101 protein-coding genes and 3 tRNA genes (2 of these 104 only partly in view) are annotated in these 115,343 nt (G+C 33.6%); 58 read left to right on the top strand and 46 right to left on the bottom strand.

Annotation, left to right across the window (positions count from 1 at the left end; genetic code table 11):
• On the top strand, positions 1-124 hold the end of the coding sequence (locus FJOH_RS07320; RefSeq protein WP_012023489.1) for an MFS transporter. Its footprint begins 1,373 nt before the window's first position; the window shows 124 of its 1,497 coding nt (coding positions 1,374-1,497); the start codon falls outside the window, past its left edge; it ends in the stop codon at positions 122-124.
• 11 nt (positions 125-135) lie between these two features.
• Complete coding sequence (locus FJOH_RS07315; RefSeq protein WP_044047562.1) at positions 136-363, top strand: DUF6814 family protein; 228 nt, start codon at positions 136-138, stop codon at positions 361-363.
• Positions 364-478: 115 nt separating this feature from the next.
• Here the strand turns inward: FJOH_RS07315 and FJOH_RS07310 are convergent, their stop codons facing one another.
• The 4 genes from FJOH_RS07310 to FJOH_RS07295 form a co-directional block, all read right to left on the bottom strand.
• A complete protein-coding gene (locus FJOH_RS07310) occupies positions 479-3,352 on the bottom strand; it encodes an alpha-amylase family glycosyl hydrolase (RefSeq protein ID WP_012023488.1) in 2,874 nt (957 codons plus the stop codon).
• An 84-nt stretch (positions 3,353-3,436) separates the two neighbouring features.
• The gene (locus FJOH_RS07305) at positions 3,437-4,537 is read right to left on the bottom strand and encodes a SusE domain-containing protein (protein ID WP_012023487.1); all 1,101 of its coding nucleotides are present in this window, start codon (positions 4,535-4,537) and stop codon (positions 3,437-3,439) included.
• A gap of 19 nt (positions 4,538-4,556) precedes the next feature.
• Positions 4,557-6,161 carry a RagB/SusD family nutrient uptake outer membrane protein gene (locus FJOH_RS07300; protein ID WP_012023486.1) on the bottom strand — a complete coding sequence of 535 codons (1,605 nt, stop codon included), beginning with the start codon at positions 6,159-6,161 and terminating at the stop codon, positions 4,557-4,559.
• A 35-nt stretch (positions 6,162-6,196) separates the two neighbouring features.
• Positions 6,197-9,178: a SusC/RagA family TonB-linked outer membrane protein gene (locus FJOH_RS07295; RefSeq protein ID WP_012023485.1), complete on the bottom strand. Its 2,982-nt coding sequence runs from the start codon at positions 9,176-9,178 to the stop codon at positions 6,197-6,199.
• Between the two features lie 235 nt (positions 9,179-9,413).
• Here FJOH_RS07295 and FJOH_RS07290 point away from each other — a divergent pair, with 235 nt between their 5' ends.
• The 14 genes from FJOH_RS07290 (at position 9,414) to FJOH_RS07225 (ending at position 28,268) form a co-directional block, all read left to right on the top strand.
• Entirely contained in the window at positions 9,414-10,445 is a 1,032-nt protein-coding gene (locus FJOH_RS07290) for a LacI family DNA-binding transcriptional regulator (RefSeq protein WP_012023484.1), read from the top strand.
• Positions 10,446-10,618: 173 nt separating this feature from the next.
• Positions 10,619-12,136 (top strand): MFS transporter, encoded by a 1,518-nt coding sequence (locus FJOH_RS07285; protein WP_012023483.1) that lies wholly within the window; start codon positions 10,619-10,621, stop codon positions 12,134-12,136.
• The gene (pgmB, locus tag FJOH_RS07280) at positions 12,129-12,788 is read left to right on the top strand and encodes a beta-phosphoglucomutase (RefSeq protein WP_012023482.1); all 660 of its coding nucleotides are present in this window, start codon (positions 12,129-12,131) and stop codon (positions 12,786-12,788) included. The genes FJOH_RS07285 and pgmB overlap by 8 nt, the downstream gene beginning before the upstream one ends.
• Positions 12,789-12,832: 44 nt before the next feature.
• Positions 12,833-15,136, top strand: a complete 2,304-nt coding sequence (locus tag FJOH_RS07275; protein ID WP_012023481.1) for a glycoside hydrolase family 65 protein — start codon at positions 12,833-12,835, stop codon at positions 15,134-15,136.
• Positions 15,137-15,359: 223 nt separating this feature from the next.
• Positions 15,360-17,474 carry a glycoside hydrolase family 97 protein gene (locus FJOH_RS07270; RefSeq protein WP_012023480.1) on the top strand — a complete coding sequence of 705 codons (2,115 nt, stop codon included), beginning with the start codon at positions 15,360-15,362 and terminating at the stop codon, positions 17,472-17,474.
• A gap of 106 nt (positions 17,475-17,580) precedes the next feature.
• A complete protein-coding gene (locus FJOH_RS07265) occupies positions 17,581-19,443 on the top strand; it encodes a glycoside hydrolase family 13 protein (RefSeq protein ID WP_012023479.1) in 1,863 nt (620 codons plus the stop codon).
• Between the two features lie 217 nt (positions 19,444-19,660).
• Complete coding sequence (locus FJOH_RS07260) at positions 19,661-21,322, top strand: alpha-amylase family glycosyl hydrolase (protein WP_012023478.1); 1,662 nt, start codon at positions 19,661-19,663, stop codon at positions 21,320-21,322.
• 180 nt (positions 21,323-21,502) lie between these two features.
• Positions 21,503-22,186, top strand: coding sequence for a glycerophosphodiester phosphodiesterase (locus FJOH_RS07255; protein WP_012023477.1), 684 nt, complete (start codon positions 21,503-21,505; stop codon positions 22,184-22,186).
• Positions 22,187-22,380: 194 nt separating this feature from the next.
• Positions 22,381-23,589: a BaiN/RdsA family NAD(P)/FAD-dependent oxidoreductase gene (locus FJOH_RS07250; protein ID WP_012023476.1), complete on the top strand. Its 1,209-nt coding sequence runs from the start codon at positions 22,381-22,383 to the stop codon at positions 23,587-23,589.
• A 6-nt stretch (positions 23,590-23,595) separates the two neighbouring features.
• A complete protein-coding gene (locus FJOH_RS07245) occupies positions 23,596-24,243 on the top strand; it encodes an HAD family hydrolase (protein ID WP_012023475.1) in 648 nt (215 codons plus the stop codon).
• 90 nt (positions 24,244-24,333) lie between these two features.
• Positions 24,334-25,404 carry a hypothetical protein gene (locus FJOH_RS07240; RefSeq protein ID WP_123875737.1) on the top strand — a complete coding sequence of 357 codons (1,071 nt, stop codon included), beginning with the start codon at positions 24,334-24,336 and terminating at the stop codon, positions 25,402-25,404.
• Between the two features lie 127 nt (positions 25,405-25,531).
• Entirely contained in the window at positions 25,532-26,872 is a 1,341-nt protein-coding gene (locus tag FJOH_RS26220; protein ID WP_123875736.1) for a YncE family protein, read from the top strand.
• 19 nt (positions 26,873-26,891) lie between these two features.
• Positions 26,892-27,473, top strand: a complete 582-nt coding sequence (locus FJOH_RS07230; RefSeq protein ID WP_012023472.1) for a Crp/Fnr family transcriptional regulator — start codon at positions 26,892-26,894, stop codon at positions 27,471-27,473.
• Positions 27,474-27,533: 60 nt separating this feature from the next.
• Positions 27,534-28,268 carry an MBL fold metallo-hydrolase gene (locus FJOH_RS07225; protein WP_012023471.1) on the top strand — a complete coding sequence of 245 codons (735 nt, stop codon included), beginning with the start codon at positions 27,534-27,536 and terminating at the stop codon, positions 28,266-28,268.
• Here FJOH_RS07225 and FJOH_RS07220 read toward each other — a convergent pair.
• Entirely contained in the window at positions 28,190-28,666 is a 477-nt protein-coding gene (locus FJOH_RS07220; protein ID WP_012023470.1) for a TspO/MBR family protein, read from the bottom strand. The two genes, FJOH_RS07225 and FJOH_RS07220, sit on opposite strands and share 79 nt — an antisense overlap.
• Positions 28,667-28,813: 147 nt before the next feature.
• Between FJOH_RS07220 and FJOH_RS07215 the strand changes: the two genes are divergently transcribed.
• The 6 genes from FJOH_RS07215 to FJOH_RS07190 all read left to right on the top strand — a co-directional run bounded on the left by FJOH_RS07215 (position 28,814) and on the right by FJOH_RS07190 (position 34,014).
• Positions 28,814-29,920, top strand: coding sequence for a diphosphomevalonate/mevalonate 3,5-bisphosphate decarboxylase family protein (locus FJOH_RS07215; RefSeq protein WP_012023469.1), 1,107 nt, complete (start codon positions 28,814-28,816; stop codon positions 29,918-29,920).
• 28 nt (positions 29,921-29,948) lie between these two features.
• Positions 29,949-30,299, top strand: coding sequence for a four helix bundle protein (locus FJOH_RS07210; RefSeq protein WP_012023468.1), 351 nt, complete (start codon positions 29,949-29,951; stop codon positions 30,297-30,299).
• A gap of 30 nt (positions 30,300-30,329) precedes the next feature.
• Positions 30,330-31,268, top strand: a complete 939-nt coding sequence (locus tag FJOH_RS07205) for a mevalonate kinase family protein (RefSeq protein WP_012023467.1) — start codon at positions 30,330-30,332, stop codon at positions 31,266-31,268.
• A 64-nt stretch (positions 31,269-31,332) separates the two neighbouring features.
• Entirely contained in the window at positions 31,333-31,923 is a 591-nt protein-coding gene (locus FJOH_RS07200) for a DUF502 domain-containing protein (RefSeq protein ID WP_012023466.1), read from the top strand.
• A gap of 61 nt (positions 31,924-31,984) precedes the next feature.
• Positions 31,985-32,941 carry a geranylgeranylglycerol-phosphate geranylgeranyltransferase gene (locus tag FJOH_RS07195; protein WP_012023465.1) on the top strand — a complete coding sequence of 319 codons (957 nt, stop codon included), beginning with the start codon at positions 31,985-31,987 and terminating at the stop codon, positions 32,939-32,941.
• Between the two features lie 164 nt (positions 32,942-33,105).
• Entirely contained in the window at positions 33,106-34,014 is a 909-nt protein-coding gene (locus tag FJOH_RS07190; RefSeq protein ID WP_012023464.1) for a pseudouridine synthase, read from the top strand.
• Positions 34,015-34,079: 65 nt separating this feature from the next.
• Here FJOH_RS07190 and FJOH_RS07185 read toward each other — a convergent pair whose 3' ends face one another.
• Both FJOH_RS07185 and FJOH_RS07180 read right to left on the bottom strand, forming a co-directional pair.
• Positions 34,080-34,682: a DUF937 domain-containing protein gene (locus tag FJOH_RS07185; RefSeq protein WP_044047559.1), complete on the bottom strand. Its 603-nt coding sequence runs from the start codon at positions 34,680-34,682 to the stop codon at positions 34,080-34,082.
• A 282-nt stretch (positions 34,683-34,964) separates the two neighbouring features.
• Entirely contained in the window at positions 34,965-35,465 is a 501-nt protein-coding gene (locus tag FJOH_RS07180) for a DUF456 domain-containing protein (RefSeq protein WP_044048251.1), read from the bottom strand.
• Between the two features lie 196 nt (positions 35,466-35,661).
• Between FJOH_RS07180 and FJOH_RS07175 the strand changes: the two genes are divergently transcribed.
• Both FJOH_RS07175 and FJOH_RS07170 read left to right on the top strand, forming a co-directional pair.
• Positions 35,662-36,147, top strand: a complete 486-nt coding sequence (locus FJOH_RS07175) for a hypothetical protein (protein ID WP_012023461.1) — start codon at positions 35,662-35,664, stop codon at positions 36,145-36,147.
• A 107-nt stretch (positions 36,148-36,254) separates the two neighbouring features.
• The gene (locus tag FJOH_RS07170; protein WP_012023460.1) at positions 36,255-36,881 is read left to right on the top strand and encodes a hypothetical protein; all 627 of its coding nucleotides are present in this window, start codon (positions 36,255-36,257) and stop codon (positions 36,879-36,881) included.
• 87 nt (positions 36,882-36,968) lie between these two features.
• Here the strand turns inward: FJOH_RS07170 and FJOH_RS07165 are convergent, their stop codons facing one another.
• Complete coding sequence (locus tag FJOH_RS07165) at positions 36,969-38,072, bottom strand: glycosyltransferase family 2 protein (protein ID WP_012023459.1); 1,104 nt, start codon at positions 38,070-38,072, stop codon at positions 36,969-36,971.
• Entirely contained in the window at positions 38,069-39,013 is a 945-nt protein-coding gene (locus tag FJOH_RS07160) for a lysylphosphatidylglycerol synthase domain-containing protein (RefSeq protein WP_044047557.1), read from the bottom strand. The genes FJOH_RS07165 and FJOH_RS07160 overlap by 4 nt, the downstream gene beginning before the upstream one ends.
• Positions 39,014-39,122: 109 nt before the next feature.
• On the opposite strand from FJOH_RS07160, the gene ruvC reads away from it, so the two are divergent.
• The 8 genes from ruvC (at position 39,123) to FJOH_RS07120 (ending at position 44,309) form a co-directional block, all read left to right on the top strand.
• The gene (gene ruvC, locus FJOH_RS07155) at positions 39,123-39,677 is read left to right on the top strand and encodes a crossover junction endodeoxyribonuclease RuvC (RefSeq protein WP_012023457.1); all 555 of its coding nucleotides are present in this window, start codon (positions 39,123-39,125) and stop codon (positions 39,675-39,677) included.
• 85 nt (positions 39,678-39,762) lie between these two features.
• Positions 39,763-40,917, top strand: coding sequence for a radical SAM family heme chaperone HemW (gene hemW / locus FJOH_RS07150; RefSeq protein WP_012023456.1), 1,155 nt, complete (start codon positions 39,763-39,765; stop codon positions 40,915-40,917).
• Between the two features lie 115 nt (positions 40,918-41,032).
• Positions 41,033-41,410, top strand: coding sequence for a GxxExxY protein (locus FJOH_RS07145; protein WP_012023455.1), 378 nt, complete (start codon positions 41,033-41,035; stop codon positions 41,408-41,410).
• A gap of 51 nt (positions 41,411-41,461) precedes the next feature.
• On the top strand, positions 41,462-42,247 hold the full coding sequence (locus FJOH_RS07140) for a cyclase family protein (RefSeq protein ID WP_012023454.1): 786 nt from the start codon (positions 41,462-41,464) through the stop codon (positions 42,245-42,247).
• Between the two features lie 159 nt (positions 42,248-42,406).
• Positions 42,407-42,808, top strand: a complete 402-nt coding sequence (locus FJOH_RS07135; RefSeq protein WP_012023453.1) for a GNAT family N-acetyltransferase — start codon at positions 42,407-42,409, stop codon at positions 42,806-42,808.
• Entirely contained in the window at positions 42,805-43,155 is a 351-nt protein-coding gene (locus FJOH_RS07130) for a DUF4260 domain-containing protein (RefSeq protein ID WP_012023452.1), read from the top strand. Before FJOH_RS07135 ends, FJOH_RS07130 begins: the two co-directional genes overlap by 4 nt.
• 6 nt (positions 43,156-43,161) lie before the next feature.
• Positions 43,162-43,533, top strand: coding sequence for an MmcQ/YjbR family DNA-binding protein (locus FJOH_RS07125; protein ID WP_012023451.1), 372 nt, complete (start codon positions 43,162-43,164; stop codon positions 43,531-43,533).
• A 71-nt stretch (positions 43,534-43,604) separates the two neighbouring features.
• Complete coding sequence (locus FJOH_RS07120) at positions 43,605-44,309, top strand: PH domain-containing protein (protein ID WP_012023450.1); 705 nt, start codon at positions 43,605-43,607, stop codon at positions 44,307-44,309.
• 143 nt (positions 44,310-44,452) lie between these two features.
• On the opposite strand, the gene FJOH_RS07115 is transcribed toward FJOH_RS07120, so the two are convergent.
• Complete coding sequence (locus tag FJOH_RS07115; protein ID WP_012023449.1) at positions 44,453-45,553, bottom strand: DUF4407 domain-containing protein; 1,101 nt, start codon at positions 45,551-45,553, stop codon at positions 44,453-44,455.
• A gap of 239 nt (positions 45,554-45,792) precedes the next feature.
• On the opposite strand from FJOH_RS07115, the gene FJOH_RS07110 reads away from it, so the two are divergent.
• Together FJOH_RS07110 and FJOH_RS07105 are read left to right on the top strand one after the other, a co-directional pair.
• Positions 45,793-48,603 carry a TonB-dependent receptor gene (locus FJOH_RS07110; protein ID WP_044047554.1) on the top strand — a complete coding sequence of 937 codons (2,811 nt, stop codon included), beginning with the start codon at positions 45,793-45,795 and terminating at the stop codon, positions 48,601-48,603.
• 74 nt (positions 48,604-48,677) lie between these two features.
• On the top strand, positions 48,678-49,736 hold the full coding sequence (locus FJOH_RS07105) for a phytase (RefSeq protein WP_012023447.1): 1,059 nt from the start codon (positions 48,678-48,680) through the stop codon (positions 49,734-49,736).
• A gap of 125 nt (positions 49,737-49,861) precedes the next feature.
• Here FJOH_RS07105 and pckA read toward each other — a convergent pair whose 3' ends face one another.
• Positions 49,862-51,466: a phosphoenolpyruvate carboxykinase (ATP) gene (pckA, locus tag FJOH_RS07100; RefSeq protein ID WP_012023446.1), complete on the bottom strand. Its 1,605-nt coding sequence runs from the start codon at positions 51,464-51,466 to the stop codon at positions 49,862-49,864.
• A 204-nt stretch (positions 51,467-51,670) separates the two neighbouring features.
• Positions 51,671-52,057: a DUF423 domain-containing protein gene (locus FJOH_RS07095; RefSeq protein WP_012023445.1), complete on the bottom strand. Its 387-nt coding sequence runs from the start codon at positions 52,055-52,057 to the stop codon at positions 51,671-51,673.
• Positions 52,058-52,243: 186 nt separating this feature from the next.
• Here FJOH_RS07095 and FJOH_RS07090 point away from each other — a divergent pair, with 186 nt between their 5' ends.
• Positions 52,244-53,608 carry a saccharopine dehydrogenase family protein gene (locus FJOH_RS07090; protein ID WP_012023444.1) on the top strand — a complete coding sequence of 455 codons (1,365 nt, stop codon included), beginning with the start codon at positions 52,244-52,246 and terminating at the stop codon, positions 53,606-53,608.
• A gap of 136 nt (positions 53,609-53,744) precedes the next feature.
• Here FJOH_RS07090 and FJOH_RS07085 read toward each other — a convergent pair whose 3' ends face one another.
• The 4 genes from FJOH_RS07085 to FJOH_RS07070 form a co-directional block, all read right to left on the bottom strand.
• Positions 53,745-54,965 (bottom strand): M56 family metallopeptidase, encoded by a 1,221-nt coding sequence (locus tag FJOH_RS07085; protein ID WP_044047552.1) that lies wholly within the window; start codon positions 54,963-54,965, stop codon positions 53,745-53,747.
• On the bottom strand, positions 54,962-55,336 hold the full coding sequence (locus FJOH_RS07080) for a BlaI/MecI/CopY family transcriptional regulator (protein WP_012023442.1): 375 nt from the start codon (positions 55,334-55,336) through the stop codon (positions 54,962-54,964). Before FJOH_RS07080 ends, FJOH_RS07085 begins: the two co-directional genes overlap by 4 nt.
• Positions 55,333-56,295 (bottom strand): DUF6624 domain-containing protein, encoded by a 963-nt coding sequence (locus tag FJOH_RS07075; RefSeq protein WP_012023441.1) that lies wholly within the window; start codon positions 56,293-56,295, stop codon positions 55,333-55,335. The genes FJOH_RS07080 and FJOH_RS07075 overlap by 4 nt, the downstream gene beginning before the upstream one ends.
• Positions 56,296-56,728: 433 nt before the next feature.
• On the bottom strand, positions 56,729-58,120 hold the full coding sequence (locus tag FJOH_RS07070; protein WP_012023440.1) for a dipeptidase: 1,392 nt from the start codon (positions 58,118-58,120) through the stop codon (positions 56,729-56,731).
• A gap of 110 nt (positions 58,121-58,230) precedes the next feature.
• Here FJOH_RS07070 and FJOH_RS07065 point away from each other — a divergent pair.
• Positions 58,231-58,312, top strand: a tRNA-Leu gene (locus tag FJOH_RS07065).
• A gap of 72 nt (positions 58,313-58,384) precedes the next feature.
• Here the strand turns inward: FJOH_RS07065 and FJOH_RS07060 are convergent.
• Together FJOH_RS07060 and FJOH_RS07055 are read right to left on the bottom strand one after the other, a co-directional pair.
• The gene (locus FJOH_RS07060) at positions 58,385-58,939 is read right to left on the bottom strand and encodes a DUF6714 family protein (protein ID WP_012023439.1); all 555 of its coding nucleotides are present in this window, start codon (positions 58,937-58,939) and stop codon (positions 58,385-58,387) included.
• Between the two features lie 181 nt (positions 58,940-59,120).
• Positions 59,121-59,354: a hypothetical protein gene (locus FJOH_RS07055; protein ID WP_012023438.1), complete on the bottom strand. Its 234-nt coding sequence runs from the start codon at positions 59,352-59,354 to the stop codon at positions 59,121-59,123.
• Positions 59,355-59,440: 86 nt separating this feature from the next.
• Between FJOH_RS07055 and FJOH_RS07050 the strand changes: the two genes are divergently transcribed.
• Entirely contained in the window at positions 59,441-59,671 is a 231-nt protein-coding gene (locus FJOH_RS07050; protein WP_012023437.1) for a helix-turn-helix domain-containing protein, read from the top strand.
• A gap of 283 nt (positions 59,672-59,954) precedes the next feature.
• Here the strand turns inward: FJOH_RS07050 and FJOH_RS07045 are convergent, their stop codons facing one another.
• From FJOH_RS07045 to FJOH_RS26210, 13 genes are all read right to left on the bottom strand, one after another.
• A complete protein-coding gene (locus tag FJOH_RS07045; RefSeq protein ID WP_012023436.1) occupies positions 59,955-60,620 on the bottom strand; it encodes an HAD family hydrolase in 666 nt (221 codons plus the stop codon).
• Positions 60,621-60,895: 275 nt separating this feature from the next.
• The gene (locus FJOH_RS07040; protein ID WP_012023435.1) at positions 60,896-62,479 is read right to left on the bottom strand and encodes an MFS transporter; all 1,584 of its coding nucleotides are present in this window, start codon (positions 62,477-62,479) and stop codon (positions 60,896-60,898) included.
• 1 nt (position 62,480) lies between these two features.
• Positions 62,481-63,530: an HlyD family secretion protein gene (locus tag FJOH_RS07035; protein ID WP_012023434.1), complete on the bottom strand. Its 1,050-nt coding sequence runs from the start codon at positions 63,528-63,530 to the stop codon at positions 62,481-62,483.
• Between the two features lie 148 nt (positions 63,531-63,678).
• On the bottom strand, positions 63,679-65,034 hold the full coding sequence (locus FJOH_RS07030) for a TolC family protein (protein WP_012023433.1): 1,356 nt from the start codon (positions 65,032-65,034) through the stop codon (positions 63,679-63,681).
• A 430-nt stretch (positions 65,035-65,464) separates the two neighbouring features.
• Positions 65,465-66,286 (bottom strand): AraC family transcriptional regulator, encoded by an 822-nt coding sequence (locus FJOH_RS07025; RefSeq protein ID WP_012023432.1) that lies wholly within the window; start codon positions 66,284-66,286, stop codon positions 65,465-65,467.
• A gap of 39 nt (positions 66,287-66,325) precedes the next feature.
• Positions 66,326-67,045 (bottom strand): SGNH/GDSL hydrolase family protein, encoded by a 720-nt coding sequence (locus FJOH_RS07020; RefSeq protein WP_012023431.1) that lies wholly within the window; start codon positions 67,043-67,045, stop codon positions 66,326-66,328.
• On the bottom strand, positions 67,029-68,108 hold the full coding sequence (locus FJOH_RS07015; RefSeq protein WP_012023430.1) for an acyltransferase family protein: 1,080 nt from the start codon (positions 68,106-68,108) through the stop codon (positions 67,029-67,031). The genes FJOH_RS07020 and FJOH_RS07015 overlap by 17 nt, the downstream gene beginning before the upstream one ends.
• Before the next feature lie 82 nt (positions 68,109-68,190).
• Positions 68,191-68,264: transfer RNA gene (locus FJOH_RS07010), tRNA-Asp, on the bottom strand.
• 598 nt (positions 68,265-68,862) lie between these two features.
• Positions 68,863-68,936: transfer RNA gene (locus FJOH_RS07005), tRNA-Asp, on the bottom strand.
• 86 nt (positions 68,937-69,022) lie between these two features.
• Positions 69,023-69,949, bottom strand: coding sequence for a DUF58 domain-containing protein (locus FJOH_RS07000; RefSeq protein ID WP_012023429.1), 927 nt, complete (start codon positions 69,947-69,949; stop codon positions 69,023-69,025).
• The gene (locus FJOH_RS06995; RefSeq protein ID WP_012023428.1) at positions 69,946-72,522 is read right to left on the bottom strand and encodes a M1 family metallopeptidase; all 2,577 of its coding nucleotides are present in this window, start codon (positions 72,520-72,522) and stop codon (positions 69,946-69,948) included. Before FJOH_RS06995 ends, FJOH_RS07000 begins: the two co-directional genes overlap by 4 nt.
• 136 nt (positions 72,523-72,658) lie before the next feature.
• Positions 72,659-73,243, bottom strand: coding sequence for a DUF4082 domain-containing protein (locus tag FJOH_RS26215; RefSeq protein WP_012023427.1), 585 nt, complete (start codon positions 73,241-73,243; stop codon positions 72,659-72,661).
• Between the two features lie 65 nt (positions 73,244-73,308).
• Entirely contained in the window at positions 73,309-73,872 is a 564-nt protein-coding gene (locus tag FJOH_RS26210; protein ID WP_012023426.1) for a collagen-like triple helix repeat-containing protein, read from the bottom strand.
• 202 nt (positions 73,873-74,074) lie between these two features.
• Between FJOH_RS26210 and FJOH_RS06980 the strand changes: the two genes are divergently transcribed.
• Both FJOH_RS06980 and FJOH_RS26205 read left to right on the top strand, forming a co-directional pair.
• Positions 74,075-74,779 carry a LytR/AlgR family response regulator transcription factor gene (locus FJOH_RS06980; RefSeq protein ID WP_012023425.1) on the top strand — a complete coding sequence of 235 codons (705 nt, stop codon included), beginning with the start codon at positions 74,075-74,077 and terminating at the stop codon, positions 74,777-74,779.
• Positions 74,780-76,870, top strand: coding sequence for an ATP-binding protein (locus FJOH_RS26205; RefSeq protein WP_012023424.1), 2,091 nt, complete (start codon positions 74,780-74,782; stop codon positions 76,868-76,870). It begins immediately after the preceding gene.
• Positions 76,871-77,061: 191 nt separating this feature from the next.
• Here FJOH_RS26205 and trxA read toward each other — a convergent pair whose 3' ends face one another.
• On the bottom strand, positions 77,062-77,379 hold the full coding sequence (gene trxA / locus FJOH_RS06970; RefSeq protein WP_012023423.1) for a thioredoxin: 318 nt from the start codon (positions 77,377-77,379) through the stop codon (positions 77,062-77,064).
• A gap of 243 nt (positions 77,380-77,622) precedes the next feature.
• Between trxA and FJOH_RS06965 the strand changes: the two genes are divergently transcribed.
• Positions 77,623-80,085 (top strand): AsmA family protein, encoded by a 2,463-nt coding sequence (locus FJOH_RS06965; RefSeq protein ID WP_012023422.1) that lies wholly within the window; start codon positions 77,623-77,625, stop codon positions 80,083-80,085.
• A 319-nt stretch (positions 80,086-80,404) separates the two neighbouring features.
• Here FJOH_RS06965 and FJOH_RS06960 read toward each other — a convergent pair whose 3' ends face one another.
• Entirely contained in the window at positions 80,405-80,641 is a 237-nt protein-coding gene (locus tag FJOH_RS06960; RefSeq protein WP_012023421.1) for a hypothetical protein, read from the bottom strand.
• Positions 80,642-80,981: 340 nt separating this feature from the next.
• Between FJOH_RS06960 and FJOH_RS06955 the strand changes: the two genes are divergently transcribed.
• Positions 80,982-81,296, top strand: coding sequence for an HPF/RaiA family ribosome-associated protein (locus FJOH_RS06955; protein ID WP_012023420.1), 315 nt, complete (start codon positions 80,982-80,984; stop codon positions 81,294-81,296).
• Between the two features lie 177 nt (positions 81,297-81,473).
• On the opposite strand, the gene FJOH_RS06950 is transcribed toward FJOH_RS06955, so the two are convergent.
• Entirely contained in the window at positions 81,474-82,142 is a 669-nt protein-coding gene (locus tag FJOH_RS06950) for a hypothetical protein (RefSeq protein ID WP_012023419.1), read from the bottom strand.
• Between the two features lie 256 nt (positions 82,143-82,398).
• Between FJOH_RS06950 and FJOH_RS06945 the strand changes: the two genes are divergently transcribed.
• The 5 genes from FJOH_RS06945 (at position 82,399) to FJOH_RS06925 (ending at position 86,671) form a co-directional block, all read left to right on the top strand.
• Complete coding sequence (locus FJOH_RS06945; RefSeq protein WP_012023418.1) at positions 82,399-82,887, top strand: nuclear transport factor 2 family protein; 489 nt, start codon at positions 82,399-82,401, stop codon at positions 82,885-82,887.
• Positions 82,888-83,149: 262 nt separating this feature from the next.
• The gene (locus FJOH_RS06940) at positions 83,150-84,532 is read left to right on the top strand and encodes an ammonium transporter (protein ID WP_012023417.1); all 1,383 of its coding nucleotides are present in this window, start codon (positions 83,150-83,152) and stop codon (positions 84,530-84,532) included.
• Between the two features lie 321 nt (positions 84,533-84,853).
• Positions 84,854-85,531 carry a tRNA (guanosine(46)-N7)-methyltransferase TrmB gene (trmB, locus tag FJOH_RS06935; RefSeq protein WP_012023416.1) on the top strand — a complete coding sequence of 226 codons (678 nt, stop codon included), beginning with the start codon at positions 84,854-84,856 and terminating at the stop codon, positions 85,529-85,531.
• A 39-nt stretch (positions 85,532-85,570) separates the two neighbouring features.
• On the top strand, positions 85,571-86,209 hold the full coding sequence (locus FJOH_RS06930; RefSeq protein ID WP_012023415.1) for a LysE family transporter: 639 nt from the start codon (positions 85,571-85,573) through the stop codon (positions 86,207-86,209).
• Between the two features lie 135 nt (positions 86,210-86,344).
• The gene (locus FJOH_RS06925; RefSeq protein WP_012023414.1) at positions 86,345-86,671 is read left to right on the top strand and encodes an MGMT family protein; all 327 of its coding nucleotides are present in this window, start codon (positions 86,345-86,347) and stop codon (positions 86,669-86,671) included.
• A gap of 29 nt (positions 86,672-86,700) precedes the next feature.
• On the opposite strand, the gene FJOH_RS06920 is transcribed toward FJOH_RS06925, so the two are convergent.
• A complete protein-coding gene (locus FJOH_RS06920) occupies positions 86,701-88,026 on the bottom strand; it encodes a sensor histidine kinase (RefSeq protein ID WP_012023413.1) in 1,326 nt (441 codons plus the stop codon).
• 133 nt (positions 88,027-88,159) lie between these two features.
• Positions 88,160-89,503, bottom strand: a complete 1,344-nt coding sequence (locus FJOH_RS06915) for a sigma-54-dependent transcriptional regulator (RefSeq protein WP_012023412.1) — start codon at positions 89,501-89,503, stop codon at positions 88,160-88,162.
• Positions 89,504-89,660: 157 nt separating this feature from the next.
• On the opposite strand from FJOH_RS06915, the gene FJOH_RS06910 reads away from it, so the two are divergent.
• The 3 genes from FJOH_RS06910 (at position 89,661) to FJOH_RS06900 (ending at position 94,274) form a co-directional block, all read left to right on the top strand.
• Positions 89,661-90,899, top strand: a complete 1,239-nt coding sequence (locus FJOH_RS06910; RefSeq protein WP_012023411.1) for an efflux RND transporter periplasmic adaptor subunit — start codon at positions 89,661-89,663, stop codon at positions 90,897-90,899.
• Between the two features lie 103 nt (positions 90,900-91,002).
• The gene (locus FJOH_RS06905; RefSeq protein ID WP_012023410.1) at positions 91,003-91,710 is read left to right on the top strand and encodes an ABC transporter ATP-binding protein; all 708 of its coding nucleotides are present in this window, start codon (positions 91,003-91,005) and stop codon (positions 91,708-91,710) included.
• Between the two features lie 134 nt (positions 91,711-91,844).
• Positions 91,845-94,274: an ABC transporter permease gene (locus FJOH_RS06900; protein WP_012023409.1), complete on the top strand. Its 2,430-nt coding sequence runs from the start codon at positions 91,845-91,847 to the stop codon at positions 94,272-94,274.
• A gap of 61 nt (positions 94,275-94,335) precedes the next feature.
• Here the strand turns inward: FJOH_RS06900 and FJOH_RS06895 are convergent, their stop codons facing one another.
• Entirely contained in the window at positions 94,336-95,955 is a 1,620-nt protein-coding gene (locus FJOH_RS06895) for a L,D-transpeptidase family protein (RefSeq protein WP_012023408.1), read from the bottom strand.
• A 377-nt stretch (positions 95,956-96,332) separates the two neighbouring features.
• Between FJOH_RS06895 and FJOH_RS06890 the strand changes: the two genes are divergently transcribed.
• From FJOH_RS06890 to FJOH_RS06875, 4 genes are all read left to right on the top strand, one after another.
• The gene (locus FJOH_RS06890) at positions 96,333-97,463 is read left to right on the top strand and encodes an Mrp/NBP35 family ATP-binding protein (RefSeq protein WP_012023407.1); all 1,131 of its coding nucleotides are present in this window, start codon (positions 96,333-96,335) and stop codon (positions 97,461-97,463) included.
• A gap of 74 nt (positions 97,464-97,537) precedes the next feature.
• The gene (locus FJOH_RS06885; protein ID WP_012023406.1) at positions 97,538-97,777 is read left to right on the top strand and encodes a NifU family protein; all 240 of its coding nucleotides are present in this window, start codon (positions 97,538-97,540) and stop codon (positions 97,775-97,777) included.
• A gap of 213 nt (positions 97,778-97,990) precedes the next feature.
• Positions 97,991-98,470 carry a hypothetical protein gene (locus FJOH_RS06880; protein ID WP_012023405.1) on the top strand — a complete coding sequence of 160 codons (480 nt, stop codon included), beginning with the start codon at positions 97,991-97,993 and terminating at the stop codon, positions 98,468-98,470.
• 56 nt (positions 98,471-98,526) lie between these two features.
• Complete coding sequence (locus tag FJOH_RS06875; protein WP_012023404.1) at positions 98,527-98,844, top strand: 2Fe-2S iron-sulfur cluster-binding family protein; 318 nt, start codon at positions 98,527-98,529, stop codon at positions 98,842-98,844.
• A 54-nt stretch (positions 98,845-98,898) separates the two neighbouring features.
• On the opposite strand, the gene FJOH_RS06870 is transcribed toward FJOH_RS06875, so the two are convergent.
• The 6 genes from FJOH_RS06870 to FJOH_RS06845 all read right to left on the bottom strand — a co-directional run bounded on the left by FJOH_RS06870 (position 98,899) and on the right by FJOH_RS06845 (position 105,061).
• Positions 98,899-99,408: an SMI1/KNR4 family protein gene (locus FJOH_RS06870; protein WP_012023403.1), complete on the bottom strand. Its 510-nt coding sequence runs from the start codon at positions 99,406-99,408 to the stop codon at positions 98,899-98,901.
• 43 nt (positions 99,409-99,451) lie between these two features.
• Positions 99,452-99,853: an immunity 22 family protein gene (locus tag FJOH_RS06865; RefSeq protein WP_012023402.1), complete on the bottom strand. Its 402-nt coding sequence runs from the start codon at positions 99,851-99,853 to the stop codon at positions 99,452-99,454.
• 116 nt (positions 99,854-99,969) lie between these two features.
• Positions 99,970-100,809, bottom strand: a complete 840-nt coding sequence (locus FJOH_RS06860) for an Imm26 family immunity protein (RefSeq protein WP_012023401.1) — start codon at positions 100,807-100,809, stop codon at positions 99,970-99,972.
• Between the two features lie 172 nt (positions 100,810-100,981).
• Positions 100,982-101,971: an aspartate-semialdehyde dehydrogenase gene (locus FJOH_RS06855; RefSeq protein WP_012023400.1), complete on the bottom strand. Its 990-nt coding sequence runs from the start codon at positions 101,969-101,971 to the stop codon at positions 100,982-100,984.
• A gap of 172 nt (positions 101,972-102,143) precedes the next feature.
• Complete coding sequence (mscL, locus tag FJOH_RS06850) at positions 102,144-102,524, bottom strand: large conductance mechanosensitive channel protein MscL (RefSeq protein WP_012023399.1); 381 nt, start codon at positions 102,522-102,524, stop codon at positions 102,144-102,146.
• 68 nt (positions 102,525-102,592) lie between these two features.
• Positions 102,593-105,061 (bottom strand): bifunctional UDP-N-acetylmuramoyl-tripeptide:D-alanyl-D-alanine ligase/alanine racemase, encoded by a 2,469-nt coding sequence (locus tag FJOH_RS06845; RefSeq protein WP_012023398.1) that lies wholly within the window; start codon positions 105,059-105,061, stop codon positions 102,593-102,595.
• Positions 105,062-105,360: 299 nt separating this feature from the next.
• Between FJOH_RS06845 and FJOH_RS06840 the strand changes: the two genes are divergently transcribed.
• The gene (locus tag FJOH_RS06840; RefSeq protein ID WP_012023397.1) at positions 105,361-105,966 is read left to right on the top strand and encodes a hypothetical protein; all 606 of its coding nucleotides are present in this window, start codon (positions 105,361-105,363) and stop codon (positions 105,964-105,966) included.
• Here FJOH_RS06840 and FJOH_RS06835 read toward each other — a convergent pair.
• The gene (locus FJOH_RS06835) at positions 105,961-106,668 is read right to left on the bottom strand and encodes a porin family protein (RefSeq protein ID WP_012023396.1); all 708 of its coding nucleotides are present in this window, start codon (positions 106,666-106,668) and stop codon (positions 105,961-105,963) included. The genes FJOH_RS06840 and FJOH_RS06835 overlap by 6 nt on opposite strands.
• A gap of 223 nt (positions 106,669-106,891) precedes the next feature.
• Between FJOH_RS06835 and FJOH_RS06830 the strand changes: the two genes are divergently transcribed.
• From FJOH_RS06830 to FJOH_RS06815, 4 genes are all read left to right on the top strand, one after another.
• The gene (locus FJOH_RS06830; protein WP_044047550.1) at positions 106,892-107,242 is read left to right on the top strand and encodes a hypothetical protein; all 351 of its coding nucleotides are present in this window, start codon (positions 106,892-106,894) and stop codon (positions 107,240-107,242) included.
• A gap of 156 nt (positions 107,243-107,398) precedes the next feature.
• Positions 107,399-109,606, top strand: coding sequence for a TonB-dependent receptor (locus FJOH_RS06825; protein ID WP_012023394.1), 2,208 nt, complete (start codon positions 107,399-107,401; stop codon positions 109,604-109,606).
• A 246-nt stretch (positions 109,607-109,852) separates the two neighbouring features.
• Positions 109,853-111,955, top strand: coding sequence for a prolyl oligopeptidase family serine peptidase (locus tag FJOH_RS06820; protein WP_012023393.1), 2,103 nt, complete (start codon positions 109,853-109,855; stop codon positions 111,953-111,955).
• Between the two features lie 293 nt (positions 111,956-112,248).
• Complete coding sequence (locus tag FJOH_RS06815) at positions 112,249-113,244, top strand: Gfo/Idh/MocA family protein (protein ID WP_012023392.1); 996 nt, start codon at positions 112,249-112,251, stop codon at positions 113,242-113,244.
• Between the two features lie 98 nt (positions 113,245-113,342).
• Here FJOH_RS06815 and FJOH_RS06810 read toward each other — a convergent pair whose 3' ends face one another.
• Both FJOH_RS06810 and dnaE read right to left on the bottom strand, forming a co-directional pair.
• A complete protein-coding gene (locus FJOH_RS06810; protein ID WP_012023391.1) occupies positions 113,343-114,269 on the bottom strand; it encodes an outer membrane beta-barrel protein in 927 nt (308 codons plus the stop codon).
• Positions 114,270-114,446: 177 nt separating this feature from the next.
• Positions 114,447-115,343, bottom strand: the 3' portion of a protein-coding gene (gene dnaE / locus FJOH_RS06805; protein ID WP_012023390.1) for a DNA polymerase III subunit alpha. 3,636 nt of this gene lie beyond the right edge of the window; only the last 897 of its 4,533 coding nucleotides appear in the window; the start codon falls outside the window, past its right edge — the gene reads right to left on this strand; its stop codon occupies positions 114,447-114,449.

The raw sequence follows: 115,343 nt of genomic DNA, 5'->3' as shown, positions 1-115,343 counted from the left end.
AAAAGTAGCCGGAAAAAGCGATTTTTATCTTGACGGACTTTGGTATCCTATTATTATTGCGTCGATCTGTTTCGTAATTGGAATGATTTACATAGACAATAAAAACAAAATTAATCATCTTTAACATTTAAGAACATGAATACAATCAAACAAGCTTTAGGCGTTTTATGGGTTATTTTGGCAGTTGCGGCCGCTTACTTCTGCGTGTTTGAATTTGGCTTACCTAAATTATTATCAGATCAGCAAGATGATTTAGTCTTTGGTATTATTATTCTTTTTATCCTCACGCCTCTTATTGTTTTAGGCTTAGGAACATTTGGTTATTTTGCTGTTATTGGAGAGTATAACCATAAAAAGAAATAACAGAAACAATAAACAACTAAACCAGAAAAGGGCTGTCTATTTTTCAATAGAACAGCCCTTTCACATTACTAACCAAACCAAATTTTTAATCTGTTTAGAGATATATTTTCAATGTTTATTTTTTAATAAACTTCATTACCTGTATTTTACCATTTTCATCTGAAGCTTTTACGATATACAAACCTGTTTGTAATTCACTTACGCCAAATTGAAAATCAACATTTCCGTTTGAAGCAAAGCTTTTTACAAATTGTCCTGAAACTGAATAAATCTGAACTTTTGAAACTGCGGTACTTAAAGTGAAATGATTTGAAACCGGATTTGGATATAAATTCACCGTGCTTCCTTTTTCAAAATCTTCGATAGCTAAATTGGCAGTTTTGTTTCCATAAATTCTATATTCACCTGCAGGTAAATTTATCGGAGCATTTACATCAGTAACATTTATTGTAGTATTATCCATTAAATTGTACCAAGTTCCTGCATACGGAAAACCTGTCGAAACGTTTTGCGCTGTAACGTCAAAATTGGCTAAAATCAAAACGTCTTTTAATTGTGCCGAAGTTAAACCTGCATTGGTTATTTTAATGTTTACTGTAAGCGAATTAGAATTTGGAATTGTTGAAGTTCCTAAAAAAACAGGTTCTGCCTTTTTTAGTGTAATCATCTTAGCCCAATCGTTGTAAATTTTATTACGGTTTGAATTTCCTAACCAGTTATTTACCCACTGAGGCTGTGGTTTGGTATCTAGTTTACAATCTCCGCCTGTACTATCTGAATCTGTATTTACAGAATTATCATTACAGGTAAAAATTGAACTCTCCCAGCCCAGTTCTCCAAAGTGCCAAATCATTTTTGGTCCTGGAACTAATAATGAAACTGCTCCAATTGCCGACATTCTGGATAAAGCGGTATTTAATGTTTTTACATTATAAGCACTGTTTGAAGCTCCGTATTGCACATTTTTATACATCAAACGTTCTTCGTCATGACTTTCGGCATAACCTATTAAACGGTTTGCAGCAAAACCACGATTGGCACTTGACATTTTCGAAATATTACTTTCAGAAGCATACCCCATAGACAATTGATTGTAAGGATCTGTCATTTTACCCCACATCATAACTCCTTTACTTGGAGTTTCTGTTACTCTGTAATCGGCCCATTGTTTTTCTTCGGCTTCAGTTCCTAAATGCTCAAAAATGGTATAATGCGTTGGATCCAGACTCCATGAATAATCAGCATATTTCTTTAAAATATCTACCCTGTCTTGCTGGTATGCATTTGTACAAGATTGATCTGAGGCTGTACAAGCCTGTGTAAATCCTTTTGTTAAATCCCATCTAAAACCATCAATTTTATATTCCTGAATCCATTGCTTAATTACACGCTCTACATAATATTGTGTTCTTGTTGATTGATGATTAAAGTCTTCTCCAACACTAAATGTATGTTTTGCAACTGTATTAAAGTATGGATTTTCGGCTGTTGGTGAACCAAAACCATCACCGTCAGGATCGTTCATCCACATTCTAACCATTGGATTTCTTCCGAAAGCATGATTTAAAGCCACATCAAGAATAACGGCAATTCCGTTTTGATGACATACATCTATTAGTTCTTTTAATTTATCCGATGTTCCATAAAACTTGTCCAAAGCCATGTGAAAAGAAGTATTATAACCCCAGCTTTCATTACCTTCAAATTCCATTACCGGCATTAATTCGATAGCGTTTATTTTAAGGTTTTTGAAATAATCGATTTTGTCAATTATACTTTGGTAATTTCTTGCTGCATCAAAATCTCGAACCAAAACTTCATAAATAACCAGTTTTTCTTTTTCGGGCTTTGTAAAATTAGTTACCTGCCAATTATAAGGAGTCTGACCAGTTTTTAGAACCGTAACTTCAAACTGCTGTCCTGCTGGATAAGCTGGTAAATTTGGATAAGAAGATGCCGGAATCCACGGATCATCATACGGAGACAAAACCAAAGTAGAATAAGGGTCGGCCGTTTTTACTAAAGATGGAGAACCGGTAAGAGGTGAAGCATCTACAACCCAATACTGATAGGTATTATTTACTCCCGAAACCAATCCGGTTAATTCTAACCAAAATTTTCCCGAAACAGGATCTTTTTTCATGGCATACGCCGAAGTTGGCTGCCAGTTATTGAAACTTCCGGCAACGTAAACAAAATCTTTTAAAGGAGCATCAAGAACCAATGTTGCTTTTGAAGTATCATTGGAATTATAATTAATTCCATCAACTAATCCTGCAGGCATTGTTTGAGAAACTGTGTTTGGATTTACCACAACTGAAAACTTTTTTACAATTGTAGTCGATCCCTGAGTTACACTCAATTCATACGTTTGATTATTAGTAACATTTATATGAGAATAAGAATAACTTGCAGTACTTGCATTGGTATTTATTACTGTTCCATTTGCTTTTAACGAATAGCTTGCCGCTCCGTTTGTATTTGTGGCTGCAATATTAAAATTGGAACCAGACGCTATAATTGAAGCGCTATTTTCTACAGGTGAAGTTAGGTTTACCTGAAAAGATCCAACTTCGACAACAATATCCTGAGATTGTTTGCTGCCGCTTCCGTCTTTTGCTTTAACCAAAAATCCTATTCTGCCAATTCCATTTCGTCCAAAATATACAGACGGTGTAAAAGTTTTAGTATAAGTATCAGTACCTGCATTATAGGTAAACTTTGCAGCTTCATTTGAAGAAGTCCATGATCCGTTAGACGGAGAATCCATTTGGTTGGTATCATTTACATCATAAGACCATGACCAAAGATACAATGCATTACCTGTAACTCCCCACGTACTTTCATTAATACTGGTACCATTAATTGTTATTGTAATTGGCGTAGTATCTTCAAAAGTGGGAGGGTTTATTGAATAAGTAACGGTTTGCTGCTGGGCAAAAACTGTTACTGCCATCAATAAAAATATTGATAGTAAAGTTTTTTTCATAATAGTGTGGTTTTTTCGGTTAGTCAGTCTGATTAAAAAAGGGCTATCTAGCAGATAGCCCCATTTTAGTATGAAGAAAGTTTATTATTGATTTGGAATCATCAAATAACTTCCGTCTAAATCATTGAAATAGATAACATATTTAGATTTAGCTACTGGTATGTTATCACCAGTTCCTCCACCTGAAAAAGCTGTTTTGCCTCCCCAAGACACATCCCAAGCATCATTAGCTCTAAATTTCATTCCTCCATCATTTAGAGATGTCACGCCTAAAGTCCAGATGTGAGCATTAAAAGCAGATTTAACCATTGGCGTTGAAGCATCCCACCCTTTAGCAGTTGCATCTCCAATAATACCAATTGTGTTATAAACTGTTGCTCCCGCACCTGCTGCATATGGAGCTAATGTGTAGGTTAATTTTTGAACATCCATAACAAAAGTGTAATATCCATCTGCAGGAATTTCAAAACTTGCCGGATCTTGATCTCCTTCTGTTGCTCTATAAGCTAAAGATCCATCTTTCCCTCCATACATTGGAGCCCAGCTTCCTAGGTTTTTGATAGCCTTGAATACACCTTTTTTGAAGAATCCTGTAAATTTATATTCATTAGCATTTGCAGCGCTTCTAAATAAAATTTGGTTCCCTTTATTGTTATCCCATCCAGAAACGGTTGCGTCTCCAACTAAGTACCAGTCATTAAAATCATAAGGAACTTTTCCTGTGTAAGGAGTAACTGTGATTGTAATTAAACCTTTAGACACCTGAGGAAATCCTCCAGAAACATCAGATTTAATTTTTACATCGTACTGAGCAGCTTCTTCAGGTTTTCCTCCAAGATCAATCGCTGCCTGATTCAATTCTCTGGCAAGTACAGACACTTCAGTAATACTGTTTGTTGTAGTCTGCAATGTTTTTGCAGCACTAAAATCACCTCCTTTTTTATCAATTAACAAGGTGTATTTTACAGCAACATTTGTTGAATATTCTGCAGCTGACCATGTAAATTTCGCTGCCTCTTCTGCTGCTTTTTCAACATCTAGAACATAATTTTGTCCTGTTGCAGGAGCAGTAATTTCTGGTGCTGAAACAACATTAAGAACTGGTCTTTCGTCTACAGCATCTGCATTACATGACACTGCCAATACACCAATAAATGCGATTAAAACTTTATATATATTTTTCATTTTTAAGTTCTATTAGGTGTTAGTATCCTGGATTTTGTTTTAAAGTCGGATTAGCCTGAATTGTTTTCGCAGGAATAGGCATTAAATCTCTAAAAGATTCTGTCGCAACACCATTCATTGTTCCGCCTTTCCATTGCCAGATTTTAGATCCTCCTGTGAATTTACCAAAACGAATTAAATCCGTTCTTCTGTGACATTCCCAAAACAATTCTCTACCTCTCTCTGCAAGGATAAAATCAAGATTCAAATTTGCAGCAGATATTGTAGATGCTTCCGCTCTTGTTCTAATTTGGTTAATATAATTTACTGCAGTTCCAATGTTTGCTGTACTAGCACCTCTAACTGCCGCTTCTGCATACATTAAATAAGCATCAGAAATTCTAAAAACTGGAAAATCAGTATCAGGAATATCAGTTCTTTGTGCTGGTGAACCATCAGCTTTTTTATTTATGTATTTTGTTACAGCATAACCATCTGTAAATGTTGATACATTCGTAATATCTAAAGCCTGTCCATCAGTATAGAAAGTTCCTCTTTTATCTCCTGTTGCTGTTGCATCAGGGAAAAGAGCCACAAACTCTTTACGAGTTCTGATACCCTGCCATCCTCCGTCCATTCCTCTTGAAGCGGCATCCATGCTTCCTCCAATAGAAGCGTGAAGAATAAAACTCATTCCTCCACCAGTTGCTCTGATAGCATTTCCATCACTTATGATTGGGAAAATAACTTCGTTTTGCGCTCCATTTTTATCATTATCCGCAGAAAACAAATACGCATAAGGAACGTTTGCAAAAGTATATCCTGAGTTAATGATTTCAGTACATAAAGTACCTACTTCATTATTTTTTTCTGTTCCAGTGTAAACCTTAGCATTTAGATAAATTTGAGCTAACAAAAATTTAGCGGCAACTTTGTCTATTCTTCCATACTCATTCGTTCTTGCATTTGGCAGACTGCTGTCTAAATCTTTTAATTCAGATTCTACAAAAGCAAAAACTTCCGCTCTTGATTTTTGAACTGGATAAAAGAAGCCAACTGGATCTGCTTCTGTAGTAATAGGCACATTACCAAATAAGTCCATTAAGTTAACATAAGAAAAAGCTCTTAAGAAACGTGCTTCAGCTCTAAAAGTTGCAATTTCAGCTTTTAAATTAGCATCAACACCTCTGGCATTTAATTTCTCATCTGTAGTTTGTCTTAAAAACTCATTTGCTAAACTGATATGATAAGATGCTCTTGAATAAGTTCCGTATAAAAACTCATTTTGAGGAGACCAAGTCTGCGTGTTCAATGTTGGTAAAGTACCATCAGCCCAGGCAATAATCGCTTCATCTGTTGTAAATTCCTGTGTTACAAAAAGCAAACGTAAATAACTGCTGAAATCTCCGCTAAGACCTGCAATATCAGCTTGTCCGTCACCGTCATTACCTCCAACATATAAACCAGCATATAATTTTGCTAAAACTTGTTTGTAAGATGCTGGATCCTGGAAAAAGGTCTCAGATAAAAACTCATCGTCATCTTTTGGTGTCACGTTTAAATCGTCAGTACACGAAGTAAGCGTCATACTTATTCCTAAGATAAATAGGAAGAAATAAGATATATATTTAAATGATATTTTCATTTTGTATGTTTTAAATTTTGTTTTTCAATGTACTATTAGAAACTTGCATTTACTCCAAACAAGAAAGTTCTTGCTCTTGGGTAAACGTTACCGTCAATTCCGTTGAATTTCTCCGGATCTAACCCATCATATTTTGTAAGTACAAAAACGTTCTGAACACCAGCAGAGAATCTTAAAGAAACATCTTTTAATAAAGATTTATCTAAAGTATATCCCAGAGTCACGTTATCTAATTTAATAAAAGATGCATCTTTAACATAATAGTTAGATAAATAACGTTGTGTTCCATTATCTTCAAAAGTAAAGCCTGTGTTTAAGTAATCTGAACTTACGTTAGACAAGTCTGTTTGTCTTCTTAAAGCAGCATCTGAATAACCCATATTAGAATTTACGTTGTCAAAAATGTAATTTCCTAAACTTGCTCTCCAGTTCATTGTAAAATCAAACTTTTTGTAGTTTAAAGTAGAGAATAAACCAAATGTGTAATCTGCTGTTGGTTTTTTATATCTGTAACGATCATTAGCATCAATTTTACCATCTCCGTTTCTATCTACATAAGCACCTGCAATAGGCTTTTTGTTAGCATCATACAATTGCTCGTAAACAAAAAATGAATTTGGAGCAAATCCAACTGTGTTAATTAACACCTTATTTCCATTTCCTCCTTTAATATTATCTCCTACTTCGTAACCTTGGAAACCTTCAACTGTCTGACCTAAATTTTCGATTTTTTGATCCAAATAAGTAGCATTAACTGCTACATTCCAAGTTAAATTATCTTTTTTAATGATATCTGACTGAAGACTGAATTCAAGACCTTTTGTTCTTAAATTACCAATATTATTATATCCTTGATTCCTTAAATTAGCACCATCCGGAACTAATACATCAGCTAACAAATCAGATGATTTTTTATCAAAATAGTTAATTGTCCCCGTAATTCTATCTCTTAAGAATCCAAAATCCACACCAATATTCATCTCTGACAATTCTTCCCATTTGATGTTTTCGTTATATCCCTCAGGTCTTGCTGTTCTGTAAACAACACCATTAAATACATATTGAGTATTAACTGTACCAAGGGTAACTCTTCTTAAATAATCATACTGCGGTGAAATATCCTGTTGTCCTGTAGTACCATAACCAGCTCTCAATTTTAAACTAGATAGTGTTTCGTTACCTTTTAAGAAAGATTCTTCAGCAACGTTCCAGGCAAAAGCACCTCCTAAAAAGTTCCCCCATCTATTACTTTCAGAGAAACGAGATGTTCCGTCTCTTCTATAATTTAATGTCAGTAAGTATCTGCTGTCCCATCCTAAGTTTAAACGACCAAAGAATGATTGTAGATTAATATCCGGATCTGTAATAACATCTTCATTTCTAGTTGCTGCAGGCTGTGTAAGCGCTCCTGACTGGTATTTTTCTTTTTGGAATAACTGATAGTTGTATCCAGCAGTAGCATCCAATTTAAGTTTTCCTAAATTTTTGCTGTAAACAAAATATGCATTTAAATTTTTGTTTTGAAGATCATCAGTATAAGTATCATAGTTTCCTAAATTTACCCATGTTCCTGAACTAAATGCAGTTGGCTGAAATCCTAAAGCACTTTCTGTACTTTGTCTATTGTAACCGCTGCTGTCAAATCTGTCAATACCAGCTTCAGCAACGATTCTTAAATCTTCAAAGAAATGGAATTTATAATCTACGCTAATGTTACCCCATTTTCTGGTAGATTTAGATCTTTTATCTTCTTGGTTTAATCTTGCAACTGGGTTTTTAGCAGGTAATAATGCTAAGTTTCCATTTGCTTCTAACCATTCAAAGTATCCCCCATAACGAGAACCTGCCTGATAAGGAGACTGTGTTGGATCAAAACTAATCGCTGAACCAATAACAGCATCTTCATCCTGAAATTGATTTTTACTGAAAGATAAATTTCCGCTGATGTCAATTTTTAAGTGATTGTCAAATAATACCGGGTTTAACGATATCGATGTCGTAGTTCTTTCAAAAGAAGTGTTTCTTAGGATTCCAGGATTATCAACATTTCCAACAGATAAACGAACTGGTAATTTATTAAATAAAGCACCACTTACAGAAATATTATTGTTTGTTGTTAAAGCCGTGTGGAAAATTTCATCCTGCCAGTTAGTACTTGCAGTACCCATTAATGCTTTTTGAGCATCAGATCCTTTTGTATTTACAAAATTACGGAATTGGTCTGCATTTAAAACATCAACTGTATTTGCTACTGTATTTACACCAACTTGTGAACTAAAATTAACTTTTACACCACCTTTAGTTCCTTTTTTAGTTGTAATTACAATTACACCATTTGCCGCACGAGAACCGTAAATAGCTGCTGCAGAAGCATCTTTAAGAACTGTAAAAGATTCAATATCATTTGGATCAATAGTAGATAAAATACTTGTAGCACCACTTGGAACCGCATTACTTAATGGAAGTCCGTCCAAGATAATTAATGGATCGTTTGAAGCACTTAAAGAAGATCCACCACGAATTCTAATATCTGCTTTTGCTCCCGGAGCTCCTCCTCCAACAACATTAACACCGGCAATACGGCCTCCAATTAAACTTTCTGGAGTTACGTTAATTCCTTTATTGAATTCTTTAGCAGAAATTTGAGATACAGATCCTGTTGCGTCTTTTTTCTTAACAGTACCATAACCTACTTGCACTACAACTTCTTGAAGTTGATTTGTATCTTCGCTTAAAGAAACATTTAATGTTTTTTGACCTGTGTAATCAATTGTTTCTGTTTTGTATCCAATGAAAGAAACAACTATTTTACTTCCGTTTTTAACATTTGACAGCTGGTAATTTCCATCAAATCCGGTTGATGCACCATTTGGAGCACCTTGTACATTTACGTTTACTCCTGGTATTGGCTGACCTGTTGTTTTATCGACAACAGTCCCTGTAAGAGTGTTTTGAGCTAACACACTAAAAGGCAACAATAGGAATAAAAATAACAACTTTTTGTAAATTGTTTTCATACTTTTTGTTTAAATTAGTTTGAGTTTGTGATTGTTAGTTAAGTTTTTAATTTTACTTCGAATTCCAAAATTATGAATTTATTAACGTGCTCGACCTGAGGCAATTTTTATTGCTTTACGAAAACGTGGTAGTGTTGAAAACTTTCTATTTTTTGTAATCTTTTAGCGTTAAAATTGTCAATTATAAAAATATCAGATACCTTTATTATTAATTAGATTTTTTTCACCTTATCTCATGAAACGTAAAATAACCTTAAAACAAATCGCAAAGGAACTTGACGTCTCTATCTCAACTGTCTCAAAATCACTCAGAAACAGTCTTGAAATTGGAGAAGAAACAAGACTAAAAGTTCAGGCTTTTGCAAAGTTTTATAACTATAAACCAAACAATATTGCCCTTAGTTTAAAAAACCGAAAAACCAAAAGTATTGGTATTATTATTCCGGAAATTGTACATTATTTTTTCTCTACTGTAATCAACGGAATTGAACAGGTTGCGAACGAATATGGTTACAGTGTTGTCATTTGTGTATCGGACGATTCTTTTGATAAAGAGGTGCTGAATATGGAGATGTTAGCCAACGGAAGTATTGATGGTTTTATCATGTCTCTTTCTAAAGAAACCCAGTTTAAAGGCGACTTTCACCATATAACAGAAGTTATCAATCAGGGAATGCCGGTTGTAATGTTTGACCGTGTTACGAATGATATTTTATGTGATAAAGTAATTATTGATGATAAATCGGCAGCGTATGAAGCCGTTCAGAGTTTAATTGACAGCGGACGCAAAAAAATTGCACTTGTAACAACTGTTGATTATGTAAGTGTTGGAAAACTGCGAACAGACGGTTACGAAAAAGCCTTATTAGATAACGGATTACCTTTTAATGAGGATTTAATTATAAAAATCGAAGATGTAGATACCTGCGAAATTACCATAAGCCAGCTTTTGCATGATCGTGCCTTCGATGCTGTTTTTGCCGTAAACGAGCTTTTTGCAGTAACGATTATTAAAACAGCCAATAAAATGGGATTAAAAGTTCCTGAAGATTTAGCTGTTATTGCTTTTACAGACGGAATTATTTCAAAATATTCAACTCCAACTATCACCACAGTTAGTCAAAGCGGTGAAAAAATGGGCAATAAAGCAGCCAAAATGCTTATTGAACGTATAGAGGCGGAAGAAGATGAGGATGAAGAACATACTGAAAATTACATTACAGAAGTCATAGAAACGCATCTCATAAAAAGAGAATCTACTGACTAAAAAACTTAAAATCAACACTTTCTAAAGCCATAATTAATTTTTATGGCTTTTTTATTAGCTTTAATAAAAAAATAATTTATACTTTTACGCCCGTCAAGGCTTTTAGTTTTACTTCGAAAAGAACAAAGTTTTGATAAGCAAAGCGCTTATCGTATAATTTTCAAATTACGATAATGGAAAAGCGTAAATTAAGTTTCTGGGAAATCTGGAATATGAGTTTCGGTTTCTTAGGAATACAATTTGGTTTTGCACTGCAAAACGCAAATACTTCAAGAATTTTTGAAACCCTCGGTGCAGAAATTGACAAAATTCCAATTTTATGGATTGCGGCTCCTGTTTCAGGATTAATAATTCAGCCTGTAATTGGTTATTTCAGTGACAGAACATGGACTCGTTTAGGAAGACGTCGTCCTTATTTTTTAATTGGCGCTATTTTGTCTTCATTGGCTTTGTTTGTAATGCCCAACTCTCCAACTTTATGGATTGCTGCAGGAACTTTATGGATAATGGATGCCTCGATAAATGTTTCAATGGAGCCTTTCCGTGCTTTTGTCGGCGATAATTTACCAGACGAGCAGCGCGCATTAGGTTTTGTAATGCAGAGTTTCTTTATTGGTACCGGCGCCGTTGTAGGTTCTATTTTACCTTATCTATTCACAAATGTTTTTGATGTCAGCAATGTTGCTCCAAAAGGAATAATTCCTGATGCCGTAAAATGGTCATTTTATATTGGCGGAATCGTTTTTCTGCTTTCTGTTTTATGGACCGTTTTTAAATCAACCGAATATACTCCGGAAGAACTTCATGCTTTTGAAGCTAACAGCAAAAAAGACTCTGAAGACTTAGCGAATTCTGAAACAGAATCTGGCGTTTCTACAAAAAAACAATTGCTTTTAGGGCTATTGTTTGCTGGTATCGGAGCTTTAATTTCATTTTTAATCTTCGAAAACAATCTGGCAAAAGAACTTTATATTCTATTTGTTGGTCTAATTTTCATTGGTGTTTTATTTGTAATTGCATCGCAGTTACGAACAAAAAAAGTTCAGAATGGTTTTACCATAATCATGACCGATTTATTGAATATGCCAAAAACAATGCAAAAATTAGCCTGGGTTCAATTTTTCTCTTGGTTTGCGCTTTTCTCAATGTGGATTTATACAACTCAAGCAGTTACACAGCATATTTTTGGCACTACAGACACAACTTCAAAAATCTACAATGATGCCGCCGACTGGGTTTCGGTATTATTTACAGTTTATAACGGAATTGCCGCAGCAGTTGCTTTCTTATTACCAGTTATTGCAAAAAAAGTAGGCGTTAGAGCAACACACTTATTGGCATTATGTGCAGGAGGTGTTGGTTTAATTTCTGTTTATTTTATTGGCGATAAACAAATGCTTATCCTTCCAATGCTTGGAGTTGGTATTGCATGGGCAAGTATTTTATCAATGCCTTATGCCATGTTATCTGGTGCTCTGCCTGCTGCAAAAATGGGTTATTATATGGGAGTTTTTAACTTTTTCGTAGTAATTCCGCAAATCGTAGCTGCTACGATATTAGGATTTGTAATTAAACAATTCTTTCATAATGAACCTATTTACGCTCTAATAATTGGAGGTGTATCAATGATTTTCGCAGGATTATTGACTCTTAGAGTAAATAGCAAAACTAAAATTGAAATCCATGAATAATAAAAAAGCATTCATATTCGACCTTGACGGAGTAATCGTCGATACTGCTAAATATCACTTTTTGGCTTGGCAGAAAATCGCTCAGTCATTAAATATAAATTTTACACATGAAGATAACGAACTTTTAAAAGGCGTAAGCCGCGTTCGTTCTTTAGACATTATACTTGGATTAGGAAATGTAGAGGCTTCTCAGGAAGACAAAGACAAATGGCTGATTCAAAAAAACGAAGATTATTTATCTTATTTAGTTGACATGGATGAAAGTGAGGTTCTTCCAGGAGTTTTAAAAATTCTAAAACTATTAAAAGATAAAAAACAGGGAATTGCATTAGGTTCTGCCAGTAAAAATGCAAGACCAATTTTAGAAAAAACAGGAGTTCTGTCTTACTTCGATGTTATTGTTGACGGAAATGACGTTACCAATGCAAAACCAGATCCAGAAGTTTTCTTAAAAGCGGCTCAATTATTAAACATTGATCCAAAAAATTCAATTGTATTTGAAGATTCTGTTGCCGGAATTCAGGCAGCAAATATTGCAGAAATGGTAAGTGTGGGAATTGGTGAGGAAACAATTTTGCATGAGGCTGATTTCATTTTTAAAGATTTCACTTTCATAGATGAAACCTTTATCGAATCATTAATCACAAAATAAAATCAATCATAAATCAATCAATCACAAAAACACTTTAAAAACAAATGAACCAAGATTATATAAAACCAGACAATTGGTCAATTATAGAAGAAGGATTTGATGCCGAAAGAGTAAAATCGTCTGAAAGTCTTTTTAGTATCGGAAACGGCGCTATGGGACAACGCGCCAATTTTGAAGAAACCTATTCAGCAGAAACTTTTCAGGGAAGTTATATAGCTGGAATCTATTATCCGGACAAAACAAAAGTGGGCTGGTGGAAAAACGGTTATCCGAAATATTTTGCCAAAGTACTAAACGCTCCAAACTGGATTGGAATTGACATTGAAATCAACGAAGAAAATCTTGATTTAAATACTTGTACCGAAGTTAGAAACTTCCGCAGAGAATTGAATATGAAAGAAGGATGGTACAATCGTTCCTTTGAAGCAGTTCTAAAAAACGGAACTGAAATCGCTGTAAATGTTCGTCGTTTTCTTTCATTAGATTTAGACGAAGCTGGAGTGATCAAATACGATATTACACCTTTAAATAAAGATGCAAAAATCGTTTACAAACCGTATATCGACGCTGGTGTAACCAATGAAGATGCCAACTGGGAAGAAAAATTCTGGGAACCTTTGGAAGTTAAAAAAGGTACAAACGAAGCTTTTGTAACAGCTCAAACATTTAAAACGCATTTTAAAGTTACGACTTTCATGCACAATACGATTTTGGCAAACGGAGAAAACATCAATGTTTCGCCATCGACAATCGATTCAACTGTAGATAAAGTTCAGTATACTTACGGAACTATAATTGCAAAAAGACAAACCTCATCAATTCAAAAAATTGGTGGATATACCGTTTCTTTGAACCACGAAAACACTTTGGCTGGAGCCGAAAAAGTAATCAAATCTGCTGTTGCTTTAGGATATCATACTTTACTTCAAAATCAAATTGACGCTTGGGCAAAAGTTTGGGAGATGTCAGATATTACTATTGAAGGCGATGTAAAAGCACAACAGGGAATTCGTTTCAACATTTTCCAATTGAACCAAACCTATTCAGGAAAAGATTCTCGTTTGAACATTGGTCCAAAAGGTTTTACTGGAGAAAAATATGGAGGATCTACTTATTGGGACACTGAGGCTTATTGTATTCCATTTTACATGGCTACAAAAGACCAGCAAGTTGCAAGAAACTTATTGACATATCGTTACAATCAATTGGACAAAGCGATTGAAAATGCTAAGGATAATTTAGGTTTCAAAAACGGTGCTGCATTGTACCCAATGGTTACCATGAATGGTGAAGAATGCCACAACGAATGGGAAATCACACACGAAGAAATCCATAGAAATGGAGCGATTGCTTTTGCGATTTATAACTATTACCGTTATACCGGAGATTACTCTTATATTCCTGAAAAAGGTTTAGAAGTTTTAATTGGTATTGCTCGTTTTTGGCACCAAAGAGCTTCTTTCTCAAAAGATAAAAATCAATATGTAATTCTTGGTGTTACAGGACCAAACGAATACGAAAACAACATCAACAATAATTTCTACACCAATTATATCGCAAAATGGTGTATTGATTTTACGGCTGAACAAATTGAAAAAGTAGCTTCAGAATATCCTGCAGATCACAAACGCATTTTAGACAAAGTTAGCCTTTCGGTGAATGAAATTCAGGAATGGAAAAAAGTGGCAGATGATATGTACTTCCCTATTTCTAAAGAACTTGGAATCTATTTACAGCAAGACGGATTCTTAGACAAAGATTTAGTTCCTGTAAAAGATTTAGATAAATCACAGCGTCCAATTAACCAAAAATGGTCTTGGGATCGTGTATTACGTTCACCTTACATCAAACAGGCTGACGTTTTACAAGGTTTCTATTTCTTCGAAGATCATTTTTCTAAAGAAGAATTAAAACGCAATTTCGAGTTCTACGAATCATTTACAGTTCATGAAAGTTCACTTTCTCCTTGCGTTCACTCGATTCAAGCAGCTGCTTTAGATAAAATGGACATGGCATATACATTTTATTTAAGAACTTCTCGTTTGGATTTGGATGATTATAATAAAGAAGTGGAAGAAGGTTGTCATATCACGTCAATGGCCGGAACTTGGATGAGTATCGTGGAAGGCTTTGGAGGAATGCGTGTTAAAAATGACCAATTGCATTTCTCTCCAAAAATCCCAAAAGAATGGAACGGTTACTCTTTTAAAATTAATTTCAGAAACCAAATTTTAAAAGTAGCTGTAAATCACAACGAAACAACTTTTACTGTAGACGGCGATCAAGATTTAACAATTATCGTTAATGGAAATCCTGTAATTGCAAGTAAATTTGTACAAATAAATTAATGCAATAAACCATTAGGGATAATTAACAAAAAATATTAAACACATAGAAACATAGATTTAGAGTACTCAAAAAAGGCGTTTCACTTATTTAAAATAAACATAGTTCACTATGTGAAAGAAACCAGTTTCTCTTTATTCTCTATTTTTTACAGATAAAATCTATGTTTCTATGTGTTCAATTATACCCACTAATACGTTACTATAAATTTAAAATCTAAAAAACATGAAAAACTTATTTTTCGCAAGTTTAATTTTGTTTGCGTTTAGCACGGTTGCAAAAGCGCAGCAGTTAAAATCACCCGAAGGCAAGTTCGTAATGGAATTTTCTCTTCAAAACGACGGAACTCCAACGTACAATTTAAAATACAAAAACAAAGAAGTTGTAAAAACCAGTAAATTGGGTCTTGAACTTAAAGATGACAAAAAATCTTTATTGAACGACTTTACAATTACTGATACAAAAACTTCCACTTTTGACGAAACTTGGAAACCGGTTTGGGGAGAAGTAGATCACATCAGAAATCATTATAATGAGTTAGCGGTTACTTTAAATCAAAAAGGAACAGACAGACAAATCGTAATCCGTTTCCGTTTATTTGATGACGGACTTGGATTTAGATATGAATTCCCTGCGCAAAAGAATCTTACTTACTTTGTAATTAAAGAAGAAAGATCTCAATTTGCTATGACTGGAGATCATACTGCTTTCTGGATTCCAGGAGATTATGACACTCAGGAATACGATTATACAAAATCTAAATTATCTGAAATTAGAGGTTTATCTGAAAAAGCATATACAGCAAACGTTTCTCAAAAATCTTTTTCGCCAACAGGAGTTCAGACTTCTTTGATGTTAAAAACAAATGATGGAATCTACATCAACTTACACGAAGCGACTTTGATTGATTATTCTTGCATGCACTTGAATTTAGACGATAAAAACTTAGTTTTCGAATCTTGGTTAACTCCAGATGCAAAAGGAGACAAAGGTCACATGCAGGCGCCAAATCATTCTCCTTGGAGAACGATTATTGTGAGCGATGATGCTAGAGAAATCTTAGCTTCAAAAATGACTTATAACTTAAACGATCCATCAAAAATTGACAATACTTCTTGGATTAAACCAGTAAAATACGTTGGTGTTTGGTGGGAAATGATTACAGGAAAAAGCTCTTGGTCATATACTAATGATTACCCAACAGTACAATTAGGTGTTACTGATTTTGCGAAAGCAAAACCGAACGGAACTCACGGAGCAAACAATGCTAACGTAAAAAAATACATTGATTTTGCTGCTGCAAATGGTTTCGATGCCGTTTTAGTTGAAGGATGGAATGAAGGATGGGAAGACTGGTTTGGACACTCTAAAGATTATGTTTTTGATTTCTTAACGCCTTACCCGGATTTTGATGTAAAAGGTCTTCACGAATACGCAAAATCTAAAGGTATAAAAATCATCATGCACCACGAAACTTCAGGATCTGTTCGTAACTACGAGCGCCACATGGATGCTGCTTACAAATTCATGAACGATAACGGGTATGATGCTGTAAAAAGCGGTTATGTTGGAGATATTTTACCAAGAGGTGAAAATCATTACAGCCAATGGATTGTAAACCACTACCAATATGCTATCGAAAAAGCAGCTGATTACAAAATTATGGTAAACGCTCACGAAGCAGTTCGCCCAACAGGAATTGCAAGAACGTATCCTAACTTAATTGGAAACGAAGCGGCAAGAGGAACAGAATACCAAGCATTTGGAGGTTCTAAACCAAATCACGTTACAGTATTACCATTTACACGTTTAATTGGTGGTCCAATGGATTATACACCGGGAATCTTCGAAATGGATATCAGCAAAATGAATCCTGAAAACAAATCGCATGTAAACAGTACAATTGCAAACCAATTGGCTTTATATGTTACTATGTACAGTCCATTACAAATGGCTGCTGATACTCCAGAAAACTACAACCGTTTTCCAGATGCATTCCAATTCATTAAAGATGTAGCTGTAGACTGGTCAGAAAGTAAATATATTGAAGCTGAACCAGGAGATTTCATTACAGTTGCTCGTAAAGCAAAAGGAACAAACAACTGGTTCGTTGGAAACGTAAACGGTGAAACTCCTCGTACTTCAAACATCGATTTCAGCTTCCTAGAAAAAGGTAAAAAATATACAGCTACAATTTATGCTGATGCAAAAGATGCGCATTACAAAACTAATCCGCAGGCTTATACAATCAAGAAAATTGCTGTAACAAACAAATCAAAATTATCTCAGTTTTCTGCTCCAGGAGGAGGTTATGCGATAAGCATTATCGAAAACAAATAATTTAAATTAACCATATAAGAAATGTAAGATCATTTAAAATTAAAATCCCCCAGTTTTTTTCTTAATTGTTCTTACATTTCTTATATGGTTTAAATTCTACTTCACTATGAAAAACCAAAAAACATCACTTATCTATAAATTAGTCCTATTGGTTTTGTTGTTTTCCGCTTCCGCGAAAGCGCAAATCCAAAAAGTAGAACCGCCATTTTGGTACGCAGGAATGAAAAATTCGGAACTGCAGATTATGTTCTACGGAAAAAATATTGCACAATATGAAGCTTCGGTTTCTAATAATGTTGCGATCAAAAATGTAGAAAAAACAGAAAACCCAAACTATCTTTTCGTAACAATCGATACAAAAGACGTAAAAGCTTCTGAATTGGTTTTCTCTTTCAAAAACAATAATAAAGTTGCCTTTAAACAAAAATATGCTCTAAAAGAAAGAAGAGCCAATTCAGCAGACAGAAAAAGTTACGACGCATCGGATTTGATTTATTTAATCATGCCGGATCGTTTTGCTAACGGAAATCCGAAAAACGACAGCGATGCTTCTTTAACTGAAAAAGGAAACCGTCAAGACCCAAGCGGACGTCATGGTGGAGATATAGAAGGAATCATCAAAAACTTAGATTATATTTCATCTCTTGGCGCAACTACAATCTGGAGCACGCCTTTATGCGAAGACAACGACAAACAGCATTCGTACCATACGTACGGACAATCTGATGTTTATAAAATAGATCCACGTTACGGAACAAACGATGACTATGCTCGTTTATCGGCAGAAATGCACAAAAAGAACATGAAACTAGTTATGGATTATGTAACAAATCACTGGGGAATTACACACTGGATGATGAAAGATATTCCAACCAAAACATGGTTCAATCAATTTGAAACTTTCACTCAAACACACCACAGACGTGAAGTTATTACAGATATTCACGCTTCAAAAATAGACCAAGAAGTTTGTGTTGATGGATGGTTTGTACCATCAATGCCTGACTTAAATTTAAAAAATCCTTTGGTTGCCAAATATTTAACTCAAAACGCTATTTGGTGGATCGAATTTGCAAATCTTGACGGATTTAGAGTAGATACTTATAACTATTCAGATAAAACTGCTATGGCAAATTGGGCAAAATCTATTACAGACGAATATCCTAACTTTAATATCGTGGGTGAAATCTGGATGCACAATCAGGCGAATTTAGCTTTTTGGCAAAAAGACAGTAAAATTGGCGCTATCGAAAATTACAATTCAAACCTTCCATCTGTAATGGATTTTACTCTTCAGAGTCAAATCACTTCTGCCTTCAGTGAAGATGAACCAAACTGGGACAGCGGATTGATTAAATTCTACAACAATTTTGCAATGGATTTTTTATATCCAAATACCAATAACATTTTGGTTTTTTCCGAAAATCACGATACAGATCGTATGAACGAAAAGTTCAAATATGATTTACCAAAATACAAACTGGCAATGACTTTATTGGCAACAGTTCGTGGAATTCCGCAAATCTATTACGGTTCAGAAATTGGAATGGGCGGAGATAAAGGCAAAGGCGGAGATGCCGATATTCGTCAGGATTTCCCAGGCGGATGGGCTGGAGATAAAAACAACGCTTTCACCAAAGAAGGAAGAACTGCAGAACAAGCTGCTTACTTTGATTTCTCTTCAAAATTATTCAACTGGAGAAAAACAAACGAAGCGGTTCATTTTGGAAAAATGACGCATTACATTCCAGAAAACAACACGTATGTATATTTCAGATACACTGATAGTAAAACCGTAATGGTAGTTTTCAATAACAACGCAAAAGAACAGGTTGTAAAAACAAACCGTTTTAAAGAAAGCATCAAAAACTACAAATCTGGTAAAGATGTTATTACAGGAAAAACATTCGATTTAGCTTCTGAAATTACTTTAGAACCAAAATCGGCTTTGGTTTTAGAATTGGAATAAAGCTTAACCGCGAAGTTCGCAGTATCTTTTTGCCACAGATTATAAAGATTAGCACAGATTTGTTTGCCACGAATTTCACTAATTTTCACAAATTTAAATATGATAAATTAATTCGTGGAGATTCGTGTAATTCGTGGCAAAAGAAAAAATCATTTTAATCTGTGTAATCTGTGGCTATTTTTTTCAACATGATGTTTATCTAAAAAACTCTTAAAGAATGAAAAAATACACTTTCCTTTATCTATCTTTAGTATTCTTAATAATGGGTTGTTCTGGCTCAAAATCAGTTACAATGAATAATACTTCAAAGACACCTTTCGTTTGGGAAGGAGCAAATGTTTATTTTTTACTTACAGATCGTTTTTACAACGGAGACACTTCCAACGACGTCAATTTTAACCGAACCAAAACTCCGGGAAAACTTCGCGGATTTGAAGGCGGTGACATCATCGGAATCACTAAAAAAATCGAATCTGGATATTTTGAAAAATTAGGAATCAATGCCATTTGGCTTACGCCGATTGTCGAGCAAATTCACGACGGCGTTGATGAAGGAACTGGATTGAGTTATGGTTTTCACGGTTATTGGGCAAAAGACTGGACCGCCTTAGATCCCAACTTTGGAACAAAAGAAGACTTAGCAAATCTCGTTAAAAAAGCACACGAAAAAGGCATCAGAATAATTCTGGATGGCGTAATTAATCATACAGGACCAGTAACACCAGAAGACCCTGTTTGGCCTTCAGATTGGGTTAGAACGGGCGTAGTTTGCGATTATAAATCATTCGAAAATACAACAATGTGTACTTTGGTTGACAATCTTCCAGATATTAGAACTGAAAGTGTACAAGAAGTCGAACTTCCTCTTCTTTTAATTGAAAAATGGAAAAAAGAAGACCGTTATGAAAAAGAAATTGCTTCGTTGGACGAGTTCTTTAAAAGAACAGGTTACCCAAGAACTCCGAAATATTACATCATCAAATGGCTTACAGATTACATTCTGGAATTCGGAATTGACGGCTACCGTGCTGATACTGTAAAACACACTGAAGAAGCCCTTTGGGCGGATTTCAAAAAAGAATGTGATTATGCATTTGAGACTTGGAAAAAACATCATCCTTTACAAGTTTTAGATCAAAATCCGTTTTATACAATTGCCGAAGTTTACGGTTACGGAATCAGCGGAGGGCAGGATTATGATTTTGGAGACCGAAAAGTCAATTATTTCCAAAATGGTTTCAACAGCATGATCAATTTCGAGTTTAAATGGAATGCTGCCCAAAACGATTACGAAGGTTTATTTTCTAAATATTCGAATGCACTTAACAATGATTTAAAAGGATATTCTGTCCTTAATTATATGTCTTCTCATGACGACGGTCAGCCTTTTGATGCCAACAGAACCAAAAGCATCGAAACCGCAAATAAACTATTGCTTTCGCCTGGAATGTCTCAGGTTTATTATGGAGATGAATCTGCAAGATCTTTAGTTATTGAAGGAACTCAAGGCGATGCAACATTACGTTCTAATATGAATTGGGAGGATATTCAGAATAATCCAGAAACACAGAAAACGCTTTTGCATTGGCAGAAATTAGGTCAGTTTAGACGAAACCATCCTGCTGTTGGAGCGGGTGTTCACAAACTTATTAATCCGTATCCTTATACTTTTTCCAGAACATTTACAAAAGGCTCTTTTATAGATAAAGTAGTTATGGGAGTAGATTTACCAAAAGGCAGAAAAGAACTTCCTGTTGGCGACGTCTTCCCAAACGGAACAAAACTAAAAGACACATACTCGAATCAAGAAGTCGAAGTAATAGATGGAAAAGTGATTATCGACAATGATTTTGACATTGTTTTACTAGAAGAAATTTAAAAATATTTGTCTCTCGCAGATTTAGGAGATTATGCAGATAATTAAAAATCTGCCGTATCTGCAAAATCTGCGAGAGACGTAATTTAGCACAGGTTTTGAAAATCATTTTTAATCCTTTAATCTGTGGCTATTATTTTTCCTTTGCTCCTTTGTACCTTTGCAACTCTGAACCTTTATAAAATGAATGTTTTAAAGATTGCACACAGAGGCGCCAAAGCCTACGAACCTGAAAATACTTTACAAGCTTTCCAAAAAGCCTTAGATCTAAATTCAGACGGAATTGAACTTGATGTTCATTTGAGTTCCGATGAACATTTAATTGTAATTCACGACGAAACTATCGACAGAACCACAAATGGAAAAGGTTTTGTAAATGATTTTACTTTAACAGAATTAAAATCATTTTTAATTGATGGAAAATATCAAATCCCAACTTTAAATGAAGTTTTCGATTTGGTTGACAAAAAGTGCCTCATCAATATTGAATTAAAAGGTTTAGGAACTGCGTCTAAAGTTGTTGCATTAATTGAGAAATATGTCTCAGAAAAAAACTGGAATTACAATCATTTTATCATTTCAAGTTTTGATTGGAATATGTTGGAGGAAACATCAAACTTAAATTCAAACATCCCGATTGGTGTTCTAACAGAAGAAAATATAGAAACTGCTTTGGCTTTCGCCGAAAAAATAAAAGCAAAAGCCATAAATCCTGATTTTCAATTATTGAATATTGAAAATGTTCATCAAATGCAGGAAAAAGGATTCTTAGTTTTACCATGGACAGTAAACACAGAAGAAGACATTCAAAAAGTAAAAAGTTACAACGTAAACGGAATTATCTCTGATAATCCAGATAAAATATAAATAGCCACAGATTACGCAGATTAACACAGATTTGTTTGCCACGAATTTCACGAATTGACACAAATTTATCATCCTAAAATAATTCGTGGAAATTAGTGTAATTCGTGGCGAAAGAAAAAATCCTTTTAATCTGTGTAATCTGTGGCAAAAAAAATTAGTGCCAATTCGTGCAATTCGTGGCAACCCAAAAAAATATGATCAAAAATTTCGACATAATAATCGTTGGCGGAGGCGCTGCAGGTTTTTTTACTGCAATTAATATTGCAGAGAAAAATCCGAAACTGAAAATTGCCATTTTAGAAAGAGGAAAAGAAGTCCTTTCTAAAGTCCGTGTTTCTGGTGGCGGAAGATGCAATGTTACACACGCTTGTTTTGAACCTAACGAATTGGTAAAGTTTTATCCGCGAGGCGAAAAAGAACTTCGAGGACCTTTTCATCAATTTTGTTCGGGAGATACAATAGAATGGTTTGAAAAACACGGTGTCGAATTAAAAATCGAAGAAGACGGAAGAATGTTTCCTGTTTCTAATTCATCCCAAACCATTATCGATTGCTTCTTAAAAGCAACTGAAAAATTAGGTATCAAAGTACTAACTGGTCAAAGTGTACAATCCATTTTCAAAAAAGAAAATCACTGGAAAATTGATACACAAACTGATAATTACGCTGCCGAAAAATTAGTAATGGCAACGGGAAGCAACCCAAAAATTTGGGAAATGCTTCAGGAACACGGACACGCTGTTGTGAGCCCTGTTCCTTCCCTATTTAGTTTCAATATCAAAGATTCTCGAATTAAAGAACTACCCGGCGTTGCCGCACAAGTTACTGTAAATGTAAAAGATACCAAACTAGAATCTACAGGCCCTTTATTAATTACGCATTGGGGAATGAGCGGTCCCGCAATCCTGAAACTTTCGGCTTGGGGCGCGCGTATTTTACACGATAAAAATTATCAATTTACCATTTTCGTGAATTGGTTAAATGATGTTGATTTTGAAGATGCCGAAAAAATCCTAAAAGATTTAAAACAAGAACACGCCAAAAAAGCCGTTTCAAAAAAATCTCCATTTGATTTTCCGAATCGTTTATGGGAAAGTCTCGTTCTCGCTTCAGGAATTGATTCTGAAATGAAATGGGCAGATTTATCGAAAATTCAATTGCAAAATCTGACTTCACAATTAACCAAAGCCGAATTTAAAGTAAACGGAAAAAGCACTTTTAAAGAAGAATTTGTAACGGCAGGCGGAATCGATTTAAAAGAAATCAATTTCAAAACCATGGAAAGTAAAATTCACGAAAATCTTTACTTTGCTGGCGAAATTGTAAATATCGACGCCATAACGGGAGGATTTAATTTTCAGAATGCCTGGACAAGCGGGTTTATTCTGGCTCAAAATATTTAATACAAAATGAAATTTAAAGGAATTATTTTTGATTTAGACGGTACATTAGTCAATTCGTTAGAAGACATCTCAGATGCGATGAATAAAGTACTTACCGCTTTAAATTATCCTACACATACTTACGACACATATCAATATTTTATTGGGAGCGGTTTAAGAAATCTGGTAAGTAAAGCTTTACCTGCTTCAAACAGTTCTGACGATGAAATCGAAAGTTGTTTTGAATGCATGGTCGATGAATACACTAAAATCTGTACGCTCAAAACAAAACCTTATGAAGGCATTGTAGAATTGTTAGAAAATCTGACTTCGCAAAACATCAAAATGGCTGTTTTCTCCAACAAAGCAGATGAATTGACAAAGAAAATAGCTTGTGAATTATTTCCAAAACAATTCGACACAGCTGTTGGTTTAAGCACAGAAGCGCTTAAGAAACCGAATCCGTTTGAAGCGATTGAAATCAGTAAAAAATGGAATTTAAAACCAGAAGAAATCCTGTTTGTAGGCGATTCTGATATTGATATGAAAACTGCGGTAAACGCCAATATGTTTCCTGTGGGCGTTACTTGGGGCTACAGAACCCAAGAAGAATTGAAATCTAGCGGGGCAAAAGTGGTTATCAATACTGCTTCAGAATTAATTAGAATTATATAATTAATGAGGTTTTCCGTAAAGATTCTTCTAACTACTTTTCTATATTTGTTGCTTTAAATATGTCCCTGCACAAATAAAAAATAAATGTTAATGAAAAAAATACTTTTGGCAATTGTTTTGATTTTCATGGTATTTGCCTGTGATTCTAATGATCCGGAAAATATTAAAGAAAACAAGATACTGCTAAATTCAAATGTAATTGATGCTGAGTACTCAAAGAAAACAGATCAGTTAGTTTACGTTTCGTCAAATCCTTCTCAAGTAAACATTTTTGATTCTAATACAGAGTCATTAAAAAAAATTTCTTTGGCTTATACCCCTACATGCATTTCAATTTCGCAAGATGGCAATACAGCCGCAGTGGGTCATGATGGTCACATCACTTATGTTAATTTAAAAAATCCATCCATAATTCAAACCTATACTATTTCTTGTTCCGCGCTTGATATCGTTCTTGGAAACAATAAATGGGTGTACGTTTTTCCAGAAAAAGACCAATGGACATACATCAAAAGTGTTAATATGAATCTGGAATATAATTACGAAATGCCAATAAGTATATACAATCAGATATATGCTGGAGCTAAAGGAAGACTACATCCATCAGGCAAATATCTCTATATCCAAAGCCCATCATCAAGCTCTAAAATTCAGCGACTTACAATTAAAAATGGTAATATTGATGATAGATACGAATCTAACTTTGAAGAACAAAACTATACTGTTCCAAGCATATGGTTCTCAGAAGACGGCAACAGGCTTTTTACTAAAGAAAGAAATGTCTTGAAAACTTCTGAACTTAATAGTTTAGATGGGGTTTATAATGGCAAAATTTCTTCCGAAAGTGATTCTAAGATTGATTGGCTAGATCATTCTTCTTCAAAAGGAAAATTATATGTAATCTTTTCAAATGGCGATCAATGGAATCCTATAAAATCAAATAACATCTATGTTTTTAACGATTCAGATCTTAGTTATTTAAATAAACTCGATTTGGATAAATATTTCAATCAAACGAAAAAAAACAGTGCAGAAACTTATGATGCTGTTCCATATTTTGTTTTTAGCAACTCTACTGGAGATCGTTTATTTGTAGTAACAAAAGCATTAGATTCAGATTTAGTCAATGAATGGGCAATTCAAAAAATCACTATTAAATAATAAATTTATCTTAACTAAAATAACTTAATATTTCATGTTTTTTGTAATGTAGTTTGACATTCTATTAAAAAGTAATGAAACAAAATCAATTAATAATATGAAAAAAATTGTATTAACATTAATCACATTGTTAACTCTTATTGGCTGTTCCAACAATGATTCAAATGACTCAAACGAACAAATAAAAGAAACTAATTACTCTATACCAGATACCTTAAATTTTACTATTTTCAACAATAATCTTGTCCTTAACATTGAGAATCAAGCAAAAACTTCATTAAATTATACAATAACAAGTTCAAAAGATTATGTCAGCCTTTCTAAAAAAGAGGGTGCCATAACCTCTTTAAATCATGATGAAATTAAGGTCACTGTTGATAAAAAAAACTTGACAAATGGTAAATCTTATTCAAAATTATATCTAAATATCAACAATAAAAAAGACTCAATAGTTGTAAGTGTAACCAATTTTGTAGAACAAAAAGTGGTTTTAAATTCTGATGTTGTCGATGCAGAGTTTTCTAAAGTCACTAATCAGCTTATTTATGTTTCTTCAAGTCCTGCAACGATCAATATTCTATCTACAAACACAGGAGCAATAGAAAGCATACCATTACAATATATCCCTACATGCGTATCGATTTCACAAGATGGAAAAACTGCTGCTGTTGGACATGATGCACACATTTCTTATGTTAATTTAACTAACAAAACTATCATAAACACCTATTCTGTATCTTGCTATGCACTTGATATTGTATTAGCAAACAATAAATGGGCTTATGTTTTTCCACAAAAAGATCAATGGACTCATTTAAGATGTGTCAATATGAATTTGCAGGATGACAACGAAATTCTTCAATCTGGTAATCTAATATTTGCAGGTACAAAAGGAAGACTGCATCCGTCAGGCAAGTATCTATATGGAGCAGATAATGGCCTAAGTCCTTCTGATATAGAAAAATACAACATTCAAAATGGAAATGCAGAATATCTTTATGATTCTCCTTATCACGGAGATTATCCGATGAATGGAAATCTATGGTTTTCTGAAGATGGAAATAGAATATTTACCAGAGGCAAAACGGTATTAAGAACTTCTGAACTTAGAAATCAGGATATGGCATATAATGGTACAATTACTACTGCCGATTCGTACTCATCAATTGAATGGTTAGATCATTCAGCAGCAAAAAATAATATCTATCTACTACTAACAACTGGAGATTGGATGCTAAGGAAACTTCCGTATGTGTATATATATAATGATACAAATCTTGCTTTTAAAAAGAAAATATCGTTAGAGCAATTTCTAGTTTCTAAAAATGAATCCGAAAAAGTATTCTACAATGCCGAGCCATTTTTTGTATTTAGTAATTCTGCTGGAAATAGTTTATTTGTAATAGTAAAAGCAACTGGAGCAGGTTTAAATAAAGAATGGGCAATAGAAAAAATAAGTATTGAATAAAATCTTATTATTTATCTGATTGACAAAAAAATATATTTCACTACAAAAACAAATTACAGCAATTGCCTCTTTTTCTGAAAATGAAATTGAGACAATTGCTTCTTGTTTTGAATATGAAAAATTTACGGCTAAAGATTTTCTTTCTTCGATGGGAAAAATCAGCAGTAAAATCTTTTTTATTGTTGAAGGTCTTGCTCGTGTTTATTACTTAAAAGACGGAAAAGAAATTACGACTTATTTAAGCTGTGACGAGGGTTTTATCGCTTCGTACTCCAGTTTTATAAATCAATCGGTTTCTTTTGAAAATATTCAATGTATCGAAGACTGCGAAGTGCTTTCGATTACTTTTGAAAAAATGCAGTTTTTGTATAATGAAATTCCGAATTGGGAACGTGTTGGAAGAATTTTAGCAGAGCAGAACTACCTGTGTATGGCCGATCGGGTTTTAAAACTTCAAATGATTCCTGCCAAAGAAAAATACCAGACATTTTTAGCTTCGGCTCCAGCCAAAATAATTCAACGAACACCTTTAATTTATATCGCTTCTTTTCTCGGAATTACACCTGAATCTTTAAGCAGAATCCGTCAGCACATTTCTTAACATTTATCAAGTGGATTAAGAATCTGAATTCAAATCTTTGCCAATATAAAATTCAAGAAAATGAAAAATATCGCCAAAGAAGTTTACCAGATTCCGTTATTTCCTCGCAACGCTATTAATTGTTATATAATTGAAGATGTTTTAATTGACGCAGGAATTAGAACTTCTGCCAATAAAATAATAAAAACAATTAAAGGCAAAAACATTACCAAACACGCCTTGACGCACGCTCATGCCGATCATCAGGGAAGCAGTAAAATTATCTGCGAAACTTTGAACATTCCTCTTTTATGCAGTGAACCTGAAAAAGCATTTGCAGAAAATGGAAATGTAATTACAGAATATCCAAATCCAAATCATTTTATTTCGAAATTTCAGGAGAATTTCTGGGCAGGAAAAGGACATCCGGTTTCTCAAACCTTAAAAGAACGCGATCAAATTGGCGGATTCACGGTTATTGAAACACCAGGACATTCAAGTGGACATATTTCTTTTTTCAGGGAAAACGATGGTGTTTTAATTGTAGGCGATGTGATGACCAATATGAATCTTCTAACAACAAAAGTCGGTTTGCATGAACCTCCACATTTGTTTACCGCTGACAAAGAAACCAATAGAAAATCCATTCTAAAATTGGCTTCGCTAAAACCAAAAATACTTTGTTTTGGTCACGGACCTGTTCTATTTAATAATGGGGAATTGGAAAAATTTGTTCACTACTTATTCAACCACCAAATGCTGGCATTTAAAACTGTTGCAAATCCAACCCAGGCTAAATATGGAATCAGTAAATAACCTGCAGTTCTATTAATTTTGATAAACTTTAAATACGTTTCATAAATCATCAGCCATAAAAGCACAATTTCAATTAAAGCTAACATTGGATTTTTTAATCCGAAGAATAAATAAGACCAAATCGCATTTAATGCCAATTGAATTATAAAAAAAAGCAATGCCTTTTTAACTTCTTCTGTCTGCTGCTTTATTTTATCCCAAACCAAAGCTGCTGCAACGGCCATTAAGATGTAGATCACTGTCCAAACTGGCATAAAAACCCAATTTGGAGGATTAAAAACTGGCTTTTCCAGGGTTACGTACCAAGTTTCAATACTTGGCTTTGTAACCACTCCTGCAGAATACCCTACTGTTAAACAAATTACTAAAGCTATGGCGATTTTTACGAACTTATTCATGACATCAAATTTTGAATTCAAAAATAGTCAAAAGAAAAATTAAACCATTACGTGGAAGTTCATTTTAGCAAAGACAATCTATATTTTCTTATATTACTTATATGGTGAAAAAATTTAAAAACTATCTTTGCCAAAATTTTATAATTCATGTTAACAGCAGCTGATTTTATACCAAATCTATATACTTCAACGATCGAAAACGGAAGCTTTGAATGGAGCGCTCCAAGCAACATTGCCTTAGTGAAATACTGGGGAAAAAAAGAAAACCAGATCCCAGCAAATCCTTCTGTAAGTTTTACTTTGAATAATTGTAAAACAATTACAAAACTTTCCTTCTCTAAAAAAGACGCTTCGACTTCACTCAACGTGACAAATAGTTTTTCTTTTGATTTGCTTTTTGAAGGAAAACCAAAAGAAGATTTTAAACCGAAGATTCAGAAGTTTTTAGAAAGAGTTGAAGTTTATCTGCCGTTTTTAAAAGAGTATCATTTTACGATTGACACTCAGAACACTTTTCCGCACAGTTCAGGAATTGCTTCTTCGGCTTCTGGAATGGCTGCACTGGCGATGAATTTTATGAGTTTAGAAAGAAAATTGAATCCAGAAATGGCGGATGATTATTTCTATCAAAAAGCTTCATTTCTAGCTCGATTAGGTTCTGGAAGTGCCTGCCGAAGTGTGAAAGGAAATGTAGTCGTTTGGGGAAATCAGGCTAATATTGAAGGAAGTACAGATTTATTTGGTGTTGAATTTCCGTATACAATCCACGAAAACTTCAAGAATTATCAAGATACCATTTTATTAGTTGATAAAGGCGAAAAACAAGTTTCGAGCACAGTCGGTCATGATTTAATGCACAATCATCCTTATGCAGAAAGACGTTTTGCGCAAGCACATGAAAATCTGGATAAATTAATCGCCATTTTTGAAAAAGGAAATTTAAACGAGTTTATAAAAGTTGTAGAAAGTGAAGCATTGACGCTGCATGCTATGATGATGACATCTATGCCCTATTTCATTTTGATGAAACCTAATACGCTTCAAATCATAAATGCGATCTGGAAATTCAGAAACGAAACCCAGATTCCAGTATGTTTTACGCTTGATGCTGGAGCAAATGTACACGTTCTTTATCCTGAAAATGTTAAAGAAAAAGTACTTCAATTTATTCAGGACGAATTAGTTGTATTTTGTCAGAATAGTCAATACATTTGCGACAAAATTGGAGAGGGCGCATTATTAATTGATAATTGATAATTGTCAATTAATAATTTGTAACTTTATGGAAAAGAAAAACATAATTAAAGAAAAATCTTTTGCTTTTGCAATCGATATTGTAAATCTTTATAAAGTTTTAATTGAAAAAAAAGAATTTGTTTTATCCAGACAAGTTGTGCGTTCAGGAACATCTATAGGTGCAAACATAAGGGAATCTGAACATGCTCAAAGTAAAGCAGATTTTATCCATAAGTTATCAATTTCATTAAAAGAAGCAAATGAAACAGAATATTGGTTAGATTTGCTTTATGAAACAAAATATCTTTCAGAGATAGAATTTCAAAATATTAAACCTAAAATTATTGAGTTATTAAGATTGCTTACAAGCATAATTAAAACTTCAAAAAACATATAATTATCAATTGTTAATTATCCATTTTCAATTATGAAAGGACCACTATTTTACTCAAAAATATTACTCTTTGGAGAATACGGAATTATCCGTGACTCTAAAGGACTTTCTATTCCTTATAATTTTTATAACGGCGCTTTGAAAAAAAGCGAAGAGCCTTCGGCAGAAGCAATCTCATCTAACAAAAGTCTAAGAAGTTTTGCTTCTTACCTTGAAGTTTTGCAGACACAGCAGCCGGAATTGGTTACTTTCGATTTAGAAACTCTTAAAAGCGATGTTGAAACTGGAATGTATTTCGATTCTAGTATTCCGCAGGGATATGGTGTTGGAAGCAGCGGAGCACTTGTTGCAGCCATTTATGATAAATATGCAGCTAACAAAATCACTGTTTTAGAAAACCTTACACGCGAAAAACTATTACAGTTAAAAAACATATTTTCTCAAATGGAAAGTTTTTTCCATGGAAAAAGTTCTGGATTAGATCCGTTAAATAGTTATTTGAGTATTCCAATCCTTATTAATTCAAAAGACAATATTGAAGCAACCGGAATTCCAACTCAAAGTTTTGACGGAAAAGGCGCAGTATTTTTATTAGATTCTGGAATTGTTGGCGAAACGGCTCCAATGGTTAATATTTTTATGGAAAACCTAAAAGACAAAGGTTTCCGTACAATGCTTAAAAATCAGTTTGTAAAATATACAGATGCCTGCGTAGAGAACTTTCTGCACGGCGACATGAAATCTTTATTTACCAATACTAAAAAACTTTCTAAAGTAGTTTTAAACAACTTTAAACCTATGATTCCAGAACAATTTCACGGAATCTGGCAGCACGGAATTGACACTAACGATTATTACCTAAAACTCTGCGGTTCTGGCGGAGGCGGTTATATTCTGGGATTTACCGAAGATTTAGAACGTGCTAAAGTTTCTTTAAAAGACTATAAACTAGAAGTTGTTTACCAATTCTAACTATTTAAAAGCCGAAGTTATTTGAATACATTTTTATAAGTTTCATCCTAAAAAGTTATTTATTATGAAAAGTATTTTTAAAATAATTAAAGCAACTTTTTTAGGAGGAATTCTGTTCTTAGTGCCTTTAGTGGTACTGCTTATTATTCTTGAAAAAGGGTATGGCATTATTCAAAAAATAACACTTCCGCTTGTAAATAACCTGCCCAGAGTTCATGTTTTAGGAATTGCTCTTCAGGAACTTATTGGAATACTAATAATCATTTTAATTTGTTTTGCTGCTGGTTTGCTGGCACGAACAGCCAGGGCAAAAAAACTGATTCAAAAATTAGAAGATGGTATTTTAAGCTTTGTACCCGGATATTCGTTTATGAAAAGCATGAACGAAAGTATTATGGGTTTTGAATCTAAGCAAGATCTAAAAGTAATTTTGGTTCCAACTGATGCCGGCTGGCAGTTTGCATTTTTAATAGAACAGATTAACGAAAACAACTTTACCGTTTTTATACCCGATGCTCCAAATCCGTGGAGCGGATCAGTTGTTTTGGTAGAAAAAAAAGACATTCGGGAAATCGAAATTACCCAGAAAGAAGCTTTGGCTTGCATTAGAAAATTGGGCTATGGCTCTAAAGAATTGTTAAAAAACAAGTTCTAAATTTTAGATTCCAAAAATATCCTTTAACTTCAAATTTAATTTAATCCAACAAAATATATTTATGTTAAGCAGACAGCACAAACTTTTAGTAATGAAAATTGTTAGTTTGTTCTCTGTGGTACGCGGCTATAATATTCCTATTATTATTCTGGCACAATACTTATCTGCAATATTTATTCTTGCTCCAGAAAAAAGAGCTTTAGATATTCTATTGGATTTTTATTTGTTTTTGATCGTTTTTGCTTCGGCAGTTACAATTGCTTCAGGTTATATAATCAATAATTTTTACGACAGCCAGAAAGATTTAATTAATCGACCAAATAAATCAATGCTGGACAGATTAGTGAGTCAGAAAACAAAGTTGACAGTTTATTTCAGTCTTAATTTTTTAGCGGTTTTAATGGCTGGAATTGTTTCCTGGCGTGCATTTTTATTCTTTTCTGCTTATATTTTTCTGATTTGGTTTTATTCTCATAAAATTAAAAAATACCCTATTGTAGGGAATTTAACAGCTGCTTTTATGGCTGTAATTCCATTTTTTGCGATTTTGCTTTACTTCTACAATTCGATTTCGTTTGAGGAAATTGAAAATCACCGCAGTCATTTTGTGGTAATTTCGGCACATGCCATGTTTTTGTTTTTACTGCTTTTGATTCGGGAAATGATAAAAGATTTAGAAAACTTAAAAGGCGATTTGGCTAATGATTATCATACAATTCCAATTACTTATAACGAAAAGGTTTCAAAACAAATTATTACTGTTTTGACGTTTTTAACCATCATTCCTGTTTATATTTTGGTAAACATTTATGATGTAGGATACATGGATATTTACTTCTATGCGTGTTTTATTGTTTTGATTTTTTTTCTGTTTTATCTCTGGAAATCCAATTCAAAAGAACAGTTTTTGTTACTGCATAACGTTTTAAAATTCCTGATTGTTTCTGGTGTTTTTTGTATTGTTCTGATTAATCCAAGTGTTTTATGGCATGGTAAACAATTGATTTCTACATTTTAATATTTAACCCGCTGATTTACGAACGTTTTTTTAATAGCTAAATGCATAAAGAAACCAGTTTTAACACTCCTAATTATCTTAAAATTGAAAGCTATCAATCTAAGAACATTGAACTTAAGATTTATTAGCAGGAAAAAACTATCTTTGCACAAATTAATGATTCTATGAACAACAAGGAAGGCAATAATAAAAGAGGCGGATCTAGACCAAATAGCTCAAGATCAAACTCCAGCAAGCCAAAACCTCCTATGGCTAAGCGCGCGCAAGGGCCAAAAAAAGTAAAACCTGAAGTTAAAGCAGCTCAGGAAGCAGCGGCAGAAAAACTTAGAAAACAAAATCAACCGGCTAAAAGACAAAAAGCTTCGGATGAAATTCGTTTGAACAAATACATCTCAAATTCAGGGGTTTGTTCACGTCGTGATGCCGATTTATATATTCAGTCAGGAAATGTTAAAGTAAACGGTGTACCGGTTACTGAAATGGGATATTTAGTAAAACTAAATGATGTTGTAAATTTTGACGGTGTTACTTTGACTCCGGAAAAGAAGGAATATATTTTGCTAAACAAACCTAAAAACTTTACTACTGCTCTTGATGAAGGTCAGGAATATCGTAACGTTCTGGAACTTGTTCGTGCGGCTACAAATGCAAAAATTGCTCCTATTGGAAGAATGGATAAAAACACAACTGGATTGTTGTTGTTTACAAACGATACTGATATGATTCGTAAATTTAGTTTACCAAATCAGAAATCACCTAAAATCTATCAGGTTTCTTTAGACAAAAACTTAAAATTTGAAGATTTAGAAAAAATAAGCAAAGGTTTAGTTCTTGACGGCCACCGTGTATCTGTTGAGGAAATAAGCTATATCGAGAAAGAACCAAAAAGTGAAGTAGGTCTTAAACTGCGCTCATCAAATGTAAAGGTTGTACGTGCAATTTTTGAAAACTTCGACTATAACGTACTTCGTATTGACCGTGTTTCTTTTGCAGGTTTAACAAAAAAGAATCTTCCTAGAGGTAACTGGCGATTTTTGACAGACCAAGAAGTTATTAATTTGAAAAACGCATAAATCTTCTCAAGATTTAATGGAATATAAATCCTGTTTTACTTTTGTAAAATGGGATTTTTTATTTCTTAGAAACTAAAAAAATTATGTCCGAAAAGTGTAAAGATTGATCTTCCGATGTTTTGGTTTTTTTCTTCAACAGATTCGTAACATGAAAAGCCAAGGATAATTTTGATTCCGGGTTGAATGCTGTTTAAAATGTCTCTTTTTTGTTCTTCTAAAAGGAGTTTTAGACTATCAAGTAACTGAATGTTATTTTTAAGATAAGAGACTACAAGGAGTGCAGAGAAGTTAAGTATTTCGCGGGCTGTTTCGCTTTTGATGCCGACTTCGTTTGAAATCATTTCAGAAATTCTGCCTTTTTTATTGGTAAAGATTTCTTTTAATATTGGATTTCCTTCTGTGCGATAACAATCGTCGACTGATAAAATTCTGCCAGAAGTAAAATCGACTTCCTGATAAAAACTTGAGTTGTCTTCGATTTGAGAAACAATCTCTTTGTAAAAACCAGATTCTTCGGCCTTGTTATAGAGTCCCATTAAAACCGTACCTATCGAAACATCAATTCCCTTTATTAGGAGTGCATCATTTTCAAAATAAAACTTGTTTAGCTTTGAAACAACATTAGAAGAAATAAAACGTCTAAGTTCAATTTGTAGGTTTGGGGTCATACTCATAACTTTTAAATAATTATTTATACTTATTCAAAATAATCGATAAAGTGGGGCTTTTTATCGTTTATCAGGATAAAAATATAAAATATTTTAACATATCCAAAAAATAAGTTAAGATTTTACTTTGTAGATTATGAGCACTTTAACATAAAAAACGTCAAATACCAGTAAATATAGCCTCTGCGCAGTCAAAACAGAGAAAATCTTATTTCTAAAAAAATTCAAATTTTTCTTAAAAAAATTAAAAAATAAGAAAAAAGCTAATTATTTGTTACACAATTAAAATAATAAGTTTCGATATTCCCATGTTGTGTGGATGAAAATTCCGAAATAGATTATACAAAACACAAAGTTGATAAAACTCGATGCAAGGAAACCAAGAAGAGATCCTGTAGCTGCTTTTAACGCACGTTTATGGTTTGTTGAATCATATATCATTTCACCAACTAAAGCTCCTACAAACGGACCAATAATTACCCCAAACGGAATTGGAGCCAGAATTCCAATTATTAACCCAATGTTTGTTCCCCAAACACCATAAGAGCTTCCGCCAAACTTTTTAGTTCCTTTTGCCGGAATGATATAATCTAAAACAGTAATTATTATAGTAAGCAAAAGTGTTATCCCTAAAAGCCAGTAATTGTTATCAACGGCTTTTGTTAAGTACAACAGCAGTAAACCAACCCAACAGCTGGAAAGTCCCGGCAAGACAGGCAGAAAACTGCCAAAAACACCTACTACCATGCATATAAAACCTAATATCAACAATAATGAATCCATATTTTTATGTAATTTTGCAATCTGCAATTTATTTGTGTGTCTTATAAAAATAGAAAGAAAAAACAATAAAATCTCTTTTAAAACAATTTTGAGTTATTTTCTTTCGTTTTTATTACCCAAAGACCAAGTTTCCCCAAGAAAATAATTGTATTTTTATACCACAAAATTTTAGTTTATTCAATTCAAAGTCAAAATCTTGAAGCAGTTTTTCTTTTTTATAGTTTGCATATTTTTCAATTCTTGTCAATATTTTGAGAAGAAAGTTCCTTCTGAAAAAGAATTACTTCAAAAAGAGCTAAAATCAATTAACTGGAAAGAAGTTGACGAATATCCTACAGTTTCTGACTGCGAGACAATTACAGACAAAAAAGAACGTCAAAAATGTTTTTTTGATGTTATGTCGCAGCTTATTCAGCAAAAACTCGACGTTGACAGTTTGTCTATTCTATATCCGGATCTGGATACAATACAAGTAAAAGTGACTATTTTCCCAAATTCTAAAATGAAATTTGAACCTCAATTTCAAAAAGATTCTGTGGCTTATGACACTATTAGAATCGATAGTATTCTTCATGCCCGTTTAGTCGATTTTCCTAAAGTAAATCCAGCCATAAAACGAGGTCTTCCTGTAAAAACTCAATTTATTTTACCTGTAATTATTAAAGAGAAAGAAAAGAAATAGTTTTTTAAAATTCATTTCCCTCTACTAAAAAAACTTAGTTAATTTCACTCTATTTTTTTAAGGCATTTTCTTACTTTTGTTTTAGATCTTTAAAAAAAAAATAAAATATGAAAAAGGAAATTTTAGACCGAATCAAAGAATTGGGTGGAAATATAAACAATGTAAAAGGAAAATCACTTTTGGAAGATTTACAGTCTATAACTTTTAATACAGTTCTTTACAAAAGACCTGAAGATACACCTTGGGCTTCTGCAGAAGACGAAGAACCAATTTATGGAATTGGCGATTTCGTTGATGAAAATGAAACTCTTTTTAAAGAAAATAAAGAGGCATTTTACGATAAAATAATTGAACAATATTTTAGATTAACAGATGAAGGATTTGGTCAAATGTTTTGGAAAGCTTCTTCTTTCACACCATTTAAAGAGGGTACACAAGATTATACAGAATGGTATCGAGATTTTACTGATCCTGATATAGATTTAAGCGAAACAATTAAAATAACAAACGATTCAACGCCAGATTTTATTTTTCTAATTTACAGCTATGGTTTCCCAGACAGCTATTATATCGTACAATCTGATCCAAATCCAGAAAACCCAACTTTATTCAGTACAGACCGTACAGGTTTTTTTAGCGAAGTTACAAATGAAGGAAATTTAGAAGATTTCATGAATACTTTTATGACAAAAGAAGAATTACTTGAGCTTTTGAAAAATAAACTTGGCAGTTGAAAAAATTTATAGTCAACTTAATATTATTGTAATTTCTATAATAAAAAATTAATCCCACAGTTTTATTATAGAAATTTGCTTTTTGATTTAACTTCTAAACCTGCGGTCTTTCCATTCATAAGAACCAAACAAACTATATAAAGCCACAGCAGAACTGAAAAAAGGATAAAACAAACTGCTTAATAAAAGACTTTTAATTCTGGTTTTGGTTAAAAATTTATTGGTGATGGAAAGCAGAACAAAATCGACTGCAAACTTTAAAAAAGCAGATAAAACCAAAAATGGATAACCCATAATTCCGAAAATAAACAAGAAAAAAGCAATTACCAGACTTAAGTTTCCGAAGAATACAATTATTCCCAGAAATTTACCAAACGTACTTTTATAAGAACTTGTTTTTGCCGCCCAGCGCACTCTTTGATGAAATAATGATTTCCAGTTTTCGGCAGGTTTTGTTAGTACAATTGCCTCATGAGCTTTTAAATAATGCACCTCATCTGGAAACATTTCGATTGCTTTCTGCAATAAAAAAACATCGTCACCGCTGGCAATTTTGTCATTTCCATCGAAACCGTTTAAGCTTTGAAACAACGTTTTTTTGTAGGCAAAATTAGCCCCGTTGCACATAAAGCCTTTGTTCAAACCAAAACTACCAATTGTAGCACCTTGCAAACTTGTTAAATCTAATTGCTGAAAATGATCTAAAAAAGAATTTTCACATTTGTATGAAACCGCTCCTGCAAGCATTGCAATTTTATTTTCCTGAATAAAATTATCAAACGTCAAAAGCCAGTTTTCCGGAACAATACAATCAGCATCGGTTGTAATAACCCAATCTGTTTTTACGTGCTGTATTGCTGTTGTAATGGCATCTTTTTTTGGAGAATTTGAAACACGGATATTATCAATAATTGACAATTGATAATTAACAATTGACAATTGAAACTTTTCAATTGAAGAATCATCAACCAAAATCACATCAAATAAATCTGTTGGATAATTTAAGTTAGATATGCTGTTTAAAAGATTGGGCAGGTTTTCTTTTTCATTTCGAAACGGAACTATAATTGTAAAACTAGTTTGTGGTTTTAAATCTGTTTTTTGATATTTTTTTACTTTGACAAAACCATAAATCAGCAAAGAAATGCTGACAATATAAGTGGTTAATATTGCAAACAACACAAAAATCATTCTGTTGTTTTGGTTTTAAAATTCAACACAAAATAACTCCCTAAAACTACTGGTAAAACGACATTCAAGAACCACATTAAAGTGCTTATAAAAATTACAATCCATTCGTTTACGCCTAAAATTCCGAAGAAATAAATGGCAACGCTTCCTTTTACTGCAAAATCTAAAAACTGAAATGTCGGCAATGAAGAGGCCAAAAAGTAAACCGACGTTATTGCTGCCATTAAAGTTAAATACGGTAAATCAACATCAAAACCTAAAAACAAAAAGTAGTACTGATGCGAAAAAACCAAATAGCGGCAAATTCCCAAAAAGATATTTTTCTGGTGAACAGATTTTGGAATTTCGTTGATTTTATGAATCAGTTTTTCAATAGAATGTCCCTTTATTTTTATCTTTTTAATTGAAAATAATACGATCAGAATGAATGCAAATCCTCCAAAAAGAATTAGAACTGTTTTGGTTGTAATTACATTAAATTGTGCATTGAAATACAGTAATCCAAAAATCCCGAAAATCACAGTTAGAATCATTTGGATTCCGTTGCAAATCAGGTTTAAAAAAACAACTCTTTTGGCTTCCGTTTTTGGATAATACAATGCTTTTCCGGCATATTCTCCTACTCCGTTTGGTGTAAAAATTCCGGCTGTCAAAGCGGCCAAAACCTGTTTTGCGGCTTCATAAACCGATATTTTATGAATTACCTGTGCCAGATTCTGCCACTTCAAAATTTCGAAATAACGGTTCAAAACACTCAAAAGCAGAATAAACGAAATTCCTAAAACTGACTGATTTTTTCGGAATAAAACAATGAATTTACTCCAGTCTAATTTGTCGTTGTTTGCCAGCTGATTGTAAATAAAATAAAATGCACCGCCAACAATTAAAAGTTTGGCCAGAAGAACTAGGAATTGCTTAGCTTTGTGAGGAATTGAAATCATGCCGCAAAAGTAATCAATTTGAGAATGTGGCAATTTGAAAATGAGAAAATGAATAGGTATCATTTTTCAAAAACTTGAAACGTGAAACCTCAAACTTGAAACAAAAACTTTGACACAAGAACGCATCATATTAGGTATTGACCCCGGAACCACAATTATGGGTTTTGGATTGATTAAAGTAATCAATAAAAAAATGGAATTTCTGCAATTAAACGAATTGCAGCTTTCTAAATACGACAATCATTACCAAAAATTAAGAATCATTTTTGAAAGAACCATTGAATTAATCGAAACGCATTGTCCAGACGAAATTGCAATTGAAGCTCCTTTCTTTGGTAAAAATGTACAGTCGATGCTGAAATTAGGTCGTGCGCAAGGTGTTGCCATGGCTGCGGGACTTTCAAGAGGCATTCCGATTACAGAATACGAACCTAAAAAGATAAAAATGGCAATTACCGGAAACGGAAATGCCAGCAAAGAACAGGTCGCTAAAATGTTACAACAGCTTTTAGGCTTAAAAGAATTACCAAAAAATCTCGATTCAACAGACGGTTTAGCGGCTGCGGTTTGTCATTTCTTTAATTCTGGAAAAGTTATTGCCGGAAAAAGTTATTCAGGCTGGGATGCTTTTGTGAAACAAAACGAAGATCGAGTTAAGAAATGAGTCAATATGCCAATTTGATAATTAGATAATTCTGTAGACAACATAAATTATCTAATTGACACATTCTCTAATTATCTAATTAAAAATGTCAGGAATTTACATTCACATACCTTTTTGCAAACAGGCTTGTCATTACTGCGACTTTCATTTTTCTACTTCTATGAAAAAGAAAGACGATATGGTTTTGGCATTAGCCAAAGAAATTGGCATGCGTAAAAATGAACTTCTCGACTCTGCTCGAAGTGACAATGAGATTGTGGAAACTATCTATTTTGGCGGCGGAACTCCTTCGGTTTTATCAAATGACGAAATAAACTTTTTAATTTCTGAAGTTTATAAAAACTATAAAGTTGTAGAAAATCCTGAAATTACACTCGAAGCTAATCCGGATGATTTGTCTGTTGAAAGAATTCTGGAATTATCTAAAAGTCCTATAAATCGTTTAAGCATCGGAATTCAGTCTTTTTACGAAGAAGATTTGAAGATGATGAATCGCGCTCATAATTCGGCGGAAGCCAAAAAATGTCTAGAAGAAGCAACAAAATACTTTGATAATATTTCGCTTGATTTAATTTACGGAATTCCGGGAATGAGCGACGAAATGTGGAAACAAAATATTCAAACTGCTTTAGATTTTGGCATTCCGCATATTTCGAGTTATGCTTTGACAGTTGAACCTAAAACGGCTTTAAGTAAATTAATTCAAACCGGAAAAATTGCCGAACCTCAAGACGAAGCCACTTCAAACCATTTTACGATTTTGGTTGAAATGCTTCAAAAAAATGGTTTTGTTCATTACGAATTATCGAATTTTGGAAAAGAGGATTATTTCTCCAAAAACAATTCGGCGTATTGGCTGGGCAAAAAATATATCGGAATTGGACCTTCTGCGCACAGTTACGACGGTGAAAAAAGAGGCTGGAATATTGCAAATAATTCATTGTATTTAAAAGCGATTCAAAACGATGAACTTCCAATTGAAACGGAAACATTAACCATTTCAGATCGTTATAATGAATATATTATGACGGGGCTGCGAACGATTTGGGGTGTTTCTCTAAACCGAATTGAACAGGAATTTGGATCAGAATATTTGAATTATTTATTAGAACAATCTCAAAAGTTCTTAAACGACGATCTGCTATCGATCGAAAACAACATTTTAAAGCCTACTCTTAAAGGAAAATTTTTAACAGATGGAATTGCTTCAGATTTATTTTATTTAGAGCCTGAGATTTAACCGCAAGGTTCGCTAAGATTTACGCAAAGAACGCTATTGTTTTTTTTGTAAGAATAAATTTATAATAAATAGAATAAACCGTAGATTTGAGTTTTAATTTTATAATTAATTACTCATGTCAGAAAATGATTTATCACGCATTGTGTTTCATTCGGCTTTGAACGTTCATCAAACTTTAGGACCTGGACTTTTAGAAAGTGCTTACGAAGAATGCTTATTTTATGAGTTAAGAAAACTAGGCTTATTGGTTGAAAAGCAAAAGGCTTTGCCTTTGATTTATGAAGAGGTGAAATTAGATGTTGGTTATCGATTAGATATTTTAGTAGAAAATAAACTAATTTTGGAAATAAAAGCAGTCGATTGTTTAAATGAAGTACATTTCGCTCAACTATTGACTTATTTAAAATTAACAAATTGCAAATTAGGCTTATTAATAAATTTTAATGTTGCATTACTAAAACACGGAGTTAAAAGAATAGCAAACAATCTTTAATAAAATCCTAGCGACCTTTGCGTAAACCTTAGCGCTCCTTGCGGTTAAATTATGATAGTAAAAATAAACAACTTCGAAATCGACTTATCAAAGCCCATTGATATCTCTATTCCATTAACCAATACAGATGAAAACCCAATTGCCTGGTATATTGAAAAACCTGTTATTGAACCTGTAGTTTTTGGCGACTGGATTGGGAAAGTTTCAGAAGGAAAATCATCAACGAATTTCAATAATATTTTCTTCAATCCGCATGGGCATGGAACGCACACGGAATGTTTAGGTCATATTACGAATGATTTTTTTAGTGTTAATCAATCGCTGAAACAGTTTTTCTTTTCTGCTAAATTGATTACGGTTGAACCTGAAAAGATTGGAGAAGATTATGTTATTACAAAAGAAAGCATTTCGACTTCGCTCAATGTGACATCACTGGATCGCGCTTCGACTTCGCTCAGCGTGACAAATGAAGCTTTAATAATTCGAACACTTCCAAATCAAAAGGAAAAAAAATCAAGAAAATATTCCAATACAAATCCGCCGTATTTGTCTGAAGAAGCAGCAATTTTCATCCGCGAAAGCGAAATTCAGCATTTACTGATTGATTTGCCAAGTGTTGACAAAGAACACGATGAAGGAAAATTATTAGCACATAAGGCGTTTTGGAATGTAAAAGACACGCACAATCTAAATTCAGATGCGAGATTTAATGCTACGATTACAGAAATGATTTACGTTCCGGACGAAATTGAAGATGGAAGTTATATACTAAATCTTCAAATCGCTTCGTTTGAAAATGACGCAAGCCCATCAAAACCAATTTTATATAAGATTTAAGGTTTGCCACGAATTTCACGAATTTGCACGAATTTCTTTTTTTATTTTGCCACAGATTAAAAAGATTTGCACAGATTTAATCATTTTAATCCTTTAATCTGTGGCAAAAAATTAATTCGTGAAAATTCGTGAAATTTGTGGCAAAAAAACAAAAACCATATGATTAGTGTATCAACTGATAAAGCAAAACTTGACGTTCCGTTTATACAAAACTTCCTGAAAGACATTTATTGGGCAGCTGGACGAACTATTGATGAAGTACAACGTACGATTGACACTTCGGTTTGTTTTGGAATTTATTTAAATGACAAGCAAATTGGCTTTGCACGCGTCATAACTGATTATGTTGTTTTTGCTTATTTAATGGATGTTTTTATTGATGAAGAACATCGCGGAAAAGGGTATTCATCAATTTTAATTGAAACAATGATGAATGATCCACAGCTTCAGGAAGTAAAAATCTGGCGTTTGGCCACAACTGATGCACACTTTTTATATGAAAAATTCGGATTTACAAAACTGAATCATCCTGAAAAAATGATGGAAAAAATAGTAAAATGAAAACAGTATTAAAATTTGAGGAAGTCGCTTTATTTATTCTTGGAATATTTCTTTTCAACCGTTTAAGTTATGAATGGTGGTGGTTCCTGGCTTTAATTTTGGCTCCTGATTTGTCTATGATTGGATATGCATTTGGCAATAAAAGCGGTGCATTATTGTATAATATCTTTCACTATAAAGGAATTGCACTTTTAATTTATGCTGCTGGATGTTATTTAAGCATTGAAAGCGCTCAATTAGCCGGAATTATTTTATTTTCACATTCGGCTATGGATCGCATTTTTGGATACGGTCTTAAATATGAAAAGGGTTTTAAATACACGCATTTAGGTGAAATTGGTAAATAAAAAGTTATGAATTTAGAAACGTTTTACGAATATTGTCTGTCTAAAAAAGGGGTGAGCGAACATTTTCCTTTTGATGAAGATACTTTGGTTTTTAAAGTTGGAGGAAAAATGTTTGCCTTATCTTCTTTATCACAATGGGAGAAGAATGAACAGTCAGTCAATTTAAAATGTGATCCAGACCGTGCACAAGAGCTCAGAGCCGAATATGACGAAATACAACCAGGATTTCATATGAGTAAAGTGCATTGGAATACGGTGGCATTAAACGGAAATTTACCCGTAAAATTTGTCAAAGAATTGATAGACCATTCGTATGAATTGGTTTTCAAAAGTTTGACGAAGAAAATTCAGAATGAAATTATCGAATTAGAAAATTAGGCATTACATTTGCATCGTTAGAAAAAAAATTTAGCAGCTTAGCCGCTTTGAAACTTAGCAACTAATAAACAATGAAAGAACAATTTAAAAAATTTCTGAACGAAGAACAAGATCCAAAAGCGATTGAAAAAATAACTTCGAAACTTACTGATTTATTAATGAAAGGCGAAGAAGTTGGATACATCGCAGTACAAAAAAAGCCTGCGATTACTGTTTTTCCGGATAGTATTGTATTAACAAACAAACGTATCATTATCTGTAAACCTAAAAATTTAGGGCTTTCTATGGATTTTACAGATTATACTTGGGATGATATTGCGAGTACTTTTGTAAAAGAAAACATTTTAGGTTCTGAATTTTCATTTGGCACTAAAACAGATTTAGCCGTTTCTATTGATTATATTCCAAAAATTCAGGCTAGAAAAATTTATACATACGCTAAAGAACAATTGGATTTATTAAAAAATCCAGTTCAGACTGCCACTCCAATTCAAGAAACTGCTGAACCTGTTTTTGAAGAAGAAGCAGAAGAAGAGATCGAAGAAGTTGAAACAGAAGAAGTAACAAGTTTTGCTGAAATTTTACCAGCAGCTCCTGTTGTTACAGAAACTTATGAACCGCTTCCGACTCAGCCAGCCGGAGAACGAAAATTAAGTGATTTATCTAAAGAAGAACTTTTTGATAAATTACAGAATTACAAAAAACTTCTTGATAATGGTTTAATCATGCAGGGAGAATATGATGCTTATAAAAAAGAGATATTAAGTTACATGTAAAATAGTCTTAAAGTCAAAAGTCGAAAGTCTTAAAGTTTTCTTTTGTTTATAAATAAAAAAGCCAGAAATAGAAATTCTATTTCTGGCTTTCTTTTTTAAGTCTGCATTTCGACTTTATAACTTTAGACTTTCCAACTTTCGACTTATAAAGTCGCCTTCTGTTTCTCTACAAATTTATGCGACTGCAGTTCCAGTAATTCTTTTGCATTTTTTCGCTGTAAATCAAATAAACCTTTATCTTCTGCAATATCAGCATAAACTTTATCATGCATTTCTGCACTGGTTTTTACTAATAATTCACGTTGGTATTTGTTTTGTTCCAAAGTGGCTTTCATTGCCGTTTCGGCTTCTTCTTGTTTAAAATCAAATTCACCTTTTGGAGCTAACAATTTGGCAATAATTGGTGATGTTTCAATAGCTAAAAACAAAAGCATAATGAAAAATGACGGAAGCCAAGGCAGTTTATTCAACGCATTGATACGTGCCATTAACCCATCAAAACCTTCGATGATAGGCTGTGTCTGCGAAACTTTTTTGTCTAAATCGGCTTGAAGCTGAACGCCTGCTTTTTCTTTTTCGGCAATTTTAGCTTCGTTGGTCTTTTTAAGAACTTCAAGTTCTTTTAAAGCTGCATCGTGTTTTTCGCGTTTTTCTTTATAAACCGGACCTTTTCCAAGTTTTTTTGTTCCAGTTGTTCCTTCGGCCTCAGTAATATAAACTGAATACAAATCGTTTACTTCTTTCTCTTTTTTTAGAATATCAGCTTTTAGAGCTGCAATCTCGGCTTTATTTTTATCTAAATCTGATTTGAAATAATTACCAACCTGCTTTTTATTAGCCAATTCCATCTCGTTTTTTTCTTTCAATAAAACTGTATTGATTTCTTTTTCGAAAATTTTAATTTCCAAAGGCTTAGAAATTACAATCGCAATAATTACTGCTAATATAATACGAGGTGTCGCCTGCAGGAATTCATCCATAAAACGATCTCTTTTCTTAATAGTAGAAACGATAAATCGGTCCAGATTAAAGATTAATAAACTCCATACAAATCCAAAAATCAAAGCGGGATAAATAGAATCGAAAACAGTAAAAAGCGCATAAGCACTGGCTAAGAAAGCCATTACTGCTGTAAAAAATACTGTGGCACCAATACCAACATATTTGGTTTGTTCGCCTTCTGAACAGTTTTCCAGGATGTCGCGGTCGGCTCCTGAACAAAGGATAAAAAATTGTTTTAACATGATTGATGATTTTTGATTGTGATTGATACGGCAAATTTAACGCCAAATTTTTAATTCTAATCAAAATATCAATTTCTTTTTATTTGTAAATCAAAAACTTGAAGTTTTAATGTTACTTAAACATTAATAATAACAAGCATTATCCGGGTAATCATAACACTATGTTAATTTTTTTCCAAGGGTTTAGTAATACTGGGGCTTTAGCTTCGCACCGATCAAATAAAAAACAAAACACAACGATGAAAAAATTCTATTTATTAACAACATTTTTATTATTGACCTTAACAGGTTTTGCCCAGAAAGCGATAATATCCGGAAAGATATTAGATGCTGATGACAAACTGCCTCTGCCTGGAGCCATGGTTCAAATTATAGGTGAAAAAAAATACACCGTTTCTGACTACAACGGTCGTTTTGAATTATTAAATATTACTGAAGGAACTTATAAAGTTGAAGTAAAATATATTGGATACACTACTTTAACTCAAGAAATAAAAGTAGAACAAGGAAAAAACAATGTAATTGATTTTGCTCTTAAAGCTTTTGAAAACGAACTGAAAGAGGTTGTTGTTGGAGATATCTTAAAAGGTCAGGCAAAAGCACTGAACCAGCAGAAAAACAATAAAAATATTGGAAACGTAATTTCTTCTGACCAAATGGGTCGTTTTCCTGATGCAAACGTTGGAGATGCGTTAAAACGTGTTCCGGGTATTACAATGCAAAATGACCAAGGTGAAGCTCGTAACATTATCATTAGAGGTTTGGCTCCGTCTTTAAACTCTGTTACTTTAAATGGTGACCGTATTCCTTCTGCTGAAGGTGATAACAGAAACGTACAAATGGACTTAATTCCGTCTGATATGATTTCTACAATTGAAGTAAACAAAACGCTTACATCAGACATGGATGCTGATGCAATTGGAGGTTCTGTTAACTTAATTACAAGAGCAACTCCAAATGGAGAAAGAATCTCTGCTACACTTGCAGGAGGATATTTACCAATTCGTGAGCATGCTTCTTATACAGCAGGATTTGTTTATGGTAACCGTTTTGCAAATGATAAATTAGGAGTAGTTTTCAGCGGATCTTATAATAATGTAGATTACGGATCTGATAACATCGAAAATGAATGGGTAAAAGATGATTTTGGAAATGAATATTTACAAGCTTCAGAAATTAGAAAATATGACATACAGCGTATTCGCCGCAGTGCTTCTTTGGCTTTAGATTATAAATTCAACGAAAACAATACAATTTTTGCCAATGCTATCTACAACTGGAGAGACGATAGAGAAAACCGTTTCAGAACCACAATCGACGATATTGAGCCTCTTTATAATGGTGAAGAAATTATTGGTTTTGAAGGACGTGTAAAACGTCAGACAAAAGGTGGTGTTGACAACAGCCGAAACAAAAACAGAAGATTAGAAGACCAAAGAGTTCAGAATTATTCGCTTCGCGGAGAGCATTTAATCAACTCTACTTTAGATTTAGACTGGTCTGCCAACTATGCAAAAGCAAGAGAATACCGTCCGGGTGAGCGTTATATCGAATACCGCCAAAAAGGTCTTGATGTATTCGAAAACTTAACAGACACAAGATTTCCTTTGGTTACAACGGCTGGAGAAGCTCTTGATCAATTTAAATTTGATTCTGTTACTGAAAATACAGACGAAACCAGCGAAAGCGAATTTGGCGCAAAAGTAAACATCCGTTTTCCTTTCTCTGTAATTGCAGGGGAAAAAGGAAGATTAAGAACAGGTCTTAGACTTCGTTTAAAGGAAAAAGAAAGAAACAATATGTTTTATGCTTACGAGCCAATTAATGATGGCATGGAATTATTATCTGAAGTTCCGAACAGCTATTATGATGGAAAAAACTTTAATCCGGGAAGTAAATATGTTCCGGGTGCATTTGCTTCGGCTTCTTTCTTAGGAAGTTTAGATTTAAATAACCCTGCTTTATTTGATAAAGAAACAGACCCAGCAGAATATTTAGCGGTAAATTACAATGCTAAAGAAAGAATTTCTGCTGCTTACGTAAGATGGGATCAGGATTTTAATGATAAACTTTCTATGGTAATGGGTGTTCGTGTTGAAAATACTCATATTGATTATACAGGAAACAGAGTTTTAGATGAAGAAGAATTAGAAAGCAAAATCAACAACACAAACTCATACACAAATGTATTGCCAAGTATTTCATTCCAATACAACGCAACAAAAGATTTAGTATTAAGAGCAGCGGCTACAACGGCACTTGCAAGACCAAACTATTATGCATTGGCTCCTTATGTAAACAACATTGCAGCCGATAAAGAAATTACAGCTGGAAATCCAGGTCTTAAAGCTACATACGCATACAACTATGATTTCATGGTAGAGAACTATTTCAAATCTGTTGGTTTGATTTCCGGAGGTGTTTTCTACAAAAAATTAAATGATTTCATTTACAACTACAGCGACAATCAATACACAGATGCTAAATTTGCTGCAGATTTCCCAAATCAATCAAACCCAATTCCAACTGGAGAAAACTGGTCATTTTTACAATCAAGAAACGGAGACAATGTTAATGTTTACGGATTTGAGGTTGCTTTACAACGTCAGTTAGATTTCCTTCCTGGAAAATTCTTAAAAGGTTTTGGTATTTACTTAAACTATACGTACACAAAATCTAAAGCAAAAGGAATTGCTGATGAGGATGGAAACGAAAGAAAAAATATCAGCCTTCCAGGTACTGCACCGCACATGTTTAATGGATCTTTATCATGGGAAAACAAACGTTTCTCTGCAAGAATCTCAACAAACTTTACATCTGATTATTTAGATGAATTAGGTTCTGAGTCTTACAAAGACAGTTACTATGACAAGCAGTTTTTCTTAGATGCAAATGCTTCTTACAAAATTACTCCAAAACTTCGCTTTTTTGCAGAAGCTAATAACTTAACAAATCAGCCGTTACGTTACTACCAAGGAGTTGCTGCTCATACAAAACAAGCTGAGTATTACCAGCCTCGTTACAATTTCGGATTGAAATTAGACTTGTAATCTGCACTTTTTTAAAATTCTTAAATTAGACAGAGTTTAGCGCTCTGTCTAATTGCATTAAAATATATAACATAATGAAAAATAAATATTTAGTTGCTCTTTTACTTTTAGCTGTTTCATTCACAGCTTGTAAAGACGATAAATTAGCTCCAGTTCAGCCAAACGCCGTAAAACCAACAGCAGTTACAGAAGCCCTGCCTCACGATACTGATGATCCTTCTATCTGGATTAACCCGACAGATCCTTCAAAAAGCATTGTTGTAGGAACAGATAAAGATACAGACGGCGCTTTGTATGCTTTTGATTTGAATGGAAAAATCCTTAAAAAATCAATTACTTTAAAACGCCCAAACAATGTTGATATCGCTTACGGATTGATTATTGACGGGAAAAAAGTAGACGTTGCCGTAACAACAGAACGTGAAGAAAACAGAATCAGAATTTTCAGTTTACCTGATTTAGAACCTATTGATAACGGCGGAATTCCTGTTTTTGAAGGCGATACAGAACGCGATCCTATGGGAATTGCTTTATATACTCGCCCAAGCGATGGAAAGATTTTTGCCATTGTAGGAAGAAAAACGGGACCTTCTGGAAGTTATTTATGGCAGTATGAACTTTCTGGAAACGGAAAATTCGCTGCTGCAAAAGTGGTTCGCAAATTTGGAACGTACAGCGGAAAGAAAGAAATTGAAGCTATTGCAGTAGACAACGAATTAGGTTTTGTTTACTATTGTGATGAACAGGCTGGAATTAGAAAATACAAAGCAGATCCCGCTTTAAACGATAATAAAGAACTGGCTTTCTTTGGTCAAAAAGATTTCAAAGCAGATCATGAAGGAATCGCGATTTACAAAAAAACAGATTCTACAGGATATATTTTAGTATCAAACCAGCAGGCAAATTCGTTTATGGTTTACCCAAGAGAAGGTGCAAACGGAAATCCAAACAATCATCCGTTATTGGCAGAAGTTCCAACTTCTACAATTGAATGCGACGGTGCTGATGTTACAAATGTAAACTTAGGTCCAAAATATAAAAACGGACTTTTTGTAGCGATGAGCAACGGAATGACTTTCCATTATTACGCTTGGGATTTAATTCAAAAACGTATCGACGAGGCAAAAAAATAAACCTTTTGAGTGTTTTCAGTCGCAGTACCCGTGTTAGTGTTTATTTTTTTTTACTGCGATTGAAAACCAAACAAAAAAGCTGTTCATTTCTGAACAGCTTTTTTACTTTGAATTAGTAAGTCCTTTTATTCTGTAATCGGTGCGCCTGCTAAGATTTCAGCATTGGCAAACTCTTCAAATTTGGCAAAATTAGCTTTAAATTTCTGTGCTAATTCTAACGCCTTTTTATCATATAAATCTTTGTCTTCCCAAGTGTTTCTTGGATTTAAAATTTCGCTTGGAACATTTGGACAAGATTGTGGTTTTGCAATTCCAAATACTTTGTGGTTTACATACTCTACATTATCTAGTTCACCGTTTAATGCAGCAGTAATCATAGCACGAGTATATTTTAACTTCATACGGCTTCCTGTTCCGTATGCACCGCCAGTCCATCCTGTATTGATTAACCAAACTTTTACATCAGCATCTTTCATTTTTTTGCTTAACATTTCAGCATATTTAGTTGGATGCAAAGGCATAAATGGCGCTCCAAAACAAGCAGAGAAATTAGGCTGTGGTTCTGTAACTCCTGCTTCAGTTCCGGCAACTTTTGCTGTATATCCAGAAATAAAATGGTAAGCAGCCTGACCCGGAGTTAATTTTGAAATTGGAGGCAGAATTCCGAAAGAATCTGCTGTAAGGAAAAATATATTTTTGGGGTTATGACCAATAGAACCCGGCTGAATATTGTCGATATGTGTTATTGGGTAACTTACACGAGTATTTTGAGTAATCGAAACATCATCAAAATCAACCTCATTAGTTCCTGCTTTAAAGACCACATTTTCTAAAAGCGCTCCTTTTTTAATCGCTCTAAAAATGTCTGGTTCATTTTCTTCTGTTAAGTTGATTACTTTAGCGTAACATCCTCCTTCAAAGTTAAAAACTGTATTTTCAGCAGTCCATCCGTGTTCATCGTCTCCAATTAATTTACGCTCCGGATCTGCAGATAAAGTTGTTTTTCCTGTTCCCGATAAACCAAAGAAAATTGCTGTATCGCCATCTTTACCAACATTAGCGCTGCAGTGCATTGGTAATGTGTTTTCGAAAACTGGTAAAATGAAGTTTAAAGCAGAGAAAATTCCTTTTTTCATTTCTCCTGTATAACCTGTTCCTCCAATTAAAGCAATTTTTTTAGTAAAATCAAGAATCGCAAAATTTGACTGACGTGTTCCGTCTACAGCAGGATCTGCCATAAAACTTGGAGCGCATACTACTGTCCATTCTGGAGTAAAGTTTGCCAGCTCAGAATCTTCCGGGCGTAAGAACATGTTATAGCAAAACAAGTTCGACCAAGCTGTTTCGGTAACAACGCGAACGTTTAATCTGTAATTTGGATCTGAACAAACATACGAATCACGAACAAAAACCTCTTTGTTCGATAAAAATGCTTTTACCTTATTATATAATTTCTCAAAAGCTTCTGGTGCAAACGGGATATTTACATTTCCCCACCATACTTTATCTTCTGTAATGCTGTCTTTTACAATAAAACGATCTTGTGGAGAACGTCCTGTAAATTCACCTGTATTAATTGCCAAAGCACCTGTAGAGGCCTCAACACCCTGTCCTGACTGCACAGTTATTGCATGAAGCTCATCTGCTGATAACTGGTAACGAACCGTTGCATTTTCTATTCCTAATTCTTTTAACGAAATCGATTGCGCGAAAAGTGTGTTATTGTCCATAAATTTAATGTTGTGTGTGTTATTTTTTGGGTGCAACAAAATATAATTTTACTTAATCTTAAACGTAAAGTCCAAGTTTGCAAATTGTTATATTTTTTTATCAAGATGATAAAAAGCAATAAAAATTCACATAAGTAACCTTATATGTTAATTATGAGACAAAATTAAAGATTAATTTTAATACAGAATTTTTTTTTCGGGATTTTATGATTTTTTCCTCAAAATAGTAAGAAATAATACCGCCCAGCCTATAATTAATAAAAATCCGCCTAAAGGTGTTGCGAATACGATAATTTTAGAATCAAAAACTGTAAGACTTTTTGTAGCTAAAATATAGATCGATCCGCTAAAAAGAACAACTCCTGCTACAACTAAATTATAGATTGTTTTTACGGTTTTTTCGGCAATATCTTTTCGGGTAGAAAGAAAAAGTAAAAAGAGAGCGTGGTACATTTGATAACGAACCCCAACTTCAAAAGTGTTTAACTCCTCAATAGACAAATATTTTTTTAATAAATGGGCTCCAAAAGCTCCAAAAATAATAGCTAACATCCCTATAAAAGCACCAGTTAAAACAATTTTTCTTTTCATATTTTCTAAACTTTAATTTTAAACAAAAATACTCCATCCTATTCAATTTTCGTTTTAGTTTCTCAATTATTTCAGCACTCGAAAACGTATTTTTTTATGTGAGATAGAGATAAAAAATATCATTTTTCAAATTAAATTTGTTATATTTATAACATTTAAATATGTTTGTGTTAAAATATTAGAATTATGAGAAGCGTTTTAATAATTGGAGCCGGCAGATCTGCTTCATCTTTGATAAATTATCTGCTTAAAAAATCAGAAACCGAAAACCTGCATCTTGTTGTTGCTGATTTGTCTTTGGCCTTAGCCGAAAAAAAGACACAAAAGCATCCCAATGCAACTCCAATTGCTTTAGATATTTTTAATACCAAAGAAAGACAAACTGCTATTGAAAAAGCTTCGATAGTAATTTCGATGCTTCCGGCACATTTACATATTGAAATTGCTAAAGACTGTATTCTGTTTAAAAAACACCTCGTAACGGCTTCTTACATTAGTGATGCTATGCAGGCTCTGGATCAGGAGGTAAAAAAGAACAATTTGATTTTCATGAACGAAATTGGTCTTGATCCGGGCATAGACCACATGAGCGCCATGAAAGTTATTGACGAAATCAGGTCAAAAGGCGGTAAAATGCTTTTGTTTGAATCTTTCTGCGGTGGTTTAGTAGCTCCGGAATCTGATAACAATTTGTGGAATTACAAATTTACGTGGGCACCAAGAAACGTAGTTTTGGCCGGACAAGGCGGTGCTGCAAAATTCATTCAGGAAGGTACTTATAAATACATTCCATACAGTGCTTTGTTTCGCAGAACCGAATTTCTGGAAGTAGAAGGTTACGGGAAATTTGAAGCTTATTCTAACCGGGATTCTCTTAAATACCGTTCAGTTTATGGTTTAGATGATGTTCTGACTTTATACAGAGGAACAATTAGAAGGGTTGGTTTTTCGAGGGCATGGAATATGTTTGTACAACTGGGAATGACTGATGACAGTTATATTCTTGAAGGTTCTGAAAACATGAGTTATCGCCAGTTTATCAATTCTTTCCTTCCGTATCATCCAACAGATTCTGTCGAAATTAAAACCCGATTGATCTTAAAAATCGATCAGGACGATATTATGTGGGATAAACTTCTGGAACTGGATTTATTTAACCCAGACAAAAAAGTAAATCTGCCAAATGCTACTCCGGCTCAAATTTTAGAAAAAATCTTAACAGACAGCTGGGCTCTTGAACCAGAAGATAAAGATATGATTGTAATGTATCATAAATTTGGTTATGAACTAAACGGCGAGAAAAAGCAAATCGATTCGAAAATGGTCTGCATTGGCGACGACCAAACTTATACGGCAATGGCAAAAACGGTTGGACTTCCGGTGGCAATGGCAACATTGTTAATCTTAAACGGAAAAATCACAACCCCAGGTGTTCAGCTCCCAATTAAGAAAGAAGTTTACGAACCTATATTAAAAGAATTAGAAGAATACGGCGTTATTTTTAACGAACAAAAAGTACCTTATTTTGGATATAATCCAGATTTATTTTAATCTGGATTCTTCATTTTTTTTAGAATTTTTTTTTAGTTTATTTTATCCGCTTCTATCTTTTTAGAAGCGGATTTTTTTATTTTTTTAAGCAACAGAAACAAAGAGAAAAACTTAGCGTCTTAGAGTCTCAGTAATTCTACTTCTCACTTTGAATAGTAATTGGCAATCCATAACTTACACGAACCGGTTCTCCATTTTCAGTAGCGGGAATCCATTTTGGAGAAAGTCTTAAAACTCTAACGGCTTCCTCGGCTAAACCATATCCCAAATCTTTTTTAACTTTAATTTCAGATAAACTTCCGTCTTTTTCAATCATAAACTCCATTAATACTTTTCCCTGTACTTTGTTTTTTGAAGCTTCTGCAGGCATTTTAAAATTTTTACCAATAAACTTATAGAATTCTGTTATCCCGCCAGGAAATTGAGGCTCATTTACACTAGTAGTATCATAACTAACTTTAAAATCATTTTGATCTTTTAAACTGTTTGTCTGAGCTGTAGTTTTTGTAGAAAAAATAAATAATATTAAACCGCAAATCGCAGTTGCAAAACCCATTTTTAAAACAATTTTTGTCGAATTTTCTTTTTTGGTCATCATAAGTAAACGTTTTTTAGTTATTAAATAATTAATATTACTAGCAAGCGAAATCGTATTTTTATTTGAAGCAAAATCAAGTAATAAATTCTGATAATCTGAAACCGAATTAAACTGTTTATTTACAGCTTCATCAGCCAAAAACTCATGATTGAGCTTTATTGCTTTTTTTAAAAGAGAAAAAAACGGATTAACCCAAAATACAATTTGCAGTGCTTCAACAAAAAGAACATCCAAAGTATGCCGCTGTTCTAAATGCGCCCTTTCGTGTGCAATTAATTCTGATGGAATTTTTCCCATTTCAAAATCTGTTTTATTGACAAAAATGGCATTCCAAAAAGAGTGAGGTAAAACTGCCTCATTGGTTAAAACTACTTTGACACCATTTACGAAGCAGATTTCTTTTCTTTTTAATTTTATAAAAAATGAAATTAGGTTTAAAACAAAACGAAGAGCCAGCACTATTGAAACAATAACATAAACACGAATTAAATAATAGAAAATAGTATACATGATGTAATTTTCATTTAAAGGAGCACGTCCTTTTTGAATCACTATTCCTTCTAATTGAATATTGTTTATTCCCGTTTCAAATGTGGTTTTTATTGAGAACAGCTGCAGCGGAATTACAAAACTAAAAATCAAACTTCCAATAAGATAGGCACGGTTAAAACGAAACATTTTTTCGTTCTCCAACAACAATTTATATACTGCATAAAAAACAAAAAGCAGTATTCCTGATTTTAAAAGATAGGTTATCATTTTTTCTTTTTTTGAATTTCTGAATCGATTATTTTTTTAAGATCTTCCAGTTCCGAAGCTGTTAAATTGGTTTCGGTAGTAAAAAACGAAGCAAACTGCGATGCCGAATTATTAAAGAAATTACTAATGAGCCCTTTTACATGTTTTGCAAAATAGTCTGTCTTTTTTACCAGCGGATAATATTCTCTCGAATTTCCAAATTCGTTATACGCCACAAATTTCTTGTCGATCATTCGTTTTAAAAGCGTTGCTACGGTTGTTGTTGCCGGTTTCGGCTCCGGATACGCTTCGAGCAAATCTTTCATAAAAGCTTTTTCAAGCTTCCATAAATGCTCCATTAATTGTTCTTCTGCGTTAGATAATTGTATCATGGTTTCGTATTTTCAAGTTTTTCTATTTCAGCTAATTCTTTTTTGTATTGCTCCAAATTCCATTCAATATTCATTTTTGCAACATATTCGGCCATTGTACCAAGTCCAACTTCTGCACGTCTTTTGTCTACATTATCCGGGTCTATCATTGGTGCAATACAAATTTTACCAGTTTTTTTATTCTTTGAACTCTGACTGCCATAAATTTGTTTTTTCCCTTCTCTCAGCGCTACTCTGTCTTCCAGATACGCCAGGTTTCCAGGATTTGCATTACCGTTTTTAACCGCTTCTCTCATCATAGGCAGATATTTTTGCTGGTATTTTAAATCAGAATGCTGAATTACAAGAAACAACGTTTGATTTCCTTGTGTTCCCACTACATTTTTTCCTAACCAGCCTTTTTCGTCCAGTATTTTCATAACCTTAATAAGATTAATACTGTCTTTTCTTTGCATAATTTTACCAATGCTGTCAATTTTCTTTTTATCAGGTTTTGAGGCTCTGTAAACACTCATAAATTCGCCGCGAATTTCCTGATCTTCGGTATAAATCTCTGCAAGTTTTTTCTCAAGCACTTTATCATAATTGGCTCCAATAACATCTAACTTCTTCTGCAGCTTATCAATTGTTTTATTCCATTCTTTTTGTGAATGCAAAGGCTTTAAATCGTTGTCAATTTTAATATGTGCAATATTCTCGTATCCGTTATCGATAGAAAGATTCAGCCATTTAAATGCTTTTTTATTTTCTTTTGCCATCGACGCAGAACAACCGGCATTGTATAAATCTGACCATGATTTCTGTTCTATTTTAAAAGCTTTATCATAGTATGAAACCGACAATTCATAGTTTTTTGCCGCATAACAAGAATCTGCTTTTCGAACCCATTCTTTATAAGTTTGAGCCTGCATTACACCAATATTCATTGTGATAAAAAAGAAAGCAATTAGTTTTTTCATATACTTATTTAATTAACGGTTATTCTCTACACTTATAGACATTGCTCTACAAATGTAGAGTTAAATTTTAAATATGCAAGAAAAAGAGGTCTTTTTTTTTAGGAACAAAGGTTCAGAGAGACAAAGTGACAAAGGTTTTTCTTTTGAATTTTAAAACATGGGAAACAAAAAAATCCGCTCATTTCTGAACGGATTTTATTTTAAAAATCTTTGCGGCCTTGCGAGTTTGCGAGCAAAAAACATAGCGAACTTTGCGTAAACCTTTGCGCTCTTTGCGGTTAAAAAAAACCTAACCGCAAAGTACGCAAGGTTTTTATTTAAGGTTACGCTCATAAACGCAAAGTTCGCAAAGCTATAGGATTAAACTTTGCGAACTTTTATAATCTTACTTAAAAAATCCTTGTGACCTTTGCGTTCTTTGCGGTTAAAAAAACTACTTAGAAGAAAGCTCCACAAAATACTTGTAAAACAACGGAATAGTCTCAATACCTTTTAGATAATTAAAGATTCCGAAATGCTCATTTGGCGAGTGAATAGCATCGCTGTCCAAACCAAATCCCATTAAGATCGTTTTGCTTTTTAATTCTTTTTCAAACAAAGCCACAATTGGAATACTTCCTCCAGAACGAACCGGAATTGCAGGAACTCCAAACGTTTCTGTATACGCTTTGTTTGCTGCCTGATAACCAATGCTGTCAATTGGCGTTACATAACCTTGACCACCGTGGTGAGGCGTTACTTTTACTGTAACTCCAGCTGGAGCAATGCTTGTAAAATGTTTTGTGAAAAGTTCTGTAATCTCTTCCCATTCCTGATTTGGAACCAAACGCATTGAGATTTTAGCAAAAGCTTTACTCGCAATAACCGTTTTAGCACCTTCGCCAGTATAACCGCCCCAAATTCCGTTTACGTCTAATGTCGGACGGATTGAGTTTCTTTCGTTCGTTACATATCCTTTTTCACCATACACATCGGCAATGTTTAAAGCATTTTTATATTTTTCTAAGCTGAAAGGCGCTTTTGCCATTTCGGCTCTTTCTTCTGCAGATAATTCTTCTACTTTATCGTAGAAACCTGGAATTGTAATATGATTGTTTTCGTCGTGAAGTGAAGCAATCATTTTTGCCAGAATATTAATTGGGTTCGCCACAGCTCCACCGTATAAACCTGAATGCAAATCGCGGTTTGGACCTGTAACTTCTACCTCAACATAACTCAAACCTCTTAAGCCTGTCGTGATAGACGGTTGTTGGTTAGAGATCATTCCTGTATCTGAAATCAAGATTACGTCGTTTTTCAGTTTTTCCTGATTGCGCTCTACGAACCAAGCCAAACTTGCCGAACCTACTTCTTCCTCACCTTCGATCATGAATTTTACGTTACAAGGCAGCGTATTGCTTTGTACCATTAATTCAAGCGCTTTTACGTGCATGTACATCTGACCTTTGTCGTCACAAGCTCCACGCGCGAAGATTGCGCCTTCTGGGTGAATATCTGTAGTTTTAATAACCGGTTCAAAAGGTGGTGAAGTCCATAATTCTAATGGATCTGGCGGTTGTACGTCGTAGTGCCCGTAAACTAAAACCGTTGGAAGATTTGGATCTATAATTTTCTCTCCGTAGATAATTGGGTAACCTGGAGTGTCGCAAGTTTCGACATAATCGCACCCTGCTTTTGATAAACTTTCTTTTACAGCCTCTGCTGTGTCAATAACATCTTGAGAATATGCAGTGTCGGCAGAAACCGACGGAATCTTTAATAATTCGATCAATTCGTTGATAAACCGATCTTTATGTTGTTGAACGTAGGACTTAATATTTTCCATTTAAATTATTTTTATAGAAACCCAAAAGTACAAAAAAGAGAATTAAAAAAAATTTTGAAAAAATGCTTTGATAATTCAAAAGTATGCCTATCTTTGCACCCACAATTACCGCGGATATGGCGAAATTGGTAGACGTGCCAGACTTAGGATCTGGTGCCGCAAGGCGTGTAGGTTCGAGTCCTATTATCCGCACTAAAAAAAGCTTCTGAAGATTTTTCAGAAGCTTTTTTGTTTTTAGAATGTCTGCTGTTTTCTCCTAATGACTTATTTATCTTTCCGCAATATTTCTTCCCACTCGTTTAAAATTTTATATAAATTAAAGTATTCAGGATCTTCACAAACAGCATCTAATGATGAACCATAATCAGCTGAATATTTTTCGTATCTATTCTCTATAGCATTCAATTTATATTTTAGATAATAAGTTATAGATTCTTTTTGTGTTTTATCAAGAAGAGAAAATCTTCTTTTTTGGTATTCCTTATCTAAATTATAACCCAAAGTAAATAAAACATCAACAGAATAAAATTCTGTTCCATCAACAACTTGCTGCTCCAAAATATCGAATATTAAAAATTTTGGAAGACAAAACCTCATTCCTTTTGCATCAAAAAACGATAATGAGCTAGCACAAAGAGAGATATCTTTATACGAAATAGCATTCCAATTTTCTCTTTCATCCTTCTTTCTTAACTCTAACATTGTTTTTGCATCAGCATAATCATCTATTCCCTGTGCTTCCCAAAGACCAATTCCATCCTCCAACTTCACATCTTTAAAAGCAGATTGTATGTTTGCAATCAATTCTTCCTTTTTCATTATAAATCTAATTAAATATCAAAAATAAGAATTTTCATATTTTTATCATCTTGACGAAAGGAGATTTCAGCATAACCAACGGGTTGTACACATGAAAAAAATTATGGAGATAAATCTGAATTTTTTGTCGGTTTGCTGTTTTGGTTTCTCCTTTCGTCGAAATGAAAATAATCTCTTTTATTTACTCAACATCAAAATAAGGATCGAAAACTTCCGCCAGTTTATTCATCCAATAAAAATTATCATCGATATTAGGTAATTCCGATTCTAATGTTTCGCATCCGCGCATAGAACATAACGTAAGCGCATAATTTACCTGCCGTATCATTTTCGCCATATCTTTTGGATCTAGAATTTCAGTAAAAAAATCTTTTAATCTGTTTTCTACCTCTTTAGAAAAACCACCTGTAGCCATTATCTTATTTTTTATTTGAGACAAATATAATAATTTGTATGCTAATTGGCCTACATGAACAAAATAAATCTTTTCACTTTTGAAATATGAATATTTCAGAAGAAACTTTTCTCGTTAATCTTGGTGTTCACGTTAGACAATTACGTGAAAAGAAAGGCTTATCTCAACAAGGTTTAGCTGACGACTGTAATATTAACAAATCTCAAATAGCAAGATTAGAAGTTGCTAAAGTAAATACTGGCATAAAAACCCTTGTAAAAATTGCTAATGCTTTAGATATTGAACCTAAAGAATTGCTTGATTTTACTTTGAAATAGAAGTAATTCGGCTAAAGCCTTTTCTCCTTTTTAAACATAAAAAAACCTCCAGCTAAAGCAGGAGGCAATTGATTATTTTTTAAAGTCTGTTTGTCATTTCGAGGAACGAGAAATCACACTCGTATATTGACAAAGACTAGCACATTTCTTTATGGAGTTTCTAGTGTGATTTCTCGTTCCTCGAAATGACAAATATTGCGCAAAAAAACCTTTGCCAAAGTTTAAAACTTCCACAAAGGCCTCGCGTATAGCATTTTTGGTCCCGATAGCTATCGGGAGAAATTTAATTTTTGGGATTTAATAACTCAATTATCTTATCGACATTCACTTCACTATAATCTTTAATATAAAAATCACATGGCGGAAGCTGTTCTTTTGTATGCGTACTTAAAACGCCTACGACTTTCATTCCGGCATTTAATCCTGCTGTAATTCCCGAAAAAGAATCTTCAAAAACTACACAATCAGACGGAGAAACACCAACACGCTCTGCCGATTTTAGATATACTTCTGGATTTGGTTTATGAAATGTAACATCTTCTGATGACATCATCGAATCCATTTTTTCGTCTAGTTTTAGGAAATTGGCAATTAAATCCAAGTTCGCTCGAGGTGCCGATGTTGCAACAGCTGTTTTGAAACCACGAGATTTTAATTCGCTTAAAAAATCCATATAATGTGGAATCGTTTCGACTTTGTCTTTGTAAATCTCGCGAAACATTCCTTCTTTTTCGTCTTCTAATTTTATCAGTTCTTCTCCCGCGATCGGACGTTTGAAGAAATGCGTCATGATATAACTATTGTGTTTTCCGTACATATGTTCTTCAAATTCTTCTTTCGTGTACGGAATATTATATTTATCGAAAAACTTTTCAAAAGCGATCACATGATGCGGATTTGTATGCGAAATCACGCCGTCCATATCAAAAATTACACATTGCTGGCTCATAATTTTGTTTGTTGTTTTTAACGGTTGCAAGTTAGGACAATAAAGCGGTTATTACACAGAGATTCGCAAAGGATTTTCACAGAGATTCACAGAGTTTCACAGAGTTTTTTTCAAGTTACTGTTTGTCATTTCGACGAAGGAGAAATCTCCACAAGAAGCTCGACAAAGATTGGACTTTCGTTGCGGAGTTACTTACGGAGATTTCTCCTTCGTCGAAATGACATAAAATGAGAGCAGAACTTAGAACCTGAAACATTAAACCTGAAACAAAATCTCTACCCAATCCAAATCTTGCTTTTCACCAAAGTCATAGTCTGTCTCAAATGCTGATTGCAGGCAATAAGAATTATCAAAACCAATAAACCGTAACCCACAATGGTGTAAATCTCCATATCGGCCAATAAAGTCGATTGTTTGGTAATACTTCCAAAAATCTTTTTCATAGCTAAAACATTCGCATTATCTGCGGAATATCCTTTGGCAATAAAACTCTGCGTAGCGTTTGCAATGTTTTGCTGTGCTTCGGGATTTTCGCCCGTTACAAACTGACTTAGTTTTAAAAAGTGTTTTTTATTTAAAAATACCGTTGCATTCTGCATAACGCAAAAACCAATCGTACTTCCCCAGAAACGTCCAGAAACACCGACAATTCCCGAAGAAACCGCCATATTTGCAGGAACCGAAGAAGTAGTAAATAAAATCAACGGAACAAATAACAATCCAACTCCGATGCCCTGCAAAAAGTACGGAACAATAATATCTGACAAAGCCACATCGGGCACAAAAAGAAACGTAAACCAAAAATGATACAAGGCAATCAGCGAAAAACCAATCAGAAAAATGATTTTGGTTGAAAGCGATTTCATCAAGAAAAAAGCCGCCAAAACCAATCCGATAATATTTCCGAGTCCGTTAATGTATTGCACACCCGCAACTCGAGACGGATCCCAATTCCAAATCGAATACATCGCCGAATGGCAAAGACTCAGCGTTGCTCTGCTGATGTAAAACAGGAAAAACAATAAAAACCCAATTCGAAGATTGGCATATTTAAAAACTTCAAAATTAAAAGTGGGTCTTTTAACCAAAAGCTCTTTGAAGATGAACAAACCTCCCGTAATAAGTGCCGTAATAAGCATTAAAACCATTTGAGAAGATTCGAACCAATATTTTTTCTCGGCATACACAAAAAAGTAGGCACCGCAAAGAATCGCTGTTAAAACCAAAAAGTAGCTCATCCAGTCGATTTGATACAACGGGATTTTCTTTGTTGTTCGGTGCCCACGAAAAGTAACCAAGATTAAAAAGACATTTAAAACCTGCAGTCCGCCCGAAACATACAGCATGTATTTCCAGTCGTAATGATCTAGAAACCAAACTGCAATATTCATAATAAAAGGCGTAGACAGCAGTAGAGAACCATAATAAAAGGAAAAACCAATTATAATGGCATTTTTAGAATCAAACTGCTCAATAAGCAATTGTCTGATAGTAATGGCAGGAAGCGCCATTAAGATTCCTTCGGCAACTCTCAGCAATAGAAAAACCGCAAAATTATCGACATAACCCGACGTTACAATCGTAACTCCAATTAAGGAATAAACACCCATGAGGTAATTTTTGGCAGGAAAAAAACTCGAAAATCGGCTTTCTATGAGAATTGTAGCCAGCAGAGTTCCATACGTTACGCACATCGCGTACTGCAAATCTTCGGGCTCAATGTCCAGAAAACTTGCCGCATACGTTACATTTGACGTATAAACTCCCAATAAAATCATGGAATGCAAAAGGCAAACAAACAAAATTGTAATGATTGCCCATTTTGGAACCCATGATTTAAAAATACTTTTATCTTCCATTTTAGTGTGCTGCGATCACAGTAATATTCATTCCCGCTCTTAAAAAGTCGGCTTGTTTGTCGCTGTCTTTCAACTGAATTCTAACGGGAATTCTTTGTTCAATTTTTACGAAGTTACCCGTTGCATTATCCGGAGGAAGCAATGAAAATCTTGCCCCGCTCGCCGGTGATAAAGATGCAATTGTGCCAACAAAAGTTTTATCACTCAAAGCATCGGCTTTTATTTCAACATCTTGCCCAACGGTTAAATATTGCAATTGCGTTTCTTTAAAATTGGCCGTAATCCATTTTTCTTTACTTACAATTGACAATAAAGACTGACCTTCTTTTACCAATTGTCCTGGCTGTAAAGTTCGTTTTCCAACCCAGCCGTCATAAGGCGCTGTTATTATGGTGTACGAAAGAAATAAAGCAGCATTATCTGCAACAGCTTGTTTTGAAGCAATATTGGTTTGCGTTGTCGGAACATTTGCTTCGGCAACAGAAGTACTTAAAGCCGATGAATGGATTCTATTTTTCATTTCCTGAAAATGCGCCTGCGCCGACTCGTAATCAGCTTTTACTTTCTCTAATTGCTGAGAAGTTGCCGCTTCTTCGCTTACCAAAGCTTTATATCTTTCGTATTCCAATTTGGTTTTCCAAAGATTCGATTTTGCAGCTTCTAACTGCGCTTCGTTAATCGCCGTTGCACTTGCTGTATTTATAGCATTTTTCTGCGCCACAACACTATTTTGCTGTGCGTTTTGAACATCGGCAAGAGCCGCATTCAATTTTGATTTATATTCACGATTGTCAATCACAACCAAAGTATCTCCTTTATGCACAAACTGATTTTCGTTAAAACGAACTTCCTGAACATAACCCGTAATACGCGACATAATTGGCGTTACATATTGTTCGACTTGCGCGTCGTTGGTTTCTTCGTGATTTCTGTTGAACACATAAAACCAAATTCCTAAAATAACACCGCTTATAACAAGCACACACGCAATAATTGTTATTAGTATATGAAACGTTTTATTTCTTCTAGTTTCATTTTTTATCTTAACCATAAACTCTATATCTTTAATTATTTCCCCCGGATTAAAATCCGGCGCTACAATATGAATTGTTCCTTCGGAACTGAATCTATATTTTTTAATCTTTTACTTCTTTTTTCTTGTCTCTTGCTTCTAAGGCCTTAGCCTAATCTCTCACCATCTAGCTCTGCGGAAGCATTCCAGCCGTATGAAGCAATTCGTAATGTTTTAAAACCGCATCCAATCGCGTAGAAATTTTGTTGTATTTCGCTTGAAGCAAAGCATTATCCGCGTCAACCATTTCAGTAATTAAAACCAGCTGGTTTAAGTATTTCAGCTTTACAATGCGGTAATTTTCGTCAGCCAAATCCAGTGCTTTGTCAACCACAACAAACTTTTCAAGAATTTCCTGATATTGTGTATGCTCTTTATACAACTTGTCCTGAATTTCCTCTTTTACAATTTCATTCTGCATTTCCTGCCATTTGATTTTGGTGCTCGCCTGCTCCATTTTGGTTTTATTTTTATATAAAGACGAAAGATCAAAAGTGGCTTCAATACCAACTTGTCCTAAAGTATACAGATACGGATTTGGCGGAAAGAATTTATAGTTTGGATAATAAAAACCGTAATTCCCAAAGAAATGAACGCTTGGCAAATAGTTTCCTTTTACCATTTTAAGTTCGGTTTTACTGATATTCAGCTCCTGGCTAGCAATACGCATTTCTTCGTTTTGCAAAGCTTTATTCATATAAAAATCATACGGATCCAAACCGTTCATTTCGTCCAAACTCGACGTTGTATCAATCGCAATTTCTTCGTTTTCTGGAATCTGGATCAGCGTTTTCAGATCGTGAAGTGCGATTTTAATGTTTTTGGAGTTAGTTAACGCATTCAATTCGCGATCTGAAAGCTGTAATTCGGCACGAATAACTTCGTTTTTCGTAACCGTTCCATGTTTTTGAAGCGATTGTACTTCTTTCAATCGGCTTTTTTCTTCTTTGATGTTTTCTTCGAATATTTTCTGAAGTTCCATCATTTTATAAATTGCCAAGTAGTTTGCCACCACTTCAAGCTCGATATCATTTTCAGCCTTTTCGGTTTTTATTTTAGCAATTTCATTTTCCTGATTGGCAATTTTGATGGCATTATTGATCTTATTTCCGGCGTAAATTGGCATTTTAAAAGTCGAATTGACTTCATAGATTTCAGGAATTGCCGGTGTAACTTCTTTGTCTTTTAAAAACCCGCTTCCTTTAAATTCGGTAATATTCGTAATTCGAGAATACATGCCGTTTAGCTGTACGTCTGGCAGTCGGAGTTCTTTTCTTTCTTTAATGTTTTGCTCTGAGAGCGTGACCTCCAATTGAGATCTAAGGATTTTTTTGTTGTTTTCTTTAGCCAGCTTCAAAGCTTCTTGCAATGAAACCGCATGAACTTCCTGCGCTTGTAAACCATTGAATGCTAATACAATTAAGAATAACAGCAGGATTCTGGGAAAACAATCGTCTGTAGAATTTGTTGTTTTAAGGAACATGAATAATTAAATATTTGATGCTGCAAAGTTCCTTCATTTTTCTGGTGACTGATAATTCTAAAAAGCCAAGAACATATTCATTTCAGACAAATGTTAAAATCGTATTTTCCGAAAACGTTATATTAAAACACTGAAAAACAATTTATTACAAAATATATTTTGATTGTGAAATTTTCACACAGATTTTAATAGATTTTAGCAGATGCGCGCAGATTATACCTTTTTCCCCGAAATAATTATTTAACACATAGAAACATAGGCTTTAACTAATCAATAAAGATTAAAAATAAATGATACATCATTCACACATAGCTATGTGTATTAATGCTAAGTGAAACGCCTTTCAACACAATAAAAACTATGTTTCTATTTGTTAAAAATATCTGTTGAATCTGCCCAAATCTTTATAAATCTGCGTGAAACAAAATTTTTATTTACGTTCTAAAATCTCCTCACCGTTTAAGTAATCGGAAGGTCTTTGGCCTAAAATTTTGAAGAAAGTGTTGCTGAAAGTCGGAACACTATTGTAACCAACTTCTTCGGCTACCTCTTTTACCGAAAGCTTTCTTTCTAATAAAAGTTCGATTGCTTTTAAAATTCTTCTAATAGTATAATATTGAATAAACGACATGCCCAGATCTTTTTGAAACAAACGATACAAAGAGCGTTCGCTGAAACCGAATTCGTGAGCTACATCAGCAAAAAGAATCGTTTCTCCGAGGTTATTTTCAATATAACGAAGGATTTTACTAAGTCGTTTGTCTTTTGGCTGTGGTAATTCTAAAGGAAGGTTATTGGTACATATTTGTGGAAGAATCGCTTTTATCGCTTTAGCAATGGCAAAGTTCGGAGTTCCTTTTTTAAGATCACCGTTCCATCGATTGGTAAAAAGCATCATTTGCAGCAATAAGTTATTAACTGGATAAATTCCTTCTACTTTATAAAAGTCATTTTCGTCTTTTTCAACAGGAAAGTATAAATTTCGCATCGTCACACTTTCCGATTTCGGTTCGATGCTATGCTCCACTCCACTCGGAATCCAGATAAAATGCCTTGCTGGCAAAAAGTACGTTTTGGTTTCTGTAGTCACAAAAACAACATCACCTTCTGCATAAAGCAATTGCGCTTTAACATGTCTGTGTGGCGGAATAAATAATTCACCCATCAAATCGTGGTGGCAGTAAATGCTTTTTTTATCGGCATCTACTTTCTTGATGTAATATTTATCGAGTTTTTGACCGGAATGTTCCATAAATCAAACAAGAAAGATATCCCTTAATCTTCTAGAATTTTACTCTTCTTCATGAGAAAGCCTCGCCACAGCCTTATGATAACCTAACAACACTTGATTATAAATAATTAAATGTGCTTTTTCATTTCCATGTACTGAATCTGATACACATAAATCACTCTTCCACTTGTATGTATTCAAATCACCAAGCGGATTGTAGATTTCTACATACCTATCTTCATACACTTCTTCTAATTTTCTACTTAAATTATACAATGCCATCCTCTTCTCTAAAGACATTGGGTTTCTTGGGTGAGTACTAGTAACAATATACTCTATATTATTATCAATACATAAATCTGTCAAAATTTTCATATTACTTAGATATTCTTCTATAGAATATCCCCTTCCTATATCATTTGTAGTAATAGAAAAGATGATTATTTTAGGAGCCAATTTAATGGCAGCATCGATATTCTTATCTTTATCTGGAGTTAAATTTCGAAAATTAGGTTTACCAGACGGCAAAAAATCATACGTTGTATAACCAGGATAACTGAGATTTTTTATTCTAATTGTTTCTTCATCACCTAATAATACAGCCCATGAATTATTCCTATTAACAGGCCCTATCCCAAATGCTGATGAAGACCCCAAAATTACCACTAAGTTTTTTCCTTCATCAATTTCTGAAAACTTCTTATTAGAACCATCACAACTTAATAACAATATTCCCAAAAAACAAAATAAAGCACCAAAAAAGCTATTTTTTAAAAACATATCCTGACAACGTTTTAGATTTAAAGCGAAGTTTAAAAAAAACTTGCTGAAATCCAATACAAATTGTTAAAACAATCAAAAAATGTATAAAATTAAATAAGAACTGGTAAGGGTATTCAAAAAGAAATAGATTATTATCCGCTAAAAGTTTCGCTGTAATTTTTACTACAAATGGATGAATTAGATAAACAAAATAAAATGAAATGTCAATTGGCAATTCAAACTTGAATTTATTAAAATAAGCATTTAATAGATAAAATAAACAAAAAGAATAAAATACATTTCCTATCCTCATTGTGTTAACACAGTCAGGATTATGAGCAAAACGAAGTATTAAAATAGATTCTACATTTGAAATAATATAAAATAAAATCATTAAAAAAGTTAATTTTTTAGGATCCTTTAGTATTCTCCAGCTTGATATTTTCTCATTATACAAAAACATAATCCTACCTAGTGTAAACACAAATAAAAATGCAATGAACCAAACTGTATGAGAAGAAACTGTAAACTTTAAGTATATATTTAGATAAGAAATAAGCCAGATCAAAATAAACAAATACAAAGATTTGAAAAGATTTTTTGACTCTATAAAATAATTTATCACCAAAGTAACAAATAGAGCTGGTACAAACCAATAACTAGTAAGAAATATATTTGAGAAAGCCTTAATAAGAAAAGTCACTAAGTTCAAATTTTCTTTCACTCCAACATTAGGTTCTATTATACCAATCAAAATAACAGTAGGAATAACAAATATAACCAAGTAAGGACGCAACAAACTTTTAGCTTTTTTTCTTATAAAAACTGAAAAATCATTAAACTTCAAATATTGCATTTCGAAAAGAAAACCAGAAATAATAAAAAACAAAATGGTTCCCGCTTTGAATAAATTCAAATAAAGAACATCCATAAGTAGTTGATTAAAATTTAAATAAAAAGAACTATCTGTTAGCTCTTTCTCAAAAGTTTTAAATCCAATATTGTTTAGACCAGTATGAATTAAAAGAATAGACAAAAGTGCAACTGTACGAATATTATCAAAATTTCGGCTGTTAATCATTTGTTTGTATTAAAATTATTACTTTTTATTTTTTTTTTACAAAAAAAAGCCTTCCGTTAAGAAAGGCTTTTAACAACTTAGGCGGTCTGGACGGGACTCGAACCCGCGACCCCATGCGTGACAGGCATGTATTCTAACCAACTGAACTACCAAACCCTGCGTTATTGCGAGTGCAAAAATACAACAGATTTTCGTTTCTGCAAGCGTTTTTACGAATAAAATTTAAGAAATTTTTAATCGGCTAAATTCCAATATTTTAAAAATTGACAATAAAACCAAAAAAGAAGAAGTTTCTTTCTTTTTAATCGCAAAGGACATTAAGATCTATGCTCTTTGTTAAACATAGCCTGTGTTTTCAGCCACCGAAAACGTATTTATGTAATGAATGGAAAATCTTTGTAGAGTTACTTGCGAAGATTTGCTTTGCCTATTCGCTATCGCTCGAGTCTCCTTCGTCGAAATGACAAACTATGCACCGGAACTATAATAAAACAGAAAGTCCGCAAAGCTTAAAAAAAACTTTGCGGACTTTGCGTTCCCGATAGCTATTGGGGTAGTACTCTTTGCGGTAAAAACAAAAAACCAAAAGTGTCTTAAATCAAAAAAGCCATCCACAAAAGTGGAAAGCTTTTCATTGGTCTAACTACTAAACCAGCTGCGAGTTACAAAGTCGCAGCAAAACAACACAACTAATCTTAGATACCGTTTTTGGGCAAAAAAGCCTTTCTGTTAAGAAAGGCTTCTCCCAATATTGCGGTCTGGACGGGACTCGAACCCGCGACCCCATGCGTGACAGGCATGTATTCTAACCAACTGAACTACCAAACCTCTGCGTTATTGCGGTTGCAAAGATATAACAGAATTTCGTTTCTGCAAGCGTTTTTGTAAAAAAAATGAAATAAATTTTTAAATATTTATCCAAAGTTTTGTTTTTCAACTAAATATGTAGTCAATATTTTTTCAAAATTATCACCAACATTTACCGGAACGTACTTAATTTGGTTCTTTGCACACGTTAAAGCCAGGTTTTTAAAATACTCTGCTGCCCTTTTTTCATATTCTGATTTAACATTATCGGCAAAAATTGAAACCTCTTCTCCTGATTCTAAGTCGATAAACTTTCTTGGTGCATTATCAAAATCAAATTTCAATTCGGTTTCATTATCTACTACGTGAAATAAAACTACTTTGTGTTTATTGTGTTTAAGATGTTGTAAAGCGCTAAAAAGCTTTTCATCGTCTTCGGTCTGAAACATATCGGTAAACAAAATAATCATCGAACGGCGGTGCATTTTCTCTGCTATTTGATGCAAGTACGTAATCGTATCGGTCGTTTTTTTGACTTTTGGCTGCACCAATAATTCTTCCAGTTTATTCAAAAGCATTCTATGATGGCGATCACTTCCTTTCTCGGGAGCGTAATATTCGTATATATCGGAGAAAACACTTAAACCTACAGCATCACGCTGTTTCTTTAAAATATTCATTAAAACCGCCGAAGCCAACACTGCAAAACCAATCTTCTTTTCGTAAAAAGGCTGATTTGATTTGAGTTCAGGATAATGCATTGATGACGAATTATCAACAATCAAATGACAGCGCAAATTGGTTTCTTCCTCAAAACGTTTTGTGTATAAACGATCTGTTTTGGCAAACAATTTCCAATCTATATGTTTGGTGCTTTCGCCTGCGTTATACACTTTATGCTCGGCAAATTCGGCCGAAAATCCATGAAACGGACTCTTGTGCATTCCCGATATAAAACCTTCCACAACCTGATTCGCCAGCATTTCTAAGTGCTGAAAACTGGAGACTTTTTCTATTTCCGATTCAATTTTCATTCGGTTTCTTTTTTAATATTTTGTGCTTTATAAAGCAAATCTGCTGCCTGAAATAATTTGCGTTTCAAGATTGGACTAAAATTAGGGTTTTCTTTTAAAAATCGCTGTACTTCATCAAAAGCAAATTTCGATGAATATCTTCCAACCGTATTATCCAGCCAGTCTTTCGGAAAGAAAATATCTCCCGTTCGCTGAATTTCATCAACCAAATCTAATGAAAATCTAATATATTTCTGCGCACTTTCCTGACGAAGCGGATGATGAATATTGGCTAGACCAACATCAACCCAAGATTCTTTCTCTCGGTTTTTATCGTCTTTTAAAGATTCCATAAAGGCATTTCGAACCGATTCGTCTTGTGATAATGAAGGTAATAAAAACTCAAAACGTTTTTGCTTATCAGGATTTGTGATTGTTGTTCTGGTTTTCTCTAAAATTTCATCAGCTTTTGGATGCTTGAAAATCGCCAGATTCATCGCCATATTAGTAAAATCATCTTCATTTAATTTTAAACCCGGAATTACAATTTCTTTATTCCATATTTGATATAATTTGGCTTTCGCCGAATCTGAATACGCAATTGAACTAAAAAGCCCAAATAAAGTCTTTTTAATATTTGCCGATAAATTACCTTGTAAACGCTCATATAATATATCTTCAAGCTGTTTCTGAACTTTATTTTGCTGTATTATGGTAAAAAATCTCCAATAAATTGTGTTCAGACTATTAGAAGCAATTCTTAAAACCAATTCGTTTTCTTCTTCTTGAACTTCCTTTAAAAAACTATCATAAGCTTTATCTGCCGGCACATTTCCAATTAATGTGTTTTCATAAAGATTGCTGTAACTTGAAGCTCTGGCAACCTCATCTTTTAAATCAGCGATATAATTTAAATTATTCCCGTCAAGCGGAAAAACACCATATCCAAAACCATTATAATTATAAACTATTGCCAATGGTTTTTCAAGCCCAATTGCTTCTTTTAAAGCCAGGCTTTTGTCATTAATATTAACCGTTAAAACCTTTATATCATTAGCATAAACTAAACCTATCTGAAAAACCTGAGGCCAAACGTTATTCGATTTATCTTCTGCCTGCTGTTGAATTTCAAATTTCTTGATTCGTTTTTTAGAATCGTATTCAATCTTATCTGTAAAAATGGCTCTTCCGGACTTGTTTACCCATACCTCGCTCCATTTTTTCATATCAAGCGGTGTTTCGTAATCTAAAATTTCTACGAGATTATTCCAATCGGCATTATCATTAGCGTATTTTTGAATTCCTTTTTGGAAAGCATCTTTTCCCATAGAAGCTTCAAGCTGACGCATCATAATTGGTGCTTTGTTGTAAATAATAGCACCGTAAAGCGAACCTGCATCTTTTAAATTCGCCAAATGTTGTTTAATTGGATGCGTTCCTAAAGATCGATCTTCTGCGTAAGCGCTAGGATAATGAGCGGTAAAAAACTGTAGATTATGATTGACTTTCGGAAAAATTGGGTTCATGATTTTATCGGCCATGAAGTTGGCAAAAACCTCTTTCATCCAAACATCGTCAAACCATTTCATCGTTACCAAATCGCCAAACCACATGTGTGATGTTTCATGTGCTATGAGTTTTGCGCGATTTAATTTTTCGCTGTCGGTTGCGCTGTTATCCAAAAACAAAGTCGATTCTCTGTATTGAATCGCGCCAACATGTTCCATTCCGCCATATTGAAAAACGGGAATTGATGCAAAATCTAACTTCTGAAACGGGAATTTATAATTGGTATATTCTTCCAAAAAATCTAAGGATTGCTGATGCAGCTTAAAAATCGTATCAGTGCTGACTTGTATTTTTTCAGGATTATTTTCACGATACAACATCGTCATTTCTAACTTACCTGTTTCCTTTTTTACACTTTTAAACTCTCCTGCTACAAAAGAAAACAAATAGGTACTCATTTTGTCTGATTGACCAAATCCCCAAACCATAAAATCAACACCATTAATTACCATTTCATGCACTCCTGTAATTGGAGCTGCTGCTAAAACCTTCCAGTCTTTTGGAACTTGTAAAGCCATAGTATAAACGGCCTTAATATCCGGCTGATCGAAACATGGAAATAAGGTGCTTGCCCGGTCCGGAACTAATAAAGTATAAAGGAAATCATCATTTCTATTCAACGATAAATTCCCTGCAATAAAAGAAATCTCAACCTTGTTTTTTCCTAAAATTAATGCTTCTGGAGAAATAATAATATGCCCTTTTTCATGAACAATTACTACCGTTTTTGAGTTTACTTTAATAGATTTTATATTTGAAGTTTTCTCCTTAAAATCTAAATATAACGGCTGACTTAAATCTGATATCGTTAAATTGAGATTTAGTCTGGTATTAATATCTTCCGCTTTTTTATAGGGAATCTCGAAATACATATCATATCGAACATCAGAAACCTGCTTTTTACGAAAATGCGCTAATTGTTCTGAAACGCCTTCCTCTAAAATCACACTTTCTTTTTCTTTAGACTGCGAAAAACAACTCGGAATCAAGATAACAAAACATAGAAAGGTGTATAGAATTTTCATTTTTAAAGGAATATAAGATGGGTTAAAAATAGCAAAAATCAAGCGTTTAAAAAAAAGTCATACACAATAAAAAAAGGTTTGGCAGCTGCCAAACCTTTTTCCAAACTTACTAATTCAAAGCTATCCAAAAATAAAATTATTCAGTTTGTTGAAAATCAAAACTTAAATCTCCTGCATTGTAATTAGCTGAAACATTGGTTGGGAAAGTTTGTGAAGTTCCGCTTATCCATCTGTATTCATTAAACGTAATGTGTCCGGCAACGATTGGATAAGTAACATTACTAAGATCTGCTTTATTCTTTTTGTACCAGTCATTAGAATTCATGCTTATCAAATATTTTTTGTCTTTTTCAAGAGCTAAAACGCTTATTTCTTTTTTCACCTCAACATCTGCAGATGCAGCATTTATAGTCTCAGAACGAAGCACTGCTTTTGTTGTATAGTCCCAGATCGTTACACGCACTGCCGAATTCACTGCAGGCAATTTTAAAGTGACTGCCTTTATATTCCCTTTTACAGTTGGTGTAAAAACCAGCCCAAATTCATAATCTCCAGAGTTTACAAAATTGGTTACGGTTGTAAATCCTGTTTGAGTATAATAAACCGCCAGTGGATTTTCTGTCTCAAATTTTGGTGTATTGTCTTTATCGTCGTCACTGCTGCACGAAACAGTAAAAATCGCCGCAGATAATATGGTAAAAAGTATTTTTAAAGTTTTCATAATAATTTATTTTTTGATTAGTTCTTATTAGTTGGATAAATGGGTTATTATTTGCTTTTCAGAAATTATGGCTGAATGTTTAAACGTGCGCAAACTTCTTCGTAGCTCATTTTAGAATAATCTAATTTTGCCGCTTTTGCTGTTGCGGCAACTCCGCCGGGAATTAAAATATAACGCCAGCTAAGTGTTGTTGGAAGATTTACCGTAGTGCCGTCTGCAGCATGTTTAAACCTAAAAAGTTTAATTTTTTGTACACTTGCAATGGCAGTAATTGTATTAATATATCCTCCGGCTGTTGATGTATAAGGCAATGTGTAAACACCTCCTCCAAAAGACATATAGACCAATACCGTTCCTTTAGATACGATGTCTGCTGATAACTCCGGAGCATTAATAGTCGTAGACAATCCTGAAGTCCCATCAATTGTTTCTGCAGCTGCCGCAGGAGCTGTTATCCATGCACTGTAAATAACATTTGCTGATCCTGTTGCTCCAGTTGGACCTGCCGGACCTGCTGGTCCAACGGCACCATCTACTCCATTAACACCGTCTGTTCCGTCATCGCTGCTGCATGAAATTGTAGAAATTGCAACAAATAAAATTGTAAGAATGGTTTTTGAAAATTTCATAATAATTTTGGTTTTTAAATTGTCAAATGATTCATATTTAATTCAATAACATTATTTTTGTAAAAATCAAAAGGCTGTCAGGGATAGTTATATTCAGCTCATGAATTAATTACAAGACAAATTTGCGCCAATAAAACCGCGGTAAAAACAGCCAATAGACAAACAACACTTTAAATAGACAGACGACATAATTTAAGTTTGGATGATGAAAAAATACACTTGTATTATTATTGATGACGACGAAATCGACAGGCTGACTGTATTGTCTTTTGCAAAAAAATTCCCGATTCTGGATATTTTAGGTGTTTTTGATTCTGCCGAAGAAGCACTTCCTTTTATAGAAAAACAAAAAGTTGATATTTTGTTTCTGGATATTGATATGCCAGAATTAAACGGTATTGAATTCAGAAAACAAGCAATGGAAATTCCGGTTTGTATTTTTATTACCGCGCATCCCGAACATGCGGTTGAAAGTTTTCAGATAGAAACGCTTGATTTTATTGTAAAACCATTAAAACTGGAACGTTTCGCCCAAACTGTAAACCGAATTGAAGAGTTTATGGAAATTCGGTTAAAAGCTTCTCTCTTTGAAGCCAGCATTGGCGGTGATACGATTTATATAAAAGAAGGCCACGACCAGACCAAAGTTAAACTTCACGAGATCTTATATCTCGAAGCTTTAAAGGACTATACTTTGATTATTACCGATAAAAAAAGACATTGTGTTCTATCAAGTATTGGTAATCTTTTAAAAGAAGATCATTTCCAATCTTTTATACGAATTCATAGAAGTTATGCCGTTCAAAAGCAGTTTATTCAAAAAATGAATTCGACAGAAATCATTTTAAACAATAATATTACAATTCCGGTTGGCAGAAGTTATAAAGAAAACCTAAACCTGATTTAGATGAAAAAAGCCGGATTTGTGTTTTTGTTTTTTATCAGTATTTCTGTTTTTGCACAGCAGGAACCAAATTTAGCAAGACTTAAAACCAGAAACGAAAAACTAAAAGCCTGGCTCAAATACACTGAAGAATTTTTAGATTTAGAAGATTATCCAAAACTCATCGCTGCCTCTCAAAAAGGAATAATATTATCTAAAAATCATCCCGTTTATACAAGCAGATTTTATCTTTATATAGGTACTGCTTATGAATTCAGCAATAATCAATATCAAAAAGCCTTGGTTAATTATGAAGAATCTTTAAAATATGCCCGTAAAGCACATCATCTTCAAAATGAAACTTCGGCTTTAATGAGGCTTAATTATATTTATTATTCGCTGAATGATACTTTAAAAAGAAAAGACTTAATTGTTTATATAAAACAAGTTCTTGATACTACAAAAAATATTTATACTCAGGCTGTTCTTAACGGAAGTTTAGGTGAATATTACCTTGATTATGCTCAATATGAGAATTTTATTAATTATCAATTAAAAGCGATCAATTATAAAAAACAACTTGAAAGAAGCATCGCAAATACCGAAAATATTGGTGTTTCTTATTGTCAGATTGCGAGTGCTTACATCAAAATGAAACAATTTGATAAAGCAATTGAGTACTTAAATGAAGCAAGACCTTATATAAAAACATCTCCTTATGTAAGCGCTTTTTCATGTAACTATTATATGCAGTGTTTTGCAGCGCAGAAAAAACCAGACAGTATAAAAAAGTATTACGCCTTAGTTTATTCTTACCCTACTGCCAAAGATTCTTTGTTTCTTAATTTGAGTTTTGCCAATCAAAGTATGTCTAAATTTTATGCAGGCCAAGGTCAGATAAATACAGCTTATGATTATGCTAAAAAAGCGGTTTCATTTGGACAAAAATCAACAGATGAAGAGATTTTAATGGAAGCTAACGCTATAATGGGAAAGGTTTTATATGAAAAAGGAGAGTATAAAAATGCTATTGAAACACTTAAAAAAGCATCTGTAAACGCACTCAATTATGATAAAGAATCATTTGTAAACATTAACAAACAGCTATCTGAAAGTTATGCTGCTCTTGGTCTTTGGAAAGAGGCATTTCGATATAACGAAATTTACAGCAAATACAACGACGAAATACTGAACGAATCGGCGAAACAAAATATTGCGAATGCCGAAGCCCGTTATCAGAATAAAACGAAACAACAGAAAATCAAGAATCTTGCGAGCGAAAATACAATCAAAAACATTCAGATTGCAGAAGCTAAAAAGCAGCGTATTTATTTAATTTCAGGACTTGCACTGGTTGGTATTATCGGATTATTGCTGTTCAGGCAAAATCAAAACAGAAAAAAAACCAATCAGAAATTACAGGTTTTAAATCAGGAACTGGACGAAGCCAATAAAATCAAAGCAAGGTTTTTCAGTATTTTAAATCATGATTTAAGAAGTCCTATTTCAAATCTGATTCACTTTTTACATCTCCAAAAAGAAAATCCTGAATTGTTAGATGAAGAAACCGCGGCGAGAATGCAGACTAAAATTATTTCGGGAGCAGAGAATTTATTATCCTCCATGGAAGATATTCTGCTTTGGAGCAAAGGACAGATGGAAAACTTCAAACCTCGTTTTAAAGAAATTCCTGTAGAATCTATATTTTCAGATACGCAGAAACATTTTTCGAGTAATGAGAACATCTCAATTTCATTTGAGAACCCCGAAAATCTCATTTTACATACAGATGAAAATTATCTAAAAACCATCATCAGAAACTTAACGGGAAATGCCATAAAAGCACTCGAAAAAAGAGAAAATCCAAAAATAATCTGGAAAGCCCAGCAGGCAGACAACCAAACATTGCTTTCTATAACCGATAACGGTTCAGGTGGAAATCAGGAAAAATTCAAAGCCCTTTACGACGATTCAGAGGTTATCGGAATTAAAACCGGATTAGGATTACATCTTATACGTGATCTCGCAACAGCAATCAATTGTAAAATCGAAGTCTCTTCAAAACCAGATTTAGGAACAACATTTACTATTGTTTTTAAACACATAGAGACATAGCTTTTCTTTGTGTATAAAGGCGTTTCACTTGTTTTTAATACACATATAGCTATGTTTGTTTAAATAAAATGAAATGTCTTTTATTGTATTGAATTTACAAAAAGCTATGTCTCTATGTGTTTAAAATATATCCTCCAATAAAAAAGGCCTGAATATATCAGGCCTTTTTTATATAAATCATAATCTTACGATTACAACAAAGCGTCTAAGCTGTCAGCGTAGGTTTGTTTTGGAGCAACTCCAACTTGTTTTCCTACTACTTCACCGTTATGAAACACCAAAACGGTTGGTATGTTACGCACACCATATTTAGCAGCAAATTCCTGGTTAGCATCTACATCAACTTTACCAACCACAACTTTTCCTGCATATTCATCGCTTAATTGGTCAATGATTGGACCAACCATTCTACAAGGACCGCACCATGCTGCCCAAAAATCCACCATTACTGGTTTATCTGATTTTAAAACTACTTCGTCAAAAGTAGCATCTGTTATTGCTAATGCCATAATTATTTTTCTTTAAAGTTATCTTCAGCTCTTATCTCGGGGAGACTTTTTAAAAACTTTCAGAACTGAGGTACAAAGTTAAAAATTAAAAACAAATCATACACCATTCACAAATTAGTTTTGGTTATAAATGCATCGTCAATAGTTATAACATTTCCATGTGCTTTATTTACAAGCCATAACCTACAGGTAAACATATTCGTTTTTTATTCTTATCTTTAATGATCCCGAAAATCCACAACAATGAAGGAAACTTTACTCAAAATAAAAAACTATTTCCAATCGGTTCATTTTAAAAAATACGCCAAACGTTTTGGTATTTTTATTTTGGTCCTTATTGGACTGCTTTTATTGGCTTGCGGAGGATTATCGATTTACTTCAATCAAAACAAAACCGAAATTATCGCCAAGATCAATACCAAAATCAACGAAAACATAAATGGAAAGTTCCATATTGGCGATTTTCACTATAAGTTTTTAACAGGTTTCCCAAATTTCACATTGGCTTTAAAAGATGTCGAGCTCAAAGACAACAAATGGAATACACATCATCATACTTTACTGAAAGCACAGGAAATCGAAGCGCGTTTAAATGTTTGGAGTTTATTACAAAAAGAAGTCAACATTCATAAAATCCTGATTAATGACGCCGATATTTACATTTACAAAACCAAAGACGGCTACACAAACTCGGATATTTTTAAACCGAAAAAGAAAAAAACACCCGAAAGCAAATCAAAACCCGAAACTACAATTGACGAAATCGACCTGAGCGATGTGCATGTTATTATAGATAATCAATTGGGAAATAAATTATTTGATTTTGATGTTCACAGTTTAAAATCAAAAGTAGATTACGACGGAGACAACTGGAATACTGATTTGTTTCTCTACACCCAAATTAAAAGTCTGGCTTTTAATACCGTTCACGGAAGTTTCGCCAAAGAAAAAGAACTCAAAGGAACACTTTCTGTTACGTACCATGCCGACAAACAAAAAATTGATGTTTCGACTAAAAACCTAAAAATTGGTTCTGACTCTTTTGATATCGCGGCGTATTTCAATATTGGCAAAACCAATTCCCTTTTCGGAATCAATATTAATACGCGTATTTTATGGAGTAACGCTTCTAATTTATTGTCTGGAAATATCAGCTCAAAACTGAATCGGTTTGATTTAAAGAAACCAATCGATGTAAACTGCGATCTAAAAGGCGATTTAAACGTTCATGACGATCCTAAAATTGTGGTTCAGGCCGTAGCCAAAAACAACGAACTTACGATTCCCGACGGGCAAATTGACAAATGTAATTTCAGAGGAATTTTTACCAATAATTTCAAACCAAAAGACGGATTTAATGATCCAAATTCGGCTGTAATTTTAACCCGATTTTCAGGAGAATACGAAAACATTCCGCTTACCATTCCGCAAGTTGTAATCAGCAATCTCGAAAAACCAATTGCAACCGGAAACGTAAGTTCTGATTTTGATATCGAAAGACTCAACCAGGTAAGCAACGAAAAGTGGATTCATTTTGAAGATGGCCACGCCAAGGCCAATTTGAAATTTCAGTTTGACATTGTCGATTTGTACATTACTAAACCAAGATTTATAGGAAATATTGACATTGATGACGCTTCGTTTCATTATATCCCAAAAAATATTCAGGCTGTAAAAACCAATATTCACCTCAATTTTACCGAAAAAGCCTTAATCATCAAACAAATTGCCTACAAACATAAAAAGAATACCATTTTTATAGACGGAAAAATCGATAATTTCCTAAACCTCTATTACGACGCACCCGAAAAAATGGTCGTAAACTGGAATATTTATTGCCCGAATATCGATCTTAAACAATTTCTGGGCGTTTTGGCTTCTTCACAAAAAAAGAAAGCAGCAATTAAAAACAATAAAAGAACTACGATTTCCAGCCATTTGCGAAACGTAATCGAAAATTGTGTTGTGGTAATAGACATTAAAGCAGATAAAATCAATTATAATAAACTTACCGCTACCAATACCAAAGCAACAATCTCAATGCTGAATTCTAAATTGGTTATAAAAAATGGTTCACTCCAAACTTCTGGCGGAAATATTACTTTTAACAGCGAAGTTTTGCCAAGCGGAAAAAACTACGCTTTTAGCTCAAACGCGCAGGTAAACCGAGTTGATATTGCGAGCTTTTTAAGATCGTTCAACAACTTCGGAATCACTTCTTTTAATCCGAATAACATAAAAGGAAAATTAACCAGCACCGCAAACGTAAGCGGTTTTATAAACAGTCAAGGCGAATTAATTACCAACTCCATGCACGGAAAGCTCGATTTTAAAGTTAATCAAGGCGCATTGCTCAACTTTGAACCTATTGTAAAAGTGGGCAAATTTGCTTTTCCGTTTCGTGATGTCAATAATATTACTTTCAGTGATTTGTCTGGTCATTTAAATATGCGCGGTGAACAAATAGACGTAAATAATTTAACCATAAGTTCCAGCGTTCTAAATATTGATGTTGACGGAATTTATTCTTTTGGCCGAGGCACCAATCTCGCCCTGACAATCCCTCTAAGAAATTCTAAAAACGACGCCAAACTAGCCAGCAAAGCCGAACGCGATGCCGTGCGCGAACGTGGTATTGTACTGCACTTATTGGCTGTTGATGATGAAGGGAAAATGAAAATTAAGTGGGGAAAGAAAGATAAGTAAACAACATTATCGCCACAGTATGTCATTCCGAGGAACGAAGGAATCACACTAGAAAATAGACAATGATTAACAACTTATGATTGCGGAGTTACTTGCGAAGATTTCTCCTTCGTCGAAATGACAAACTAAACTCAATTCAATTATTGTTTTTATACACAATCTTGTCATTTCGACGAAGGAGAAATCTTCGTTGCAAAATCGACAAAGATTGGAGATTTTCTATGTGGAAATCCTATTGCGATTCCTTCGTTCCTCGGAATGACAAACTAATCCAATTAAAATAAAAAAAGCCACTTCACTAGTGGCTTTTTGCATTTTATTAATCTTCAACCTCAAAATAAGGATTTAAAATCTCGGCTAGTTCGTTCAACCAGAAATAACCTTGTTCAACTGACTTTGGATCAATTTGCAGGGTTTCGCATTCTCGCATTAGAGACATGGCGAGAAGATAATTTATTCTGCGAATTGTTTTTGCGAAACTTTTAGGATCTGTCGCCTGATTGAAAAATTCAGCTAAACGCATTTCGGTTTCTTTCGAAAGGGTGTTTAAACTCATAATCTGAAATTTTAAGGAATATAAACCCGCATGGGTTAGCTGTCCTACGCATTTCAGAGCGTGCAGTTGTTTCCAATACCGCCAGCGTACCACACGGGCAAGAAGTTTTGTTGTGTTCATAATCTGAAATTTTAGGACTGCAAAGATATTAAAAATCCTAAGAGAGTTTTGTGTTTTTCTTACAATTTACTTTATCTGCTGATACAGAGTTTGCAGTCCGTTTTATCTTTCGCAGAAATTAAAATTTAACCCTAAAAATATCATAATGTTTTATTAACTCGCTTGGCTTTTGCTTTGAAAATGGATAGATTTGAGAAACAATCATTAAATATAAACCGTTATGAAAATTCAAATCAACACCGACAAAAACATCGAAGGACACCAAAGATTAGAAAAATATTTCTCTGAAGAATTAGAAAAAGGCTTAGCGCGTTTTGAAGATAAAATCACGCGAATCGAAGTTCATTTTGGAGATGAAAATGGCGAGAAATTCAGCCTGAATGATAAAAAATGTGTTCTTGAAGTCCGAACTGCAAAACTACAGCCAATCACTGTAACAGAACACGCAGAAACTCTTGAAAAAGCTTTTAACGGTGCTTTGAGTAAAATTAAAAAATCTCTTACTACGACTTTCGAAAAATTGAAAGCGCATTAAGTTCCAAAATAGATAAAAAAAAGACGTTTCAAATGAAACGTCTTTTTTTTATCTATTTTGAAGTGACAAAGATGCAAAGTGACAAAGGTTCAAAGTTTTTTTGCGTTTGTTTTACTTTGTCACTTTGCATCTTTGTCACTTTGCATCTTTGTTACTTAGTATCTTTGTATCTCTCCTCTATGATTTCGGCAACGGTGCTCCTACGGCAACATCACATCGATGTCCTGGTTGTCCGTGCGGCGGATTCATTCCTTCTGCTACCGTTTGACTAGCTTCTGTACTCAATAATGCCGGAACCGGATTCCCTGCCGGCGGAGGTGAAACTGTAAAATTTTGTGTAGATGTTCCGCTTTGTGCTGTCGACGTTGTGGCAGTTTTAGCAGCCGGAGAATTTAAAGGCGCTCCAACCGGAATATCACATCTATGGCCCGGCTGTCCGTGCGGCGGATTCATTCCTTTTGCTGTTTTTACTGGCGTTGTTGTTGTAGTAACCACATTTTTTTGATTCGGATTTACCTGAACCGTTTGTCCCGTTTGCGCCTGAGTTGTCTGAACCTGCTGTGTTGGTGCCGAATTTAAAGGCGCTCCAACGGCAATATCGCAGCGATGTCCCGGTTGTCCGTGAGCCGGATTTAATCCTTTTGTATCACTTAAAACTGTATTTGGATTTGATGGTGAAGCTTGAGTCTGCTGTACTACTGAAGGTGTTTTAGTTGTATCTTTTGCAAGTCCAAGTCTAACCAATTCAGACGTCGAAGTGTTTTCTTGCGGTTCTAATTCCTTTTTGCAGGAAACAAAAAGTAATGATGTTATAGCAAGTGAGCTTATAAAGATTTTTGGATTCATAATTTGGGATATTTTTAAAGCACTCAAATATACTTGTTTTTTAGGATTACGCCATATAAGAAATGTAAGAATAATTTAAGTTTAACTTTGAATATGTTTTTAACTAGCCTGTAAATTGTCGACCACTGATTTTACAGATTAGACGAATAATTAAATAATTTTATCTGCTGTTAACCGGTTTAAATCTGTAAAATCCGTGTGCCATTCTCACATCAGTTTAAAAAATTCTTACCTTTAAACTCAAATAAAATCTCTCATGAAAAAAACACTTTTACTATTATTATTGACGGTTTCTTTTGCAAATGCTCAAACTGACAAAGACAAAATCAATCAAACTCTTGATGCATGGCACAAAGCGGCAGGCGAAGTAAAATTTGATGCCTATTTTAATGTTTTGGCAGATGATGCGGTTTACATTGGAACTGATGCAACCGAAAACTGGACTAAAAAAGAGTTTGCTGTTTGGGCAAAACCATTTTTCGACAAAGGAACAACTTGGAATTTTAAAGCTTTAGAACGTCACATCTTTTTTGACAAATCAGGAAAACTGGCTTGGTTTGATGAATTATTAGATACACAAATGAAAATCTGCCGCGGTTCTGGTGTTTTGGTAAAAGTGGGGAAAGAATGGAAAATTCAGCACTATGTTTTATCTATGACGATCCCGAATGATGAGGTTGATGCTGTAACCAAAATTAAAGCCCCTATTGAAGACGCTTTGATTGCGAAGCTTCAAAAAAAATAAACATTTTTTGGTTTTATTCTTATAAACATAACTTTTCTAGTACGTTACAAATTCAGATATCAAATAAATTATAATACAATTGACAATATTGGTCGTTTTTTGAGTCCTTAAAATGAAATTCCGTCAAAAAAACGAGTTGTATTTTATAAAATTGACTAAAATAAAAGCCTAGCCACTATTTTTACAGCCCTTAAAATCAAAATATTTAATTTTTTATAACTTTGACCCCAAAAAAAATAGGGTTCATTAAAGTATTTTAAAAATGAAAATAGAAAAACGCTGGATCATTTCCTTTATTATGATAAGTGTCGTTTGCACGATAGGTGCATTTTGGCCAACGGTGACTGAAAATAATTATGTTTTATCTGAATTTGGAACTACAGACCACATTGTACCTGCCGATGTTGCCTGGATGCTTACGTCGAGCTGTCTGGTTTTAATCATGACGCCGGGATTGTCTTTCTTTTACGGCGGAATGGTAGGCAGAAAGAATGTTATTTCTACCATGCTTCAAAGTTTTATCTGTCTGGGCGTTGTAACACTTTTATGGGTTGTTGTCGCTTTTAGTCTTGCTTTTGGAGAACCGGTTGGTTTTGGTTCTGGAGATCATTTTTACAGCTTTTTTGGAAATCCTGCTACTTTTGCCTTTATGGATTATGTTGGCGTTCTGCCTCATAAACAATTGGCAAGTACGATTCCGTTTATGCTTTTTGCTTTGTTCCAGATGAAATTTGCCATTATATGTCCGGCAATTATCACGGGTTCATTTGCAGAACGTGTTCGTTTTATCTCTTATTTAGTTTTCATCAGCTTATTTACCATTTTTATATATGCTCCTTTATGTCACGCCGTTTGGTATCCAACGGGTGTTTTAGGAAGTTATTTTGGCGTAAAAGATTTTGCCGGAGGAACTGTAGTACACATGAGTTCTGGTTTTGCTGCTTTGGCAGGAGTTATTGTTTTAGGTAAAAGAAAAAACAGCCAGCACATTCCAACCAATATTCCGTTTGTATTATTAGGAACAGGAATGTTATGGTTTGGATGGTTTGGTTTCAACGCCGGATCTGCTCTTGCCGCTAACGGAACTGCTGCAATGGCTTTTGCTACTACCACTACTTCATCTGCCGCTGCAATGTTAACCTGGATTTTCTTTGACAGAATGAACGGAAGAAAAGTTTCGGCTCTTGGCGCTTGTATTGGTGCTGTTGTGGGTCTGGTTGCTATTACTCCGGCTGCAGGATTTGTTTCTGTGCCAGAAAGTATGTTCTTCGGATTTGTAACGGCTTTGGTTTCAAACACAGCTGTAAATTGTAAATACTCTAAAAGATTTGATGATACGCTTGATGTTTTTGCGTGTCACGGTGTCGGCGGAATTATGGGAATGATTTTAACTGCTATTTTTGCTCATGGCGAAAATGCAAGTTTACTGCACGGAGGCTGGAATGTTTTCGGACATCACATGATGGCGCTTGTTTTGGTTTCTGTATTTACTTTCTTCGGAGCTTATTTCTTGTTTAAAGTAACCAATTTTATTATTCCTTTGAGAGTTTCAGAAGAATCTGAACATATCGGATTGGATTTATCACAGCACGATGAAACCCTTGATCCAAAATTAAAACCAATTACTGAACCGCATTACGGTTAAAAAGAATAAGCCGCAGATTTCACGGATTAAACAGGTTAAAAAATCCCTTGTAATCTGTGAAATCTGCGGCTAAAATTTCATTTTACTCTTAACATACCTTTTTCTACCAATATTTAACCCCTAACGGAGCATATCTCATAGAGATTATATATCGGTAAAATCAATGTCATCCTCTTTCAGTTGTCCCGTAGGGACTAAACATGATTACCAGTTAAAAAATCTTTTTAATCTGTAAAATCTCGGCGGAAAACATTTTAAAACCTAATTCCGCTATTTTCATTCGTTTATATTCCTTAATTTTGCTCAAAATTTTTATAAAAAGTGGGAAGTAAAAATAAACTTAAAAGATTCAGAGAAAACGAAACATTTCAAAACGTTTTTCAACCAACAAGAGAAGAAGTTGTAGGCGACTTAATGCCTTTGAAGGGAAAATGGAATTCTGATTTCTTTAAAAATGATAATCCTCTGGTTTTAGAATTAGGATGCGGAAAAGGTGAATACTCAGTTGGATTAGCAAAAAAATATCCTAACAAAAATTTTATCGGAATCGACATTAAAGGTGCACGTTTCTGGCGTGGTGCCAAAACAGCTGTCGAAAACGGTCTTCATAATGTTGCTTTTGTTCGAACTCAAATCGAATTAATTAATCATATTTTTGCCGAAGGTGAAGTAGACGAAATCTGGATTACTTTTCCGGACCCGCAAATTAAATACAAGAGAACAAAACACAGAATGACGAATTCTGAGTTCTTGAAATTGTACAAAAAAATCCTTAAAAAAGACGGTGTCGTAAACTTAAAAACCGACAGCGAATTTATGCATGGCTATACGCTTGGACTTCTTCATGGTGAAGGACACGAAGTTTTATATGCCAATCATAATGTTTACAAAAACGAAGGAAGTCCAGAAGTTGTAACTTCAATCCAGACTTTTTACGAAAAACAATATTTAGAAATTAACAAGGCAATTACGTATATTCGTTTCAAAATTAAAGACTAATTTAATTTTCGAAACATTTCTAACCGCTTAAACAACTGAATGGTATATCTTACTCCATTACTTTCGGGCTTTATTGCTGCTGCAATTGGGATTATTCCGCCAGGTTTAATCAACATGACGGCAGCCAAAATAAATCTGAAAGAAGGAAAAAAGAATGCTTTATGGTTTGTTATTGGTGCCGTTTTGGTAATATTTTTTCAGGTTTATGTTGCGGTTTTATTTGCAAGAGTAATCGACAACAGACCAGATGTTGTAACCTTATTACGTGAAGTTGGTTTTGTTATTTTTGCGATCTTAACGATTTACTTTTTGTTTATTGCCAAAGAACCCAAAACCAAGAAAAAATCAAAGATTAAAAAGAGCAGTAAAAAAAGCCGTTTCTTTTTAGGAATGCTGCTTTCTGCATTGAACTTTTTTCCAATTCCGTATTATGTTGTTGTGAGTGTAACTTTGGCCTCATACCATCTTTTTGTATTTGAAAATATAATTATTTTCACCTTTGTTTTAGGGTCTATTCTGGGATCTTTTGCCGTTTTATACAGTTATATCGCTTTCTTTGGAAAAATTGAAAAGAAAACCGATTATTTAATGCGGAACATGAACACAATTATAGGAAGCATTACAGGCCTTGTTGCGATTGTAACACTCTTTAATATTTTGAATTATTATTTCGGATAAAAATAGGGCCGCAGATTACACGAATTAAATTGATTATTTTACTTTGTGGTAAATATTTTTTCCCGCAGATTTTGCAGATATAAAGGGATTTTTTTTAAATATTAATCCAATTAATCTGCAGCAAAAGACTTATTTATGGCTGAGGAAAATTTTTTCGAAAGAGTTTATGCAGTTGCCAGACAAATTCCGTACGGAAAGGTAACTTCTTATGGTGCAATTGCAAAGGCATTAGGAACAGCACGTTCGGCAAGAATGGTGGGCTGGGCAATGAACGCGTGTCATAACATGGACGATGTTCCGGCACACAGAGTGGTAAACCAAAAAGGACTTTTGACAGGAAAACATCATTTTGAAGGAACGAATTTAATGCAGCAGCTTTTAGAAAGCGAAGGCATTAAAGTGGTTGACAATCAAATTGTAGATTTTGAAAAGCACTTTTGGAAACCAGAAATCCAGGGTTAGACTTATATCACTTATATGGTTCAAAAAAACTAGATCAAACAGATCACAAAACTGGTTTTATCTTCATCGGTTTGGTAGCTTAAATAACCGCCGTGCGCTTCGATGATGTTTTTAGAAAGCGTTAAACCAATTCCCGCACCGTCTTTTCTGGTGGTGAAAAAAGGCAGGAATACTTTGTCCTGAATTTCTGGATCGATTCCTTTTCCGTTATCAGAAATCGTGATAAAAAAACGATTGTTTTCGGTATAACTCGACACATACATTTTCTTTTCATTCTTTTCTTTTAAAGCATACACGCTGTTGGTAATCAAATTAATAATTACCTGTTCCATCTGGTTTTTATCTATCAAAATCGAACGCGAACTATGAATATCACTTATTAATTCAATGTTTTCTGCTTTCAAAATAGGACTCATGATTCTAAGACAGTCATCAAATAAAGCGTTAATTGGCGTCATTTGTTTTGATGGAGTTGGCAGCATGGCCAGTTTTCGGTAATTTTCAACAAAAACCTGCAAATGATCGCTTCGGTTTATAATCGTGGAAATACTGCTTTTAATGTCATCAAAATCATCTTCTTCTAAATTTTCCTGATCGACAATATGAAGCAGATTCTGCGAAAGCGCTCGAATTGGCGTTAAGGAATTCATTAATTCATGCGAAATAATCTTCATCAAATTAATCCAGGCTTCTTTTTCTTTTTTCTCAATAACACGCTGAATGCTGTCTAATAAAATAATATAATATTCTTTGTTATAGGTTTGTGTTCTTGAAGTCTGGAGCATAAAAGTCTGCAGATCCTGATCTTCAATTTTAATCGAAATTGCCGATTTTAATTCACCGAACTCCGTTTTTTCAATTTCATTGCAAAGTGACGGCAGATAGTTTTTAAGATATTTCCAATGGCTTACTTTTGGCACTTTAAATAGGTCCGAGAAGCAGTCATTCATCAGGAAAATATTCCAGTCATTATTTTCTTTTTCCAGAATTAAAGCTGCAGAATCAATATTGTTTAAAAGCGAACGATAAATTAGTTCCTTCGATTTTTGTTCTTGCTGCTGTACTTTGAGCGTTTCATATAAAAGATATAAACTTTTAAAATTATCTCTTTTATTCTCCTCAGGAAAGTTGGTTGAAAAATCATTCTGTAAAATCGAAAACAAAGTTCTGTCGTAAAACTGCAATTGGTTTTTTACAAAAAAATACATTTCGGCTAGCGTTAAAAATGCGAAAAAACCAACCAAAAGCGCATTGAAATAAAACATTTTATAGATAAGGAAAAAACAGACAAAGAAGAGCGTCATAACGAACAGAACTCTCACAAAAAATGCATTATAAAATTTCCAGTTTTTCATTCCTTTATTTTTTAGCCACAGATTAAAATGATTAAAATAATTTTAGCTCTTGTCTTTATTTTTTTGTTTCACACAGATTTTGCAGATTTAAGTCGATAAAAAAATCTTAATTCTTGCCTCTTGCTTTTTCTTTTTAATTCTTCAAATCGTACTTCTCAATTCTTCTATACAACGCAGCTCTTGACAATCCTAGTTCTTCGGCGGTTTTAGAGATGTTTCCGTGATGTTTAAAAAGTGCTTTTTCGATTGCTGTTTTCTCCATTTCAGATAACGGATTATCGTCATTTTCCTGAATTTCCTCAAAATCAAGAATGTCTAAATCGGTTACAGAAATTGTATTGTTTTCAGCTAAAATAAGAGCGCGTTCGATTTTGTTTTCCATTTCACGAACATTTCCTTTCCACGGATATCTTTCCAGATATGGTGATACATTTTCATCAAAACGCCAATTTTCCTGATTGTACTTTTGGGCGATATTTTCTAATATAAAATTTGCCATCGGAACTATGTCGTCTTTTCGTTCACGCAGAGGCGGAAGATTTATTTCCATTGTATTAATTCGGTAAAGCAAATCTTCTCGGAAAGTTTTGTTTTTTACTTCAGATTTAATATCACTGTTTGTGGCCGCAATAACACGAACATTTAACGGACGTGGTTTACTTTCTCCTAATCTGGTCAATGTTTTGGTTTGTAAAATATGAAGCAGTTTCGCCTGAAGATGAAGCGGAATATTTCCTATTTCATCAAGAAAAATAGTGCCGTTCTGCGCTGTTTCAAATCTTCCCGGCGTATCGGTTTTAGCATCTGTAAAAGCCCCTTTTGCATACCCAAACAATTCGCTTTCGAATAAATTATCGCTCAACGATCCTAAATCTACATGCACAAAAGGCTGATTTTTTCTTTCAGAATTTTGATGGATAAATTCGGCAAAAACATATTTCCCGGTTCCGTTTTCTCCCAATATCAAAACATTAGCATCTGTTCTGGCGACTTTTTCGGCTACAGAATAGGCTTGTTTTATTTTTTGGGAAGTTCCTGTAAAATATCGTTTTTCTGTTTTTTCTGCAATTACCTTTTTAGTGTTTTTTCTGCTTTCGGCGACAGCTTTATCAATAATTTCAAGTAATTTTTCGTTATGCCATGGTTTTAAAACATAATCAAAAGCGCCAATTTTAATGCCTTCAACAGCGGTTTCTATTTTTCCAAAAGCGGTCATTAAAATTACAATTGTATTAGGCGAAAGCGTTTTTATTTCTTTGAGCCAATGAATTCCTTCGCGCCCGTCTTCAAAACCAATTCGGTAATTCATGTCCAGCAAAACCACATTTATTTCATTTTCATTCAAAATTGAAATGATTTTTTTGGGGCTGTTGGTCGTGAAAATGGTTTCAAAATGTTTTTTGAGAATCATTTTTGCCGAAAAAAGAATTTCTTCCTGGTCGTCAACAACTAATATTTGGGCTTGCTTTTTTCTCATGCTGCGTTTTTTTGTCCGCTTTTGAACGGTCAACTGTTCATTATCGAACACTTGTTTTTTGAATGGTTTTTAGAGCTTCTTTAAAATCAGTGCTTTACAAAAAATAAATTTTATGGCACAGTATTTACCTATTGATTATCAGTAAATTATTTAAAAAATGGACAAGGTAATTCCTCGTAAAAATAGAAAATTTAGATATCTCACAATAGCAATTGGAGTTTTTTTAGCTTTGGCTGTAATCGTGTTTTTTTCTTTTAATTCAAAAAGAAGTTTAAATGTAAAAGCCGATGAACTTTCGGTTCAAAAAGTTGAAAAGGCTTTCTTTGAAGATTTTGTTGTTTTTCAGGCAAAAGTTGAACCTCTTAACGTTATGCTTGTAAACGTTACAGAAGGAGGATCTGTAAAAGAGATTTTTGTAGAAAATGGTGCAACGGTTACAAAAGGCCAATCGCTGGCTCGTTTGTATAACCCAAATACAGAACTGAATTACTTAACTCAGGAAACGGCTATTATTGAGCAAATCAATAATTTGAATACGGGAAAGTTAAACATTAGAAATCAGGAATTGAATTTGACTAAGGATTTAGTTTTAATCGAACATGATTATAATGATGCCAAAAGATTATACGATGTAAATGCAAAATTGTTTGCCAAAGATGTGATTTCTAAAAACGACTGGAATACTTTTAAAGAAAGTTTACGTTTTCAGGAAGAACGTCGTAAAACGATTCAGCAGAGCATTCAAAAGGAAAAACAATCGAATCAATTGCAGATTTCGCAAATTAACCGTTCGATTCAAACCATGGAAAAAAGTTTGGATATTTTAAGAAACAACAAAAAGAACTTTTTGATTACCGCTCCAGAATCCGGCCGATTAACTTCTTTTGAACCTGTGCTGGGAAAAACATTTCAGGCTGGAGAAAGTATTGGCAGAATCGATTCAAAACAAGGTTATAAATTATCTGCCAATGTTGATGAGTTTTATCTGGAAAAAATCCGCGAAGGTTTAAAAGGTCAGGTAGAATTTAAAGGAAAAACGCTTGAAGTTGTGGTTACTAAAGTGATTCCTGAAGTAAAAAACGGTCATTTTATTGTAGAACTGGCTTTTACATCAAAAGAAAATATTGTTCTGCAAGACGGTTTAAGCTTTGGAGTTAAACTGATTTTATCTGAGAAAAATAAAATTCTGGTTGTTCAAAAAGGAAGTTTTAATCAGGAAACAGCAGGAAAATGGATTTTTGTAGTAAAAGGAAATAAAGCTGAAAAAAGAAATATAAAATTAGGACGCGAAAATCCTTCTTATTATGAAGTTCTGGACGGATTAAAAGAAGGCGAATCTGTAGTGATTTCCTCTTATTCAGATTATAAGGATATTGAGGAGCTTTCGATACAGTAATTAGTTTACAGTCGCAGTCTCAGTTTTCAATTTACAATTCACAATTATAAAGAGTTTCAATCATCAATCAAAAAACATAATCAATAACTAATCTTAAAAAAATATGATAACGATACAAAATTTAACCAAAGTATTTAGAACCGAAGAAGTTGAAACTGCTGCGCTAAGTGGAATTAACTTAGAGATTAAAAAAGGGGATTTCCTAACTATTATGGGACCTTCTGGATGCGGTAAATCGACTTTATTGAATATTATCGGTCTTTTGGACGGTGCAGACGGCGGAAGTTACAAATTGCTGGATCAGGAAATGATTGGTTTAAAGGAAAAAGGAAGGGCTCAGGTTCGCAAGGAAAATATCGGATTCATTTTTCAGAATTTTAATCTAATCGATGAGCTTTCTGTTTATGACAATATCGAACTGCCTTTGCTTTATAACAACGTAAAAGCTTCTGAAAGAAAACAAAAAATTGAAGCTATTGCAGAAAAGCTAAATATATCACATCGATTAAAACATTTTCCGCAGCAGCTTTCAGGAGGTCAGCAGCAAAGAGTTGCCGTTGCCAGAGCTTTGGTTAATGATCCTAAAATTATTCTTGCCGATGAACCAACAGGAAATCTGGACAGTAAAAATGGTAATGAAGTAATGGAACTTCTAACAGATCTGCACGCAAAAGGTGCTACAATTTTGATGGTTACCCACTCTGATTATGATGCTTCTTTTTCACAAAAAACAATTCATATGAAAGACGGTGTTATTTTTTCTGAAAAGCTAAATCAGCGAAATGTTGATGTTTTTATGGACGCTAAATAATTCAAAAATGATAAAATTTGTTATTACTGCAATATTAGTCCTGGTGGGATTTGTGTGCAAAATTTTTACTCTTCTTTAAAAAGGCAGAACCAGCCTTTAGATCAAAAAAATAACTAACATAATTATAAAATACCATGATTTTTAACTGGTTTAAAATATTTATTTATCATTTAAAGCAAAGCAAATTGTTTTCGTTTTTAAATGTTTTAGGATTGAGTATCGGGATTTCGGGTGTGATTTTCGCTATTTTGTACTGGAATAATGAGCATGCATACGATCAATGGAATTCTGAAAAAGAGAATGTATATCAAGTGCTGAACGGAATGGGAAAAACGGGCGATATATGGACTACCAGCACAATTCCGTTTGGTATGGCTTGTAAAGCAACTATTCCCGAAATAGATCAAATTTGTTTTCTTAATGATTGGTATAGTCAGGGGGTAATAAAATATCAGAACAAAAAAGTAATCGACAAAAAGATAACTGTTTCTGATAATAACTTTTTCGATTTTTATCCATTTCCAATATTAAAAGGTGCCAAAAAAGACATCTTAAAAGAAGAAAACAGTGTTGCAATTTCTGAAGATCAGGAAAAACTGCTTTTTAAAAATAATGAGGATCCAATAGGAAAATCCATTACTTACGACAATAAGCCATACACCGTAAAAGCTGTTTACAGAATTATGCGCCCTTCTTCTGTTGAGCCAAATTATGTTTTTGGCGGTATTGTTCGTGAGCATGATCTTACTCAATGGGGAAATTTCAGCTACGGGTTAATGATTAAGACCAAAAAAGGTGTTGATCTTGCCACAGTTTCAAAGAAAATGCATCATGTAAATTATGTAAACAGAACTTTAAAGGATGCTAAAGAAAGCGGACAGCCTGTCGAACAATACATTAAAGAAAACGGAGAAATTAAAATTTATCTTGATCAGTTAAAAACGCTGCATCTGCATGGTACAAAATCTTCCGGATCAGCCACTCCTGAAGGAAAAGGAAATTTACAGCTTCTTTATATAATGGCGGGTTTATCTCTTTTAATTTTAGTTTTATCATTGGTAAACTACATTAATCTGGCTACGGCTTCTGCCATAAAACGTGCTAAAGAAGTGGGAGTACGCAAAATTGTGGGAGCTTCAAAAAAGCAGATTATTGCACAGTTTATATTTGAAACGGCAATAATTGTAACCATTGCCATTTTGTTTGCTTTGGCCATTGTAGAACTTTCATTACCCTATTACAATACCTTTTTAAGAAAAACTTTGACTATGAATGGCAGTGAATTTTATCTGCAGCTCATTTTGATTTTTGGATTAGTAATCATTCTTGCGGGTATATTCCCTGCCATTTATATCTCAAATTTTGAGACGTTAAAAGTTTTAAAAGGTAATTTTTCGAGAAGCAAAAGCGGTATCTGGATTCGAAATTCGATGCTTATTTTTCAATTCGGAATTGCAGCATTTTTCATCATTGGTGCTTTAATTGTAAATTCTCAGGTAGATTTTATGATGAATAAAGACCTTGGTTTTAGCGGCGATCAGGTAATACGAATTCCTTTTAACTATCAGGATTATGATAAAAAAGGAGAAAAATATCAAACTACAAAACAGGAAATTCTTAAAATGCCCGGAGTGCAGCAGGTTTCTACTTTTGCAGGTACTTTTGGAAACAGTACGAATTCGAGCTCAGGTTTTACGCATAACGGGGTTTCTGTTCAGCCTAGAAATGTTGAAATGGATTTTGATTTTCTGGAAATGATGAAAATTAAAATTGTGCAAGGCCGTGATTTATCTCCAAAATTTGCCTCTGATACCATTGACAACTGGCTTATAAACGAAACTTTAGCTAAAACTTTGGGCCTTAAAAACCCTATAAATACTGTTATTTCTTCGGGCTGGGGAAATGAAAAAGGAAATTTAAAATTTAAAGTAGTAGGTGTTGTTAAAGATTTTCATATTACCGGACTGCAGAATAAAGTTCCGCCAATGGTTTTTATAAACTTAAAAACTTTAAAATGGAATAATTTTCAAAATGTATATTTAAAAGTTTCTCCAAATAATTTATCAGAAACTCTGGCAAAATTAAAAACTTATTGGGAGGCAAACATAAACCCTGATTATCCTTTTGATTACGAATTTGTTAACAAAGGATTTGCTAAAACTTATGAAGAACAGGTGAAACAAAAAAATCTGTTTTTTATCTTAAATTTAGTCGTAATTATAATTGCTATCTTCGGATTGTTTGCTTTGGCATCATTTTCGATGGAGAGAAGACTGAAAGAAATTGCGATTAGAAAAACCTTAGGAGCAGAAACGGATATTTTATTGAAAGAATTATCCAGACAATATATCATTTTCTGCGGAATGGGATTTTTAATTGGAATTGTTCCAGCATATATTTTATTGCAAAAATGGCTGGAAGATTTTGCTTTTAGAGTCAATATTTCAATCGTTCCGTTTAGTATTGCATTGGTTTCGCTTTTAGTCCTTACATTGTTAATTGTAATAACTAAAGCCTATCAGGTTACTAAAATCGATGTTTTGAAATATTTAAAATATGAATAACTTGTAGACCATTTTTTTAAAAAACCCTCGCTGAAAATTAATTCTAACGAGGGTTTCTTTTTTATTTTAGGGCAACAGAATCGCCATACAAAAGTTTATCTAATTGCTTATCACGATCGTAAACATCAGGATAAAAACCAATTTCGCCGTCGTCTGTAACCCAGGCTGTAAAATAACCTATATAAATTGGAATTTTATTTTTGAGCATGCAGGTAGTTTCTTTTTCACCGCTCATAGCATCATTTATTTTATCAACAGGCCAGTCTGGATTGTCTTTTAGTATTTCTAATGCTAATTTTTTAGCATCTCTAACATTAATACATCCGTGGCTGAAGGTTCTTTTTTCAAAATCAAACAAACTTTTTGCCGGTGTATCATGCAGATAAATATCGTTTGGATTAGGAAACATAAATTTTACTAACCCTAAAGAGTTATTAGGACCTGGCTTTTGTCTTACACTTCCGCCATTCCACTCCATATTATGATCTGCAAGGTAATTTTTATCTTCGGCCATTTTAAGTTTCAGCTCATTTTTAATAATACTTGCCGGAACATACCAATAAGGGCTGAAAACAATTCGGTCAATATTGCCGCTAAAAATTACGGTTTCTGTCATTCGGGTTCCCACAAAAACGTCCGAAACTAAATCATATTTTCCATCCTTAACATAAATCAGCCTGAACGAAGGAATATTAACCATTACATATTCATCTGCTTTGGCTAGTTTAGTCGGAATCCATCTGCATCGTTCCATATTCAGCATAATAGTTCTAATTCTGTTGCTGATTGGTTCGTTCATTTGATCTATCTGCTCTTTCGTAAAAGTATAATTCAATTTTAGTCCATATCGTTTTTTATACTTTAAAACAGCATCCATCATTTCCTGATCATAATACTGGCTTTTTGAATCTTCTTTTAAATCGCCAACGACAAATAAGCGTTCTCTAATTTGCTGGACAACTTTACCGCTGTCTAAAGGTTTTAATTCTTTGTAATTAGCTTCGTCGATTTCAATTTTTTTCCAAAGCCCGTTTTTTTCAATGTTTCGGTATCTCTGCAATACATTTTGAAGTTTATAATACTGACTAAAAAGAAGGTTTTCATCTTTATTTAAACGGTTTGGATCGCCCATTAATGAATCTAAAATCCTATCATAAGAAATGGTTTTTGTTGGCAGAAACCAGCCAATTGATTTCAAAGTCTGCGGATCGACACCAGAATAAACGTTACTGGCATAAAAAACATACATATTAGACAATAACAATTCTGTATCTGCTTTAGGAAGTTTGTTTGTAACGTTTTCATTAAAAACATCATCAACCAAGTCCATATAGGGCATTTCGGCATTTATTCCCTGATCTTCTAGAAGGCTGACTTTGTGATACAAAAGTGCTCCAAATTCGCTGACACTTTTATCGTCGTACCAAATGGTATTATAGTCTTTCTTTTTATAAAGATCTTCAACATCTTTTTGATATTTTTTTAGTTTGGGATATTTTTTATAAAAAGAATTAATAGAAGCAGCATCAATTGTTCCAAAAACAATAGTTGTCTTGACATTTAAAATGTTATCAAATTCGTTGATCTCGTTTTTAAATTTAAGAGTATTGCTTGCCGGGGTAAAAGAAAACATTAAAAAACTACAAGCAGCAATTACAGATAAAAAAGTAAAATTTCGCATATTTTTAAGTTTTAAATTTTTTAAACAAAAATTATTTTAAAAAATACCGAAAACTCATAATGAAGCTCCAAAATAAGTTTTCATAACTTTTTTGTTTTATTTGGAAATCTTCGATTTAGGGTACTCAAATTTAACTAAGATAATTGACATTTTTGTATTTATTGACGTAAATTTCATACGAATTTTAAAAAATGAAAAGCGTTAAAAATTGAGGTTTTAAAATAACATGCATCATTTTGACTAATCTCAATATCAATAAATACAATTTAAAAGCGTTTGAATCCGAACTTAATCTGTTATCTTTGCAGTCTGAAATCAGTTTAAATTAACATAGAAATTTTAAATTGATTTCTTTCCATACATAATAGCACAATAAAATGAAATTAGATAGAAAAGAAATTCTTAAAGCTTTAGAAACAATTACTATAGCCGGGGAAGGAAAAAATATGGTTGAAAGCGGTGCGGTTGCTAACGTACTTACTTTTGGTGACGAAGTTGTTGTCGATTTAGTATTGCACACGCCGGCTATGCATATCAAAAAAAGAGCAGAAGACGATATTAAAAAAACGATTCACGAATTAATATCTGCCGATGCAAAAATTAAAGTTAACATTAAAGTAGAAACTCCGGAAAAAGCAGAAATTAAAGGTCGTGCTATTCCTGGAATTAAAAATATTATTGCTGTTGCTTCTGGAAAAGGAGGAGTTGGAAAATCTACCGTAACTGCAAATCTTGCTGTTACGCTTGCTAAAATGGGCTTTAAAGTTGGTGTTTTAGATGCCGATGTTTACGGACCATCTATGCCGATTATGTTTGATGTTGAGAATGAAAAACCGGTATCGATTACGGTTGACGGAAAATCAAAAATGAAACCAATTGAAAGTTATGAAATTAAAATGCTTTCTATCGGTTTCTTCACATCGCCAAGCCAGGCTGTAATCTGGAGAGGTCCAATGGCCGCAAAAGCATTAAATCAAATGATTTTTGATGCTGACTGGGGAGAATTAGATTTCATGTTATTAGACTTACCTCCGGGAACAGGAGATATTCACCTTTCTATCATGCAGTCGCTTCCAATTACCGGAGCTGTTGTAGTAAGTACACCGCAGGCTGTGGCTCTTGCCGATGCTAAAAAAGGAGTTTCGATGTTTATGCAGGACAATATTAATGTTCCTGTTTTGGGAATTATCGAAAACATGGCTTACTTTACACCTGAAGAATTACCAAATAACAAATACTATATTTTTGGTCAGGAAGGAGCAAAAAATCTTGCAGCAGACTTAGACGTTCCATTTTTAGGAGAAGTTCCTATTGTACAATCTATTCGTGAAGCAGGAGATTACGGACGTCCGGCAGCATTGCAGACGGCTTCGCCAATCGAAGCTGTTTTTGAAGAAATTACAAGAAATGTAGTTCAGGAAACAGTAAACAGAAACGAAAGTCTTCCGGCTACTGAGGCAATCAAAATTACAACAATGGCAGGTTGTTCTGCAGTAAAGAAAAATTAATTAGATAATGAGATAATCTGCCAATTAGATACAATTTTCTAATTGGCACATTTCACAATTGACACATTATAATTATGACAACAGAAGAATTAACAAATAATGTTTTATTGGCTTTAGATGAAATCAGGCCATTCTTAAAATCCGACGGCGGAGACATTACACTAATATCTATCGACGATGATAAGCATGTAAAAGTTCGTCTTGAAGGCGCATGCATAAGCTGCAGCGTTAACCAGATGACACTTAAAGCTGGGGTAGAAACAACTATAAAAAAGTATGCACCGCAAATTGAAACTGTGGTAAATATTATGTAACAAAAGCCGTATTTAGGCCCCTAATTTGATTCTGCTGAATTAACAAGAATAATAGGCCTTTATACAATAACTTTTGTAAAAATTCAATAAAAAGCTTAATAATCATAGTTTTTTGAGGATTTAGCAAAAAACAATACGAAGATTTAAGAGTTTTAGTTAACTATTTGTTACATTTTTAACTTAAATTTGTGACATAACCTAAATCTTAAATCTATGAAAAAGTTTTACGCTCTATTTTTATTATTGTTTTTTGCAGCTGTGAATTATGCTCAGAACAAAACAGTTATTGTTGACAAAGCTTGGGTAAGCGAATCTGAAGAATGGTCAGATTTTACATATTCAGGAAAAATTGTATTTTCAATTAATCCTAATGATACTCCAGGAACCTTAAGTATTGGAAATTATGATTTCTTATATGACTTTGTTGACGGAAAGGGTAAATTTTCAAACAAGGCAACTTATAGCGCTGCCCAGTTTTCAAATCCAAGAAAAATTTCTGTAACTACAGACAAACAGGGAGTTTTAAACTCTACTTATGAAGGTACATTGATTTTTCAATCAGATAGAGATTATTATTCGGTTATTGCAGTTATTACAATCCTTGAAAAAAGCGACAGTGTTTTAGGAGTAAAAATGCGCCTTAAAGAAGGTAACAGAAAGGAATACGCATTTAGCACTAAACCTGCTAGTTAGTATAAATACAGGATTTTTTCACGTTATAGAATCCTACCAATAAAATCCCATAATAAATGGATGTATTAATTAAGATTAAAGATCGAGAAGGAGTTATACACGAATTACAAGCTCCAACTGATATGGCAATGAATATAATGGAGTTATGCAAAGCATACGAACTTCCTGTTGAAGGAACTTGCGGAGGAATGGCAATGTGTGCTTCCTGCCAATGTTATGTTCTAAATGATGTTGCATTACCAGAAATGGGAGATGAAGAAGAAGCCATGCTGTCGGAAGCATTTTACGTTAAATCTAACAGCCGTTTAGGTTGTCAGATACCAATTACTGAAGAATTAGAAGGTTTAGAACTGGAGCTTGCTCCAGAATATTAATAAAAAAAGCGGGAATTAATTGATTCCCGCTTTTTTTATGCTTTCTTTATATTTTTATAATTTGTTAATTAGCTCTTCTGGATCAAAAGGTTCAAATTCTCTTTCTGAAAATGCTTCTGTCAAAATACCAGACGAACACAGCCAGGTAATTGTTTCTTCGAGTGTATTTCCAGCTTTGTAAATCATTTCGCTGTATCGCGCCAGTATATAATATTGATTGTTTAGAAAAATGATTTCATCTCCATCAAACGTATCACCAATTCTAATCGATTTCAATACTTCATCTTTTGTGAGCACTTCTTTTCCTTCATCCCAAAACCAATATTCAGTAATACGTTTTCTCCATTCATCAAGTGTAAGCATTATGGTTTCTGGAAGAAACATTCTTACATAAGTTCCGCCCATAATACCGCTTCCATATTGCAAAACATACTCTTTATAATCTTCATCAAAAGTTAAATTTAGTATTTTTTCGCACGCCAGAATATCTTCTTCATCGGCTGTAAATAGATCTGTTTTATTGGTTTGATAATTTGGAATTACCTTGTAGTTATCGAAATTCATTTGTTTTGTATTTTATAATAATTAAACCGATATCTATTTAAAATCAAATTTCATATTCAATTTCACCAATATACAATAAATTGAAATTTGAATTATTTATCGAAACAGGGTTTTTAATCTGATCTTTTGAGATAAATACAACCGTATTAATTTCTTCTATATTTTGATTTAGCTGAATTAACTTTTCTTTTGCCGTCAATATCCATTCTGAAGCATAAGAATATTTCTCAAATTTATCTTCGAACAATATATTTTCATCTTCAAAGCCGCTTTCCATAAAATCATGATCTAAATGATTTCTATCTTGTGATTTTGCAAACTCAGAAAGATATTTTCCCTCTATGTCATCTTCACTATAATAATTTTCATCTTCACCAATGAAATCAAAATATTCATCTTCTGATTTAAATTTTCCAAACCAAAAATGGGAGATTTCTGTTCTCATTAAAAATTGATTTATAATTAAAACAAAAGTATTATTTCAAAAGTACAATCACCAAAATATTTCTCACAAAAAAACCGTAGTTACATTATACTCAAAAGTCTTTTATATTAAGAGGCTTATTTGATACGATTATTATTCTCATCAATTTTAAAATATTTTCTTCTGTATTGATTTCTTTCTTCTTCATTTAACCAAATGATATTTTTTGGTCTTTCAATTTCTGGCAGTAAATAACTATCAAAATAATTCTCCAAGTACATAACATTCCACGGTGCTAGTCCAAAATAAACATTTCCAAGAGCTTTAAGGCTAACACCACCAGATGAATTCTTATTTTTTACCCTATCAGGACTTACCAGTATTTCATAATTATATAAAATTTTAAAAGTATAATTAGCTATTTCATCTTGATTAGAATTATATACTGCAAGCGGAAATACGTTTCTTAATTCATCTTGACTAATAAGCTCAATTTCTTTCTTTAAATTAAATAATGCTAAAATTGGACATCTTTTTGTTAGATGAGTTCCTACTATTTGACCAAATGCAAATGTGTTATCCAATAAAGGAATTGATAATATGTCTCCTACTCTCCATTTTTGGCTTGGGGGTCTTTTCCAGTTTTTAAGTATATTATAAATATTTTCAAGTTCTATTTCTGAAGGCATTTTACACTTTTCGCGAAAAGTTAAATTACAAATTACTTTTGCTACTTCAAAAATTGTATCAGCACTTCGACTGTCAATATGTGTATAGTCACTCTCATAATCAATATTTGGTTTTGGCTTTAAAGAAATATCTTTTAATTCTTTTTTTAAAATAGAAACAGCCTCAGATTGAAATTCCGTTTGAAAACAATCTGCCAGATCTTCAAATATTGTAAAAACGGCAGATATTTCATTAGGTAATGAGATTGAGAAGCATCCAAACTCTATATTGTCTTTATTCTTTTTCATTTAAATGAATTTAATTCTACAAAAGCTAAAATTACAAAAGAATAAAAGTTGGAACTATACAGTACAAGTCATAAAACTATCAAAATAAGCTATTTATAAAACACAAAAAAACCGTAATTACATTACTGCAATTACGGTTTTCTCTTTATAACAATTTTATTTAATCTCTCAATTATACCAAACCAGCCTGAATTAAATATTCAGCGATTTGAATCGTGTTTGTTGCAGCGCCTTTTCTTAAGTTATCAGCAACGATCCACATGTTTAATGTGTTTGGCTGGCTTTCATCACGACGGATTCTTCCAACAAAAACATCATTTTTACCTTCTGCATATAATGGCATTGGGTATGTAAAGGTATCTAAATTATCCTGTACTACTACTCCATCCGTATTGTGTAAAATTTCACGAACTTCACTTACATCAAAATCATTTGTAAACTCAACGTTTACAGCTTCGCTGTGTCCGCCTACTACTGGTACACGAACTGCAGTAGCAGTAACTCTAATGGTATTGTCACCAAGAATTTTTTGAGTTTCGCGAACTAATTTCATTTCTTCTTTAGTGTATCCGTTATCCTCAAAACTATCGCAGTGTGGAATTGCATTTCGGTGAATTGGATATTTGTAAGCCATATCACCCTGAATTCCTGCGTATTCGTTTTCTAATTGTTTAACTGCTTTTACACCAGTTCCAGTAATTGATTGGTAAGTAGAAACAATGATTCTTTTAATGTTGTATTTTCTATGCAAAGGAGCCAAAGCCAATACCATTTGAATAGTAGAACAGTTTGGGTTTGCAATAATTTTATCTTCTTTTGTTAATACAGAGGCATTAATTTCCGGAACCACTAATTTTTTAGTCGGATCCATTCTCCATGCAGATGAGTTGTCGATAACAGTTGTTCCGGCAGCAGCAAATTTTGGAGCCCATTCTAAAGATGTATCTCCTCCTGCAGAAAAAACAGCGATATCAGCTTTCATATCAACAGCTGTTTGTAATCCTACTACTTTATATTTGGTTCCTTTGTATTCGATTTCTTTTCCAACTGATCTTTCTGATGCAACAGGAATTAATTCCGTAACAGGAAAATTTCTTTCTGCTAAAACTTTAAGCATTACTTCGCCAACCATTCCGGTAGCACCTACAACTGCAATTCTCATTTTTATATTTTTAAATAATCAATTAATCTAATTTATATCGCAAAAATAAGTATAATAAAAGTCTTGGCAAGGTGATTCACAAAAAATAACAAAATGTTGTATTTTAAACAATTTGTAAAAAAACCGCCTCTTTAGAAGGCGGTTAAGTTAGACTTAGTGCAGCGGTATATTTTTATTTATTTTTTAATAAATCTCTAATTTGTGTAAGCAATTCTTCCTGAGTTGGTCCGGCTGGAGGCGGTGGCGGTGCAACATCTTTCTTTTTAGCATGGTTCATTGCTTTAATGATCAAAAATAAAACAAATGCAACAATTATAAAGTTTATTACAGCCGATAAAAACAGTCCGTATTTTACTCCTCCAAAAGCAGTTAACTGCTCAATAGTTGATAAATTAGCAGCATCTAAAGCCGGTTTCAATAACAGCGGCGTAATTACATCTTCTATAAATGAGCTCACGATTTTACCAAAAGCAGCTCCAATGATTACACCGACAGCAAGATCAACCACGTTGCCTTTCATTGCAAATTCCTTAAATTCTGAAAAAAATCCCATATCTGATCTGTTTTTGTTTATAATAATTGAATATCGAAAATACGCAATTTTCCTGAAAGTTCGGTACTCTATCTAAAAAATACTCGTTTTACACGCTGCGAAATACTGGTCATTATTTCATACGGAATGGTTTTTAATGCTTCAGCCATTTCTATAACCGTTGGGCTTTCGCCGAAAATAATTACCGAATCGCCTTCTTTGCAGTCTATATGACTTACATCAACCATTAACATATCCATACAAACACTTCCTACGATATAGGCTTTTTGATTTTTGATGGTTACAAAACCAATCTGATTGCCCCATAATCTCGAAATTCCGTCTGCATAACCAATTGGAATGGTTGCAATTTTTGTTTCTTTATCTGCCATAAAACGGCGTCCGTAACCAACGCTGTCACCTGCCGGAATAGTTCGAACCTGCGAAATAATCGATTTTAAGGTGCCTACGTTTTCCAGATATTTCTGTTCGGCCGGATCGTTGGAAACGCCATACAAACCAATCCCTAAACGCACCATATTGTATTGTGCATCTGGGAAATTACTGATTCCGGAAGTGTTTAAAATATGGCGGATTGGATTTATATTTAATTCTGAGATTAATTTTGAAGATAACCTTTCGAATAAACTTATTTGTTTTTCTACAAAATCAAAATGCTTCGGATCATCGCTCGTTGCCAAATGCGATAAAATACTTTGAACACGAACGGTTGAGTTTCCTTTTAAAGTCGCAATTAATTCGTCGATCGTATTATCCTCAAAACCTAAACGGTGCATTCCTGTATCGACTTTTATATGAATAGGAAAATCTTTTAAGTTCTTTTCTCTGGCTATTTTCAAAAAGGCATTTAAACCTTTTATGCTGTAAATTTCGGGTTCAAGTTTGTATTGAATTATCGAAGGAAAGCTGGTCGATTCTGGATTCAAAACCATAATAGGCAGTTTGATGCCGCCATTTTTCAGCGAAATTCCTTCATCGGCGAAAGCCACACCTAAATAATTTACTTTATTATGTTCGAGCAGTTTTGCAATTTCGAGTCCGCCGTTTCCATAACCAAAAGCCTTGACCATAACCATGATTTTTACATCATCGGCCAGTTTTGATTTAAAATAATTCAGATTGTGATTTATAGCATCCAGATTGATTTCGAGAACTGTTTCATGCGTTTTTTCTTCAAGCAGTGAAACAATTTCTTCAAACTGAAATGATCTTGCGCCTTTTATCAATATGGTTTCATTATTGAAATTCAAATTTTCAATTTCGGCGATAAATGCAGCCGTGTTTTGAAACATCGTACTGTTTGGAAACTTATCTTGAAAAGATGAAATTGTAGTTCCAATTCCAATGACACGGTTTATTTTATTATCTGAAATTAACTGCGCTACTTTTGAATACAGTTCTTCATTTGAAAATCCGCTTTGAAAAATATCTGATAGTATAACGGCTTTTGAAGCATTTTTTTTCTGGCTTTCCAGAAAATCTAAAGCGATTTTCAGCGATTGAAAATCGGAGCTGTAACTATCGTCTATTAAACTGCAATTGTGGATTCCGTTTTTAACTTCAAGACGCATTTCAACTGGATAAAGCATTTCCATTCTGTTTTGAATAATGGTAAAATCATATTCAAAATGCAGTAAAACCAATAAACATGAAATGGCATTTTCGATAGAAGCAGAATCGCTGAACGGAATTTCTAAATTAAAAATTTCGTCTTTATATTGATATTTTATTGTGGTTGAATCGTTTTTGGTTTCTTTTTTCAGAATAAAAACATCTGCAGAGGCATCTGCAAAACTCCATGAAAATAAGGCTCTGTTTTCTAGCGGATATTGAGCAGAAAAGTCTAAAAGACATTTATCTACCAATTCATTTTTTTGATAAATAATTACTGCTGACTTTTTGAAAAGCAGTAATTTCTCGTTGATTTTCTGAGTCAGATTTTCAAATCCTTCATCGTGTGCAGAACCTATATTGGTTAAAACTCCAATATTTGGTTTGATAATTTTCTCAAGATTAACCATTTCGTTAACCGTTGAAATTCCGGCTTCAAAAATTCCTAAATTGTGTTTTTCATTTATAGCAATAACAGAAAGCGGAACACCAACTTGTGAGTTATAACTTTTTGGGCTTCGGATAATATTATAATCAGGGCTTAAAAGAAAATTAAGCCATTCTTTTACGATGGTTTTTCCGTTGCTTCCGGTTAAACCAATAATAGGGAAATCGAATAAATCACGATAATAGGCTGCTAATTCCTGTAATGCTTTCAGCGTATTTTTTACAACAAAAAAATTGGCTTTTCCTTTTACATTTTCTGGTATATACTGAACTGCAAAATTCTGAACGCCTTTTTCTATTAATTCGGCAATATATAAATGAGCGTCATTATTCGCGCCCGAAAGAGCAATAAACAATGTTTGAGGTCCGTTTTGTAAAGAACGGCTGTCGATCGAAATATGATCTACAAAAATATCAGTATCTGAGCCTGTCCACTCGGCATTTAAAACCGGAATCAGGCTTTTTAAATTTATGCTCATTTAGAAATTCTTTTTGTCAAATTTAAAAAAAGGTTTGCCACGAATTCATTTTTAGATATAAAAAAGAGTTTGCCGCGAATTACACAAATTTCCACAAATTATTTTTTATTTTTTGCCACAGATTAAAAGGATTTAAATGATTTCTAATCTGTGATAATCTTTTAATCTGTGGCTAATTTTTAAGCATTCAACAAATAAATAATTTGTGGAAATTTGTATAATTCGCGCCGGAAAACTAAATATTCACAGCAAAAAACATTAATTTATTATATTTGTTAAATACCACAAAATAATTCGTTTTGAAAAAAATACTTCCACTATTCTCCTATATACTTCATCCGATTTTTATATCGATGTATGCAACATTGTTTTATCTTTATTGCAAGGATGACATTTTTACAACCCAGGAAAAATACTTTGTTTTATTTCAAATATTGGTCATAACGATCATCGTTCCAATATTATTTTTTATGCTTCTTCGCTCAACAGGTCATGTAAAATCGATGATGCTGCCAGAGAACTCGCAGCGCCGTATTCCTCTTATTTTACAATGTTTTTTATATATTTTACTGGTAAAAAGAAGTATTGTGATTATGCGCTATCCAGAACTTCATTTCTTTTTTCTGGGTGCTTTATTTACTACTATTCTGGCCTTGGTGCTTTCTCTTTTTAAAATCAAAGCAAGTCTGCACATGGCAGCAATAAGCGGTTTTACAATTTTTGCAGTTGGGTTAAACCTTCATCTGCAGTTACATAATCCATATTGGGGAGCGCTTTTAATTTTATTGTCCGGAATTACGGCTTCATCACGATTAGAAATGAATGCACATACTCCTAAAGAATTATTAATTGGATTGTTTGTGGGCGTTTTACCGCAGGTGCTGTTTTTGTATTTGTGGTTATAAAATGTAGAAAATTAATCCCGCATTTAGGGTTTTCATGCTTACTTTTTCTCCGTTTAATGTTGTGGTTCCGTCTTTAAACAGCGGACTTAAACCATAATACAAATATAAATTCCATGTATTGTATCCTGCAGAAAGATACGGACCGTATTGAAATTTATTAATATTGGAGTTATTGTTTATTTTATATTTATTCTCACCGTCATCTAAAATTGAAGAGTTTGAGAATAAATAGCTCAATTTTACTCCTGCATAGATTCTCCAGAATTTTGTGCTTTCATAAGTTGAATTACGCCATCTAAATTCTATCGGAAGATCAACAGAATATTGTCTGTATCGGTTTGAAGCAATTTCTCCTGCATCAACAACATTATAAACTATTGTTCCGTTTCCATCTTTTGAAACTGCAAAATTTTGATAATAGTTTTGATAGCTCAATCCTAAACCGGCCGCAATAGCAACTGTTCTTGATTTGTTGATTGGCATATCACGAAGAAAACCGCCCGAAAGTCCAAGCGAGAATTTATTCTGTTTAAATTTTTGAGGAATATCAGTAAACATATTATACGTTACCGAAAAGTAAAACTGATCTTCTCTATACAAAGAATCTATTTTAACTATAGGTTTTATTTCTGGTTTTGCGTCCTGCTGTGCAAAAACATTAAAAAATGAAACTAAAAACAAACAGCTAAAAATTAATCGCATAGATTTTTTGAGTTTAAAAGAGGTTTTACAAAATAAACGTTTTATAGAATCAATTTATTTCACTTACAAATATAATATAATGCTAGTTCAGGATGTGATTAGAAAGTAATTATTCTTTTTTTGATTACAAATAATTGGTTTTACTGAAGTTTTTTCAAAGATTATGCAGCAGAATTTAAAAAATAGATTTGTAATTGTATGATCTTTTATACCTTTGTGGTTGATGAAGAAAAAACAGCTCATATTAAGTTTCTCATTTGCTGTAACAGTATTGTTCTCGATATTGTTTCAGTCAATACACAGTTATGAGCATATTGTAAAACAGCTTTCTGAAAAACAATGTCATCACGATTATAACGATCCAAATGGCGAAATAACGCATCAGCACCACAATTACGATCTATGTTTTGTTTGTAATTTTGCTTTTGAAACCTTTATTGTTCCAGAAAGTTTCTCTTTCCAATTTCATTCTTTTGACAGTCAGATTCCTTATTTTTTACCACTGTCAGAAAAGATTTTTTCAATTTCAAGACCTTCATATTTACTTCGGGGGCCGCCGGCAGCTATAGTTTAAACCGCCATTAAAAAATCACATTTCTTTTTAAACTAAATTCAAAACGACATTGAGTTTCCTAATCCTATTTTTATCAATCAGGATCAGAATGCTTTGCTGTTGGTTTTAATTTCATTTAAAAGAAAAAAATCAATTTAACTATAGCACATTTTTCAAATGAAAAAATTCATAATAGCCCTTGTTTTAGGGTTTTCGGGCTTGCTTTCTGCCCAAAATTCAGTTTCAGGAACTGTAACCGATAATCAAAATAATCCATTACCGGGCGTTTCAGTTTATGCACCTGAATTACATAAAGGAACCACTACAGATGCAAACGGGAAATACGAATTGAACAATCTTCCAAACGGAAGTCTTCGAATTGCTTTTACTTATGTTGGATATGCCAATCAAAATAAAACTATTGCAAAATTATTGAAGCAAAATACTTTAGATATTACTCTTGAAGAATCGATTCTGGAAATGGATGAAGTTGTGGTTTCAACTCCTTTCAATAAACTGCAGTCACAAAACGTAATGAAAATTGAGCATGAAAGCATCAAAACATTACAGCAAAAAGGAACTTCAACTTTAATTGAAGGTTTGGCAACTATTCCCGGAGTAGCACAGATTTCTACCGGAACTTCTATTGGGAAACCCGTAATTCGTGGATTAAGCGGTAATCGTGTATTGGTTTATTCTCAAGGCGTTCGTATCGAAAATCAGCAGTTTGGAGACGAACATGGTTTAGGTTTAAACGATGCCGGAATAGAAAGTGTTGAAGTAATTAAAGGTCCGGCATCTTTATTATACGGCTCTGATGCTTTGGGAGGGGTTTTATATTTTAATCCTGAAAAATTTGCTGATGCAGGTACTTTTAAAGCTAATTTCAGCCAAAAATATTTTACAAATACACAAGGAAGTAATTCTTCTATTGGTTTAAAAACTTCTACAGACAACTGGAAATTTCTGGCTCGCGGAAGTTACAACACGCATTCAGATTACAAAATTGCCGATGGTGATCGTGTAACTAATTCACGTTACAACGAAACTGATTTTAAAACCGGAATTGGCTACAGCAATTCGAGTTTTTCTAGTGTTTTGAGATACAATTACAATAAATTGGATATTGGAATTCCGGAAGATGGAATTGCTGAGCAGTCTTCAAGCAAAGACACGCAGTTTCCAAGACAGGGAATTTTTAATCATTTATTGAGTTTAAACAATGTTATCTTTTTTGAAAACTCAAAACTTGATGTTGATTTAGGATATATCTCTAATGACAGAAGCGAATTTGAAGACAGTAACGAAGCTTCTCTTCACATGAAATTGAATACTTTCAACTATAATGCAAAATATCATTTTCCAAAATTCGGAAAAATTGAAACTATTTTAGGCGTTCAGGGAATGCATCAAACGAATAAAAATTCGGGTGAAGAATATTTAATTCCAGATGCTACAACAAACGATTTTGGAGTTTTTGGAACTGCAAATTACGAATGGGACAACAGTGTTATTCAGGCTGGACTGCGTTTTGACAACCGAAATATTACTTCAATAGCACATGGAATTGAAGGCGAAGAAGGTTATTTCCTTCCTCTTGACAGATCTTTTGACAGCTTTAATGCTTCTTTAGGATATAAAACAAAATTAGCTGAACCATTAACGCTTCGTTTAAATGTTGCTACTGGTTTTAGAGCACCAAACTTAGCCGAATTAACTTCAAACGGTGTTCACGAAGGAACAAATCGTTATGAAATTGGAAATGCTAATTTGAAAACTGAACAAAACGTTCAGACTGATTTGAATTTAGAATACAAAAACACGCACTTTGAATTCTTTGTAAACGGATTTTACAATCACGTAAACAATTATATCTATACTTCGCCAACTGGAGAAGTTCGTGAGGATAATGATGTTTTTGCTTATGTTCAGGATAATGCAAAATTATATGGTGGCGAAGTTGGTTTACACTTTCACCCGCATCCTTTAGACTGGTTACATTTTGAGACCAGTTTTGAAACGGTTACAGGTAAAAAAGACAATGATGATTATCTGCCGTTAATTCCGGCAAACAACTGGAACAATACGCTTAGAACTGAATTTAACATCAAAGACTGGTTAAGCGAAGGCTTTGCTTCTTTAAATGTTTCTTCGACTTTCAGCCAGGATAATGTAAGCGGTTTTGAAACAGCTTCTAAAGGGTATACTTTGGTAAATTTAGGTTTTGGAGGAACGGTAAAACTAGGAAAAACTGCTTTTGACATTAACTTAAACGGAAACAATTTATTCGACAAAAAATATATTGCACACCTTTCAAGATTAAAAACTGACGGTATTCCGAACATTGGAAGAAACATCGTTTTGGGAGTTAATTTTAATTTATAATTTTAAATTTAACCGCAAAGAGCGCAAAGTATTACGCAAGGTTCGCTAAGTTTTATTTTATAAAATGACGATTAAAAGATTCTCGCAAAGACGCCAAGCCGCAAAGAAATTTTAAAACTTTGCGCCTCCGCGTCTTTGCGAGATTAATTTTGCGTGCTTTGCGTAAACTCTTTGCGTTCTTTGCGGTTAGTAACACAACAATCTCACAAAAAGCGCTATTTTTGTTACAACAGATAAAAACTAACTATGAAAAAAACATTTTTATTAATGGCACTTACAACCGCAGGAATTTCGTTTGCACAAATTAAATATCCCGAAACCAAAAAAGGTGAAACTGTCGATGTATATTTTGACACTAAAGTAAGCGATCCGTACCGTTGGCTTGAAGATGATAAATCTGCTGAAACAGGTGCTTGGGTAAAAGCTGAAAATGAAGTAACGTATGGTTATTTAGATAAAATTCCGTTTCGTGAGGAACTTAAAAAACGAATGGAAAAACTTTGGAACTATGAAAAAATAGGCGCTCCGTTTAAAGAAGGAAAATTTACGTATTACTATAAAAATAACGGACTTCAAAATCAATCTGTTGTTTACAGAAAAGATCAAAGCGGTAAAGAAGAAGTTTTTCTTGATCCGAATACTTTCTCTAAAGACGGAACTACTTCTCTTGGCGGTTTAGATTTTTCTAAAGACGGAAGTAAGGCTGCTTATGCAATTTCTGAAGGCGGAAGCGACTGGAGAAAAGTGATTATTATTGATGCATTGTCTAAAAAAGTTGTAGAAGATACTTTAGTTGATGTTAAATTCAGCGGTATTTCGTGGCTTGGAAATGAAGGTTTCTACTATTCTAGTTATGATAAGCCAAAAGGAAGTGAATTATCTGCCAAAACAGATCAGCATAAATTGTATTTCCACAAGTTAGGAACTTCTCAAAAAGAAGATAAAGTAATTTTTGGAGCCGATCAAAAAAGAAGATATGTTGGCGGTTATGTTACCGAAGACAATCATTATTTAGTAATTACAGCTGCTAATTCTACTTACGGAAACGAACTGTATATTAAAGATTTAAAAACACCAAACAGTCCAATTATTACGATTGTAGATAATTTTAATACTGACAATTCGATTATCGAAAACGAAGGAACAAAATTATTCATTCACACTGATTATAATGCTCCTAACGGCAGAGTGGTTACTGTAGATTTCAGCAATCCAAAACAGGAAAACTGGAAAGATTTTATTAAAGAAACAGAGAATGTTTTATCTCCATCAACAGGCGGCGGATATTTCTTTGCTAACTATACAAAAGATGCCGTTTCATTGGTTTTACAATATGATTACAACGGTAAATTAGTCCGCGAAATCAAACTTCCTGCCGTTGGAACTGCCGGCGGATTTGGTGCTAAAAAAGAAGAAAAGATTTTGTATTACAGCTTTACAAATTATACAACTCCGGGATCTATTTTTTCTTTTGAACCAAAATCTGGAAAATCAGAAATTTATCAAAAACCAAAAGTTGATTTTAAAAGTGAAGATTACGAGTCTAAACAAGTTTTCTATACTTCAAAAGACGGTACAAAAGTTCCTATGATTATTACGTATAAAAAAGGAACAAAATTAGACGGTAAAAATCCAACTATTCTTTATGGTTACGGTGGATTCAATATTAGTTTAACACCAAGTTTTAGTATTGCTAATGCAGTTTGGATGGAAAACGGCGGAGTTTATGCTGTTGCCAATTTAAGAGGAGGCGGTGAATATGGAAAGAAATGGCATGATGCAGGAACAAAACTTCAAAAGCAAAATGTATTTGATGATTTTATCGCTGCTGCAGAATATTTAATTGCTCAAAAATATACCTCATCTGATTATTTAGCTATTCGCGGAGGATCTAACGGAGGTTTATTGGTTGGCGCAACTATGACACAGCGTCCAGATTTAATGAAGGTAGCACTGCCTGCAGTTGGTGTTATGGATATGCTTCGTTACCATACTTTTACAGCTGGCGCGGGCTGGGCATACGATTACGGAACTGCTCAGGACAGTAAGGAAATGTTTGAATACTTAAAAGGTTATTCTCCTGTTCAAAACGTTAAAAAGGGAACAAAATATCCGGCAACAATGGTAACAACCGGAGATCATGATGATCGTGTTGTTCCGGCTCACAGTTTTAAATTTGCTGCTGAATTACAAGACAAACAAGCAGGAGAAAATCCGGTTTTAATTAGAATTGATGTAAAAGCAGGTCATGGTGCAGGAAAATCTGTTGCAGCTACAATTCAGGAAAATGTAGACATTCAGGCTTTCACGCTTTACAATATGGGTTTTAAAGCTTTGCCTAAAAAGTAAGACTTTAAACTAAGTTTTTTTCAGCCACGAATTCACGAATTATTTTTGTGAATTTGTGGCTTTTTGTTTTGCCACGAATTACACGAATTTCCACGAATTCAAATTTTTAAAAGCTGCATCCTAATTTTTTTGCCACAGATTAAAAGGATTAAAATGATTTATCCACTGTGCTTTTACTTTTTAATCTGTGAAAATCCTTTAATCTGTGGCAAAACTTCAAAAAATAAATTCGTGGAAATTCGTGTAATTCGTGGCAAACCTTTTTTAAATTTGAGAAACTTAAAACTTAAACCATGAAAATTATAAAATGGGGAATTATAGGCTGTGGTAATGTAACCGAAGTAAAAAGCGGACCGGCTTTTCAGAAAGCACCAAACTCGGCTTTAGTTGCTGTGATGCGAAGAGATGCGAAACTTGCCGAAGATTATGCCAAACGCCACAATGTTCCGAAATGGTATTCGAACGCAGCTGATTTAATAAACGATCCCGAAGTTGATGCGGTTTATATTGCTACTCCTCCTTCTTCTCATAAAGAATATACTATTTTATGTGCCAAAGCCGGAAAACCGGTTTATGTAGAAAAACCTATGGCATTGACTTTTGAAGAATGCAATGAAATGATCAGCGTTTGCAAAGAACATAATGTTCCTTTGTTTGTTGCGTATTACAGAAGAGCTCTGCCCCGTTTTTTAAAGATAAAAGAAATAATCGATCAGGGAAAATTAGGAAATATTCGACATGTAAACTGTGTTTTATATCATCCTTTTGAAGAGCGTTATGACGATGAAATCAATCTTCCGTGGACGGTTCTGCCTCATATTTCAGGCGGCGGGATTTTTGTCGATTTGGCCTGCCATACTTTAGATTTCCTTGATTTTGTTTTAGGTCCGATAAAATCTGTTCGCGGACATGCGACTTCGCAGTTAAAAGCATATCCGGCTGAAGATGCGGTTTCAATGTCGTTTTTATTTGAAAACGGAATCCATGGATCTGGAATTTGGAATTTTGCCAGCTTTGAACGTTATGACAATACTGAAATTGTAGGCGATAAAGGAAAAATTTCTTTCTCTACTTTTGGAAATGATCCAATTCATATTCAATATGCAAATGGAGAAAAAGAAAGTCTTGCTATCGAAAATCCGCTTCATATTCAACAGCCTTTTATAGAAACTGTCATTACTGAGCTTTTAGGTAAAGAAGGTGCTTCTCCATCAAAAGGGATTTCCGGCGCAAGAACAACCTGGGTTATTGATGAAGTTTTAAAGGAGTTTAGAGAATCTAAATCGTAGCAATAGTATTTCGCCAAAAAGAAGAAATCTCACATAAAAAAAGAGGATATTCTTAACGAATATCCTCTTTTCTAAAAACTAAAAAACTTCTATAAAATTTAAAGGCTGTATTTAATTCCAAGTGTTAATCCTAAACCTGAAATACCTACATAAGAGCTTAACTCATCCATTGGTTTATCTTTGTTAACTCCATTAGGATTTGTTGCAGCATTGTTTGAATTCACATCTAAACCGTCTCTGTAATTAGTATGGATTTGAGCAGTAGTTCTGGTAGCTAAAGCATCTTGTCCGTTTACAGTAAATTCAGTTGTTTCTTTTGTTTTACCATGTACAGTAAAGTTACGGTACTCTAATTCTGCAAAAGCTGAAAGGTGTGAAGTAAGTTTATAAGTTGTACCTAATGCTGCTGTAAATCCAATAGTTGGATTTGGTTTTACTTTATCAACACTGTGAACATTTCCAAAAGCAGTTGGAGTTCCTGTTGGACTAAAAGCAATTGGAGCATATGCATCTGAAGTGATTTCTAAATCTCCATGAATTGGAACTAAAACACCAACTTTAGTATAAGGCTCAAATCCTTTATGTTCTCCTAAAAACATTACTACGGCTGGAGCAACATCAAAAGCAGTAATTTGACCTACCGATTTAAAACTATACACACCAGCTGGAGTGATAGGCACATCCGAAGTAGTTTGTGCCATCTTTTTATCATTACTTGTATAGTAATTTACACCTAATTCAAAACCAATTCTTGTAGAAAAACGGTAACCAGCAGTGATTCCTGTTCTAAAACCTTGTCCAAAAGAACCAGTAACACTTTTTTCAGATACTAATTTTCCTCCTACATAAGTTCTATCCATTGCATCATGCCCTCCAACAGTTGGAAATTCAGTTGAAGCAGTCTGATTAAAATATGATCCTCCTAATTTGAAATACCAGCTTTCTGGTTTTTCTGCTTTTTCTGTCTGCGCCACAGCTGTCATTGAGCAAACTAATAGTCCTAATAAAAATAGGTTCTTTTTCATAATTCTGATTTAATTGATTTATACAAATTTAGAATATCTTAACATATTCTGTAATTTGGATTAGTTAGACTTGGTACGAAATCGTTGTAATTTCAAGCAATATTACTAAAAAACTATTATGCATGCATAATTTTAACACTAAAAAAATGCATTCTTCTAAATTTTAACTGTTAAAATTTAGTTCAACTTAAAATTTATCTGCATTTTTTCCAATTCCTGCAGCAGCTCGGTGGAAATTCTTACTTTCAATCTTCTGCTTGGCATCGTAAGCTTGGTAACTACTTTTATTTCTTCTACCTCATTTACTTCTTGTATTTTGGTATCCTCAATTGCGGCATCTTCATTTTCATCATCAAAAACCGCATCATCAGCATCTTCAAAATCAGTTGGAGTCTCTACCTCAACCAGTTTTTTTATTTTTTCTAATTCCATGATTTCAAAAGTCACAGAATTATCTCCTTTGTTTTCATTAAACAAATGACTCAGTTTATGAATGAACTCCGGATGAAGATCTTTAATATTCAATAAAACAATCAGCTTTTTAGCAAAAGCTTCTAAAATGTCCTGCAATTGTCGAATCTCAACAAACTGCATTCTCGGATCTGTTTTTTTACCGGTGTCATGATTTACCCAGCCGTCTTTGATTAATATTTTCAAAAAGGCAAAATTGTTCTGAATTAAGAAATGGCGGAATTTCAGGTATTCTTCACCAAAAATCTTAAACTCATAACTTTCATCATATCCTTCTAAGTTGAAAGCGGCCCAGCCTTTTCCATTCTTAGCCACACGATGCTGTACGTTGTTGATAATTCCGGCAAAATTTAGATTTTTACCTACATATTCATTCATGCTTTTTAATGCTTCTAAACGAGCATTACAGAAGTATTTCATCTCAAATCTAAAATCATCCAGCGGATGTCCAGAAATATAAATTCCAACAACCTCTTTTTCTTTTGCCAGTTTTTCCATCGTACTCCAGTCTTCACATGGAGGCACAACTGGTTCTGCGATTTGTACTTCGCTGGCTTCTCCAAATAAACTTACTTGGGATGAGTTTTCATTTTCCTGAAACTT

Source organism: Flavobacterium johnsoniae UW101 (assembly GCF_000016645.1).
In the GTDB taxonomy this organism is placed as follows: Bacteria; Bacteroidota; Bacteroidia; order Flavobacteriales; family Flavobacteriaceae; genus Flavobacterium; species Flavobacterium johnsoniae.
This window is presented reverse-complemented; position numbering and strand designations above follow the sequence as displayed.

What these genes read in the sequence shown, in the direction of transcription:
- FJOH_RS07315 (WP_044047562.1), top strand. Translation starts at nt 136, where the DNA reads ATGAATACAATCAAACAAGCTTTAGGCGTTTTATGGGTTATTTTGGCA.
- FJOH_RS07310 (WP_012023488.1), bottom strand. Translation starts at nt 3,352, where the DNA reads ATGAAAAAAACTTTACTATCAATATTTTTATTGATGGCAGTAACAGTT.
- FJOH_RS07305 (WP_012023487.1), bottom strand. Translation starts at nt 4,537, where the DNA reads ATGAAAAATATATATAAAGTTTTAATCGCATTTATTGGTGTATTGGCA.
- FJOH_RS07300 (WP_012023486.1), bottom strand. Translation starts at nt 6,161, where the DNA reads ATGAAAATATCATTTAAATATATATCTTATTTCTTCCTATTTATCTTA.
- FJOH_RS07295 (WP_012023485.1), bottom strand. Translation starts at nt 9,178, where the DNA reads ATGAAAACAATTTACAAAAAGTTGTTATTTTTATTCCTATTGTTGCCT.
- FJOH_RS07290 (WP_012023484.1), top strand. Translation starts at nt 9,414, where the DNA reads ATGAAACGTAAAATAACCTTAAAACAAATCGCAAAGGAACTTGACGTC.
- FJOH_RS07285 (WP_012023483.1), top strand. Translation starts at nt 10,619, where the DNA reads ATGGAAAAGCGTAAATTAAGTTTCTGGGAAATCTGGAATATGAGTTTC.
- pgmB (WP_012023482.1), top strand. Translation starts at nt 12,129, where the DNA reads ATGAATAATAAAAAAGCATTCATATTCGACCTTGACGGAGTAATCGTC.
- FJOH_RS07275 (WP_012023481.1), top strand. Translation starts at nt 12,833, where the DNA reads ATGAACCAAGATTATATAAAACCAGACAATTGGTCAATTATAGAAGAA.
- FJOH_RS07270 (WP_012023480.1), top strand. Translation starts at nt 15,360, where the DNA reads ATGAAAAACTTATTTTTCGCAAGTTTAATTTTGTTTGCGTTTAGCACG.
- FJOH_RS07265 (WP_012023479.1), top strand. Translation starts at nt 17,581, where the DNA reads ATGAAAAACCAAAAAACATCACTTATCTATAAATTAGTCCTATTGGTT.
- FJOH_RS07260 (WP_012023478.1), top strand. Translation starts at nt 19,661, where the DNA reads ATGAAAAAATACACTTTCCTTTATCTATCTTTAGTATTCTTAATAATG.
- FJOH_RS07255 (WP_012023477.1), top strand. Translation starts at nt 21,503, where the DNA reads ATGAATGTTTTAAAGATTGCACACAGAGGCGCCAAAGCCTACGAACCT.
- FJOH_RS07250 (WP_012023476.1), top strand. Translation starts at nt 22,381, where the DNA reads ATGATCAAAAATTTCGACATAATAATCGTTGGCGGAGGCGCTGCAGGT.
- FJOH_RS07245 (WP_012023475.1), top strand. Translation starts at nt 23,596, where the DNA reads ATGAAATTTAAAGGAATTATTTTTGATTTAGACGGTACATTAGTCAAT.
- FJOH_RS07240 (WP_123875737.1), top strand. Translation starts at nt 24,334, where the DNA reads ATGAAAAAAATACTTTTGGCAATTGTTTTGATTTTCATGGTATTTGCC.
- FJOH_RS07225 (WP_012023471.1), top strand. Translation starts at nt 27,534, where the DNA reads ATGAAAAATATCGCCAAAGAAGTTTACCAGATTCCGTTATTTCCTCGC.
- FJOH_RS07220 (WP_012023470.1), bottom strand. Translation starts at nt 28,666, where the DNA reads ATGAATAAGTTCGTAAAAATCGCCATAGCTTTAGTAATTTGTTTAACA.
- FJOH_RS07215 (WP_012023469.1), top strand. Translation starts at nt 28,814, where the DNA reads ATGTTAACAGCAGCTGATTTTATACCAAATCTATATACTTCAACGATC.
- FJOH_RS07210 (WP_012023468.1), top strand. Translation starts at nt 29,949, where the DNA reads ATGGAAAAGAAAAACATAATTAAAGAAAAATCTTTTGCTTTTGCAATC.
- FJOH_RS07205 (WP_012023467.1), top strand. Translation starts at nt 30,330, where the DNA reads ATGAAAGGACCACTATTTTACTCAAAAATATTACTCTTTGGAGAATAC.
- FJOH_RS07200 (WP_012023466.1), top strand. Translation starts at nt 31,333, where the DNA reads ATGAAAAGTATTTTTAAAATAATTAAAGCAACTTTTTTAGGAGGAATT.
- FJOH_RS07195 (WP_012023465.1), top strand. Translation starts at nt 31,985, where the DNA reads ATGTTAAGCAGACAGCACAAACTTTTAGTAATGAAAATTGTTAGTTTG.
- FJOH_RS07190 (WP_012023464.1), top strand. Translation starts at nt 33,106, where the DNA reads ATGAACAACAAGGAAGGCAATAATAAAAGAGGCGGATCTAGACCAAAT.
- FJOH_RS07185 (WP_044047559.1), bottom strand. Translation starts at nt 34,682, where the DNA reads ATGACCCCAAACCTACAAATTGAACTTAGACGTTTTATTTCTTCTAAT.
- FJOH_RS07180 (WP_044048251.1), bottom strand. Translation starts at nt 35,465, where the DNA reads ATGGATTCATTATTGTTGATATTAGGTTTTATATGCATGGTAGTAGGT.
- FJOH_RS07170 (WP_012023460.1), top strand. Translation starts at nt 36,255, where the DNA reads ATGAAAAAGGAAATTTTAGACCGAATCAAAGAATTGGGTGGAAATATA.
- FJOH_RS07165 (WP_012023459.1), bottom strand. Translation starts at nt 38,072, where the DNA reads ATGATTTTTGTGTTGTTTGCAATATTAACCACTTATATTGTCAGCATT.
- FJOH_RS07160 (WP_044047557.1), bottom strand. Translation starts at nt 39,013, where the DNA reads ATGATTTCAATTCCTCACAAAGCTAAGCAATTCCTAGTTCTTCTGGCC.
- hemW (WP_012023456.1), top strand. Translation starts at nt 39,763, where the DNA reads ATGTCAGGAATTTACATTCACATACCTTTTTGCAAACAGGCTTGTCAT.
- FJOH_RS07145 (WP_012023455.1), top strand. Translation starts at nt 41,033, where the DNA reads ATGTCAGAAAATGATTTATCACGCATTGTGTTTCATTCGGCTTTGAAC.
- FJOH_RS07140 (WP_012023454.1), top strand. Translation starts at nt 41,462, where the DNA reads ATGATAGTAAAAATAAACAACTTCGAAATCGACTTATCAAAGCCCATT.
- FJOH_RS07135 (WP_012023453.1), top strand. Translation starts at nt 42,407, where the DNA reads ATGATTAGTGTATCAACTGATAAAGCAAAACTTGACGTTCCGTTTATA.
- FJOH_RS07130 (WP_012023452.1), top strand. Translation starts at nt 42,805, where the DNA reads ATGAAAACAGTATTAAAATTTGAGGAAGTCGCTTTATTTATTCTTGGA.
- FJOH_RS07125 (WP_012023451.1), top strand. Translation starts at nt 43,162, where the DNA reads ATGAATTTAGAAACGTTTTACGAATATTGTCTGTCTAAAAAAGGGGTG.
- FJOH_RS07120 (WP_012023450.1), top strand. Translation starts at nt 43,605, where the DNA reads ATGAAAGAACAATTTAAAAAATTTCTGAACGAAGAACAAGATCCAAAA.
- FJOH_RS07115 (WP_012023449.1), bottom strand. Translation starts at nt 45,553, where the DNA reads ATGTTAAAACAATTTTTTATCCTTTGTTCAGGAGCCGACCGCGACATC.
- FJOH_RS07110 (WP_044047554.1), top strand. Translation starts at nt 45,793, where the DNA reads ATGAAAAAATTCTATTTATTAACAACATTTTTATTATTGACCTTAACA.
- FJOH_RS07105 (WP_012023447.1), top strand. Translation starts at nt 48,678, where the DNA reads ATGAAAAATAAATATTTAGTTGCTCTTTTACTTTTAGCTGTTTCATTC.
- pckA (WP_012023446.1), bottom strand. Translation starts at nt 51,466, where the DNA reads ATGGACAATAACACACTTTTCGCGCAATCGATTTCGTTAAAAGAATTA.
- FJOH_RS07095 (WP_012023445.1), bottom strand. Translation starts at nt 52,057, where the DNA reads ATGAAAAGAAAAATTGTTTTAACTGGTGCTTTTATAGGGATGTTAGCT.
- FJOH_RS07090 (WP_012023444.1), top strand. Translation starts at nt 52,244, where the DNA reads ATGAGAAGCGTTTTAATAATTGGAGCCGGCAGATCTGCTTCATCTTTG.
- FJOH_RS07085 (WP_044047552.1), bottom strand. Translation starts at nt 54,965, where the DNA reads ATGATAACCTATCTTTTAAAATCAGGAATACTGCTTTTTGTTTTTTAT.
- FJOH_RS07080 (WP_012023442.1), bottom strand. Translation starts at nt 55,336, where the DNA reads ATGATACAATTATCTAACGCAGAAGAACAATTAATGGAGCATTTATGG.
- FJOH_RS07075 (WP_012023441.1), bottom strand. Translation starts at nt 56,295, where the DNA reads ATGAAAAAACTAATTGCTTTCTTTTTTATCACAATGAATATTGGTGTA.
- FJOH_RS07070 (WP_012023440.1), bottom strand. Translation starts at nt 58,120, where the DNA reads ATGGAAAATATTAAGTCCTACGTTCAACAACATAAAGATCGGTTTATC.
- FJOH_RS07060 (WP_012023439.1), bottom strand. Translation starts at nt 58,939, where the DNA reads ATGAAAAAGGAAGAATTGATTGCAAACATACAATCTGCTTTTAAAGAT.
- FJOH_RS07055 (WP_012023438.1), bottom strand. Translation starts at nt 59,354, where the DNA reads ATGGCTACAGGTGGTTTTTCTAAAGAGGTAGAAAACAGATTAAAAGAT.
- FJOH_RS07050 (WP_012023437.1), top strand. Translation starts at nt 59,441, where the DNA reads ATGAATATTTCAGAAGAAACTTTTCTCGTTAATCTTGGTGTTCACGTT.
- FJOH_RS07045 (WP_012023436.1), bottom strand. Translation starts at nt 60,620, where the DNA reads ATGAGCCAGCAATGTGTAATTTTTGATATGGACGGCGTGATTTCGCAT.
- FJOH_RS07040 (WP_012023435.1), bottom strand. Translation starts at nt 62,479, where the DNA reads ATGGAAGATAAAAGTATTTTTAAATCATGGGTTCCAAAATGGGCAATC.
- FJOH_RS07035 (WP_012023434.1), bottom strand. Translation starts at nt 63,530, where the DNA reads ATGGTTAAGATAAAAAATGAAACTAGAAGAAATAAAACGTTTCATATA.
- FJOH_RS07030 (WP_012023433.1), bottom strand. Translation starts at nt 65,034, where the DNA reads ATGTTCCTTAAAACAACAAATTCTACAGACGATTGTTTTCCCAGAATC.
- FJOH_RS07025 (WP_012023432.1), bottom strand. Translation starts at nt 66,286, where the DNA reads ATGGAACATTCCGGTCAAAAACTCGATAAATATTACATCAAGAAAGTA.
- FJOH_RS07020 (WP_012023431.1), bottom strand. Translation starts at nt 67,045, where the DNA reads ATGTTTTTAAAAAATAGCTTTTTTGGTGCTTTATTTTGTTTTTTGGGA.
- FJOH_RS07015 (WP_012023430.1), bottom strand. Translation starts at nt 68,108, where the DNA reads ATGATTAACAGCCGAAATTTTGATAATATTCGTACAGTTGCACTTTTG.
- FJOH_RS07000 (WP_012023429.1), bottom strand. Translation starts at nt 69,949, where the DNA reads ATGAAAATTGAATCGGAAATAGAAAAAGTCTCCAGTTTTCAGCACTTA.
- FJOH_RS06995 (WP_012023428.1), bottom strand. Translation starts at nt 72,522, where the DNA reads ATGAAAATTCTATACACCTTTCTATGTTTTGTTATCTTGATTCCGAGT.
- FJOH_RS26215 (WP_012023427.1), bottom strand. Translation starts at nt 73,243, where the DNA reads ATGAAAACTTTAAAAATACTTTTTACCATATTATCTGCGGCGATTTTT.
- FJOH_RS26210 (WP_012023426.1), bottom strand. Translation starts at nt 73,872, where the DNA reads ATGAAATTTTCAAAAACCATTCTTACAATTTTATTTGTTGCAATTTCT.
- FJOH_RS06980 (WP_012023425.1), top strand. Translation starts at nt 74,075, where the DNA reads ATGATGAAAAAATACACTTGTATTATTATTGATGACGACGAAATCGAC.
- FJOH_RS26205 (WP_012023424.1), top strand. Translation starts at nt 74,780, where the DNA reads ATGAAAAAAGCCGGATTTGTGTTTTTGTTTTTTATCAGTATTTCTGTT.
- trxA (WP_012023423.1), bottom strand. Translation starts at nt 77,379, where the DNA reads ATGGCATTAGCAATAACAGATGCTACTTTTGACGAAGTAGTTTTAAAA.
- FJOH_RS06965 (WP_012023422.1), top strand. Translation starts at nt 77,623, where the DNA reads ATGAAGGAAACTTTACTCAAAATAAAAAACTATTTCCAATCGGTTCAT.
- FJOH_RS06960 (WP_012023421.1), bottom strand. Translation starts at nt 80,641, where the DNA reads ATGAGTTTAAACACCCTTTCGAAAGAAACCGAAATGCGTTTAGCTGAA.
- FJOH_RS06955 (WP_012023420.1), top strand. Translation starts at nt 80,982, where the DNA reads ATGAAAATTCAAATCAACACCGACAAAAACATCGAAGGACACCAAAGA.
- FJOH_RS06950 (WP_012023419.1), bottom strand. Translation starts at nt 82,142, where the DNA reads ATGAATCCAAAAATCTTTATAAGCTCACTTGCTATAACATCATTACTT.
- FJOH_RS06945 (WP_012023418.1), top strand. Translation starts at nt 82,399, where the DNA reads ATGAAAAAAACACTTTTACTATTATTATTGACGGTTTCTTTTGCAAAT.
- FJOH_RS06940 (WP_012023417.1), top strand. Translation starts at nt 83,150, where the DNA reads ATGAAAATAGAAAAACGCTGGATCATTTCCTTTATTATGATAAGTGTC.
- FJOH_RS06930 (WP_012023415.1), top strand. Translation starts at nt 85,571, where the DNA reads ATGGTATATCTTACTCCATTACTTTCGGGCTTTATTGCTGCTGCAATT.
- FJOH_RS06925 (WP_012023414.1), top strand. Translation starts at nt 86,345, where the DNA reads ATGGCTGAGGAAAATTTTTTCGAAAGAGTTTATGCAGTTGCCAGACAA.
- FJOH_RS06920 (WP_012023413.1), bottom strand. Translation starts at nt 88,026, where the DNA reads ATGAAAAACTGGAAATTTTATAATGCATTTTTTGTGAGAGTTCTGTTC.
- FJOH_RS06915 (WP_012023412.1), bottom strand. Translation starts at nt 89,503, where the DNA reads ATGAGAAAAAAGCAAGCCCAAATATTAGTTGTTGACGACCAGGAAGAA.
- FJOH_RS06910 (WP_012023411.1), top strand. Translation starts at nt 89,661, where the DNA reads ATGGACAAGGTAATTCCTCGTAAAAATAGAAAATTTAGATATCTCACA.
- FJOH_RS06905 (WP_012023410.1), top strand. Translation starts at nt 91,003, where the DNA reads ATGATAACGATACAAAATTTAACCAAAGTATTTAGAACCGAAGAAGTT.
- FJOH_RS06900 (WP_012023409.1), top strand. Translation starts at nt 91,845, where the DNA reads ATGATTTTTAACTGGTTTAAAATATTTATTTATCATTTAAAGCAAAGC.
- FJOH_RS06895 (WP_012023408.1), bottom strand. Translation starts at nt 95,955, where the DNA reads ATGCGAAATTTTACTTTTTTATCTGTAATTGCTGCTTGTAGTTTTTTA.
- FJOH_RS06890 (WP_012023407.1), top strand. Translation starts at nt 96,333, where the DNA reads ATGAAATTAGATAGAAAAGAAATTCTTAAAGCTTTAGAAACAATTACT.
- FJOH_RS06885 (WP_012023406.1), top strand. Translation starts at nt 97,538, where the DNA reads ATGACAACAGAAGAATTAACAAATAATGTTTTATTGGCTTTAGATGAA.
- FJOH_RS06880 (WP_012023405.1), top strand. Translation starts at nt 97,991, where the DNA reads ATGAAAAAGTTTTACGCTCTATTTTTATTATTGTTTTTTGCAGCTGTG.
- FJOH_RS06875 (WP_012023404.1), top strand. Translation starts at nt 98,527, where the DNA reads ATGGATGTATTAATTAAGATTAAAGATCGAGAAGGAGTTATACACGAA.
- FJOH_RS06870 (WP_012023403.1), bottom strand. Translation starts at nt 99,408, where the DNA reads ATGAATTTCGATAACTACAAGGTAATTCCAAATTATCAAACCAATAAA.
- FJOH_RS06865 (WP_012023402.1), bottom strand. Translation starts at nt 99,853, where the DNA reads ATGAGAACAGAAATCTCCCATTTTTGGTTTGGAAAATTTAAATCAGAA.
- FJOH_RS06860 (WP_012023401.1), bottom strand. Translation starts at nt 100,809, where the DNA reads ATGAAAAAGAATAAAGACAATATAGAGTTTGGATGCTTCTCAATCTCA.
- FJOH_RS06855 (WP_012023400.1), bottom strand. Translation starts at nt 101,971, where the DNA reads ATGAGAATTGCAGTTGTAGGTGCTACCGGAATGGTTGGCGAAGTAATG.
- mscL (WP_012023399.1), bottom strand. Translation starts at nt 102,524, where the DNA reads ATGGGATTTTTTTCAGAATTTAAGGAATTTGCAATGAAAGGCAACGTG.
- FJOH_RS06845 (WP_012023398.1), bottom strand. Translation starts at nt 105,061, where the DNA reads ATGAGCATAAATTTAAAAAGCCTGATTCCGGTTTTAAATGCCGAGTGG.
- FJOH_RS06835 (WP_012023396.1), bottom strand. Translation starts at nt 106,668, where the DNA reads ATGCGATTAATTTTTAGCTGTTTGTTTTTAGTTTCATTTTTTAATGTT.
- FJOH_RS06830 (WP_044047550.1), top strand. Translation starts at nt 106,892, where the DNA reads ATGAAGAAAAAACAGCTCATATTAAGTTTCTCATTTGCTGTAACAGTA.
- FJOH_RS06825 (WP_012023394.1), top strand. Translation starts at nt 107,399, where the DNA reads ATGAAAAAATTCATAATAGCCCTTGTTTTAGGGTTTTCGGGCTTGCTT.
- FJOH_RS06820 (WP_012023393.1), top strand. Translation starts at nt 109,853, where the DNA reads ATGAAAAAAACATTTTTATTAATGGCACTTACAACCGCAGGAATTTCG.
- FJOH_RS06815 (WP_012023392.1), top strand. Translation starts at nt 112,249, where the DNA reads ATGAAAATTATAAAATGGGGAATTATAGGCTGTGGTAATGTAACCGAA.
- FJOH_RS06810 (WP_012023391.1), bottom strand. Translation starts at nt 114,269, where the DNA reads ATGAAAAAGAACCTATTTTTATTAGGACTATTAGTTTGCTCAATGACA.